The organism is Acidovorax sp. FG42, from assembly GCF_057809195.1.
The window spans coordinates 1-113227 of record NZ_JBMDJM010000008.1 but is presented as its reverse complement, the minus strand read 5'-3'; the positions used below and the strand labels follow the sequence as shown (position 1 = coordinate 113227).

Annotated in this window: 101 protein-coding genes (1 of these 101 cut by a window edge); 45 read left to right on the top strand and 56 right to left on the bottom strand. The window is 66.4% G+C overall.

Annotated elements, in window-relative coordinates:
- Together galU and ACODSM_RS10765 are read right to left on the bottom strand one after the other, a co-directional pair.
- Positions 1 to 491, bottom strand: partial view of a UTP--glucose-1-phosphate uridylyltransferase GalU gene (galU, locus tag ACODSM_RS10770; RefSeq protein WP_056066808.1) — the 5' portion only. 397 nt of this gene lie to the left of the window's left edge; 491 of the gene's 888 nt are visible here — the first part of the coding sequence; the start codon lies at positions 489 to 491; the stop codon falls past the left edge of the window.
- A 127-nt stretch (positions 492 to 618) separates the two neighbouring features.
- Positions 619 to 3516: a valine--tRNA ligase gene (locus tag ACODSM_RS10765; RefSeq protein ID WP_488805244.1), complete on the bottom strand. Its 2898-nt coding sequence runs from the start codon at positions 3514 to 3516 to the stop codon at positions 619 to 621.
- A 478-nt stretch (positions 3517 to 3994) separates the two neighbouring features.
- Between ACODSM_RS10765 and ACODSM_RS10760 the strand changes: the two genes are divergently transcribed.
- On the top strand, positions 3995 to 5854 hold the full coding sequence (locus tag ACODSM_RS10760) for a M48 family metallopeptidase (RefSeq protein ID WP_488805243.1): 1860 nt from the start codon (positions 3995 to 3997) through the stop codon (positions 5852 to 5854).
- A 171-nt stretch (positions 5855 to 6025) separates the two neighbouring features.
- On the opposite strand, the gene ACODSM_RS10755 is transcribed toward ACODSM_RS10760, so the two are convergent.
- Positions 6026 to 6649 carry a VOC family protein gene (locus ACODSM_RS10755; RefSeq protein WP_060985565.1) on the bottom strand — a complete coding sequence of 208 codons (624 nt, stop codon included), beginning with the start codon at positions 6647 to 6649 and terminating at the stop codon, positions 6026 to 6028.
- A gap of 309 nt (positions 6650 to 6958) precedes the next feature.
- Here ACODSM_RS10755 and ACODSM_RS10750 point away from each other — a divergent pair, with 309 nt between their 5' ends.
- Positions 6959 to 8626, top strand: a complete 1668-nt coding sequence (locus tag ACODSM_RS10750; protein WP_488805304.1) for an ABC-F family ATP-binding cassette domain-containing protein — start codon at positions 6959 to 6961, stop codon at positions 8624 to 8626.
- Positions 8627 to 8719: 93 nt separating this feature from the next.
- Here the strand turns inward: ACODSM_RS10750 and ACODSM_RS10745 are convergent, their stop codons facing one another.
- The 7 genes from ACODSM_RS10745 to hemC form a co-directional block, all read right to left on the bottom strand.
- Positions 8720 to 9295: a YceI family protein gene (locus ACODSM_RS10745; protein WP_099730932.1), complete on the bottom strand. Its 576-nt coding sequence runs from the start codon at positions 9293 to 9295 to the stop codon at positions 8720 to 8722.
- Between the two features lie 87 nt (positions 9296 to 9382).
- Positions 9383 to 9958, bottom strand: a complete 576-nt coding sequence (locus ACODSM_RS10740; protein WP_488805242.1) for a YceI family protein — start codon at positions 9956 to 9958, stop codon at positions 9383 to 9385.
- A gap of 123 nt (positions 9959 to 10081) precedes the next feature.
- Positions 10082 to 10654, bottom strand: coding sequence for a cytochrome b (locus tag ACODSM_RS10735; RefSeq protein ID WP_291446394.1), 573 nt, complete (start codon positions 10652 to 10654; stop codon positions 10082 to 10084).
- Positions 10655 to 11069: 415 nt separating this feature from the next.
- Positions 11070 to 12347: a heme biosynthesis protein HemY gene (locus ACODSM_RS10730; RefSeq protein ID WP_476018441.1), complete on the bottom strand. Its 1278-nt coding sequence runs from the start codon at positions 12345 to 12347 to the stop codon at positions 11070 to 11072.
- Positions 12348 to 12351: 4 nt separating this feature from the next.
- Positions 12352 to 13479 (bottom strand): uroporphyrinogen-III C-methyltransferase, encoded by a 1128-nt coding sequence (locus ACODSM_RS10725; RefSeq protein ID WP_476018440.1) that lies wholly within the window; start codon positions 13477 to 13479, stop codon positions 12352 to 12354.
- A complete protein-coding gene (locus ACODSM_RS10720; RefSeq protein WP_476018439.1) occupies positions 13476 to 14303 on the bottom strand; it encodes a uroporphyrinogen-III synthase in 828 nt (275 codons plus the stop codon). The genes ACODSM_RS10725 and ACODSM_RS10720 overlap by 4 nt, the downstream gene beginning before the upstream one ends.
- A 1-nt stretch (position 14304) precedes the next feature.
- Positions 14305 to 15237 carry a hydroxymethylbilane synthase gene (gene hemC / locus ACODSM_RS10715; protein WP_110960003.1) on the bottom strand — a complete coding sequence of 311 codons (933 nt, stop codon included), beginning with the start codon at positions 15235 to 15237 and terminating at the stop codon, positions 14305 to 14307.
- Between the two features lie 128 nt (positions 15238 to 15365).
- On the opposite strand from hemC, the gene ppc reads away from it, so the two are divergent.
- Positions 15366 to 18155 (top strand): phosphoenolpyruvate carboxylase, encoded by a 2790-nt coding sequence (ppc, locus tag ACODSM_RS10710; RefSeq protein ID WP_295939500.1) that lies wholly within the window; start codon positions 15366 to 15368, stop codon positions 18153 to 18155.
- A 208-nt stretch (positions 18156 to 18363) separates the two neighbouring features.
- Here the strand turns inward: ppc and ACODSM_RS10705 are convergent, their stop codons facing one another.
- Positions 18364 to 18657 carry a DUF4148 domain-containing protein gene (locus ACODSM_RS10705; RefSeq protein ID WP_108498094.1) on the bottom strand — a complete coding sequence of 98 codons (294 nt, stop codon included), beginning with the start codon at positions 18655 to 18657 and terminating at the stop codon, positions 18364 to 18366.
- Between the two features lie 343 nt (positions 18658 to 19000).
- Positions 19001 to 20293, bottom strand: coding sequence for an AI-2E family transporter (locus ACODSM_RS10700; protein ID WP_488805241.1), 1293 nt, complete (start codon positions 20291 to 20293; stop codon positions 19001 to 19003).
- 176 nt (positions 20294 to 20469) lie between these two features.
- Here ACODSM_RS10700 and ACODSM_RS10695 point away from each other — a divergent pair, with 176 nt between their 5' ends.
- Together ACODSM_RS10695 and ACODSM_RS10690 are read left to right on the top strand one after the other, a co-directional pair.
- Positions 20470 to 21204: a hypothetical protein gene (locus ACODSM_RS10695; protein ID WP_043565609.1), complete on the top strand. Its 735-nt coding sequence runs from the start codon at positions 20470 to 20472 to the stop codon at positions 21202 to 21204.
- The gene (locus ACODSM_RS10690) at positions 21201 to 21782 is read left to right on the top strand and encodes a FlgO family outer membrane protein (protein WP_015015272.1); all 582 of its coding nucleotides are present in this window, start codon (positions 21201 to 21203) and stop codon (positions 21780 to 21782) included. The genes ACODSM_RS10695 and ACODSM_RS10690 overlap by 4 nt, the downstream gene beginning before the upstream one ends.
- Before the next feature lie 166 nt (positions 21783 to 21948).
- Here the strand turns inward: ACODSM_RS10690 and flhC are convergent, their stop codons facing one another.
- The 5 genes from flhC to ACODSM_RS10665 form a co-directional block, all read right to left on the bottom strand.
- Positions 21949 to 22509: a flagellar transcriptional regulator FlhC gene (gene flhC, locus ACODSM_RS10685; protein WP_110959998.1), complete on the bottom strand. Its 561-nt coding sequence runs from the start codon at positions 22507 to 22509 to the stop codon at positions 21949 to 21951.
- A gap of 47 nt (positions 22510 to 22556) precedes the next feature.
- The gene (flhD, locus tag ACODSM_RS10680; protein WP_015015270.1) at positions 22557 to 22883 is read right to left on the bottom strand and encodes a flagellar transcriptional regulator FlhD; all 327 of its coding nucleotides are present in this window, start codon (positions 22881 to 22883) and stop codon (positions 22557 to 22559) included.
- A 327-nt stretch (positions 22884 to 23210) separates the two neighbouring features.
- On the bottom strand, positions 23211 to 24116 hold the full coding sequence (locus ACODSM_RS10675) for a sulfurtransferase (RefSeq protein ID WP_488805240.1): 906 nt from the start codon (positions 24114 to 24116) through the stop codon (positions 23211 to 23213).
- 101 nt (positions 24117 to 24217) lie between these two features.
- Positions 24218 to 25129 carry a DMT family transporter gene (locus ACODSM_RS10670; protein ID WP_015015268.1) on the bottom strand — a complete coding sequence of 304 codons (912 nt, stop codon included), beginning with the start codon at positions 25127 to 25129 and terminating at the stop codon, positions 24218 to 24220.
- Between the two features lie 140 nt (positions 25130 to 25269).
- Positions 25270 to 26424, bottom strand: a complete 1155-nt coding sequence (locus tag ACODSM_RS10665; RefSeq protein WP_309822654.1) for an aromatic ring-hydroxylating oxygenase subunit alpha — start codon at positions 26422 to 26424, stop codon at positions 25270 to 25272.
- 276 nt (positions 26425 to 26700) lie between these two features.
- Between ACODSM_RS10665 and xseB the strand changes: the two genes are divergently transcribed.
- The 4 genes from xseB to ACODSM_RS10645 all read left to right on the top strand — a co-directional run bounded on the left by xseB (position 26701) and on the right by ACODSM_RS10645 (position 31229).
- The gene (gene xseB / locus ACODSM_RS10660; RefSeq protein ID WP_488805239.1) at positions 26701 to 26943 is read left to right on the top strand and encodes an exodeoxyribonuclease VII small subunit; all 243 of its coding nucleotides are present in this window, start codon (positions 26701 to 26703) and stop codon (positions 26941 to 26943) included.
- Positions 26940 to 27914, top strand: coding sequence for a polyprenyl synthetase family protein (locus ACODSM_RS10655; protein WP_488805238.1), 975 nt, complete (start codon positions 26940 to 26942; stop codon positions 27912 to 27914). Before xseB ends, ACODSM_RS10655 begins: the two co-directional genes overlap by 4 nt.
- A gap of 91 nt (positions 27915 to 28005) precedes the next feature.
- Positions 28006 to 29901, top strand: a complete 1896-nt coding sequence (dxs, locus tag ACODSM_RS10650; protein ID WP_488805237.1) for a 1-deoxy-D-xylulose-5-phosphate synthase — start codon at positions 28006 to 28008, stop codon at positions 29899 to 29901.
- 245 nt (positions 29902 to 30146) lie between these two features.
- Complete coding sequence (locus ACODSM_RS10645; RefSeq protein WP_015015263.1) at positions 30147 to 31229, top strand: TRAP transporter substrate-binding protein; 1083 nt, start codon at positions 30147 to 30149, stop codon at positions 31227 to 31229.
- 473 nt (positions 31230 to 31702) lie between these two features.
- On the opposite strand, the gene ACODSM_RS10640 is transcribed toward ACODSM_RS10645, so the two are convergent.
- The 3 genes from ACODSM_RS10640 to ACODSM_RS10630 form a co-directional block, all read right to left on the bottom strand.
- Positions 31703 to 33490: a TRAP transporter large permease gene (locus ACODSM_RS10640; protein ID WP_488805236.1), complete on the bottom strand. Its 1788-nt coding sequence runs from the start codon at positions 33488 to 33490 to the stop codon at positions 31703 to 31705.
- 14 nt (positions 33491 to 33504) lie between these two features.
- The gene (locus ACODSM_RS10635) at positions 33505 to 34125 is read right to left on the bottom strand and encodes a TRAP transporter small permease subunit (RefSeq protein WP_056748212.1); all 621 of its coding nucleotides are present in this window, start codon (positions 34123 to 34125) and stop codon (positions 33505 to 33507) included.
- A gap of 182 nt (positions 34126 to 34307) precedes the next feature.
- Positions 34308 to 35435, bottom strand: a complete 1128-nt coding sequence (locus tag ACODSM_RS10630; RefSeq protein WP_488805235.1) for a substrate-binding domain-containing protein — start codon at positions 35433 to 35435, stop codon at positions 34308 to 34310.
- Positions 35436 to 35498: 63 nt separating this feature from the next.
- On the opposite strand from ACODSM_RS10630, the gene ACODSM_RS10625 reads away from it, so the two are divergent.
- The 4 genes from ACODSM_RS10625 to ACODSM_RS10610 all read left to right on the top strand — a co-directional run bounded on the left by ACODSM_RS10625 (position 35499) and on the right by ACODSM_RS10610 (position 38703).
- Entirely contained in the window at positions 35499 to 36236 is a 738-nt protein-coding gene (locus ACODSM_RS10625; RefSeq protein ID WP_488805234.1) for an ABC transporter permease, read from the top strand.
- A complete protein-coding gene (locus tag ACODSM_RS10620) occupies positions 36233 to 36961 on the top strand; it encodes an ABC transporter ATP-binding protein (protein ID WP_056639469.1) in 729 nt (242 codons plus the stop codon). Before ACODSM_RS10625 ends, ACODSM_RS10620 begins: the two co-directional genes overlap by 4 nt.
- 80 nt (positions 36962 to 37041) lie before the next feature.
- Positions 37042 to 37869, top strand: coding sequence for an ABC transporter substrate-binding protein (locus tag ACODSM_RS10615; protein ID WP_488805303.1), 828 nt, complete (start codon positions 37042 to 37044; stop codon positions 37867 to 37869).
- A 9-nt stretch (positions 37870 to 37878) separates the two neighbouring features.
- Positions 37879 to 38703, top strand: coding sequence for a molybdate ABC transporter substrate-binding protein (locus ACODSM_RS10610; protein ID WP_488805233.1), 825 nt, complete (start codon positions 37879 to 37881; stop codon positions 38701 to 38703).
- Positions 38704 to 38803: 100 nt separating this feature from the next.
- On the opposite strand, the gene ACODSM_RS10605 is transcribed toward ACODSM_RS10610, so the two are convergent.
- The 6 genes from ACODSM_RS10605 to ACODSM_RS10580 are packed head-to-tail and all read right to left on the bottom strand — an operon-like array spanning position 38804 to position 44768.
- Positions 38804 to 40501 carry an ABC1 kinase family protein gene (locus ACODSM_RS10605; protein ID WP_488805232.1) on the bottom strand — a complete coding sequence of 566 codons (1698 nt, stop codon included), beginning with the start codon at positions 40499 to 40501 and terminating at the stop codon, positions 38804 to 38806.
- A 15-nt stretch (positions 40502 to 40516) separates the two neighbouring features.
- On the bottom strand, positions 40517 to 41011 hold the full coding sequence (locus ACODSM_RS10600; protein WP_488805231.1) for a DUF2269 family protein: 495 nt from the start codon (positions 41009 to 41011) through the stop codon (positions 40517 to 40519).
- Positions 41008 to 41406 (bottom strand): DoxX-like family protein, encoded by a 399-nt coding sequence (locus ACODSM_RS10595; RefSeq protein ID WP_488805230.1) that lies wholly within the window; start codon positions 41404 to 41406, stop codon positions 41008 to 41010. The genes ACODSM_RS10600 and ACODSM_RS10595 overlap by 4 nt, the downstream gene beginning before the upstream one ends.
- Complete coding sequence (locus tag ACODSM_RS10590; RefSeq protein ID WP_488805229.1) at positions 41403 to 41927, bottom strand: SRPBCC family protein; 525 nt, start codon at positions 41925 to 41927, stop codon at positions 41403 to 41405. The genes ACODSM_RS10595 and ACODSM_RS10590 overlap by 4 nt, the downstream gene beginning before the upstream one ends.
- A gap of 4 nt (positions 41928 to 41931) precedes the next feature.
- Complete coding sequence (locus tag ACODSM_RS10585) at positions 41932 to 43056, bottom strand: saccharopine dehydrogenase NADP-binding domain-containing protein (protein WP_488805228.1); 1125 nt, start codon at positions 43054 to 43056, stop codon at positions 41932 to 41934.
- Between the two features lie 5 nt (positions 43057 to 43061).
- A complete protein-coding gene (locus tag ACODSM_RS10580) occupies positions 43062 to 44768 on the bottom strand; it encodes an EAL domain-containing protein (protein WP_488805227.1) in 1707 nt (568 codons plus the stop codon).
- A gap of 180 nt (positions 44769 to 44948) precedes the next feature.
- On the opposite strand from ACODSM_RS10580, the gene ACODSM_RS10575 reads away from it, so the two are divergent.
- Genes ACODSM_RS10575 through arsB form a run of 4 tightly spaced genes read left to right on the top strand, consistent with a single transcriptional unit; the run spans position 44949 to position 47385 of the window.
- On the top strand, positions 44949 to 45275 hold the full coding sequence (locus ACODSM_RS10575; protein ID WP_488805226.1) for an ArsR/SmtB family transcription factor: 327 nt from the start codon (positions 44949 to 44951) through the stop codon (positions 45273 to 45275).
- A gap of 32 nt (positions 45276 to 45307) precedes the next feature.
- Entirely contained in the window at positions 45308 to 45808 is a 501-nt protein-coding gene (locus ACODSM_RS10570) for an ArsI/CadI family heavy metal resistance metalloenzyme (protein WP_488805225.1), read from the top strand.
- Positions 45809 to 45817: 9 nt separating this feature from the next.
- A complete protein-coding gene (locus tag ACODSM_RS10565) occupies positions 45818 to 46324 on the top strand; it encodes an arsenate reductase ArsC (protein WP_121942283.1) in 507 nt (168 codons plus the stop codon).
- Between the two features lie 41 nt (positions 46325 to 46365).
- Complete coding sequence (arsB, locus tag ACODSM_RS10560; protein ID WP_488805224.1) at positions 46366 to 47385, top strand: ACR3 family arsenite efflux transporter; 1020 nt, start codon at positions 46366 to 46368, stop codon at positions 47383 to 47385.
- A 118-nt stretch (positions 47386 to 47503) separates the two neighbouring features.
- On the opposite strand, the gene ACODSM_RS10555 is transcribed toward arsB, so the two are convergent.
- From ACODSM_RS10555 to ACODSM_RS10545, 3 genes are read right to left on the bottom strand one after another with little or no spacing between them, the layout of a single operon-like run.
- Entirely contained in the window at positions 47504 to 47734 is a 231-nt protein-coding gene (locus tag ACODSM_RS10555) for a DUF2798 domain-containing protein (protein WP_488805223.1), read from the bottom strand.
- Complete coding sequence (locus tag ACODSM_RS10550; RefSeq protein ID WP_488805222.1) at positions 47731 to 48339, bottom strand: flavodoxin family protein; 609 nt, start codon at positions 48337 to 48339, stop codon at positions 47731 to 47733. The genes ACODSM_RS10555 and ACODSM_RS10550 overlap by 4 nt, the downstream gene beginning before the upstream one ends.
- Before the next feature lie 48 nt (positions 48340 to 48387).
- Positions 48388 to 48885, bottom strand: a complete 498-nt coding sequence (locus ACODSM_RS10545) for a DUF2938 domain-containing protein (protein WP_488805221.1) — start codon at positions 48883 to 48885, stop codon at positions 48388 to 48390.
- An 83-nt stretch (positions 48886 to 48968) separates the two neighbouring features.
- Here ACODSM_RS10545 and ACODSM_RS10540 point away from each other — a divergent pair, with 83 nt between their 5' ends.
- The gene (locus ACODSM_RS10540; protein WP_060985698.1) at positions 48969 to 49415 is read left to right on the top strand and encodes a helix-turn-helix domain-containing protein; all 447 of its coding nucleotides are present in this window, start codon (positions 48969 to 48971) and stop codon (positions 49413 to 49415) included.
- A gap of 150 nt (positions 49416 to 49565) precedes the next feature.
- Here ACODSM_RS10540 and ACODSM_RS10535 read toward each other — a convergent pair whose 3' ends face one another.
- Positions 49566 to 50714, bottom strand: coding sequence for a helix-turn-helix domain-containing protein (locus ACODSM_RS10535; protein ID WP_488805220.1), 1149 nt, complete (start codon positions 50712 to 50714; stop codon positions 49566 to 49568).
- Between the two features lie 489 nt (positions 50715 to 51203).
- On the opposite strand from ACODSM_RS10535, the gene ACODSM_RS10530 reads away from it, so the two are divergent.
- From ACODSM_RS10530 to ACODSM_RS10500, 7 genes are all read left to right on the top strand, one after another.
- Positions 51204 to 51674 (top strand): (2Fe-2S)-binding protein, encoded by a 471-nt coding sequence (locus tag ACODSM_RS10530; protein WP_110959975.1) that lies wholly within the window; start codon positions 51204 to 51206, stop codon positions 51672 to 51674.
- A gap of 46 nt (positions 51675 to 51720) precedes the next feature.
- Complete coding sequence (locus ACODSM_RS10525) at positions 51721 to 54108, top strand: xanthine dehydrogenase family protein molybdopterin-binding subunit (RefSeq protein WP_060985696.1); 2388 nt, start codon at positions 51721 to 51723, stop codon at positions 54106 to 54108.
- A gap of 11 nt (positions 54109 to 54119) precedes the next feature.
- Positions 54120 to 54911 carry an FAD binding domain-containing protein gene (locus tag ACODSM_RS10520; RefSeq protein WP_295939593.1) on the top strand — a complete coding sequence of 264 codons (792 nt, stop codon included), beginning with the start codon at positions 54120 to 54122 and terminating at the stop codon, positions 54909 to 54911.
- Between the two features lie 109 nt (positions 54912 to 55020).
- Positions 55021 to 55947, top strand: a complete 927-nt coding sequence (locus tag ACODSM_RS10515) for an AAA family ATPase (RefSeq protein ID WP_488805219.1) — start codon at positions 55021 to 55023, stop codon at positions 55945 to 55947.
- A gap of 10 nt (positions 55948 to 55957) precedes the next feature.
- Entirely contained in the window at positions 55958 to 57172 is a 1215-nt protein-coding gene (locus ACODSM_RS10510) for a vWA domain-containing protein (protein ID WP_476018495.1), read from the top strand.
- 96 nt (positions 57173 to 57268) lie between these two features.
- Positions 57269 to 57901: an SRPBCC family protein gene (locus ACODSM_RS10505; RefSeq protein WP_476018412.1), complete on the top strand. Its 633-nt coding sequence runs from the start codon at positions 57269 to 57271 to the stop codon at positions 57899 to 57901.
- A 29-nt stretch (positions 57902 to 57930) separates the two neighbouring features.
- On the top strand, positions 57931 to 59004 hold the full coding sequence (locus tag ACODSM_RS10500; RefSeq protein ID WP_476018411.1) for an XdhC family protein: 1074 nt from the start codon (positions 57931 to 57933) through the stop codon (positions 59002 to 59004).
- An 18-nt stretch (positions 59005 to 59022) separates the two neighbouring features.
- On the opposite strand, the gene ACODSM_RS10495 is transcribed toward ACODSM_RS10500, so the two are convergent.
- The 5 genes from ACODSM_RS10495 to ACODSM_RS10475 all read right to left on the bottom strand — a co-directional run bounded on the left by ACODSM_RS10495 (position 59023) and on the right by ACODSM_RS10475 (position 62732).
- Positions 59023 to 59526, bottom strand: coding sequence for a low molecular weight protein-tyrosine-phosphatase (locus tag ACODSM_RS10495; protein ID WP_488805218.1), 504 nt, complete (start codon positions 59524 to 59526; stop codon positions 59023 to 59025).
- An 18-nt stretch (positions 59527 to 59544) separates the two neighbouring features.
- A complete protein-coding gene (locus ACODSM_RS10490) occupies positions 59545 to 60234 on the bottom strand; it encodes a glutathione S-transferase family protein (protein ID WP_488805217.1) in 690 nt (229 codons plus the stop codon).
- An 84-nt stretch (positions 60235 to 60318) separates the two neighbouring features.
- A complete protein-coding gene (locus ACODSM_RS10485) occupies positions 60319 to 61086 on the bottom strand; it encodes an MHYT domain-containing protein (protein WP_488805216.1) in 768 nt (255 codons plus the stop codon).
- A gap of 240 nt (positions 61087 to 61326) precedes the next feature.
- Positions 61327 to 62061, bottom strand: coding sequence for an Hpt domain-containing response regulator (locus ACODSM_RS10480; protein WP_488805215.1), 735 nt, complete (start codon positions 62059 to 62061; stop codon positions 61327 to 61329).
- Positions 62058 to 62732, bottom strand: a complete 675-nt coding sequence (locus ACODSM_RS10475) for an excisionase family DNA-binding protein (protein WP_488805214.1) — start codon at positions 62730 to 62732, stop codon at positions 62058 to 62060. Before ACODSM_RS10475 ends, ACODSM_RS10480 begins: the two co-directional genes overlap by 4 nt.
- Before the next feature lie 148 nt (positions 62733 to 62880).
- Here ACODSM_RS10475 and ACODSM_RS10470 point away from each other — a divergent pair, with 148 nt between their 5' ends.
- The 4 genes from ACODSM_RS10470 to ACODSM_RS10455 all read left to right on the top strand — a co-directional run bounded on the left by ACODSM_RS10470 (position 62881) and on the right by ACODSM_RS10455 (position 67444).
- Positions 62881 to 63252, top strand: a complete 372-nt coding sequence (locus ACODSM_RS10470; RefSeq protein WP_015015228.1) for a response regulator transcription factor — start codon at positions 62881 to 62883, stop codon at positions 63250 to 63252.
- A 77-nt stretch (positions 63253 to 63329) separates the two neighbouring features.
- The gene (locus tag ACODSM_RS10465) at positions 63330 to 64025 is read left to right on the top strand and encodes an HD-GYP domain-containing protein (protein ID WP_083871677.1); all 696 of its coding nucleotides are present in this window, start codon (positions 63330 to 63332) and stop codon (positions 64023 to 64025) included.
- Positions 64026 to 64092: 67 nt separating this feature from the next.
- Positions 64093 to 64905: an ABC transporter substrate-binding protein gene (locus tag ACODSM_RS10460; protein ID WP_488805213.1), complete on the top strand. Its 813-nt coding sequence runs from the start codon at positions 64093 to 64095 to the stop codon at positions 64903 to 64905.
- 1 nt (position 64906) lies between these two features.
- Complete coding sequence (locus ACODSM_RS10455) at positions 64907 to 67444, top strand: sensor histidine kinase (protein ID WP_488805212.1); 2538 nt, start codon at positions 64907 to 64909, stop codon at positions 67442 to 67444.
- A gap of 97 nt (positions 67445 to 67541) precedes the next feature.
- On the opposite strand, the gene ACODSM_RS10450 is transcribed toward ACODSM_RS10455, so the two are convergent.
- The 5 genes from ACODSM_RS10450 to ACODSM_RS10430 all read right to left on the bottom strand — a co-directional run bounded on the left by ACODSM_RS10450 (position 67542) and on the right by ACODSM_RS10430 (position 70930).
- Positions 67542 to 67712, bottom strand: a complete 171-nt coding sequence (locus ACODSM_RS10450) for a hypothetical protein (RefSeq protein ID WP_015015224.1) — start codon at positions 67710 to 67712, stop codon at positions 67542 to 67544.
- Positions 67713 to 67817: 105 nt separating this feature from the next.
- Positions 67818 to 68486 (bottom strand): histidine phosphatase family protein, encoded by a 669-nt coding sequence (locus ACODSM_RS10445; RefSeq protein WP_488805302.1) that lies wholly within the window; start codon positions 68484 to 68486, stop codon positions 67818 to 67820.
- Positions 68464 to 69432, bottom strand: coding sequence for an MBL fold metallo-hydrolase (locus tag ACODSM_RS10440; RefSeq protein WP_060985682.1), 969 nt, complete (start codon positions 69430 to 69432; stop codon positions 68464 to 68466). Before ACODSM_RS10440 ends, ACODSM_RS10445 begins: the two co-directional genes overlap by 23 nt.
- Before the next feature lie 330 nt (positions 69433 to 69762).
- The gene (locus tag ACODSM_RS10435; RefSeq protein WP_488805211.1) at positions 69763 to 70131 is read right to left on the bottom strand and encodes a hypothetical protein; all 369 of its coding nucleotides are present in this window, start codon (positions 70129 to 70131) and stop codon (positions 69763 to 69765) included.
- A 46-nt stretch (positions 70132 to 70177) separates the two neighbouring features.
- The gene (locus ACODSM_RS10430; protein WP_488805210.1) at positions 70178 to 70930 is read right to left on the bottom strand and encodes an IclR family transcriptional regulator; all 753 of its coding nucleotides are present in this window, start codon (positions 70928 to 70930) and stop codon (positions 70178 to 70180) included.
- Positions 70931 to 71019: 89 nt separating this feature from the next.
- On the opposite strand from ACODSM_RS10430, the gene ACODSM_RS10425 reads away from it, so the two are divergent.
- The 11 genes from ACODSM_RS10425 (at position 71020) to ACODSM_RS10375 (ending at position 88050) form a co-directional block, all read left to right on the top strand.
- Positions 71020 to 71850, top strand: coding sequence for an SDR family oxidoreductase (locus ACODSM_RS10425; RefSeq protein ID WP_488805209.1), 831 nt, complete (start codon positions 71020 to 71022; stop codon positions 71848 to 71850).
- Positions 71851 to 71883: 33 nt separating this feature from the next.
- Positions 71884 to 73233: a flavin-containing monooxygenase gene (locus ACODSM_RS10420; RefSeq protein ID WP_488805208.1), complete on the top strand. Its 1350-nt coding sequence runs from the start codon at positions 71884 to 71886 to the stop codon at positions 73231 to 73233.
- 4 nt (positions 73234 to 73237) lie between these two features.
- Positions 73238 to 74173 (top strand): bile acid:sodium symporter family protein, encoded by a 936-nt coding sequence (locus ACODSM_RS10415; protein ID WP_082753407.1) that lies wholly within the window; start codon positions 73238 to 73240, stop codon positions 74171 to 74173.
- Positions 74170 to 75180, top strand: a complete 1011-nt coding sequence (locus ACODSM_RS10410; RefSeq protein ID WP_488805207.1) for an SDR family oxidoreductase — start codon at positions 74170 to 74172, stop codon at positions 75178 to 75180. Before ACODSM_RS10415 ends, ACODSM_RS10410 begins: the two co-directional genes overlap by 4 nt.
- 14 nt (positions 75181 to 75194) lie before the next feature.
- Positions 75195 to 76094 carry an EamA family transporter gene (locus ACODSM_RS10405; protein ID WP_488805301.1) on the top strand — a complete coding sequence of 300 codons (900 nt, stop codon included), beginning with the start codon at positions 75195 to 75197 and terminating at the stop codon, positions 76092 to 76094.
- A 30-nt stretch (positions 76095 to 76124) separates the two neighbouring features.
- Positions 76125 to 76745 carry an ABC transporter ATP-binding protein gene (locus ACODSM_RS10400; RefSeq protein WP_488805206.1) on the top strand — a complete coding sequence of 207 codons (621 nt, stop codon included), beginning with the start codon at positions 76125 to 76127 and terminating at the stop codon, positions 76743 to 76745.
- Between the two features lie 143 nt (positions 76746 to 76888).
- Positions 76889 to 77530 (top strand): LysE family translocator, encoded by a 642-nt coding sequence (locus ACODSM_RS10395; RefSeq protein WP_488805205.1) that lies wholly within the window; start codon positions 76889 to 76891, stop codon positions 77528 to 77530.
- A gap of 150 nt (positions 77531 to 77680) precedes the next feature.
- Positions 77681 to 79441 (top strand): efflux RND transporter periplasmic adaptor subunit, encoded by a 1761-nt coding sequence (locus ACODSM_RS10390; protein ID WP_488805204.1) that lies wholly within the window; start codon positions 77681 to 77683, stop codon positions 79439 to 79441.
- Between the two features lie 54 nt (positions 79442 to 79495).
- Positions 79496 to 82609, top strand: a complete 3114-nt coding sequence (locus tag ACODSM_RS10385; RefSeq protein ID WP_488805203.1) for an MdtB/MuxB family multidrug efflux RND transporter permease subunit — start codon at positions 79496 to 79498, stop codon at positions 82607 to 82609.
- A gap of 807 nt (positions 82610 to 83416) precedes the next feature.
- Positions 83417 to 86590 (top strand): efflux RND transporter permease subunit, encoded by a 3174-nt coding sequence (locus tag ACODSM_RS10380; protein ID WP_488805202.1) that lies wholly within the window; start codon positions 83417 to 83419, stop codon positions 86588 to 86590.
- Positions 86587 to 88050: an efflux transporter outer membrane subunit gene (locus ACODSM_RS10375; RefSeq protein ID WP_488805201.1), complete on the top strand. Its 1464-nt coding sequence runs from the start codon at positions 86587 to 86589 to the stop codon at positions 88048 to 88050. Before ACODSM_RS10380 ends, ACODSM_RS10375 begins: the two co-directional genes overlap by 4 nt.
- A 13-nt stretch (positions 88051 to 88063) precedes the next feature.
- On the opposite strand, the gene ACODSM_RS10370 is transcribed toward ACODSM_RS10375, so the two are convergent.
- From ACODSM_RS10370 to ACODSM_RS10340, 7 genes are all read right to left on the bottom strand, one after another.
- The gene (locus ACODSM_RS10370) at positions 88064 to 88939 is read right to left on the bottom strand and encodes a LytR/AlgR family response regulator transcription factor (protein WP_488805200.1); all 876 of its coding nucleotides are present in this window, start codon (positions 88937 to 88939) and stop codon (positions 88064 to 88066) included.
- Entirely contained in the window at positions 88936 to 90024 is a 1089-nt protein-coding gene (locus ACODSM_RS10365) for a sensor histidine kinase (protein WP_488805199.1), read from the bottom strand. Before ACODSM_RS10365 ends, ACODSM_RS10370 begins: the two co-directional genes overlap by 4 nt.
- Positions 90021 to 90305 (bottom strand): 2TM domain-containing protein, encoded by a 285-nt coding sequence (locus ACODSM_RS10360; protein ID WP_488805198.1) that lies wholly within the window; start codon positions 90303 to 90305, stop codon positions 90021 to 90023. The genes ACODSM_RS10365 and ACODSM_RS10360 overlap by 4 nt, the downstream gene beginning before the upstream one ends.
- Before the next feature lie 63 nt (positions 90306 to 90368).
- Complete coding sequence (locus ACODSM_RS10355; protein ID WP_488805197.1) at positions 90369 to 91454, bottom strand: alpha/beta hydrolase family protein; 1086 nt, start codon at positions 91452 to 91454, stop codon at positions 90369 to 90371.
- Positions 91455 to 91491: 37 nt separating this feature from the next.
- Positions 91492 to 91785 carry a 2TM domain-containing protein gene (locus tag ACODSM_RS10350; RefSeq protein ID WP_488805196.1) on the bottom strand — a complete coding sequence of 98 codons (294 nt, stop codon included), beginning with the start codon at positions 91783 to 91785 and terminating at the stop codon, positions 91492 to 91494.
- A 35-nt stretch (positions 91786 to 91820) separates the two neighbouring features.
- Entirely contained in the window at positions 91821 to 92390 is a 570-nt protein-coding gene (locus ACODSM_RS10345) for a DUF6622 family protein (RefSeq protein WP_476018392.1), read from the bottom strand.
- Between the two features lie 39 nt (positions 92391 to 92429).
- Positions 92430 to 92840 (bottom strand): DUF2306 domain-containing protein, encoded by a 411-nt coding sequence (locus tag ACODSM_RS10340; RefSeq protein WP_015015202.1) that lies wholly within the window; start codon positions 92838 to 92840, stop codon positions 92430 to 92432.
- Positions 92841 to 93070: 230 nt separating this feature from the next.
- On the opposite strand from ACODSM_RS10340, the gene ACODSM_RS10335 reads away from it, so the two are divergent.
- From ACODSM_RS10335 to ACODSM_RS10325, 3 genes are all read left to right on the top strand, one after another.
- On the top strand, positions 93071 to 93895 hold the full coding sequence (locus ACODSM_RS10335) for an undecaprenyl-diphosphate phosphatase (RefSeq protein WP_056067100.1): 825 nt from the start codon (positions 93071 to 93073) through the stop codon (positions 93893 to 93895).
- A 139-nt stretch (positions 93896 to 94034) separates the two neighbouring features.
- Positions 94035 to 94799, top strand: coding sequence for a MipA/OmpV family protein (locus ACODSM_RS10330; protein WP_238544037.1), 765 nt, complete (start codon positions 94035 to 94037; stop codon positions 94797 to 94799).
- 168 nt (positions 94800 to 94967) lie between these two features.
- Positions 94968 to 96293 (top strand): diguanylate cyclase domain-containing protein, encoded by a 1326-nt coding sequence (locus tag ACODSM_RS10325; RefSeq protein ID WP_422847415.1) that lies wholly within the window; start codon positions 94968 to 94970, stop codon positions 96291 to 96293.
- A 69-nt stretch (positions 96294 to 96362) separates the two neighbouring features.
- On the opposite strand, the gene ACODSM_RS10320 is transcribed toward ACODSM_RS10325, so the two are convergent.
- From ACODSM_RS10320 to ACODSM_RS10285, 8 genes are all read right to left on the bottom strand, one after another.
- Positions 96363 to 97850 carry an FAD-binding oxidoreductase gene (locus tag ACODSM_RS10320; RefSeq protein ID WP_488805195.1) on the bottom strand — a complete coding sequence of 496 codons (1488 nt, stop codon included), beginning with the start codon at positions 97848 to 97850 and terminating at the stop codon, positions 96363 to 96365.
- Positions 97851 to 97970: 120 nt separating this feature from the next.
- Entirely contained in the window at positions 97971 to 99770 is a 1800-nt protein-coding gene (locus tag ACODSM_RS10315; RefSeq protein ID WP_488805194.1) for a diguanylate cyclase domain-containing protein, read from the bottom strand.
- Positions 99767 to 101560, bottom strand: a complete 1794-nt coding sequence (locus ACODSM_RS10310) for a diguanylate cyclase domain-containing protein (RefSeq protein ID WP_488805300.1) — start codon at positions 101558 to 101560, stop codon at positions 99767 to 99769. The genes ACODSM_RS10315 and ACODSM_RS10310 overlap by 4 nt, the downstream gene beginning before the upstream one ends.
- Before the next feature lie 5 nt (positions 101561 to 101565).
- On the bottom strand, positions 101566 to 103320 hold the full coding sequence (locus tag ACODSM_RS10305) for a diguanylate cyclase domain-containing protein (protein WP_488805193.1): 1755 nt from the start codon (positions 103318 to 103320) through the stop codon (positions 101566 to 101568).
- 38 nt (positions 103321 to 103358) lie between these two features.
- A complete protein-coding gene (locus ACODSM_RS10300) occupies positions 103359 to 104882 on the bottom strand; it encodes an oxygenase MpaB family protein (RefSeq protein WP_488805192.1) in 1524 nt (507 codons plus the stop codon).
- Positions 104879 to 105700 (bottom strand): carotenoid biosynthesis protein, encoded by an 822-nt coding sequence (locus ACODSM_RS10295; RefSeq protein WP_488805191.1) that lies wholly within the window; start codon positions 105698 to 105700, stop codon positions 104879 to 104881. The genes ACODSM_RS10300 and ACODSM_RS10295 overlap by 4 nt, the downstream gene beginning before the upstream one ends.
- Before the next feature lie 185 nt (positions 105701 to 105885).
- On the bottom strand, positions 105886 to 106707 hold the full coding sequence (locus ACODSM_RS10290) for an alpha/beta hydrolase (protein WP_488805190.1): 822 nt from the start codon (positions 106705 to 106707) through the stop codon (positions 105886 to 105888).
- An 84-nt stretch (positions 106708 to 106791) separates the two neighbouring features.
- A complete protein-coding gene (locus ACODSM_RS10285) occupies positions 106792 to 107619 on the bottom strand; it encodes a proteasome-type protease (RefSeq protein ID WP_015015191.1) in 828 nt (275 codons plus the stop codon).
- A 430-nt stretch (positions 107620 to 108049) separates the two neighbouring features.
- Between ACODSM_RS10285 and ACODSM_RS10280 the strand changes: the two genes are divergently transcribed.
- Entirely contained in the window at positions 108050 to 109072 is a 1023-nt protein-coding gene (locus tag ACODSM_RS10280; RefSeq protein WP_488805189.1) for an alpha/beta hydrolase family protein, read from the top strand.
- A gap of 51 nt (positions 109073 to 109123) precedes the next feature.
- Here the strand turns inward: ACODSM_RS10280 and mutS are convergent, their stop codons facing one another.
- Complete coding sequence (gene mutS / locus ACODSM_RS10275; protein ID WP_488805188.1) at positions 109124 to 111742, bottom strand: DNA mismatch repair protein MutS; 2619 nt, start codon at positions 111740 to 111742, stop codon at positions 109124 to 109126.
- A 200-nt stretch (positions 111743 to 111942) separates the two neighbouring features.
- On the opposite strand from mutS, the gene ACODSM_RS10270 reads away from it, so the two are divergent.
- Positions 111943 to 113227: PAS domain-containing protein (locus tag ACODSM_RS10270; protein WP_488805187.1), on the top strand; the 1285-nt coding region annotated here is incomplete at its 3' end.

Here is a 113227-nt window from a genome sequence, read left to right as displayed (position 1 = left end):
ATCACCGATCGGCCTTGCTGGCGGAACGCGGTCGCCATCTGCGCCAGCACGGGCTGACCGCCTTGGGGACCCACCATCAAATCGTCAGCCAGCAGCACGGCAAAGGGCTCCTTGCCCACCAGAGGCTCCGCGCACAACACCGCGTGGCCCAGCCCTAACGAGCGCGGCTGGCGCACAAAGGCGCAGTCCATGTCGCTGGGCTGGATGGAGCGCACCAGTTCCAGCAACTCCTTCTTGCCGGCCGCTTCCAGCTCGGCCTCCAGTTCGTAGGCGGTGTCGAAGTGGTCTTCAATAGCGCGCTTGCTGCGGCCCGTCACAAAAATCATGTGGCGGATGCCCGCGGCGTAGGCCTCTTCGACGGCGTACTGGATCAGCGGCTTGTCCACCACGGGCAGCATCTCCTTGGGGCTGGCCTTGGTGGCGGGCAGAAAGCGTGTGCCCAGTCCGGCAACGGGGAAAACGGCTTTGCGAACGGTGGTGGCAACAGTCATGGGGCTCCTCTGAACGGATGGGGCGGTGTGTGGGCTGCAAGGCAGCCGCACGCACACCGGCAGAACATGAAAACAAGGCAATCGGCCCGCGCAGGGCGGGCCGCCATGGCGCAGTATGGCCCGGGTTTTAGCCCAGCCGTGTCAGCTGATCGCGCAATCTGCCCAGCGTGGCGCCGAAGTCGGCAATGCGCTTTTTCTCCTGCTCGATCACCGCCGCAGGCGCCTTGGCCACAAAGGCTTCGTTGGACAGCTTGTTGTTGGCCTTGGTGATCTCGCCGTCGATGCGGGCGATTTCCTTGGACAGGCGGGCCTTCTCGGCCGCCACGTCGATCTCCATGTACAGGCACATGCGGGCGTCGCCCACCACGGCCACGGGCGCAGCCTGCGCGGCGGCGGCCCAAGCGGCCTCGTCGTCAAACACCTTGACCTCGCTGAGCTTGGCCAGGGCCTGCAGCACCGGGCCCACGCCACGCATGAACTCGGTGTCGCCCACCGCGTACAGGGGCAGGCGGGTGGAGGGAGACACGTTCATCTCGCCCCGCAGCGCGCGGCACGCGTCCACCAGACCCTTCACGCGGCCCATGTGGGCGATAGCAGTTTCGTCGATCTTGGCCGGTTGGGCTTCGGGGTAGCGTGCAATGCTGACCGACTCGCCGGGGATGCCGGCCACGGGTGCCACCACCTGCCACAGGGCTTCGGTGATGAACGGGATGATGGGGTGGGCCAGGCGCAGGATGGCTTCGAGCGTGCGGATCAGCGTGCGGCGCGTGGCGCGCTGCTGGGCGTCGGTGCCGTTCTGGATCTGCACCTTGGCGATCTCCAGATACCAGTCGCAGTACTCGTTCCAGACAAAGTCGTAGATCGTGTTGGCCACGTTGTCCAGGCGGTACTCTTCAAAGCCCTTGGCGACTTCGGCCTCGGTCTTTTGCAGCAGCGAGGTGATCCAGCGGTCGGCCTGGCTGAACTCCATGTAGCCGTGGGCGCTGCCGCCGGGCTGGCATTCTTCCTTGGTGTGCTCTTTCAGGCCGCAGTCCTGGCCTTCGCAGTTCATTAGCACGAAGCGGCTGGCGTTCCAGAGCTTGTTGCAGAAGTTGCGGTAGCCCTCGCAGCGCTTGCTGTCGAAGTTGATGCTGCGGCCCAGCGATGCCAGCGCGGCAAAGGTAAAGCGCAGCGCATCGGCGCCATAGGCCGGAATGCCTTCGGGGAATTCCTTTTGCGTGTTCTTGCGCACGGTGGGCGCGGTCTCGGGCTTTCGCAGGCCGGTGGTTCGCTTGTCAAGCAGCGGTTCCAGCGCAATGCCGTCGATCAGGTCCACGGGGTCGAGCACGTTGCCCTCGGACTTGCTCATCTTCTTGCCCTGCGCGTCGCGCACCAGGCCGTGGATGTACACGTGCTTGAACGGCACGCGGCCCGTGAAGTGCGTGGTCATCATGATCATCCGGGCGACCCAGAAGAAGATGATGTCGTAGCCCGTGACCAGCACGGTGCTGGGCAGGTACAGGTTGAAGTCGTCGGTTTCGGCGGTGCCTTGGTTCGGCCAGCCCATGGTGCTGAAGGGCACGAGGGCGGACGAGTACCAGGTGTCCAGCACGTCCTCGTCACGGCGCAGCTTTTTACCTGTGGCCTTGGCCTGCGCCTCGGCTTCGGTGCGGGCGACGATCACGTTGCCGTCTTCGTCGTACCACGCCGGGATCTGGTGGCCCCACCACAGCTGGCGGCTGATGCACCAGTCCTGGATGTTGTTCATCCACTGGTTGTAGGTGTTCACCCAGTTCTCGGGCACGAACTTCACATCGCCGCTGGCCACGGCGTCGATCGCCTTTTGCGCAATGCTCTTGCCCGTGGGGTCCTGGTCGCTGACCTTGCTCATGGCCACGAACCACTGGTCGGTCAGCATGGGCTCGATCACCTGGCCGGTGCGGGTGCAGATGGGCACCATCAGCTTGTGCTTCTTCACCTCCACCAGCGCGCCGATGGCTTCCAGGTCGGCCACCACGGCCTTGCGGGCCACGAAGCGGTCCATGCCCTGGTACTTGGCGGGCGCGTTCTCGTTGATGGTGGCCTGCAGGGTCAGCACCACGATCATCGGTAGCTTGTGGCGCTGGCCCACGGCATAGTCGTTCTGGTCGTGCGCGGGCGTCACCTTCACCACGCCCGTGCCGAACTCCTTGTCCACATACTCGTCGGCGATCACCGGAATCTGGCGGTCGCACAGCGGCAGGTTGACCATCTTGCCGATGAGGTGCGTGTAGCGTGCATCCTCAGGGTGCACCATCAGTGCCACGTCGCCCAGCATGGTCTCGGGCCGGGTGGTGGCCACCGTCAGGCTGCCCGATCCATCGGCCAGCGGGTAGGCGATGTGCCAGAGCGAGCCGTCTTTTTCTTCGCTCTCGACTTCCAGGTCGGACACGGCGGACTGCAGCTTGGGGTCCCAGTTCACCAGGCGCTTGCCGCGGTAGATCAGGCCCTGCTCGTAGAGCTTCACGAAGGTGTCGGTGACCACCTTGGAGAGCTTGTCGTCCATGGTGAAGTATTCGCGGCTCCAGTCCACGCTGTCGCCCATGCGGCGCATCTGCGTGGTGATGGTGTTGCCGGACTTTTCCTTCCACTCCCACACCTTGCTCACAAAGTTCTTGCGCGCCTCGGGCGGGGTGGGGCCCATGTCGTAGCGGCTGATGCCTTGCTCTTGCAACTGGCGCTCCACCACGATCTGCGTGGCGATGCCCGCGTGGTCGGTGCCCGGCACCCACACCGTGTTGAAGCCGCGCATGCGGTGGTAGCGCGTGAGGCTGTCCATGATCGTCTGGTTGAACGCATGGCCCATGTGCAGCGTGCCCGTCACGTTGGGCGGGGGCAGCTGGATGGAGAAAGCGGGCTCGCCCGCCTGGGGCTGGCCCGTGCCACGGTGGCCTGCGGTGCCATACCCGCGCTTTTCCCATTCGGGGCCCCAGTGGGCTTCCAGTGCAGCAGGTTCAAACGACTTGGACAGGCTTTCGAGGCCGGGTTGTGGTTGGGGCGTGCTCATGGGTCTGGCAGTGGGGTGTGGCAGTGGGGGCCGTGGGGCGGAGCAGCCGCAGGGAGCGCTCCGACGAACAAGAGGGTGAACCGCACATTTTAAGGGACCGCCACCCCGGCGCTGGCCCCGCGGGGGCTTGGGCCGTTTGGCAATCGCGCGCCGTCTGTCGGCCGATTCTTTCCAATGGTTACCTTGAGCCTGGGTGCGCGGGTGAATGCGTCCTGATAATCCCGCCCCACAGAGCGAGGAGGGCGCGGCAACGCGGACCAGGCTCTGAGAGCGGCTAACAAAACTCCCCTGGCGTCGTTGTCTCGCCTTGTCGTACTACTTGTACTGCCTGCGGCGAAACGCCTAGCCAGGGCCGCTTTGCTGAGTTTTGTTAGCCGCTCTAAGGATCACGATTTACAACAAGGACTGGTGCAGTGGCTTGCGGGGGCGTTCAGCCTTCCGGTGCCACGGAGCCAGGCCGTCACAACCATCCGAACCTATGACGTTTCAATCTGCCTGGCGCCTGGGCCTGGTCAAGGTCTTTGCCTATGCGCTGCTTGCGCTGTTTCTGGTGCCTGTGGTGACCTACGTGTTCACCCGCCATGCCCAGACCGACCAGGACGCCCGTTTTGTCGCCGGCATCAGCCAGCGCATCGATGCCGAAAAGGGCCTGCCCGCCGACGAGAAGCAGGCGCGCAAGGACTATTACCGCAGCAACCCGCCGTCCACCATTTGCAGCAATGCAGACCCCGAGGCCCGCGAATACCGCGAGGCGCTGTGCGACACCTTCTCGGATGTCTGGCAGTTCCACATGGCGCGCAAGCTGTCGCTGTGGACGCTGGTGGCCAGCGCGGCGCTGCTATTGGCGGTGCTGGGGCTGGGGGCGCTGGCGTTTGCCGACCGCACGCTGCAGTACGCGAGCTTTGTGGCGGGCTGGCGCCTGACGTCCTGGGCCAGCGCCACGGCGCTGGTGGTGCAAGGGACGATGGCGGTGTGGCTGTCGTTCTGGGTCACCGCGTTTTTCTTCCACAAGTACTCGCCCAAGCTGGTGCTGTTTGTGGGGTTTGCCGTAGCGGCGGGGGTGCTGGTGGCGGTGGCGGGCATCTTCAAGCGGGTGCACTCCAGCAACCAGGTGGTGGGCGAGCTGGTGGCCGAGGCCGATGCGCCGCTGCTGTGGCAGCGTATCCGCCACCTGGCGCAGCGCCTGAAGACCGAGCCGCCCCGGCACATCGTGGCTGGCATTGATGCCAACTTCTTCGTGACCGAGGCCCCGATCACCGTGGGCCAGCAAACCCTCACGGGCCGCACGCTGTTTGTGAGCCTGCCGCTGCTGCGCATCCTGGACCAGACCGAGGCCGACGCCGTGCTGGGCCATGAACTGGCCCATTTGCGCGGGGGCGACACACGGCGCAGCGCACAGCTGGGGCCCAAGCTGGTGCAGTTTGACCACTACCGCCACGCCATCCGCACGGGCGGGCTGTCGGCCATGGCGTCGCCGCTGCTGGACCTGTACCGCACCATCTTCGAGATCGCCCTGGCCAGCGACAGCCGCGAGCGCGAGTTCAAGGCCGACCGCCTGGCGGCCAAGCTGGTGAGCCCGGCGGCGATTGCACAGTCGTTGGTCAAGATTGCCGCCTACGCCCAGTACCGCTACCGCATCGAGGACGAACTGTTTGGCCGCAACGAGCGGCACGACAACAGCACGCTGGGCATTGCCAGCTTCGTGGCCCAGGGCCTGGCGCCGTACGCGGCATCGCCTGACTTTGTGGATGCGATGAAGACGGCCAATGTGCCGCACCCTTTCGACTCGCACCCCGCCATGCCCGAGCGCCTGCGCAACGTGGGCATGGCCCTGAAAGAGCGTGACTACGGCGCGATTGCCGTGCGTGCGCCCGCCACCACCTGGGTGCAGGAGATATTGACCGCCGACGCCATCGAACAGCGGCTGTGGAGCGCCTACGAGCAGCAGTTTGCCCAGGACCACGAACGCAGCCTGGCCTACCGCTACGAGCCCGCCAACGAGCAGGAGCGAGCCCTGGTGTTGCAGTACTTTCCGCCCGTGGTGTTTGCCCTCAAGGGCGATGCGACGGTGGAGGTGAGCATCGACGGCATCCGCACCTCGGTCGATGAGACCACGGTGTTCTGGGACGCCATCAAGGGTCTGGAATTCAAGGAAAGCAGCTTTGGCAACGCGCTCATCGTGACCCACCCCGAAAAGAACGCCCTGGGCTTGGGCGCCAAGACCAGCAAGATCAAGCTGCCCGGCCTCAAGAAGGACAAGGACCAGTTCAATGCCGTGGTCAGCCACTACTGGCAGCGCCACCAGATCATGCGGGCGCAGCAACAGGCAGCGGGATGAATGCTATATTTTGTATAGCTACTGAGGCAATAGGATGTAGCGCTTCAGCGCTGTAGGGTCAAAAGAATCCCATGCAAGGCGGTGGGATGGCCGTTGGACGGGGCTGCGCACCACAGCCAGTGCAGCCGACCCCGTGGACCGTGGACCGTCGAGGCCTGGGGTCAGGTCGGCTTACTTGCGCACAAACTCCGGCCGGTCGTTTTGCTGGGGCTTGAGCGGCGCATCCACCTTGCCTTCGGCGCGTTCCTTGCGCCATTGCTCCTTGCGCGCCGTCCACTCGCGCAGGCGGGCGTGGGCCACGGTGCTGTCTTTTTCCATCTGCTCGTCGTTGGCCAGCTGGGCCGACAGCTCCAGGCGGATGCCGTTGGGGTCGAAGAAATAGATGCTCTTGAAGATGTGGTGGTCCGTCACGCCCAGCACTTCCACGCCGTGCGCTTCCAGGCGGCGCTTGGTGTTCTCCAGCTCCTGCACGGTGTTAACGCGAAACGCAATGTGGTTGACCCACAGGGGGGTGTTGGGCGAGGGCTCGGCCTTCACGTCGTCGCCCAGGTCGAAAAAGGCGATGAACGAGCCGTCCTGCAGGCGAAAGAAGAAATGGGTGTAGGGGCAGTACTCGCCGGTGCTGGGCACATAGTCGCTCTGGATGATGTGGTACAGCGGCAGGCCCAGGATGTCTTCATAGAACTGGCGCGTTTCCTCGGCGTCGCGGGCCTTGTAGGCGTAGTGGTGCAACTGCTGGATGGGGGCGGGTGCCGGCAGGCTGGCCAGGTCGGTCGGGTTCAGAACGGCGTTCATGCAGAGTCTCCTCAAATCGGTGAACGCAATTCTACTATTCGTAATTGATTTACGTTAAGTTAATTTTCGTCTGTCCGCCGGTGGATTACACTGCGCGTCCCTTTGGTTATTTCCGCCGTCGCGGAGGCCCGACTCCCATGCGCCTGTAAGCCCCTTCCAAGCAGTTCCCCCTGATCGCCCGCACCGGGCGGGGGGTTGTATGTCTTGTACGGAGCGCAGGCTATGCCGACATCCAAGCGAGGGGCTGGGGCCCCTGGCAACCGCCGTGTTGCCGATTCTTTTCCTTCTCCATCGTTTTCTTCTTCGTCCGTGGTACCTGCGCATCCCGATGCGGCAGGCTCCCCGACGGGGCTGCTGCATCTGAGGTTTCAGGATGTCCGCTGGCATCTGCCAGATGGGCAGGCGCTGTGGGACCGCCCGCTGAACGTGGCCGTGGGCCCCGGCCTGACCGGTGTGGTGGGTGCCAATGGCAGCGGCAAAAGTGTTTTTCTGCGGTTGGCGATGGGGCTCTGCCAACCCCATGGCGGGAGCGTTTGGCGTTGCGACGCAATCTTTGCCGTGGCGCAGGATGTCCCGGCAGACCCCGGCTCGACCGTGGCCGATCTCGCGGGCCTGGGACCGGTGCTGCAGGCATTGGCGCGGCTGGACGCGGGGCGGGGCACCGCGGACGACCTGGTGCTTGCCGAGGGCCGTTGGGACTTGCCGGCGCGCTGGACGCGGGCGTTGTCGGCCCTGGGCCTGGCGGGCTTGTCGCCAGGGCATGCGGCGCACCAGCTCAGTGGCGGCGAGCGCATGCGCGTGGCGCTGGCCGGGGCCTTTTTGTCCGGCGCCGACTTGCTGCTGCTGGACGAGCCCACCAACCATCTCGATCGCCCGGCCCGGCGATGGCTCCTGGACGCCCTTGCTCAGTGGGGCGGCGGCGCATTGGTGGCCAGCCACGACCGGGAACTGCTGGCCGGCGTGGGCAGCATCCTGGCGCTGTCACCCGCGGGGCTGCATCGCTACGGCGGAAACTGGGCCCTGTACCAGGACCAGCGCGCGGCCGAAGCCGCAGCGGCCCGCGCTGCACTGGAGCACGCCCGCACCGAGCGCAGCCGGGGTTTGCGGTCGCTGCAGCGTGAGCACGACGCCCAGTCGCGCCGCGCGGCCCGGGGGCGCGAGGAGGGGCGCACTGCCAACCAGGCGTCTGTGCTGCTGGACCGAAAGAAGAACAATGCCCAAGCCCATGCGGGCCGCGAACATGAACGCCAGCAACAGGAGCGCCAGCGGTTAAACGACGCGGTACGCGAAGCGGCCGCCCGCGTGCCGCCGCAGGACTTGCCCACGCTGGTGTTGCCACAGAGCAGGGTGCCAGCGGGCAAGCTGGTGCTCGCGTTCGAGGACGTGCAGGTGCCCCACGCGCCACCGGGCCAGCCACGGCTGGACGGCACCTGGAGCGGCCCCCTGCGCATTGCCGTCACAGGGCCCAACGGTTGCGGCAAAAGCAGCCTGCTGCGGTTGATCGCTTCGCCCGATGAACCGGCGGCTGGCCGCGTTCGTCGCCCCGTGCGTGCGGCCTGGCTCGACCAGCACCATGCGGCGCTGCGGTCTTCGCAGCACGGGGTGCTGCACCACCTGCAATCGCTCCACACGCCGCTGCCCGAGGCCGTGTTGCGCACGCATCTGGCGCAGCTGGGGCTGGGGGCCGACCGGGTGCTGCGTCCCGCCTGCGCGCTCAGTGGCGGTGAGCGCATGAAGGCTGCGCTGGCCTGCGCGCTGTGGTCGGGCGAGCCCGCGCAGATGCTGCTGCTCGACGAGCCCACCAACCATCTGGATGTGGAGGCCACGCAGGCGTTGCAGTCCGCGTTGTTGGCCTTTACTGGCGCGGTGATTGTGGTGTCGCACGACTTGGCGTTCCTGCAGGCCGTGCGCCCTGACAGGGTGTGGGCCTGGCGTCCTACCGGCTGGGATCTGGACGGATCGCTCGGCGATGTCTGAGCGCGCATAAAAAAGCCGCCCGCTGCGCCATGGCAGGGGCGGCTGTGCAGCGCCATGCCGCCGTGGGGCGGCCGCTGTGTTGCTGCGTGTTGTTTACTGCTTCACGGCTTCGATCTGCACCACCAGGCGCACGTTCTTGGGGAAGCCCCATTCCACGCCGTAGTTCATGCCCCACTGGGTGCGGTCGATGGTGGCTTCAAAGTCGCCGCCGCACACTTCGCGCTTGAGCATGGGGCTGTCGTAGCAGTTGAACTGGTTGGCCTTGAGGGTCAAGGGGGCGGTCTTGCCCAGCAGTGTGAGCTGGCCTTCGACGCTGGCGACCTTGTCACCGTTGAAGACGAACTTGCTGGAGACAAACTTCATCGTGGGGTGCTTGGCAGCGTCGAACAGGTCGGCGCTTTGCAGGTGCTTGTCAAACGCGGGGGTGCCCGTGTTCACCGAGGTCACGTCGAACGTGATCTCGGCCTTGCCCGACTTGCCAGCCTTGTCGAGCTGGACGGTGCCTTCCTTCTTGTCGAAGCGGCCGCGGTTCACGGCGGCGCCAAAGTGGCTGATCTCGAACGAGGCAAAGGTGTGCGTCGGGTCGATGGCGTAGTTGGCCGATTGGGCTTGGGCAGCACCGGCGAACAGGGTGGCGGCGGCAGCCAGGGCGAAGAGGGACTTGCGCATGGAAACTCCTGATGGGTCAAAAAGGAAAGGACAAAGGGAAAGGGGAGGCCGCTAGCAGCGGCGGCCAAATGCAAAGGGGCGCAGCGCTCAGAGCTTGCCGATGCCGGTCAGCGCGAGCTTGAACTTGACCTGTACGTCGTCGGCCACCATGGAGGTGTCGGCCCACTCGTTCTCGCCGATCTTGAAGGCCAGCCGCTTGATGGGCAGCGCGCCTGTGGCGGTGGTGGTGGTGCCGTTCTGGGTCAGCGTCACGGGCACCACCACGTTCTGGCTGTTGCCCTTGATGGTGAGCGCACCCGCCACTTCAAACTTGCCGCCGCCCAAGGCCTTGATGCTGGACGACACGAACTGGGCTTGCGGGAACTTGGGCACGTTGAACCAAGCGGGCTTGGGCAGCTCCGCATCGGTCTCGCGCGAGCCCAGCGTGGCGCTGCCGGTGTCCACCGTGAAGGCGATCTTGCTGGTGGCCAGCTTGGCGGGGTCAAACGCGACCTGTGCGCTGAACTTCTTGAACTGGCCTTCGAGCGGCACACCCATCTGGCGGGCGGTGAACTGCACCTCGCTTTGTGTGGGCACCAGTTGCTGCTGGGCCAGGGCGACCTGCGCGCCAGCGGCGAGCGCAGCGCCAATCACGATGCGGGACAGGGTAGTGGACAGTTGCATGCAGAAACTCCGTTCAAATCTCAAAAGGTGAAAGCGGCGGCCGGGGCGCGCATGGGGCCGTGGCCTTTGGGCTGGCAAGGCGCCCGCCTGGCGGGGCGGCGGCGCATGAAGGGCGGAAGCTGGTTATTTCCCCGGCAGCATGCGGTGCAGCAGGCCGTCCCGGTCCACCAGCTGGTGCTTGAGCGCGGCGGCGATGTGCAGCACGGCCAGTGCAGCCAGTGCAAACGCGGTGTACTGGTGCCAGGGCTTGATAGCCTCGGCCAGGTCCTTGCTCACCGGCACAAAGTCGGGTAGCTGCCACAGGCCCAGGAACACGATGGGGAACCCCGCTGCCGAGCTGTAGGCCCAGCCAATCAGGGGCACGGCAAAGAACAGCAGGTACAGCAAATGGTGGGTGCCGTGGTGCGCCAGCTTTTGCCAGCCGGGCATGGTCTTCTCAACCGCCTTGGGCAGCGCCGGGGGGCGGTGCGTGACGCGCCACAGCAGGCGCAGCGCCGACAGCACGAGGATCGTCACGCCAGCCCATTTGTGCCAGTTGTAGAGCTTGAGCCGCTGGGGCGAAAAAGGCAGGTCGGCCATGTATACGCCGACGCCAAACAGCGCGATCAGCGCCAGGCCCAGCACCCAGTGCAACAGCATGGCCGTGCGCGTGTAGCGGCGGGGGGTGTCGAGGGTCGTGGTGGCAGTGGCTGTCATCAGCGAATCAAAAAAGAGCGTGTGAAAAAGAGAGGGAGCGCGGACTGCGAAGGCCACCCCATGGGGCAACACCACAGTCCGGCGATGGGGCAGTGTAGGAAGCGCCGGCGACGATCTGCTTCAGGCAGATTGATGCTTCAGTTCAAATTTATTGAACCGATAGGCCTTGAGCGCTCAAAGTTCCCCAATGCTGTGCACATTTTGTAGCGTAGCCGTGGGGCATGTTGGCACTGCACCGGCGTGGAGCCTGCAGCGCACGCGCTGGTGCATGCGTGCAGCCGGTGAATGCAAGGGGCGGCGGTTGAAAAAGCACAGCGGTGAGGGCCGCTGTGCAGGTGCGGAAGGCGCTACAGCGCCCTTGCGGTGCCTGCCTGGGTAATGGCCTAGGTAATGCCTAGGTAAGGGGCTTGTCGGCTTATCGGGCCAGCGCAGCCTGCTTCCAGGCGCTGGCAGCGGCGGTGTCGTCGCCGCGTTGCTCGGCCAGCTCGGCCAGGTGGCGCCAGGCGCTGGCACGCAACTGAGGATCGCTGAGCTGCTGCGTTGCCTGTGTCAGCAACTGCTGGGCCTTGCCCCACAGCTGCCGCTTGAGGCACGCCATGCCTGCCAAGTACTGCAGGCGCGCGTCGCGCGGGTTGGCCTGCTGGGCCGATTCGATGCGGGCCAGCCAGGGTGCATCAAGCGCATCCAGCCCCGCCTCCAGTGCGCGCACCAACTTGAGGGCGTGTTGCTCGGCCAGGGCATCGGGCAGCTCGACCATGCGGTCCCACACGGGCAGCAGCCAGGCCCGCACCTGCGTGGCATCACCGCCCAGGGCCGCCAGCCGCTGGGCGGCGTGGATGGCCAGTTCGGGCATGTTGCGCTCGCTGGTTTCCAGCGACAGCCAGATCTGCTGCAGCTGGGCGGTGTCGTGGGCGCTGTTGATGAGTTCGGTGGCCAGGCCGCGCACGATGCTCTGCGCCGCATTGGGCGAGAACGCGCGGTGTTTGCCCAGCAGGCGTGCGGTGTCCAGCGCCTCTTGGGTCTGGCGTGCCAGCCGCGTCGCCTTGAGCTTGATGCGTAAGGCCAGGGTGCGGCGGGCAGCCCCCAGGGGCAGGGCTGCCAGGCGGTCGAGCGCTGCAGGGGCATCGCGGTCGTCCAGCGACCAGCGGGCGGCGCGCATCTGGGCGCCTTCGTGCATTTCCTGCTCGTTCACGGAGCCGCGCATGGGGGCTTCCTGCAGTGCGTCCTGCAAGTGGCTTTCGCGCGTGGCGCGGTCTTGCAGGGCGTGGGACGCTTCTGCCGCAATCATGTGGGCCAGCGCGCGCAGCTGCTTGCCGTGGGGCACGGCCTCGCCGCTGGCCTCCAGGGCGTGTTCTTGCGACAGCGCCGCCACAGCGGCCTTGCGCGAGCGGATGAACCGGCCGCCCAGCATGTGGGTCAGCGCGTCGAGCAGCGCGCCATGCATGGCACGCTCTTTTTGTTGCACGCGCCAGCGGCGTGCCTGGTGCGGCAGTTCCAGCAGTGCCGCCAGGGCCCGCAGCGCCGCGTACACGGTGACGAAACCGCCGACCAGCAGCAGCACCACCATGTTGAGCGACAGGTCGATGCGGTAGGGCGGCCAGTACAGGGTGACCGTACCCTGGTTGTTGCCCGCAAACAGCGCGGCCGCAACCGCCACCCCGAACAAGCCCAGAAGCCAAAGTGCTGCGCGCATGGTGTCAACGTCCGGCAGCGGCGGTGGCCAGGGCCGACAGGGTTTCGTCCAGACGCGGCAGCTCGGCCGCCTTCATGCTGGCCTGGGCCTGCTGCAGGGTCGAAGCCACGTTCTGCGTGCGGCGCGATGCGGGGTCGAAATATTTGTTGAGGGCTGCGGTGGCCGCGGCCAGGTCCGAGCGGGCCGACTCGAACTGCCGGGCCAGGATGCCCAGGCGCGCGTTGAGCAGCTTGAACTTGAGGTTTTCGCGCAGGAAGAAGGTCTGCTCGGGGGCCAGCAAGATGGCCTCGGGCTGGTCGATACGGCTCACGCGCACCAGGCTGCGGGCCTCGTCGCGCACCACCTCCCAGCTGCGCTGCAGGGCCGCCTGCCACCACGCCAGGCCCTCGGTGGGGGCGGGGGTGCTGCCGGGCATTGCGGGCCCGGTGGACAGGCGCTTGGTTGAGGCAGCCTGGGCCACGGCATTGAGCACGGGCAGGTCGTCCACCTGGCGCACCAGTTCGTCCAGGCGGGCGAGCAGGCCGGCGGTGTCGGTCACGGTGGCGCGGGTCAGGCGGTCCAGGTCGCGGCCGATGGCGCGCTGCACAGGGGCGAGGCGGGGCTGGGCAGAGCGCTCGATGCGTTGGTTGGCGCTTTTGAGGGCAGCCACCAGGGGCTCCAGGCTGCCGGTGAGCTGGGCCTGCTGTTGCGCCAGACGGATGGCCGACTCAATGTCCACCACGAGGTTTTCATCGCGCGAGCGCGACAGGCTTTGCATGAGTTCTTCGAGCTGGCTGCGCTGCAGGGCGACTTCGCTCACGCGGGCCTCGGCCACCGACAGGCGTGCGGCCGTGTCGCGCACCAATTCTTCGGCCTGGCGGGCCATGGTGCGGGCCTCGATGGCCAGGGCGCCCGAGTCGGCGGACTGCCGGGCCAGTTGTTCCTGGATGGCGCTGAGCTTTTGCCACAGCAGGCCGCTGCTGACCAGTGCGGCCACCGCCACGGTGCCTAGCAGCAAGGTCATGGCGCCGCTCCGGCCGGCGGCGGGTGCTGCGGCCGAGGGGGCCGGGCTCACTGCCGGCGCGCCCACGGCGGCAGCCACAGGGGCTGGAGGGGGCGTGGAGGGCAGATCGTCAGGGGGCGCAGAACTCATGCGGTCGATTCTATCGAGGCCACCACGTCTTCCAGCGCCGGACGGCATTCCCGCACGGTGCCAAAGCCCGCTGCGCGGGCCGCTTCGGCGATGCGCGGGTGGGTGGCCAGCGCATGGGCAGCGCCCCAGTGCTGGACCGGCAGGGCCTCGGCCAGGTGGGCCACCGCCTCCGAACTGCTCAGCAGCCAGACGGAGCCATCACGCGCCGCCTGTTGCGCCAGCGCCACCTCTTGCGCTGTGAAGCGGGGGGCGCCGCGTTGGTAGGCCACCACAAACTCCACCTGACCACCCCGCGCCTCGATCTGCTGGGCCAGCCACTCGCGGCCGTTGCCTTGGGGCGATTCGTGTGCACTCTGGGGTGTGGCGGATCGGCCGCGCACGATCAGCACGCGGTCGCCGGGCTGCACCTGGGGGGCCACCTGCTGCCACAGTGCCTCCGAGTCGAACTGGGGCGCGTCGGGCGCAGGTCCGTCGATGGCACTGCGCGGCACGCCCGCCTGCTCCAGCGCGCGGGCTGTCCCCGGGCCGGGTGCCCATGCTCTTGTTTTTGTAGCTGCCAGGGCATGAACATCTAGCACTACAGGGCGGTTTTGCTCAAAAAAGTGCACCACGGCATTGCCGCTCACAAACATCAGGGCGCGGTAGGTGTCGACGTTGGCGCGGGCCGTGTCCAGCGCCTGCTGCATGGCGGTGTCCGTGCAGGGACCAATCGCAATCAGGGGCAGCGCCACAGCCTGTATGCCGTGTGCGCCCAGTTGCGTGACCCAGTGCGCCGCTTCGCGGGCGGGGCGTGTGACGATGACCCGGGGCGCTGAGGTGCCCATCTCAGGCCGGGGTGATGCCGCGCGCACCCCCAGCACGCAGGCGTTGCGCAATCGCGTCGCCCAGGGCTTCTGCCTGCGCCAGCGTGGTGACCGCGGCGGAGGCCTGGGCGCGCACCAGCGGGGCTTTGTCCTCGGGGTCGCCCCAGGCGGCGTCCAGCTGCAGCACGCCCTGGGTGAAGGTGCCGTGCGCTGCCAGGGGCATCGAGCAGCTGCCGCCCATGGCGCGGCTGACGGCGCGCTCGGCGGCCACGGTCAGCCAGGTGGTCTGGTGCGCCAGCGGCGCCAGCGCGTCGATCAGGTCTTGCCGGTCGCTGCGCACCTCGATGCCCAGCGCGCCCTGGCCTGCCGCGGGCAGCATCGCATTGGGTTCGAAGGTGGTGCGTATCCGGGCTTCCAGCCCCAGGCGCTTGAGGCCTGCGGCCGCCAGCACGATGGCGTCGTACTGGCCTTCGTCCAGCTTGCGCAGGCGGGTGTCGAGGTTGCCGCGCAGGGGCTCGATCTTCAGGTCAGGCCGCAGGGCCTGCAGCAGCACCTGACGGCGCAGGCTCGATGTGCCCACCACGGCACCCTGCGGCAGCGCGTCCAGGTTCTCGTAGCGGGGGGAGACAAAGGCATCGCGCGGGTCTTCGCGCTCCATCACGCAGGCCAGGGCAAAGCCCTCGGGCAGCTCCATGGGCACGTCCTTGAGCGAGTGCACGGCAATGTGGGCGCGGCCTTCTTCCAGCGCCACTTCCAGCTCTTTCACAAACAGGCCCTTGCCGCCCACCTTGCTGAGGGACTTGTCCAGAATCTGGTCGCCCTTGGTGGTCATGCCCAGCAATTGCACGCTGTGGCCCCGGGCTTCGAGCAGCGCTTTGACATGCTCGGCCTGCCACAGTGCAAGGCGACTTTCGCGCGTGGCGATGACGATGGGGGGCGTTGGCGAGGGGCTCAAGTTCGTAACCTGTTTGTAATTATTCGGCGGCGCAGGATGCTAGCATGCGCCCGCACTGGGGCTGGTGCGGCCTGCGGCCATGCGGGCTCCACGCGCCAGGCCATCCCACCCATCCCGGAGACTCCCGCATGAAACGATCCGACAAGGACCAGCCCCTGATTGACGACATCCGCCTGCTGGGCCGCATTCTGGGCGACGTGATCCGTGAACAGGAGGGGGTGGAGGCCTACGAGCTGGTCGAGCAGGTGCGCAAGCTCTCGGTGGCCTTCCGCCGCGACGCCGACCAGGAGGCCGACCGAGCGCTCAAGAAGCTGCTCAAGTCCCTGTCGGGCGACCAGACGGTGAGCGTGATCCGCGCCTTCACCTACTTCAGCCACCTGGCCAACCTGGCCGAAGACCGCCACCATATCCGCCGCCGCGCCGTGCACGAGCGTGCGGGCGACACGCAGGAGGGCAGCATCGAGGTCGCCCTCTCGCGCCTGCGCTGGGCTGGCATCGCGCCCAAGACCATTTCGCAAACGCTGGCCGGTAGCTACGTGGCGCCCGTGCTGACCGCCCACCCTACCGAAGTGCAGCGCAAGAGCATTCTGGACGCCGAGCGCGACATCGCCCAGTTGCTCGCCACGCGCGACGACATCCAGGTGCGCGCCCAGCTCTACAACAGTGCCAAGGATGCGCTCACCCCGCGCGAGCTGGCCGCCAACGAAGCCCTGCTGCGTGCCCGCGTGGCCCAGCTGTGGCAAACGCGCTTGCTGCGCTACAGCAAGCTCACCGTGGCCGACGAAATCGAAAACGCGCTGTCGTATTACGAAGCCACCTTTCTGCGCGAGATCCCCAAGATCTACGCGGACCTGGAAAACGAGCTGGGCCAGTACCCGGTGCACAGCTTCTTGCGCATGGGCCAGTGGATTGGTGGGGACCGCGACGGCAACCCCAATGTGACGGCGCAAACCCTGCAATACGCCCTGAGCCGCCAGGCCGAAGTGGCCCTGCGCCACTACCTGACCGAGGTGCACTACCTGGGCGGCGAGCTGTCGCTGTCGGCCCGCCTGGTGCAGGTTTCGGCCGAGATGGAGGCCCTGGCCCAGCGTTCGCCCGACACCAACGAGCACCGCGTGGACGAGCCCTACCGCCGTGCGCTCACGGGCATCTATGCGCGCCTGGCCGCATCGCTGAAAGACCTGACCGGTGGCGAAGCCGCGCGCCATGCTGTGGCGCCACAAAACGCCTACGCCAGCGCCGAAGAGTTCCTGGCCGACCTGCGCGTGATCGAAGCGTCACTAAAGTCCCACCATGGCGAGGCGCTGGCCGCAGAGCGCCTGCACCCGCTGATCCGCGCCGTGCAGGTGTTTGGCTTCCATTTGGCCACGGTGGATTTGCGCCAAAGCTCCGACAAACACGAAGAGGTGGTGGCCGAGCTGCTGGCCAAGGCGCGCATCGAACCCAACTACGCCAGCCTGCAAGAAGCCGCCAAGCGCGCCCTGTTGATCAAGCTGCTGAACGACGCGCGCCCGCTGCGCGTGGTGGGCGCTGAATATTCGGCTCACGCCCAGGGCGAGCTGGCCATCTTTGAAACCGCCCGCGTGATGCGTGAGCGCTTTGGGCATGAGGCGATTCGCCACTACATCATCAGCCATACCGAGACGGTGAGCGACCTGCTGGAGGTGTTGCTGCTGCAAAAGGAAGTGGGGCTGATGAACGGGACCTTGGACACCGAGTCCAAGAACCACCTCATCGTGGTGCCGCTGTTCGAAACCATCGAAGATCTGCGCAATGCCGCGCCCATCATGCGCGAGTTCTATGCGCTGCCCGGCGTGGCAGCCCTGGTGCAGCGCAGCGGTGGTGAGCAGGACATCATGCTGGGCTACAGCGACAGCAACAAGGACGGCGGCATCTTCACCAGCAACTGGGAGCTGTACCGCGCCGAGATCGCCCTCGTCGAACTCTTCGACGAACTCGCCACCAGCCATGGCATCCAGCTGCGCATGTTCCATGGCCGGGGCGGCACCGTGGGCCGGGGCGGTGGTCCCAGCTACCAGGCCATCCTGGCCCAGCCCCCCGGTACCGTGCGCGGGCAGATCCGTCTGACGGAGCAGGGCGAGGTCATTGCGTCGAAATACGCCAACCCCGAAATCGGCCGGCGCAACCTCGAAACATTGGTCGCCGCTACGCTCGAAGCCACCCTGCTGCAGCCCACCAAGCCCGCGACCAAGGCCTTTCTCGACGCCGCCGCGCAGCTCTCGCTGGCCAGCATGGGCAGCTACCGTGCGCTGGTGTACGAAACGCCAGGCTTCACCGACTACTTCTTCAACTCCACCCCCATCCGCGAGATCGCCGAACTCAACATCGGCTCGCGCCCTGCATCGCGCAAGGCCAGCCAGAAGATCGAAGATCTGCGCGCCATTCCCTGGGGCTTCAGCTGGGGCCAGTGCCGCCTCACGCTGCCCGGCTGGTTTGGTTTTGGCTCGGCGGTAGAGGCTTTCATCAACACCGAAGGCAAGGACCCCAAGGCCCAGCTGGCGCTGCTGCAGAAGATGTACCGCCAATGGCCGTTCTTCCGCACGCTGTTGTCCAACATGGACATGGTGCTGGCCAAGAGCGACCTGGCCTTGGCCTCACGCTACAGCGAACTGGTGACCGACGCGCGTCTGCGCAAAAAGGTGTTCACCAGCATCGAGGCCGAGTGGCACCGCACGGCCGATGCGCTGACCCGCATCACGGGCGACAAGCAGCGCCTGACGCACAACACGGCGCTGGCGCGGTCCATCAAGCACCGCTTCCCCTACATCGATCCGCTGCACCACTTGCAGGTCGAGCTGGTGCGCCGCTGGCGTGCAGGGCAGGGCGACGAGCGGGTGCAGACCGGGATTCACATCTCCATCAACGGTATTGCGGCGGGGCTGCGCAATACGGGCTGATCGGACCGCAAAGCAGTCCAGTCTTCGCCTCTGGACCTGCTGCCTGCGCGGCGCGATCCCATAACAAAAAGGGCTCCCCATGGGAGCCCCGTTTATTTGGCCAGTGCGAGAGCGTATGTCTAAAACACCTCCCATGGCAGCAGCACCCGCACCGCGCGAAGTGCCACCACCATGGGAAGTCCCGCAACTGCGTCAATCGGTCATGCGATTACATCGCGCTGAATTCGCCCGAAGGGATCTGGCCGGTGCGCACAGCTTCAGCAGCCTGGGCACGCACGGCAGCGCGGTCAGCGGTGGACTTGTAGGTCACCACACGCGAGCCAGCAGGCTCGATGCTGCGTGTTTGTGCCACGGTAGCGGCTTCAGCAGCCACTTCAGCGCGCGTGCGGTTCGTGTCGAACTTCAGGGCAAATTGCGAGCCATCGGCTTCGTCAGCATGGGCGCCAAAGGCGGCGAAAGCGGCAACAGCGGCGACGGAGAGGAAACGAGCGGTCTTGTTCATGATGAAAATCCTTGAAAGTTAAAAAGCGTCTCAAAAAAGCCGGGTCAAAAACCATTCCTGAACCGGGTTCGGTGAGTCGCCTTGCGGGTTCGGCTCATCGATGGGATGAACTGTACGCCGATGGTGTTCAGGGAAAAACCACTCAGTCGCGAACTAACTGTTCCAGTATTGAAAACAATCACCAAGAACGGTGGGCTGGGTTTGGTGTGCCCTGAGGTTCAGCAATGTTTGGAGCTGTACCTCTGGCGCGAAGCCAGAGGCCGTGCGTGGAGCAGGCGCAAAGACACTGGCCGCGCGAGACGCAGAGACGGCATACGTGGCAGCTGCCGCGTCGCTTGTGGGCTCAGTCGCCCAGCAATTCGCCCACGGCCTTCAGGTCTTCCACCCGGTCGCACACGGCCTTCACGGCCATCATCACCGGGATGCCCAGCAGCAGGCCCCACAGGCCCCATAGCCAGCCCCAGGCCAGCACGCTGATGAACACGGCCACGGGGCTCATGCTGCTGGTGCGGCTGGTCAGCCAAGGCGTCAGCAGGTTGCCGATCAGCGTGTGGATGACCAGTGAGGCACCGCCAATGGCCATGGCCATGTCGAGTGTGCCGAACTGCAAGAACGCCACCAGGGCCGAGGCCCCTGTGACCAGGGCCGAGCCGATGTACGGCGCGAGGTTGAGCACCGCGGCCACCACGCCCCACACAGCTGCGTTTTCCAGACCCAGTGCCCAATAGGCCGCGCCAGTGGCCAGGCCGACAAGTACGCTGGTGAACACCTGCAGCAGCAGATAACGCTGTATCTGCTGCGTGATGTCCTGCAGCACATGGATGGTGACCTTGCGCCGCTCCAGGCTGGTGCCCGCAATGCGCAGCAGCTTGTCGCGAAACAGGTTGCCTGAGGCGAGGGCAAAGTAGGTCAGAAACACCACCACCATCAGCTGCCCCAGGGCCGACATCAGGCCCATGGTGCCGCTCCATAGGTAGTCGCGGATGTTGAAAGGTGGGCGCTCCACGATCACCCGCTGCACTCCCCGGCGGGGCGCTGTGGTGGCGGTGCTGTTTTCGTTGGCGGCCTGCTCGATCTGGGTGGCCGCCTTCTGCACGGTGTCCAGCGGGCTGCTGCCACCCGCGCGCGCCTTGAGGTTGTCACGCACTTTTTTGGCGGCGACGGGCACCGAGTCCACCAGTTGCGCCGCCCCGTCACTGAGCGACCAGGCCGTGCTGGCCAGCCCGGCAACGATGGCCACCAGTAACACCCCCGCCCCCAGCGCCCGTGGCACATGCCACCGGGCCATCATCTCCACGGCGGGCCGCAGCGCAATGGTCAGCAGCAGGCTCAGCATGATCGGGATGAACACCGCACTGGCCCAGTGCAGCAGCGCCACGCTGGCAAACAGTGCCAGCAGGGCGAGGGAGAGGTTGCGCACGTCCACGGGCATGTGGAGCATGAGGGGCGCGTGAGGCGCTGGCGCCGAGACCGGAGGGGCAGGGGCTGTGGGTGCGGCTGCGTGTGCGTCGGCGGCTGGGGTGTGGCTGGCATCTGCTGCGACCTGGTTGGTCACCGCTTGGTCGGGGCCGCCATCGTCAACGGCGGTTGTCGATGGATTGGTGGGTGCGGAAGGAGCGGCAGAGGGCACGGTCATGCGCGGATTGTGCGGCAGGCCGGGTACGGGCTTTGTAGGTGGCGATCCCATCGCCAGCGGCGTTGGCAAAGTGCGACGGAAAACGGGCTTTGTTCCCGCGATGGTGCTTTGCCAAGGCCATTAGGATGATGCGATGCAATTGGACGGCATCACAACATGACAAGGGGCGTGTGCGCATGAATCCTCAACACTCCCTTCGTGGGCGCGTGTTCGCGACGGCAGCACTGGCGGTGTTGCTGGGCGGATGCTCGTCGCTGGATGTTCCGCGTGCCGACAACTATCCGGCCACCGACCAGAAGAAAGCGCGCGCCGTGCACCACTGGGATGTGTTGGCCGACGACGTGGCGGGTCGCATCGCGGGCAAGATCAGTGCCTGGCCAGCCGGCGAGTACCCCATCTATCTGGCTCCGAGCCCTGGCGACACCAGTTTCAACAACGGCTTTCGCAAGCTGCTGATCACGCGTCTGCTGGATCGCGGCGTAGTGCTGTCCACGCAACCGACGGCAGTCACGCTCACATTCGAAACCCAGGTGGTCCAGCACAACGCCCGCGTGCAAACCTGGGGACCCATGCCGTGGACACGTCTGGCGCTGGGCGTGGGCGTGGCGCGAGACTGGTATCTGTTCCGCCAGGGCGCTGGCTCCATGCTGGCGGGTGTTGCCGCCCTTGGCGCGGTGACGGACCTCACGCAATACGCCATCGACGGATCTGCCGCAGGCGGGCCGACGCGCACAGAGGTGCTCATCACGACATCCCTCGAAAGTGGCGACCGCTACCTCGCGAGCACGGCAGATGTGTACTACGTCGAACCCGATGATTCGCCGCTGTACAAGACGCAGTTGCCACCGCCTCCACCACCACCGCCTCCCCCACCCACCCCCGTAAAAACCTGGCGGGTGGTTGCACCATGATGCGCCGTTTCCAACCCGGCAAGCTCAAGTCCATGTGGTGCCTGGGCATGGTCGCTGTGTCGGCCCTGGCGCTGCAGGGCTGCTCGACCAACCCGGTCCACAGCTACTACTACGGCAACAGTGCGGGCGGCATGTCGCGCACGGACCTGATTGAGGTCAACGAACGGGCGACAGATGCCTTGCTGCTCAGCGCGCCGCTGGACGCGAGCCAGCCGGTGCTGGTTGCCACCTTGGTGAATGTGGACCGGCTCAACGAGTCGTCGCGGCTGGGGCGCATCTTTTCGGAGCAGATTGCGGGGCGCATGGTGCAGCGCGGCCTGCGCGTGACGGAGGTGAAGCTGCGTGACAACCTGGTGCTGCACCGCGAGCAGGGCGAGTTGCTGCTATCGCGCGAGGTGCGGGAGGTCAGCCAGGCGCAGAACGCACAGGCCGTGGTGGTGGGCACGTACGCAGTGTCGGCCTCGGTGGTGTACATCAGCCTCAAGCTGGTGAACCCGGTGGGCAACCAGGTGATTGCTGCACACAACTACGCGGTGCCTGCGGACGAGAACGTGCGGACCTTGCTGGCCGGGCGTTGATGGATGGGTAACGGTTTGGTGCTCTGCCTTGCACCACATTCCATCCGCAGACAGCAGAAAGCACAAAGGCCCCGAGCAGGGCCTTGTTTGCTATCTAATCAATAGCTATCGCGGCAATAGGTACTAGCGCATCGGGCACTTTTGGCTCAAAAATCACGCCAAGGTGTCAATGCAGCATCAGTGCGCCGGCGGTCTTGCTCTTGCCTGCACGGGCGGGCGGGTTGCATAGGCCGCAGGTGAAGTGGCGGTTCTCGTACAGCTCGGTCACGAACTGGCCGCTGCACTGGCTGCACTTGGTGCGGGTCAGCATGCCGGCGTCCACAAATTTCACCAGACGCCATGCGCGGGTGAAGGACAGCAGGGGCTCGATCTCGGCCGTGGCGACTTGTTCGTTGTACAGACGATAAGCTTTGGTCAGCAGTTCCACCGAGTCCAGGTCCACGCCCTTGGACAGGTATTCGTAGATGTTCAGGAACAGCGAGCTGTGGATGTTCTCCTGCCAGGTCAGGAACCAGTCGGTGGAGAAGGGCAGCTGGCCTTTGGAGGGCGACTTGCCAGCGATCTCCTTGTACAGGCGGATCAGGCGTTCATACGACAGCGTGGTCTCGGACTCCAGCACCTGCATGCGGGCGCCCATCTGGATCAGCATGGCGGCGCGTTCGATCTGCTTGGATTCGTTCAGAACACTCTTGGCAGGGGCTTTGGCGGCGTTGGTGGTGGAGGACATGGCGGGCTTTCGGTGAGAACGGGGCAACTACGCTGCGGGCAACTGCTTCAGAGCACTTCCGACACGCGGCTGGCCATCAGAATGTTGGCGTGCAGGGTGTTGGTGGCGTCGTTGCCCACCTTCTTGGCCGAGTGGTTGGTTAGCAAGCTCCACACCAGGTTGTCGTCCACACGGAAGCTGCAAAGTAGCGTGTTGCGGGAGGCCAGTTTCATCACTTGCGCTGCGGACAGCGAAGCGAGAATATCGGCAGACTCTTCGTTCATGCCCAGACGGAAAACTGCTTCGGCCTTGTCCTGACGGATCAGGGTTTGGGCCAGCATCAGGTAGGTGAGGTTGGCTTCGCGGATTTCAGCGAGGATTTGTTCGTTGGTCATGGCGGCTTCCTTTTTTCCAGTACCGGGTCTTGCGTTGCCTGCTGACTGCAGGTTTTGCGTGATCCGTTGAAATGGATTGTGAAACCGCCCCAATCAGAAATTAAGTCGGGGTTTGGCTGCGCCGCGTGTCTGGTTTCGCGGTGGGCTGTGTAGGAATTTGCCCTACATGCAGATCAGGCGTTGGCTGGCTTTCAAGAGGGGCGCATCTGCTGCGCTGGCAGGCACCGGTCCCCGAATTCTGCTCATGGTTTTGATAGCGCCTGCAAAACCATCTTTTTTGCGCTTTTGCAACCCGCGGCGTCCGTTAGACGCCGCAACTTGGGCGTTTCAACCCTTTTCGACCGGGCGCGTGGGGTCTGAACACCATTCGCTCCAGCTGCCCGCGAACAGGGCGGTGTGCCCCAGGCCGGCAATCTCCATGGCCAGCAGATTGGGCACCGCGCTCACGCCGCTGCCGCACTGGTGCACCACGGTTGCAGGATTGCGGCCTGCCAGCAGGGCATCGAACTCTGCGCGCAGTGTGGCTGCGGGTTTGAAGCGGCCGTCGGCGCCGATGTTTTCGGCAAACGGCCGGTTGAGTGCTCCCGGAATGTGGCCGGCCACCGGGTCCAGCGGCTCCACCTCGCCCCGGTAGCGGGCACCGGCGCGGGCGTCGATCACGGTTTGGTCTGCGGGGCTCTGCAGGCGGGCCAGGACATCGCTGGCCGTGGCCAGCTGGCGCAAGGGCTCGTTCAGTGCAAAGTGGGACTGGAAGTGCGAAGGCTCTTCGCCGCTGTTGACTGCGCCCCCTGCGGCCTGCCAGGCCTGCAGCCCGCCGTCGAGCACGGCCACGGCGTCATGGCCCGCCCACTTGAGCATCCACCACAGGCGGCCGCAATAGTTGGCGCCCTGGCGGTCGTAGACCACGGCCTGCATGTTGTTGGCAAAACCCACGCTGGACAGCCACATGGCAAACCGTTCGCGGCTGGGCAGCGGGTGGCGGCCGCCGGATGCAGGCTGGTCGGCCTCCTGCGCCGTCACAGTGCCGGTGGCGCCGGGTGCGCCGTGCTTGGCGCTCAGGTCGTTGTCCAGGTTGGCATACACGGCGCCGGGGATATGGGCCTGCGCATATTGCTGCGCGCCGGCGGTCGGTTGCATGAGTTCGAAGCTGCAGTCAAACACCATCAGCGGCGCACCGCTGGCGATGAGGGCTTGCAAATCGGGGGCGGAGATGAGCGTGGTGTAGGGGGTCATCGGCAGGTCAGGTGCAAAGCAACCGGTAGGACAGGGAGGCCTCCATTGTGGCCATCCCGATAGGCTGTGTCCTCGCCAGCGCGCATGAGTTTTTGTATCGGTCAGTGTTCTTCGGCCGGTGCGCCGGGTGCGGCCCGGGCCCGCAAGATGGTGGCCACAATGCCGCTGCCCACGATGAGGACCATGCCGATCCAGCCGATGGGCGGAATCTTGTCGCCAAAAAGAGCCACGCTGTAGATGCCCGCAAACACGATGCCTGAATACTGCAGGTTGGCCACCACCAGCGTGCCGCGCTGGGTCTTGGCGCTGGCATAGGCGCGCGTCATGCACAGCTGCCCGCCCGCAGCCAGCACGCCGATGGGCAGCAGCCACAGCGCTTGCCAGCCCGGCCAGTCCGACATGCCGGTGAACAACATGGCCACGCCGCCCGCGACTGCAGAGCCCACCGCAAAGTAGAAGACGGTGCGCGATTCGGGCTCGCCCAGGCGCGACAGCGCCACCACCTGCATGTAAGCAAATGCGGCCGACAGGCCGGACATCAGGCCGATCATCCCGGCAAAGGCCTGGTTCTGGTCCAGGCTGGGGCGCAGCATCAGCACCACGCCGACGAACCCGGTGAGCACCGTCAGCACCAGCGGGCCTTGCAGGGCGGGCCGGGGCGTGGCGGCAGAGGGCCGCCAGGCCAGCAGCGTGCCGCCGACCAGGAAGGCAGCGATCCACACGCTGCTCATGTAGTTCAACGTCATGGCGGTGGCCAGCGGCAGGTGCGCAATGGCGTAGAACCACGCACCCAGCGACGCCACCCCCACGAGGCTACGCCAGGCGTGCATGCCGGGGTACCGTGTGGCGAGCGTCACGTTTTGTGAGCGTGACAGCAGCCACAGGATGAACATGCCGATCAGCCCCCGGTAACACACCAGCTCCGCCGAGTTGAAGAAGTCCGAGGCGATCTTGACGCACACGCCCATGCTGGCAAACAGAAACGCGGCCAACACCATCCAAAGGGCTTGCATCGGGTTGTGATCTCTTGAGGGGCGCCGTGGAGCGCACAAATGAAAATAGCTGCCAGCGCTTATTTTTTAAGCACTGGTAGCTATTGTAATGAGAGCAAGCCCCAGCGGGCCTGCAGATTGGCGGGGTTTTGCCTCTGTATTCAGCGTTTTGCCGCAGCCGGGTCGATGGTGCCGCTCCCCATGGCCTCGCGGTACCACTCGTGGAAGTGCTGCATGCCGTCTTCCATAGGGCTTTGGTAAGGACCCACTTCGTTGTCGCCACGGGCCAGCAAAGCCTTGCGGCCGGCGTCCATGCGCTCGCCAATTTCGTCGTCCTCGATGCAGGTCTCCATGTAGGCAGCCTTCTGCGCCTCGACGAATTCGCGCTCAAAAGCGGCGATTTCCTCGGGGTAGTAGAACTCCACCATGTTCAGCGTCTTGGTTGGGCTGATGGGGTGCAGCGTGGACACCGTGAGCACATGCGGGTACCACTCGATCATGATGTGTGGGTACAGCGTGAGCCAGATGGCGCCGTACTTCGGCGGCTTGCCTTCGCGGTAGTCCAGCAGCGCCTTGTGCCAGCGCTCGTACACCGGGCTGCCCGCCTTGCCCAGGCGGTTGGCAACGCCCACGGTCTGCACCGAATAGTTCTTGCCAAACTCCCAGCGCAGGTCGTCGCAGGTGACGAATTGCCCCAAGCCCGGATGGAACGGGCCGACGTGGTAATCCTCCAGATAGACCTCGATGAAGGTCTTCCAGTTGTAGTTGCACTCGTGCAGCTCCACGTGGTCGAGCACGTAGCCATCAAAGTCCAGGTCGGCGCGGGGTCCCATCTGGGCCAGGTCGGCGGCTACGTCATAGCCGTTGTCTTCAAATAGAAGACCGTTCCATTCGCGCAGCTTGTAATTGTTGAGGTTCAAGCATGGGTCGTGCGCGAAGTGCGGCGCGCCCAGCAACTCGCCTTTGGGGTTGTACGTCCAGCGGTGCAAAGGGCACACGATGTTGCCGCCCGCGCTGCCCTTTTGCTGGGTGTTCAGCGATCCCTTGCCTTTGAGCATGACCGCTTGCCGATGGCGGCACACGTTGGAGATCAGCTCGATGCCGCCCTGGGCGTTGCGCACCAGGGCGCGGCCCTCGCCCTCCTGGGGCAGTGCATAGTAGTCGCCCGCGTGGGGCACAGCCAATTGGTGCCCCACGTAGCGGGGCCCGCGCTGGAAGATGGTCTCCAGCTCGCGCTGGAACAGCGCATCGTCAAAGTAGCTCGAAACTGGTAGTTGGCTTGCGGCCTGCTGCAGTTGAAGACTTAAATCAGACATGGGTGACCTGACCTAAAGACTCCCCACAGAGAGAGTGCGGGAGGTGCGCCGGTGAAGGCGCATCTGGAAAAAGAAAACCGGCTAGGGTGGGTAGCCGGCTCGACGGGAATGGGATTATAGGCGGTGGGGTTATTCCCGCACCCCCGCTACGTGAATAGAAAACACCGGTTCCATCAAAAATAGAGGCCTCCCACGGATCGGCCGCTGTCCGACACGGGCGTCACAGCGCTGCGCCTAAAATCACCGGTTTTTCACCCGCGCACTGCCGCACCCTCCATGCCCAAGGCCCCCGCAACCCCTGCTTCTCCCGCCGAACCTGCCAGCTACGAGGCGGCCCTGGAGGAGCTGGAGCAACTCGTGGCCCGTATCGAATCGGGCCAGCTGCCGCTGGACCAGATGCTGGCGGGCTACCAGCGCGGCGCCACCCTGCTGGCGTTTTGCCGCCACCGGCTCGACGCCGTGCAGGACCAGATCAAGGTGCTGGACGACGGCCAGCTGCAACCATGGAACCAGGAATGAGCGCATTGCCGATGACCTCCTCGACGGCGTTGAACCCGCCCCTGGACACGAATCTCTGGAGCCAGAATCACCTCGCCCGTGTGGAGCAGGCGCTGACCTTGTGGGTGGGCGACGGCGCCCCGGCAGGGCTGGGCGACGCCATGCGTTACGCTGTGCTGGATGGCGGCAAGCGCCTGCGGCCCCTGCTGGTTTTGGCCGCGTACGAGGCGGCGCGCAGCGGTTCCTCGGATTCCGCCGCACCTGAGGGCGCGGCGGTGCAGGCAGCCCTGGACGAAGCCGCCCTGCGGGCCGCGTGCGCGGTGGAGCTGATCCACGCGTATTCGCTGGTCCACGACGACATGCCCTGCATGGACAACGACGTGCTGCGCCGTGGCAAGCCCACCGTGCATGTGCAGTTTGGCGAAGCCCAGGCCCTGCTGGCGGGTGACGCACTGCAGGCCTTCGCGTTTGAACTGCTGACCCCCGACAACACGTTGATCCCCGCCGCCACGCAGGCGGCCCTGTGCAGGCTGCTCGCGCGGGCTGCAGGTTCGGCCGGCATGGCGGGTGGCCAGGCAATTGACCTGGCCAGCGTGGGCGTGGCGCTGACCGAGGCGCAGCTGCGCCAGATGCACCGCCTCAAGACGGGCGCCTTGCTCCAGGGCAGCGTGCTCATGGGCGCCCTGTGTGGCCATGCGGCGCCCGTTGCCTACCAGGCACTGTCCGACTATGGCGCTGCCATGGGGCTGGCGTTCCAGGTGGTGGACGACATCCTGGATGTGGTGGCGGACTCTGCCACCCTGGGGAAAACGGCTGGCAAGGACGCGGCCGCAGACAAACCCACTTACGTCTCGTTGCTCGGTCTGGAACGTGCGCAGGCTTACGCGCAGGAGCTGCTGGCCGAGGCCCATGCAGCGCTGGGGCGCAGTGGCCTGCCCGACACCCGTGCCCTGGCAGCCCTGGCGGACATGGTCGTGCGCCGCTCGCACTGAGCCCGGCCTTGGTTCCTGGCGACTCCATGAATGTCCAAATGCCTGCTAGTGCTTGAATCTCTTGCGCTGGTAGCTATCAAAAGAATAGTCAATGTCCACGACACCCTTTCCCTTGCTGCAGACCATCAATGACCCGGCAGACCTGCGTCGGCTCTCGCGCGCTGACCTCAAGGTGCTGGCGACCGAGTTGCGCGAGTTCGTGCTGCAGAGCGTGTCGCAGACCGGTGGCCACCTCAGCTCCAACCTGGGCACGGTGGAGCTGACCGTGGCCTTGCACCATGTCTTCAACACCCCGGAAGACCGCCTGGTGTGGGACGTGGGCCACCAGACCTATCCGCACAAGATCCTGACCGGCCGCCGCGACCGCATGCACACGCTGCGCCAGCTGGGCGGCATCTCGGGCTTTCCGCAGCGCGCCGAGAGCGTCTACGACACCTTTGGCACGGCGCATTCCAGCACCAGCATCTCGGCAGCCTTGGGCATGGCACTGGCCGCCAAGCGCAAGGGCGACAACCGCCATGCGGTGGCCATCATTGGTGATGGCGCGATGAGCGCCGGCATGGCGTTTGAGGCGCTCAACAACGCGGGCGTGGCCGACTGCAACCTGCTGGTGGTGCTGAACGACAACGACATGAGCATCAGCCCTCCTGTGGGCGCTCTCAACCGCTACCTTGCGCAGCTGATGAGTGGACAGTTCTATGCCGCCGCCAAGAACGTGGGCAAGACCGTGCTGCGCCCGGTGCCGCCCCTGCTCGAATTTGCCAAGCGCTTCGAGCAGCAGGCCAAGGGCATGGTGGTGCCCGCCACTCTGTTCGAGAAATTCGGCTTTAACTACATCGGCCCCATCGACGGGCACGACCTCGACTCGCTGATCCCTACGCTGGAGAACATCAAGAGCCTGAAGGGCCCGCAGTTCCTGCACGTGGTCACCAAGAAGGGGCAGGGCTACAAGCTGGCCGAGGCCGACCCCGTGGCCTACCACGGCCCCGGCAAGTTCGACCCCAGCGTGGGCCTGACCAAGCCAGCCACGCCCCCCAAGCAGACGTTCACCCAGGTGTTCGGCCAGTGGTTGTGCGACATGGCGGCGCAAGACCCACGCCTGGTGGGCATCACCCCGGCCATGCGCGAGGGCTCGGGCATGGTCGAGTTTGAAAAGCGCTTTCCGGACCGCTACTACGACGTGGGCATCGCCGAGCAGCATGCCGTCACATTTGCCGCAGGCATGGCCTGCGAAGGCGTGAAGCCTGTGGTGGCCATCTACTCCACCTTCTTGCAACGGGGTTACGACCAGTTGATCCACGACGTGGCCCTGCAGAACCTGCCCGTGGTGTTTGCGCTGGACCGCGCGGGCCTGGTGGGCGCTGACGGTGCCACGCATGCAGGGGCTTACGACATCCCGTTCGTGCGCTGCATTCCGAACATGAGCATGGCCTGTCCCGCCGACGAGCGCGAGTGCCGACAGTTGCTGAGTAGTGCGTTTGAGCAGGACCACCCCGTGGCCGTGCGCTACCCGCGCGGCAGCGGCGCAGGTGTGGCGCCGCTCGCAGCGCTCGACGGCCTGCCGTTCGGCAAGGGCGAGATCCGCCGTGAGCGCAAGGGCGAGGCCGACGGCAAGGCGCCCCGCATTGCCATCCTGGCATTTGGCACCTTGCTGTACCCCGCGCTCGAAGTGGGCGAGGCGTTGGATGCCACCGTGGTCAACATGCGCTGGGCCAAGCCCATCGACGAAGCCTTGCTGCGCGAAGTGGCGGAGCGCCACGATGCGCTTGTGACGGTGGAAGAAGGCGCCATCATGGGCGGTGCGGGCAGTGCGGTGACCGAGGCGCTCAACGCCATGGGTATCGTGCGCCCCGTGCTGCAGCTGGGGCTGCCCGATGTCTTCATCGAACATGGCGACCCAGCCAAGTTGCTGGCGTTGCAAGGGCTGGATGCGGCGGGGATTCGCGCATCGATTAGCGCCCGGTTTTTGCCTGGCAACGCGGGCTGAAACGGAGGTCGGCTGCGGTCAGCGCCCCGCGCTGGCCGTGGGTGCCGTGAGGGCTTTCGCACTGCTGTCGCGCAGATGCTTGCAGAACCCTGAAGGTGTGTGTTGAGGTCGGAATTTCGCGGGAAAACCCGCAAAAGTCCTGGGGGTCATGTTCCTACAATGGTGCCGGCTGAAACATGTCCTTGGTGGGCCGTGCACAACGCGTGCGCACCAAGTTTTGCAATCAATATATCGGAGAGAACCTCATGGATCGTCGTTCAATCATCAAGCACGCTGGCATCGCCGGTGTGCTGGCTGCAGGCGCTGCGCCCGCCGTCCACGCCCAGGCTGCCATTCGCTGGCGTCTGGCCTCCAGCTTCCCCAAGTCGCTGGACACCATCTATGGCGGCGCTGATGTGTTCTCCAAGGCCGTCAAGGCCATGTCGGGCGGCAAGTTTGAAATCTCCGTGCACGCTGGTGGCGAGTTGATGCCCCCCTTCGGCGTGGTGGACGGCGTGCAACAAGGCACTGTGGAAATGGCGCACACCGTGCCTTACTACTTCTACGGCAAGAACCCCGCCTTCGCGCTGGGCTCGGCAGTGCCTTTCGGCTTCAATGCCCGCCAGATGAACGCCTGGATGTTGCATGGCAATGGCCGCAAGCTCATGAACGAGTTCTACGGCGGCTTCAACATGATCAGCTTTGCAGGTGGCAACACCGGCACGCAGATGGGTGGCTGGTTCCGCAAGGAAATCAAGTCGCCTGCCGACTTCAAGGGCATGAAGATGCGCCTGGGCGGCGGTCTGATCGGTGAAGTGATGCAGAAGCTCGGCGCTGTGCCCCAGAGCATCCCTGGCGGCGAAATCTACCAAGCCCTCGAAAAGGGCACGCTCGACGCTGCCGAGTGGGTGGGTCCTTACGACGACCAGAAGCTGGGCTTCAACAAGGTCGCTCCGTTCTACTACTACCCCGGCTGGTGGGAAGGTGGTCCTGAAGTGGACTTCTTCGTCAACCAGAAGGCGTTTGACGGCCTGTCGGCTGAGAACAAGGCCATCATCGAAGCCGCTACCAACGTGGCGCACGTGGACATGTTGGCCAAGTACGACGCGCTGAACCCCACCGCCCTGAAGCAGCTCGTGGCGGCCAAGACCAAGGTGCTGCCTTTCTCGCAAGCCGTGATGGACGCTTCGTTCAAGGCTTCGATGGAAGTGTTCGCTGAGAACGACGCCAAGAGCCCCGAGTGGAAGAAGATCTACGCCGACATGCGTGCCTTCCAGCGCGACCAGATCCTCTGGTTCCGCTTTGCCGAAGCCCGCTACGACACCTTCATGTCCGCACAGAAGATCTGATGGCCCGGCTGCGGCGTAAGCCGCAGGGCATCTCGATCAGAAAACCCGCCCGGTTCGCCTGGCGGGTTTTTTTGCGTCTGGTGTATGGGGTTGGATGCTCGATCCCGAGGTGCTGCGGGGCAGGAGACGCTGCTAGGTCTCACGCGATATTCGGTCAGCTGGGGCTCAAGGCGTCGCCTCTGTTGCTGTGATCGGCACGTTTGCGCGATCGCTCGGTAGACGCTGGCCAGCGGGTTCAGTGGTCCGCTGAGGGCAACACCTCAAGGCGTAGCGGCCTGTGTGCTGTGAGACTGGTCGGATCAGCGTGAATTGGCTCCTTGGGTTGTAAGTAGGGAGATGGGCTGCGTGTTGGCAGCGTTGCCTTCGGCCACGCGCTGCGCGAGACAAACCCATGAAAAAAGCCCCGGCAGACGCTATCTGCCGGAGCTTTTTTTGCCTCCAGGGCTGGTCAACAGCCCTGAGGGTTCATCCGATCACTTCTTCTCGTTGGCCATTGAGTCTTGCAGGGCCTTGAGCGGATCGTCTGCAGCAGGGGCCGCAGCGTCGCCAGGGGCCGAGCTGGCACCTTCCATGCCTGCGGTCGGGTCGGTGGCCTCGGGGGCTCCGGCCGCGTCGGGCATGGTGGCTTCCATTTCCATGCGGACCTTGTCCAGGTCGTAGACCTCGGCCTTGTCCAGACCGCTGGAAACGATGCCGGGGAACACGATGATCAGGCCCACCATCAACAACTGGATGCACAGGAACGGAATCGCTCCCCAGTAGATCTGCGGTGTCGTCACCGGCGCAATCATCTTCTTGGTGACCTTGTCGAGGTACTCCTTTGCCGGGGCCACGCTGCGCAGGTAGAACAGCGCAAAGCCAAACGGTGGGTGCATGAACGAGGTCTGCATGTTCACGGCCAGCAGCACGCCGAACCAGATCAGGTCGATGCCCAGCTTGTTGGCCACCGGGGCCAGCAGGGGCACCACGATGAAGGACAGCTCAAAGAAGTCCAGGAAGAACGCCAGGAAGAACACCATGATGTTCACGACGATCAGGAAGCCCAGCTGGCCACCGGGCAGGCCGGTCAGCAGGTGTTCCACCCACAGCGGGCCGTCCACGCCCTGGAAGGTCAGGCCGAACATGGTCGCGCCCACCAGAATGAACACCACAAAACACGACAGCTTGGTGGTTGTGGTGACTGCCTGCTTGAGCAGCGAGAAGCTCAGGCGACCACGGATGATGGCCATGATGCCTGCGCCCAGTGCGCCCATGGCGCCGCCTTCGGTGGGGGTTGCAACGCCCAGGAAAATGGTGCCCAGCACCAGGAAGATCAGCAGCAGCGGGGGGATCAGCACGAACGTCACGCGTTCCGCCGCCTTGGACAGCAGGCCCAGGCGGGTGATCTTGTTGACGCTGGCGACCACGAAGGCCAGGGCCACGCCAAAGCACATGGCCACGACGATGGTTTCGTCCAGCGCCACGCGTTCCACTGTCTCGCCCGACCACCAGGTGTGCAGGGCGGCCATGTTCTTGGCCACATACATCGAGGCGGCCACGCAGATGCCGGTCAGCACCAGCAGGGAGGTCACGCCACTCTTGCCGTTTTCGTCACGCAGCGTACGGGCTTCGGGCGGGATGGCAGGCACCCATTGGGGCTTGAAGATCGCCAGCAGGATGACGTACAGCGCATAGAAGCCGGTGAGCATCAGGCCAGGCAGGAAGGCGCCCTTGTACATGTCGCCCACGCTGCGACCCATCTGGTCGGCAATGATGATCAGCACCAGCGACGGCGGAATGATCTGTGCCAGCGTTCCGGACGCAGCAATCACGCCCGCAGCGAGCCGGCGGTCATAGCCATAGCGCAGCATGATGGGCAGCGAGATCAGGCCCATCGAGATCACCGATGCGGCCACCACGCCCGTGGTGGCTGCCAGCAGCGCGCCCACAAAGATCACGGCCAGAGCCAGGCCACCGCGGATGGGGCCAAACAGCTGGCCAATGGTGTCCAGCAGGTCTTCCGCCATCCCGCTTCGCTCCAATATGAGCCCCATGAGCGTGAAGAACGGAATGGCCAGCAGGGTGTCGTTCTGCATGATGCCGAAGATGCGCAGCGGCACGGCTTGCAGAAGGGCTTCGGGCAATACGCCCAGCTCGATACCGATGAAGGCGAAGAACAGTCCGCAGGCGCCCAGACTGAATGCGACCGGGAAGCCCACCAGCAAGAAGCAGATGAGCCCCGCGAACATGATGGGGGCGAGGTTATGGGTCAAAAATTCCATGGTGTGTGCTCCGCTCAGTGGGCCTCGGCCTTGTTCTTGCCATTGCCCTTGGCCGCTTCGGCCAGGTTGCGGATGGATTCAGCCAGTTCTTCCTCGGCCGTCTTTTCGACCTTCTTGACCGTCGGATCTTCGATCAGGCCTTGCAGGAAGCCCAGGCGCTTGATGAGTTCAGAGATGCCTTGCAGCCACAGCAGCGTGAAGCCCAGGGGCATCATGAGGTACACGGGCCAGCGGATCAGGCCGCCCGCGTTGTTGGACATTTCGCCCGACGCGAGAGCGCGCGTGAAGAACGGAACCCCGTACCAGAGCACGGCCAGGCACATGGGCGTGAGGAAGACGATGTAGCCGAACACGTCGATCCAGATCTGTGTGCGCTTGGAAAAGCGGCTCGAGATCACGTCCACCTTCACATGCTCGCCCTGCAGCAGCGTGTAGCCTGCTGCCAGCAGGAACGACGCAGCAAACAGGTACCACTGCACTTCCAGGAAGGCATTGGAGCTGATGTTGAACGCCTTGCGCACCACGGCGTTCACGCCGCTGATGACCGTGGAGGCCAGGATCAGCCAGACCACGTACTTGCCGACCTGGGTGTTAATCCAGTCGATCCCTCTTGATAACTTCAATAGAGCCTGCATGGTGTCTCCAATAAAAAGGCTGTGTGTGCGAGATGCCCGGGCCCCGCGCGGGTAGGCGCTGAGGCAGGGCACACTTTGACGACGGCGCGATTCTACGGAGCACTGTAGGCGGAGTCTGACAGCAGCGTGACGGTGTTATCCCGCAGCGGCTGCTTATTCTTTAGCTATCAAAAATGCAGCAATTAGGGTTTCTTCCTAGGTGCTGAGGTGCGCTTTTTCCGCGCGAATTGCCACCACGGCAGCACGGTGCTCATGGCCAGCACCTCGCCGCAGTGCCAGGCGCTGTAGCCCGGCAGCGTGGCCATGTGCGCCAGCCACTCGGGGGTTTGCAGCAGGTTGCGCAGCGCCAGCGTGGCAGGCTGGTCCAGGCTGGCTTTCAGGCACGCCAGGTGGTAGCGCTCGTGCACCAGGGGGACAAACTCCAGCCCGCGCGCGCGGGCCGCCAGCTCGATGCCCATGCCCACATCGGCAGCCCCTGCAGCCACGGCCTGGGCGATGGCGGTGTGGGAGGGCTCGTTGAGCGCGTAGCCCACGATGCTCTCTGGGTCCATGCTGGCCTGGGCCAGCAGGTCGTCCAGCAGCACCCGCGTGCCCGAGCCCAGCGGCCGGTTGATGAAGCGGGCGCCGGTGCGGGCCACATCGGCCAGGCTGTGCAGACCCAGCGGATTGCCGGGGGCCACGATGAGCCCTTGGGTGCGCTGTGCGAAGCCAATGATCTTGTGCAGCCCGGGCTGCAGCAGTGGCTGGTAGGTGCGCGCGGTGAGCGACTGCGCGGCCGCGTCGGCCACGGTGTGAAAACCCGCCAGGGTGCACCGCCCCTCGTTCAGCGCACGGATGGCGTCCACGCTGCCAGTGAACCGGATGTCGAGGTGCAGGGCGCCCACATCGGTCTGCGTGGCGGCATGGGCGCGCAGCGCAGCCAGTGCGTCGTCGTGGCTGGCATAAAGGGTGAGCACATGGGCATTGGGGTCGAAGGCCACGGCGAATGCGCGCTCCAGGTCGGCATGCAGCGCGGCAATCTGCGGCGCCAGGCGCGCCTGGGCCTGGCGTTCGGCCCACAGCAGCTTGCTGCCGAACTCGCTGAGCTGTGCCGACTGGCCCTTGCCCCAGATGATCAATTCGCCGCCCAGCTGGTCTTCCCAGCACTTGAGGGCACCCCAGACATGGCGGTAGGACAGGTCCAGCGCGCGCGCGGCGCCTGAGATGGAGCCGCGCTCGGCCACGGCCTGCAGCAGCTCGGGCAGCGGGTTGCGGATGAGCGCAGTGCCCGCGTCCCGGCTGAGTGTGTAATGAAGTTGGACCCTATGCACGGGAGTTCATATCGCTGGATATTGGATGGGTGCCTACGATAGCCCAAACCGATCCCCTGGCCCATGTCCACCCTCACCGAAAGCGCGACCACAGCGCTTGAACTCACCCTCTCGTCCGACCCCGTCCTCTGGACCATCGTGGGCCGCTCCTTGTCTGTCAGCGCCACCGCCTGTGTGATGGCCTGCGGGGTGGGCCTGGTGCTGGGCGCGTGGTTGGGCGTCGCGCGCTTCGCGGGCCGTGGCGCCGTGCTGGCCGTGCTCAACACCTTGCTGGCCGTGCCGTCGGTGGTGGTGGGGCTGGTGGTGTACCTGGTGCTGTCGCGCAGCGGGCCGCTGGGCTCGCTGGGCTGGCTGTTCAGCTTCAAGGCCATGGTGCTGGCGCAGGCTATCTTGGTGCTGCCGGTGGTCACTGCGCTCACGCGCCAGACGGTGGAAGATGCCGAGCGCGCGCATGGCGAGCAGCTGCGCTCCATGGGCGCCGGCCCGCTGCTGCGCAGCCTGCTGCTGGCGTGGGATGAGCGCTATGCGCTGCTGACCGTGCTGCTGGCATCGTTTGGCCGGGCGATCTCCGAGGTGGGCGCGGTGATGATTGTGGGCGGCAACATCGACGGCTTCACACGGGTGATGACCACCGCCATCGCGCTGGAGACCAGCAAGGGCGACCTGCCGCTGGCGCTGGCGCTGGGCATGATCCTGCTGGCCGTGGTGCTGGCGCTGAATGTGCTGATTGCGTTGCTGCGGCGCTGGCGCGAGCGGGTGGATGGCGCGGCTTCCAGTACGCCGGTGGGAGTAGCCGCATGAGCGGACCGGTGCCAACCCCCTGGGTGGATCTGCGCCAGGTGACCGTGCGCTACGGCCGTGTACAAGCCCTGGACCAGGTCACGCTGCGCATTGCACCCGGCGAGCGTGTGGCGCTGGTGGGCGCCAACGGCAGTGGGAAGAGCACCTTGCTGCGCGTGCTGCATGGCCTAGCCGATACGCATGGGGGCGGCCTGCAGTGCGATGCATCGCTGCGCCAGGCCATGCTGTTCCAGCGCCCGCACATGCTGCGCACCAGCGCCCAGAACAACGTAGCGCTGGCCCTGTGGCTGCGTGGCACCCGCTGGCGCGATGCGCGCCCGCTGGCCCTGACGGCCTTGCAGCGGGTGGGCCTGCAGGGCATTGCTGCGCAGAACGCGCGCACCCTGTCGGGCGGCCAGCAGCAGCGGGTGGCGCTGGCCCGCGCGTGGGCCCTGCGGCCCGACGTGCTGCTGCTGGACGAGCCCACCGCCAGCCTCGACCCCCACGCCAAGCGCGAGGTCGAGGCCCTGATGGCCGACTTTGCGGCCAGCCACGGCGCTGCCGGTCCGGCGCACCCCGTGACCATGGTGTTCAGCAGCCACAACCTGGGGCAGGTCAAGCGTCTGGCCAGCCGCGTCATCTACATGGAGCACGGTCGCCTGGTGGCGGACTTGCCGGTGCACGATTTTTTCAACGGCCCCTTGCCGGAGGCCGCCCGTTTGTTTGTCAAAGGAGAGCTGGTATGACGCGAATTGCCCCCCCCGCTTCCCACTTCGTGTGGTCGCTGCCCCCCAAGGGCGCCTTTTCATCTTGGGGCGGCCCGGCGATGAAAAATTCCAAGCCTTTCCGCGCGGTAGCGATAGTGTCCAAAGCGGTAGCAGCTATCGTTTTGGTAGCGTCTGGTTCTGCGTTCGCGCAGAGCATCACCATGGCTTCCACCACCTCCACCGAGCAGTCGGGCCTGTTTGGCTACCTGCTGCCCGAGTTCAAGAAGGCCAGTGGTCTCGACATCAAAGTGGTGGCGCTGGGCACGGGCCAGGCGCTCGACATGGCGCGCCGGGGTGACGCCGACGTGCTGTTTGTGCATGACCAGGTGGCCGAAGAAAAGTTTGTGGCCGATGGCTGGGGCGTGAAGCGCTACCCCGTGATGTACAACGACTTCATCCTCATCGGCCCCAAGAACGACCCGGCCGGCACCAAAGGCAAGGACATTGTGCAGGCCCTGCAGAAGCTGGCCGCTACCAACGGCAACTTCATCTCGCGCGGCGACCAGAGCGGCACTCACGCAGCCGAACTGCGCTACTGGAAGCTGGCCGGTGCCGATGCCGCCAAGGGCAGCGGCTACAAGGAATGTGGCTGCGGCATGGGGCCCGCGCTGAACATTGCGGCATCGAGCGGCGCCTACCTGCTGGCCGACCGTGGCACCTGGCTCAATTTCAAGAACCGCGCGGACCTGGCCGTTCTGGTCGAGGGCGACACCAAGCTCTTCAACCAGTATGGCGTGATGGTCGTGAACTCCGCCAAGCACCCGCATGTGAAGTCGCAGGACGCGCAGAAGTTTGTGGACTGGGTGGTGTCGCCCGCCGGCCAGCAAGCCATTGCGGGCTACAAGATCGGCGGCGAGCAACTGTTCTTCCCCAATGCCACGCAGTGAGCGGACGCGATGACACACCGCTCCTTGTCGGCTGCTGCTGCAGCCGCCGTGTTAGCCCTGGCCGGTTGTTCTGCGGGCCCTGCCAAGGTGCCCATGGCTGATGCGGCCCCCGTGCAGGTGTATGCCGCTGGCAGCCTGCGCGAGGCGTTCACCGAGATCGCGCGCGACCACGAGGCCCGCACGGGCCAGAAGGTGGTGCTGACCTTCGGCGCCTCGGGCCTGCTGCGCGAGCGCATCGAAAAGGGTGAGCCCGCACAGGTCTTTGCCTCGGCCGACACCGACCACCCGCAGCGCCTGGCCGCCCAGGGTGGCTGGCAGGCGCCCGTGGTGTTCACGCGCAATGCGCTGTGTGCGCTGACCAGCGAGCAGATCAGTGCCACTCCCGACACCCTGCTGGCCACCATGCTGCGCAGTGACGTGCGCGTGGGCACGTCCACGCCCAAGGCCGACCCGTCGGGCGACTACGCCTGGGCGCTGTTCCGCCAGGCCGACAAGGTTCAACCCGGTGCCTACGCCCAGCTGGACGCCAAGGCCTTGAAGCTCACGGGCGGTGCGGATTCGCCCAAGCCACCTGCGGGCCGGGGCACCTATGCCTGGGTGATGGACCAGCGCCAGGCCGATGTGTTTCTGACCTACTGCACCAACGCCGTGGCCGCCCAGGCCGAGGTGCCGCGCCTGCGCGTGGTGCAGCTGCCTGCGGCCCTGCAGGTAGGCGCAGCCTATGGCCTGACCGTGCGTGCCGATGCGCCTGCTGCTGCCCAGGCGTTTGCCAGTGCGCTGCGCCAACCGCCTGCCCAGGCGGTATTGCATCGCTTGGGGTTTGGGCAGCCCTGAACACGGGCTGCCGACCGGCTGTGAGTGTGTGCACACGCCGCGTCTGCCTGCCTGGTGGGGTGGCGCGGCGTGTGTTGTTTTGACCTGCTGTCTGCCGCGCTCAGTCATCATCACGGTGATGGCTGCTGCGCCAGATGGCGCGCACCAGCCACAGGCCACACACCACCGCGCCGAAGAACCCCAGGAAGCCAAACGCGGGCAGGCCGAACAGCGTAGGCCCGCCCTTCACGGTCATCACGATGGACGAGCCGATGATCAGCGCCGCAATCACCAGCGCCATTGCCAGACGGTTGGCTGACCGGTCGATCTGGTCGCCCACACGCTTGAGGTGCGCCAGCTCGATGCCCACCTGCAGGTGCCCGCGCCGCGCGTTGCGCAGCAGCTGCCCGATGTCGTCCGGCAACTGCTCCACCGTGGCCAACGCGCGCCGCAAGGTGCTCCAGGCGCGCCCGGCCAGCACCTTGGGCTCGTAGCGCGCGCGCACCACCTGCTTGAGCAAGGGCAGGGCTTCGGTCGCCATGTGAAAGTCTGGGTCGAGGTTGCGGCCCATGCCTTCGAGCGAGATGAAGGCCTTGATCAGCAGTGCGAGGTCGGACGGCAGCCCCAGGTGGTGTTCGCGCAGGATGGCCGTCACGTCGGCCAGCATCTGCCCCAGGCTCAGCTGTGCCAAGGGCACGCCGTGGTACTGGTCCACAAAGGCCTCGATCTCAGTCTCCAGCTGGCCCAGGTTCAGGCCCTGCGCGTCGCCCGTCCAGTCCAGCAGCACGTCGGCCACGGCTTGCGGCTGGTGCTCGACCAAGCCCAGCAGCAACTGCAGCAGCTCGTCGCGCCGGCGCTGCGACAGGCGGCCTACCATGCCAAAGTCAATGAAGGCAATGCGGTTGCCGGGCAGGTAAAACACATTGCCCGGGTGCGGGTCGGCGTGGAAGACGCCGTCCTTGACGATCATCTGCAGCACCGCCTGCGCGCCGCGCTGCGCCAGCACCGTGCGGTCAAAGCCGGCCTCGGGCGTCAGTGCGGTCAGGGCGCCGCCGGGCGTGCCGTCGATGAAGTCCTGCACGTTGATGCGTTCGCGGGTGTAGGCCCAGTGCACGCGCGGGATCACGATGTGGGGCAGCACGGCCATGTTGGTAGCAATGCGCTCGGCCTGGCGGCATTCGCCCGCCAGGTCCAGCTCGCGGCGCAGCGAGCGGGCGAACTCGCGCACCAGTTGCTGGGGCCGGTAGGGCTTGAGCGCGGGCAGCTCGGCCTCGGCCAGCGCAGCCAGGCGCTGCAGCAGGCGCAGGTCGGCCTGGATGGTGTCGGCAATGCCGGGGCGGCGGATCTTGACGATGACCTCGCTGCCATCCTGCAGACGGGCGCGGTGCACCTGCGCAATCGATGCGGCGGCCAGCGGCGTGGTGTCGAACCAGGCAAAGACGGCTTCGGGCTCGGCGCCAAGGTCTTCGCGCAGTTGCGGGCGCAAGGCGTCGATGGGCAAAGCGGGCACGTTGCTGTGCAGCTTCTCGAACTCGGCAATCCATTCCGGGCCAAACAGGTCGGCCCGCCCTGCGAGAATCTGGCCAAACTTGACGAACGCGGGGCCCAGCTCTTCGAGGGCCAGCCGCACCTGCACCGGCGGCTCCACGCGGGCCAGGTCGGCGGCGTGGGTCCAGTTCAGCGCCTGGCCGGCGCGCTCCAGGCGGTCGGTCAGGCCCAGGCGGCGCACGGTGTCGCCAAACCCGTGGCGCACCATCACGCCCAGGATTTCCTTCAAGCGCCCCAGGTCGCGGGCAGTGTCCAGGGTCTCGATCAGCATGGAGCGATCATAGGTTCAGAAGGTCAGGGCGGGTTTGTTCACCATCAGGTAGAACACCACGGCCATGGCCACAAAGGCCGGGTAGCCCAGTGCCTCCCACCAGCGGGCGTAGCGCCAGTACAGGGGCGGCAGCACGCCCTCACCGTTCGCGGCCTGCGCTGCCTCTGCAGTCACTCTCGCCATATCCCGCATGCGCAGCTGCAGCCACACCACGGGCAGCCAGCAGGCACCGGCCACCAGGTACAGCGCGATGGAGACGGCGAGCCACGGCGTGCTCCACGGCAGGCCCGCCATGGCTGCCATGGCCAGCCCCGTGGCGGGCTGGATGAACACCGTGGGCGTGGTGAACCACCAGTCCGCCCGCACCACCAGGCGTGTGACCACCGCCTGCGCCTGCACATTGCCGCTGCGGTTGGTAAAGAACATGTAGAACGCCGAGCCCAGCCCGGTGCCCACCAGCAGCACGCTGGAGATGATGTGCAGCCATTTGAGGGTGAGGTACAGGCTCATGGCTTTTGCAGAGAAGTGGCCTCGTCTTGCCGCAGCACCCACAGGATGGCGGCAATCGGCAGGTTTTTGGTCAGCGGCCCGAAGGGGTGCAGCCACCAGGCGGGTTGTATGGCCGTGGCCAGCAGCGTCATGGCCAGCATCATCAGCAAAGCAGCGCCATACGCTTTGCGGCCCGGGCGGAGCGCCAGCCACAGCCCCAGCACCGCATCGGCCGCCGCCCCGGCCAAGATGATGGCAGTGGGCAGCCATGGGGCGTGGCCCCCGGCCCAGGCTGTGGGCAGCCCTGCCAGCAACTCGCGGCTTTGGCCGTGCAGCTCCCACACGCTGACCACGGCGGTGGCCAGCCAGACGACGACGAGGCTGGCACGCAGCAGGCGGGCTGACGCGTGGTTCATGGGGTGACCTTCTGTGCTGCGGATTTCGCGACGCCCTGTGTCTGTTGCCAAGCTGCAATGTCGGCAGCACGGACCGCCAGGAACTGCGCCAGGCGCTGGAACCGCTGCCGCGTCTTGCGGACAAAGACCCAGTCCACCACAGGCTCCATCACCGTCCGCAAGGCTGTCGGGCCGACTTGAAAGGTGTAGGTGTAGATCAGCAGGGACTGGTGGGGGCCCTGCTCCTGGTGGCGCATGGAGGCGGCCCACTGGGTGAAGGGAAACGACTGGCCCACCATGGCCGCAGCCGCGACCACAGGGCGGTCATAGCTGACGAACTGCGTGCGCATGGACAGCGCCCGCAATGCACCGGCGCCCAGGTTCTCGGTGGTGGCGCCCACACTGGGGCAGGGCGCACCGCTTTCCACGCTGGTGCGGCGCACCAGCGAATCCCACTGGCACCGCCACTCGTGGTAGTGGAAGGCATCGAACACAACGTCGGCCCGCGCTGGCATGGGGAAGGTCAATTTCCGGTGGGCCATGGGCTCATTCCTCCACCACATCCGTCACCATGCCCCACTTCGCAAACTCGGGAGCAAAAGCCTCCAGGGGCAGCAGGCTGGTGCTGGTGTGTGCCCCGGTGGGCAGCGGCTGCCCGGCTGCGAGCTGGCGGGCCAGCAGGATGGCGGCCATGCAGGGGATTTCGGGGCCGTGGTCGTTGTCGGCCGCAATGTGCCATGCGCGGCGCCGGGGCTGGCCTTGTGCGTCGGCACCCGCCACACGCACCACCATGCCGCCCAGCGGCGTGCCCAGAAAGTCCAGCGCGCCGCCCGCGCGGTGCATCAGCCAGGCCAGCTTTTCGGGGTGGGGCAGCACGCCCCAGCGGCGCAGCGTTGCCAGGGTGGCGAAGGCTCTTTGCGCCAAGCCAACCTCCAGGGCCGCGCGGAAGATGACGCAGTCGCGGGCCCGATAGTGGGCGGGAAAAATCTCCAGGTCCGGGATGTCGCAGACTGCCCCCAGGCGAGGGCGCAGCCGCTGGAACTGGACGGGGCTGGGCCGCGCCCAGCCGCTGTGCGGCTGCCACCGGCCACCGTCCCACACGTCAATGGGCAGGCCGCAGTAGCTCAGCACCGCCGCCAGCGTGGCCTGGCCCCGGGGCGCCCGTTGCGCAGGGGCAATGCAGATGTCGATGCTGTCAATGCGCTGCCAGCCCGCGCACAGGTGGTCGATGACGGCGGAGGACAGCGCGGGCACCGTGCTGGCCCCCGCGACGGCTGTGCGCCCGGCGGCAGTGAATGCAGCCTGCATGGCAGCGGGAAAGTCGCCAACAAACCGGCGACCGTCGGCCAGGTCGATGTAGTGCGCCCCCGCCTCGGCCGCTGCCTGGGCCACGTTGTAGGCCTGCGCCTGAAAAGGGCCTGCCGTATGGATGACCAGACCCACACCCCACTCGCGCAAGGTGGCGACCAGGCCGGGCGCCTGGTGGTCCAGCGCCACGCCCTGTGCACCGTGGCCCAGCGTGGCGGCCAGGGCCTTCGCTTGCGAGGCGTCCCGGCCCGCCACCAGCAGGGCAATGTGGCGGCGGGTAGCCTCATCGCCCACCAGGGCGCGGCAGATGCGCGCCCCAAAGTTGCCGTAGCCGCCCAGGACCAGGGTTTTCAGTGCAGCCATGGGGGTCATGCCCCCGAGGCCCAAGGCGTGCTGGGCTGCGTGGGCACAAAAGAGGTATCGCTGTCCCGGCCACTGCCCGGCGTGTGCAGCAGTGCTTGCAATGCTGCACGCTGCGACTGCAGTTGCGTTCGATGCCAATTGGGCACGTCAGGCGCTGCAATGGGGCGGCTGAACAGGTAGCCCTGGATGTGGTGCAGCCCGGCGGCCGCGAGGGCCCGCAGCTCTTCGGGCGTCTCCACGCCTTCAACCACCACCGACAGGCCCAGGTCTCGCGCCAGCGAGCTGATGTGCCGCAGCAGCTTCTGGCGGCGGCGGTCCTGCGGCAGCTGGCGTACGAACAGGCGGTCGCATTTGATGCCCGCAATCGGTAGCTCGGCCAGCATGCCCAGGGACGAATACCCGGCGCCAAAGTCGTCCATCAAAACGGCCACACCCAGGGCGCTCAGCGCGCTGATGGCCGCCACCATCTGGGGGCCCAGCGCAATCACGGCATGCTCGGTCATTTCGAGCTTCAGGGTGCGCGGGGGCAGGGCGCGCTGGGCCAGCTGCAGGCCCAGCCAAGGCGCGAAGCTTTCGTGCATCAGCGTGACCGGCGCCACATTGACGCTGATGGACACTGCGTCCATCCCCTGCGCCCGCCAGTGGCACAGATGGTCGAGCGCGTTGCACAGGATCATGCGGTCCACCTCCGCCGTCTTGCCCTGCAGCTCGCACACCAGCAAGAAGGTTTCGGGGTTGATGCGGCCCAGGGTGGTGTCGGTCAGGCGCAGCAGCGCCTCCAGCTGTACCCCGCTGCGCTGGGTGTGGATGATGGGCTGGAAATGCAGGGCCAGGTTGTCCGGGTGCAGCAGGCGGTCCAGGTGGTCGGCAATCAGCGACTGCTGAATATCGCTGTGGGCGTTGTGGGCCAATGCCGAGGTGCGCATCATCGACAACCCCCTCCGCAGCAACTGCTGGCGTCCCGCGTCCGAGCGCAGGTTGCTCAGATGCTCCATGGCCACCGCCATCGCAAACACCAGCATCACGAAGAGCAGCGCGGCGCCATCGGACGCACCCTCGGGGTCGCCCAGGTGCATGGCAAAGGTGTTGACCAACAGCCAGTGCAGCACCAGGATCGCGCCGCCGCACAGCAGCTTGTCCGCCCAGTTCTGGGCCCGGTAGCGGGGGGTGAGCACACTGAGCTTGGCGGCGCGGTGGCGGATTGCGCAGTAGCACGAAATGCCGGTGGCAATGCCCAGCGACAGCACAGTGGCTGGCAGGTTGATCTGCCCGAAACTCTGCACGTGGCTGCTGGTGATGGTGAAGTGCCCTGCCAGCGTGCCCATCGCCAGCCACAAGCTGGCCAGCGCAATGCGGCGCTTGCTGGCGCCGGTGCTGAGGGTGGGGATGGTGAGCCGCGCACTCACCACCATGATGACCAGGCCGCTGAGCGCGGGCACCAGCTCCAGTACGTGGTGCGACAGCTCGTTGTACAGGAACAGGCCGACCACATCCAGCGCCCACACGATGGAGCCAATGCACAGCGATGCGTGGGATGCGCTGATGCGGCGGCTGGACGGGTCCACCGAATACGCGGTGTGCTCCACCAACTGCTGGCACACGTGCACGACGAGTGCCGCAAACACCCAGAACAGCAGGCTTTGCAGCAGTGGCGGAAACCCCACCACAAACACCTGCATGGCGCCATGCCAGATTGAAACCAAATCGTCCACGTGCTCCCGCCCTTTTTTGTATGCGGGTCATCATACGACCGTGGGGCGGGGCCAACGCGTAACAGGCTGTGGCGGGTGCGTGCTCCCGGGCGATTGGCTGCCATCCGGGATCGGCGTGGGTTTCCAGTGATTTTTGGGATGCCATTTTCAATAATTCAACAATCGTTGTATTATCGATTTATGCAAGAAACCGATGTTGTCCGTGCCCTCGCAGCCCTGGCTCAGGAGATCCGCTTGCGGGTCTTTCGTGCGCTGGTGGTGGCGGGCCCTGCGGGGCTGACCCCCGGTGATCTGGCCGCCCAGCTGGAGGTGGCGCCCAACACCCTGTCCTTTCACCTCAAGGAGCTGTCGCACGCAGGGCTCATCAGCCAGGAGCGACAGGGCCGCAATCTCATCTACCGCGCCGCGTTCGACACCATGAATGCGCTGCTGGCCTACCTCACCGAAAACTGCTGCGAAGGCCAGGCCTGTACCCCTGGCGGCGCGGTTGCTTCCTGCCATTGCTGACCGTTCCTCACCGTTGCCCCAAGGAGAACCCCATGAAACGCTTCCACGCCCATGTGCATGTCGATGATCTGGCCCAGAACATCGCCTTCTATTCCAAGCTGTTTGCTGCTGCCCCCACGCGGGTGGAGGCGGACTATGCCAAGTGGATGCTGGAGGACCCGCGCGTCAATTTCGCCATCTCCACGCGCGGCGCCAAGCCAGGCCTGGACCACTTTGGCATGCAGACCGACGACGCTCAGGAGCTGGCCGAACTGAAGGCGCGCGCCGAGGCCGCCGACATGGCCTTGCTCGACGAGGGCAACACCACCTGCTGCTACGCCCGAAGCGAAAAGCACTGGGTGACCGACCCGCAGGGCATTGCATGGGAGCACTTTCACACCCTGGGCGACATCCCCGTCTTCAACGAGGCCACACCGTCTTCATCTGCGGGCGCCTGCTGCGCTCCTTCGGCGGCGGCCCCTGCACCAGCGGCGTCTCGGGCGGCGTGCTGCGGCCCGGCCACGACCGCAACCCTCAAAACCAGCTGCTGCTGAGAGCGCCGCATGACCGCTTTGAACGTTCTTTTTCTTTGCACCCACAACTCGGCCCGCAGCATCCTGGCCGAGGCCTTGCTCAACGACATGGCACCGGGCCGGTTCCACGCGTACTCGGCGGGCAGCAGCCCGCGCGACAACCAGCAACCCAACCCGCTGGGCCTGGAGGTGCTGCGTGCCGCGGGCATCTCGACCGAAGGCCTGCGCAGCAAAAGCTGGGACGAGTTTGCCGCCCCGGGCGCACCCGTGATGGACCTCATCATCACCGTCTGCGACAACGCGGCCGGCGAAGTCTGCCCCATCTGGCCCGGCCACCCGGCCACTGCGCACTGGGGCTACGCCGACCCGTCCGCAGGGGACGGCACGGACGATGAAAAGCGCGAGGCTTTCCGCAAGACCTTGCATGCCATCCACCAGCGGTTGGAGCTGCTCATCAACCTGCCTGCCGACAAGCTCGAAAAGACCCTGCTGCAGCACACCGCGCGCGAGCTGTCGCGTGCCGCAGCCACGCCATGACGGCGCGGTGCGGACCGGCCGGCGCGCCAGTGCCGGCCCCCATGAGCGTGTTCGAGCGCTACCTCACCGTGTGGGTGTTGCTGTGCATCGTGGTGGGCATTGCGCTGGGGCAGTTCTTGCCGTCGGTGTTCCAGGCCGTCGGCCGCATGGAGATCGCCCAGGTCAACCTGCCCGTGGGCCTGCTGATCTGGGTGATGGTGATCCCCATGCTGGTGAAGGTGGACTTCGGTGCGCTGGGCGAGGTGCGCAAGCACGCCCGGGGCATCGGCGTAACGCTGGTGGTGAACTGGCTGGTCAAGCCGTTTTCGATGGCGTTGCTGGGCTGGCTGTTCATCCGCCACTGGTTTGCGCCCTACCTGCCTGCGGACCAGCTGGACAGCTACATCGCAGGCCTCATCCTGCTGGCAGCGGCCCCCTGCACGGCCATGGTGTTTGTGTGGAGCCGCCTCACTGGCGGCGACCCGCTGTTCACGCTGTCGCAGGTGGCGCTGAACGACAGCATCATGGTGGTTGCGTTTGCGCCGCTGGTGGCGTTCTTGCTGGGCATCTCGGCCATCACCGTGCCGTGGGACACCTTGCTGACCTCGGTGGTGCTCTACATCGTGATCCCGGTCGTGCTGGCCCAGTTGCTGCGCCGGTCGTTGCTGGCCCAGGGGCAGGCGGTGTTCGATGCCGTCATGGCGCGCATGGGGCCCTGGTCCATCGCCGCATTGCTGGCCACGCTGGTGCTGCTGTTTGCGTTCCAGGGCCAGGCCATCCTGCAGCAGCCGCTGGTGATTGCGCTGCTGGCGGTGCCCATCCTGATCCAGGTGTTCTTCAACGCAGGGCTGGCCTACTGGCTCAACCGCGTGGTGAGGGAGAAGCACAGCGTGGCCTGCCCGTCGGCACTGATCGGTGCCTCCAACTTCTTCGAGCTGGCGGTGGCTGCTGCCATCAGCCTGTTCGGCTTCCACTCGGGCGCCGCGCTGGCCACCGTGGTGGGCGTGCTGATCGAGGTGCCGGTGATGCTGCTGGTAGTGCACCTCGTCAACCGCAGCAAGGGCTGGTACGAGCGGGCGTGAGCGACTGACAAAACTCCCCTGGCGTTGTTGTCTCGCCTTGTCGTACTGCTTGTACTGCCTGCGGCGAAACGCCTAGCCAGGGCCGCTTCGCTGAGTTTTGTCAGCCGCTCGCAGGTGCTCAGCCCTTGGCGGTGGTGAGCAACGCCACCGCCTTGCGGGCCAGCGGCGCTGCCAGCATCACCGCCGGGAAGGCGAACAGCCACCCGGTCAGCCATGCGCCCGCCCACAGGCTCACAAAGTCCTGCTGCGGCTGCAGTCCGCGAAAGGTGGAGATGCCCGACACCAGCAGCGACATCGCACCCGACAAGATCAGGCTGAACAGCACCGGGCCGTAGCGCGCGGGGATCATGCCGCCACCTCTTCGCCAGTCTGGCGTGCGTCTGCACCGCCCACACCGCCCAGACGCTGCAGCGTCTCGGCAAAGTGCTGGCCGAACATGCGGGCGGTTTTGGTGTCGCCGGGCACAAACGCATCGGCGGCCGCCCCATGGCCCGCCTGCGCCATCAGGCCCGACCAGGAGCCGAGGCGGTTGGCCGCCTCGTCGTACGGCACCCCGGCATGCTGCTCTGGCAGGATGGGGTTGCCCACCCACACCATGCCGTGCTGCATGGCAAACACCCACATCGACATCAGCGTGGACTGTTTGTCGCCCGCTGGCAGTGACGACACGGTAAAGCCCGCCGCCAGCTTGTTCTTGAGCTGCTGCGTCTTCCACAGGCGGCCTGTGGAATCCATGAAGGTCTTGAACGGCCCGGAGACCCCGCCCAGGTAGGTGGGCGAGCCGAGGATGACGCCGTCGTAGCGCAGCAGGCGGTCGGGCGCCTGCGCCAGGTCTTCGGCCCTGACCAGTTCGGCGAGGACGCCCGGTACGGCGCGGGCGCCGTCCAGCACGTGGTGGGCAATGTGCGCGGTGTGGCCGTGGGCGCTGTGATAGACGATGGCAATCTGTTGCATGGTGTGGTTTCCTTGGGAGTGATTTCGGGGGAGAAGGCGCGGGACAGGTCAGCGTGAAATCAGTGCGATGACCAGCGCGGAGAGATACAGGCCCAGGCCAAACACGGTGTGGTTGGCGAGGCTGCGCAGGCAGTTCTTGAGCGGGGTGGGCGTGCGCGATGCCGCAAAGCCCGAGCCCATGGCAGGCTGCATGACCAAGAGGGGCGCCGCCACGGTGCCCATGCCCACGGCCAGCGCGGGCAGCAGGGTGGGGCTGTGGACCCAGGCGGCGCCCTGCAGGGACAGCAACACCCCGGCAAAGGCCATGCCCACGGCGTAGTGCGTGAGCCAGCCCCAGGCCAGCTCGCCGCGCACCGGAGCCGCCTTGGCGATGGCCGCGTGGGCGACCTGCCCGCGCAGCAGGTGGCCCACCCAGCGGCCGATGAAAGCGAAGTTGAGCGTGGGCACGCCCAGCCTTTTGAGCAGCAACAGCCACGCATCCATGACGGCGGTGGCACCGATGCCCAGGAGCACGGCGAGGGGAATGTCTTGCACTGAGAGAGTCATGAAAACACCTCGAAAAGTTGACGGAAGAAGGTTTTGAACGGAATATAGAAGTTCAAGTCAACTTGAGGTCAAGAGGTTTTTTCATGGACATTGCCGAAGTCGCCAAACGCTCCGGTCTGAGGGCGTCCACGCTGCGGTATTACGAGGAGAAGGGGTTGATCCAGTCGGTAGGGCAACCCGGCGAGCGCCGCCGGTTTGCGCCCGGCGTGATAGACCAGTTGGCGCTGATTGCGCTGGGGCAATCGGCCGGGTTCTCGCTGGACGACATCCGGTCGATGTTCTTGCCCAGTGGCGAGCCCAACATTGACCGGCAGCTGCTGTCAAGCAAGGCCGACGAGCTCGACACCATGGTCAAGCGTCTCAAGGCCATGAGCAACGGCCTGCGGCACGCGGCCGCCTGCCCGGCCGAGAGCCATGCCCAGTGCCCGTCCTTCCAGCGGCTGCTGAAAGCCGCCGCTGACGGAGCGCTGGAGCGCCAGCAGCGGCGCAGCGCGCAGCCCGTGGTGGGCCTGCGTCGGCCGCGTGCCTGAGCGGCCCGAGGCGCCTCGGTTGATGGGGTGATTGAGTTGCTACCTATTTGATAGCTGCTCAGGCATATTGCACTAGCGCTATCGGCCAAAAAGGCTTGAATTAGAGGCGTCAGAAGCTCGCACAGCGGTGTGGGCAGCGGCGCGGGCCCTTCACCCGCCTTTGTGGGCGCCCAGCTTGCGGTACACCGTGGCGCGGCTGATGCCCAGCGCACGCGCCGCCTCGGCCACGTTGCCGCGCGCCTCCTGCACGGCGCGGCGGATCATTGCGACCTCGGCCTCGCGCAGCGGGGCGGGCGCCGATGCAATGCCTGGCACCGCTGCCGTGTGGGTGTCGCCCACGGTGCGGGCGTGCGCAGGCAGCTGCGCCAGGGCGTGCAGCCGCAGGCCCGACCACAGCGGCAAATCCAGCGGCTCCCTGCGCTGCTGGCGGGCCGCGTCGAACAGCATGGTCCAGGGCATGGCCAGCAGGTCGCTGCAGTGGGTGCGGGTGCCGGGCAGGCCGGGGGCGCGCAGGGGTTGGGGCACGAGCTGGCGGGCCACGCTGTTGGCACCCACCACGCAGCCGTCGGCATCCAGCGTCAGCAGGCCGTCGCCTTCGCCGCCCAGCGGGCAGCCCGGCCAGTTCAGGCGCAGCAGCAGGGCGTGGGGCAGCTGCAGCAGCAATGCGTCTTCCATGGCGCGGGCCGACCGGGCCACCAGGTGGCGCAGCTCGGGCCGCTCGGGCACATCCACACCCGTCAGGTCCAGCATGCCCATGCAGCGGCCCTGGGGGTCGAACAGCGGGGCCCCGGCGCAGCTGTAGCTGGCGTTGTCGTCAAAGAAATGCTCGCCCCGGTGCAGCCACACGGGCTGCAGCTCTTCCAGCGCGGCGCCGATGGCAGTGGTGCCCACGGCGGCTTCCGACAGGTCAATGCCCACGCGGCCAATGGCGCTGGCGCGCGGGTCGCTCCGGTCGCAATGGCCCTGCACATCGACCACGATGCCGCGTGCATCGGTCAGCATGGCGAAGTAGCGCATGCCCGCAATGGCCCGGGTCAGCTGCTCCAGCACCGGCCGGGCCGCGCGCAGCAGGTGATGGTGCTGCTCCTGGCTGTGGCGCAGCGCCGTGGCGCTGACGGCGTCAAACGCCACGCGCCGCGTGGGCTCCAGGCCCCGCGCCAGGCAGCGCTGCCAGGACCGCGCAATCCACGGTTCCACCTCGGCGCGTACGGGCGCTGCACCGTCGGACAGCAGGCTCTGGCGCGCCTGCGCAATCAGCGCGTGGCGGTCAGCAGCGGGGTGGGGCGCGGAGATCAGCATGTGAATGGGCTCCTGAACGTTCGCATGATGCGGTAGTCCACTGAATCCGGGAAATCGGGGGTGCGTGAGTGTCTGGCAAGGCCGCAATCTAGGCGCCGGGCGCAGCCGTGTTGTACACCCGGCGAGCACGGCAACAACGAGTGCGGCCTTGCCAGACCCTCACCCTGCGGGCCAGGGCTGCGGCGGGTGCCCGGCGGCGTTGCCTGACTTGCCAAGGCAGCCAGCCTTGGCTGCGCCAGGCGCCTTGCCGTGCATCCCGCCGCAGCCCTGGCGCACCCCCGATTTCCCGGATTCAGTGGACTAGTGTGCATTGCAGCATGTTTCATTTTGAGAATATCCAGCGAGGCGTCCAGGAAATCTAGGGTTGTCCCTAGGGATGGTCGTTGGGGCGCGGCAGAAGATGCGCGAGCGATGAGCGTGATCCTGATCCCCTCCGCGAGGTCGTGAGCGCGCTCCTATCCAGCCAGAACCACTCCAGGAGACAGCCAGATGCAAGTCCAGTTCACGGTCAACGGGCGCGCCGCCAGTGTTGACGTCCCTCCCAATACCCTGCTTGTCCATGCGCTGCGAGAGCACCTGATGCTCACCGGCACCCATGTGGGTTGCGACACCAGCCAGTGCGGGGCGTGTACGGTGCATGTGAACGGCCGGGCCGTCAAATCCTGCGCCATGCTGGCGGTGCAGGCGCAGGGTGCCGAGGTGACGACCATCGAAGGCATGGCGACTGCAGACGGCACCATGCACCCCATGCAGGCGGCGTTCAAGGAGTGCCATGGCCTGCAGTGCGGCTTCTGCACGCCCGGCATGGTGATGAGTGCGGTGGACCTGTGCAAGAACCATCCCAACGCCAGCGAAGGCGAGATCCGCGAGCTGCTCGAAGGCAACATCTGCCGCTGCACCGGCTACCAGAACATCGTGCGCGCAGTGCAGGTCGGCCAGAAGGCCATGGCTGGCGCCTGAGCGCGCCCGCCGTTCCCACGCCAGAACAATCCAAGGAGACAAGACCATGGGTGCATCCGACTTTTCCAAGCTGCCGCACATCGGCGAATCGCTCAAGCGCAAGGAAGACTACCGCTTCCTGACTGGCGCGGGCCAGTACACCGACGACGTGGTGCTGGCTGCGCAAAGCCATGCGGTGTTCGTGCGCTCGCCGCACGCCCACGCCAAGATCAACAGCATCAACATCGACGCCGCCAAGGCCGCGCCCGGCGTGCTGGGCGTGTTCACCGGCGCCGATGTGGCCGCCGACAACATCAACGGCCTGCCCTGCGGCTGGCTCATCACCAGCACCAACGGCGAGCCCATGAAGGAGCCGCCGCACCCCATCCTGGCCCAGGGCAAGGTGCGCTATGTGGGCGACCACGTGGCCATGGTGGTGGCGCTGACCCAGCAGCAGGCGCGCGATGCGGCCGAGCTGGTGGAGGTGGACTACGACGTGCTGCCCGCCGTGGTGAACGTGGCCGACGCCGCATCGGGCGCCGTGGCCGGTGCGGCGCTGCACGACATTGCGCCCGACAACCACTGCTTCAAGTGGGCCATCGGCGACAAAGGCGCCGTGGATGCCGCATTTGCGAACGCAGCGCACGTCACCAAGCTCGACCTGATCAACAACCGCCTGATCCCCAACGCCATGGAACCGCGTGCGGCCATCGGCAGCTACAACCGCGCGAGCGACGAATACACGCTGTACGTCAGCAACCAGAACCCGCACGTCGAGCGCCTGCTGATGACGGCGTTTGTGATGGGCCTGCCCGAGCACAAGGTGCGCGTGATTGCGCCCGATGTGGGCGGCGGCTTCGGCTCCAAGATCTATCTGTACGCTGAGGACGTGTGCCTGACCTGGGCGGCCAAAAAGCTCAACCGCAACATCAAGTGGGTGGCGGACCGCAGCGAGGCGTTCCTCTCCGACGCGCATGGCCGCGACCACGTGAGCCATGCCGAAATGGCGATGGACAAGGACGGCAAGTTTCTGGCCATGCGGGTGCACACCCACGCCAACCTGGGCGCTTATCTGAGCACCTTTGCCAGCGCCGTGCCCACCATCCTGTACGCCACGCTGCTCGCAGGCCAGTACACCACACCGCAGGTGTATGTGGAGGTGGATTCGTGGTTCACCAACACCGCGCCTGTGGATGCCTACCGGGGCGCGGGCCGGCCCGAGGCCACCTACCTGCTGGAGCGCTTGGTCACGCGTTGCGGCTGGGAAATGGGCCTGGGCCAGGACGAGATCCGCAAGCGCAACTTCATCACCAGCTGGCCGTACCAGACGCCGGTGGCACTGCAGTACGACGTGGGGGACTACCACGCCTGCATGACGCAAGCGCAGCAACTGGCAGACGTGGCGGGCTTTGCCGCGCGCAAGGCCGCCAGCGAGGCCAAGGGTCTCAAGCGCGGTATCGGCTACAGCAGTTACATCGAAGCCTGCGGCATTGCGCCGTCCAACATCGCAGGTGCTTTGGGCGCACGCGCAGGCCTTTTTGAATGCGGCGAGGTCCGCGTGCACCCCACGGGCAGCGTGACGGTGTTCACCGGCTCGCACAGCCACGGCCAAGGGCATGAGACCACCTTTGCGCAGGTGGTGGCCGCGCGCCTGGGCATTCCGGTGGAGAACGTGGACATCGTGCACGGCGACACGGGCCGTGTGCCGTTCGGCATGGGCACCTATGGTTCGCGTTCCATCAGCGTGGGCGGGGCGGCCATCATGAAGGCGCTGGACAAGATCGAGGCCAAGGCCAAGAAGATTGCAGCGCATTTGATGGAGGCCAGCGACGCCGACATCGACTTCAGCGGCGGCGAATTCACCGTGCGGGGCACGGACAAGAAGATCCCGTTCGGTCAGGTGGCACTCACGGCCTATGTGCCGCACAACTACCCGCTGGACAAGCTGGAGCCGGGCCTGAACGAAACCGCGTTCTACGACCCCACCAACTTCACCTTCCCCGCAGGCACCTACATCTGCGAGGTGGAGATCGACCCGCAGACCGGCGTGACGCGTGTGGACAAGTTCACCGCCGTGGACGACTTTGGCACCATCATCAACCCCATGATCGTGGAAGGCCAGGTGCATGGCGGCTTGGTGCAAGGCATTGGTCAGGCGCTGCTGGAAAACTGCGTGTACGACCGCGAAACCGGCCAGTTGCTCACCGGCAGCTTCATGGACTACGCCATGCCACGCGCCGACGACTTCCCCGAGTTCAAGCTGGGCCATGTGTGCACCCCCTGCACCCACAACCCGCTGGGCACCAAGGGCTGCGGCGAGGCCGGGGCCATCGGCTCGCCCCCGGCGGTGATCAATGCCGTGCTGGATGCGCTGCGGCCCCTGGGCGTGAAGGACTTCGACATGCCCGCATCGCCGCACCGCGTGTGGGAAGCCATTCAGTCCGCCAAGGCATAAGGAGACCAACCATGTACGCATTCACCTTTGAGGCTCCTTCCTCCACCGCTGCGGCCGCGCAGCTCATCGCCCAGGGCGGCAAGCTGCTCGCCGGTGGGCAAAGCCTGCTGCCGTCCATGCGGCTGCGCTTGGCCAACCCCGAAAAAATCGTGGACCTGAACGGCATTGCCGAGCTGGCGGGCATCCGCCGCGAAGGCAACGCGCTGGTCATCGGCGCCATGACGCGCCACATGGACGTGGCGGCCAGCAGCGAGGTCAAGTCGGCCATCCCCGCACTGGCCGACCTGGCCGCCCACATCGGCGACCGCCAGGTGCGCGCACGTGGCACGCTGGGCGGCTCCGTGGCCAACAACGACCCCGCCGCCTGCTACCCCAGCGCGGTGCTGGGCCTGGGCGCCACGGTCATCACCAACCGCCGCGAGATCCAAGCCGACGACTTCTTCGTGGGCATGTACACCACGGCGCTGGAGGAGGGCGAGATCATTACTGCCATCCGCTTCCCCATCCCTAAGCGTGCCGCGTACATGAAGTTCAAGCAGGCGGCATCGCGCTTTTCGCTGGTTGGGGTGTTTGTGGCCCAGACCGACAGCGGTGTGCGCGTGGCCGTCACCGGTGCGGCCAGCAGCGTGTTCCGCCATGCGGGGCTGGAGGCGGCGCTCAACCAGAGCTTCACGCCGCAGTCGGCGGCCAGCGTCAAGATCGACGCGAGCGATTTGAACGCCGACATCCACGCCAGCGCTGCCTACCGCGCTAACCTCATCAGCGTGCAAACCCAGCGCGCTGTGCAGCAGATGCTGGGATGACATGAGGGCAACCCCGCTACCGTGGTGCGGCACCCGGTGGCGGGTTTTTGAGTGAAATTGGCCGCTAGCGCTAGAAGAATATGCGCTAGCAGCTATGAATTGGATAGCAATGAACTCGTTGAACGCCGCGCCGGTTCCGGCTTCCATCGACGCCCTGGTGCAGGCCCTGCAAAGCGTGGGCTATTTTGCCGACCGTCGCCTGGCCACGGCGGTGTTTCTGGCGCTCAAGCTGCAGCGGCCTTTGCTGCTGGAGGGCGAGCCCGGCGTGGGCAAGACGGCGCTGGCCAAAGCCCTCTCGGAAGTGCTGTCGCGCAGCCTGATCCGCCTGCAGTGCTACGACGGCCTGGAGCAGCGCGAGGCGCTGTACGAGTGGAACTACGCCGCCCAGCTGCTGCACATGCGCGCGGCCGAGGGGCAGGGCGGTGCCGACATGGCGCAGGTGGAGCGCGAGGTGTACCAAGACCGCTACCTCATCCGCCGCCCGTTGCTGCAGGCGCTGCAGGCGCCAGCACCGGGCGCCGTGCTGCTGATCGACGAAGTGGACCGCGCCGACGAACCGTTCGAGGCCTTTTTGCTCGAGTACCTGGGCGAGTACCAGGTGAGCATTCCCGAGATCGGCACCGTGCGTGCAACGGCCACGCCGGTCACCATCCTCACCAGCAACCGCACGCGCGATCTGCACGACGCCGTCAAGCGCCGCTGCCTGTACCACTGGCTGGACTACCCCGAGCGCGAGCGTGAGCTGGCCATCGTGCGCGCCCAGGTGCCGGGTGCGAGCGAGGCACTGGCCGTGCAGGTGGCAGAGTTTGTGGGCCGGCTGCGCAGCCAGCCTTTTGCCAACGCGTTCCAGCGCGCACCGGGCATTGCCGAGAGCGTGGAATGGGCCAAGGCGCTGGTGGCGCTGGACACCCTCGTGGTGGACCCCGAGGTGGCGTCCGATACCGCAGGCATCCTGTTCAAGCAGCGCGAGGATGTCGCGGCGCTCACCCGCGACATGGCGGTGCAGTTGCTGCAACCCGCCGATGTCGATGCATGAGAGCCGTCCCATGGCCGAGGGTGCGATGTTCTCTCAACTCGGCGATGCCCGCACCGGCAAGCTGGCCGACAACCTGAGCGGCTTTGGCCGCACGCTGCGCCGCGCGGGTGTGCGGGTGGACGCTGCCCGCATGGCGCTGGCCCAGCAGGCGGTGATGCTTGTGGGCCTGCAGCGCGAGGATTTCAGCGCTGCACTGGAGGCCGTGCTGGTCAGCCGGGAGCAAGACCGCATGGTGTTCCGCGAGCTGTTTGACGCCTACTTTCGCAACCCCAACGTCGCGCAGAAGCTGCTGGCACAGATGCTGCCCAGCGCCGAGTCCAAGGCCGAGCCCGTCAAACGCCGCCCGCGTGTGAGCGAGGCGCTGGCGCCGGTACGCGCGGCACGCAACGCGCCGCCCGCGCGTGAAGAAGACAAGATCGAATTCGATGCCGCCATGACGGCCAGTGACCTGCAGCGCCTGCGGCAGGCTGACTTCAACCAGCTCTCGGCCAGCGAATACATCCTGGTGGAGCGCTTGGCGCGTGATGTGCCTTTGCCCTTGCCGCACTACGCCGCCCGCCGCACCCGGCCGGGCGCACGCGGTAGCCGCCCGCACTGGCCCGGCGCCATGCACCATGCGGCGCGCAGTGGGGGCGAGGTGCTGCACATCCCCTTGCTGCAGCGGCGCCAGCAACCGCTGCCACTGCTGGTGCTGGTGGATGTGTCGGGCTCCATGGAGCGCTACGCGCGCTTGCTGCTGGCCTTTTTGCACGCGGCCACCGCACCGCGCCACACCGGCGCCGCCGTGCGCCGTGACGTGTTTGCGTTTGGCACCGGCTTGACCGACCTCACGCCCGCCTTCCGCCTGGCCGACACCGATGCGACGCTGGAGATGGCCAGCCACGCCATCACCGACTTTGCCGGGGGCACCCGCATGGGCGACAGCCTGGGCCAGCTGCGCCTGCAGCATGCACGGCGCCTGGTGGGGCGGCGGACGCTGGTGCTGTTGATCAGCGACGGGCTGGACACGGGCACGCCCGAGGTGCTGGAGCGCGAGCTGGCCTGGCTGCGGCGCCACTGCGGTCGCCTGCTGTGGCTTAACCCCCTGCTGCGCTACGAGGGCTATGCCCCCACGGCGCGCGGTGCGTCGGCCTTGCACCGCCAGGCCCACGGCATGGTTGCGGTGCACAACCTGAGCCATCTGAAGGACCTGGCCGCCAGCCTGGCGAGCGTGCTGCGGCAATGACGGCGCCGTGCCCCACGCCGCACCGAGTCCAGCCACGCAGCGGACCGATTGAATTCCCACAACATCCACACCATTTGAAAATCGAGAGGACCCACCATGGAAATGCAAGCCAGCCGAACCCTTGCCGTCAGCCAGCAACAGGCCTGGGAGGCGCTCAACGACCCCGAAGTGCTCAAGCTGTGCATTCCTGGCTGCGATAAGGTCGAGCCCACGGGCGAGAACCAGTACTCGGTGGCCATGGCGCTCAAGATCGGGCCCGTGTCGGCCAAGTTCGCGGGCAAGATCACGCTGTCCGACATCGTGCCGCCCGAGAGCTACAACATCGCCTTTGACGGCTCCGGCGGCGTGGCGGGCTTTGGCAAGGGCAACGCCCAAGTCAAGCTGGTGCCGCTCCCCGCCGATGCGGCCGGGCAGGCCAGCTGCGAGCTGCACTACACCGTGCACGCCTCGGTGGGCGGCAAGATTGCGCAGCTGGGCCAGCGCCTCATCGACGGCGCCGCCAAGAGCATGGCCGAAGACTTCTTCAAGCGGTTTGACGACGAGATGCAGCGCCGCTTTCCGCGCGCTGAAGCCCCTCCAGCAGACGCATCGGCCAGTGCCGATGCCATCACCCAGCCAGGCACCGTGGAAGAGGGCAGCGCCACCCAGGGTGGCGGTATCCCTGCGTGGGTGTGGGGTGTTGGCGTGACGGCCCTCGTATTGCTGGCCTGGTGGTTCAATCGGGGCTGATTGCTCGGGGCAGCGGAAGGAAGTGAGTCATGGAAAATTTGGACGTCGTCGTGCTGCGCACGCTGCAGGGCTGGCGGGCCACGGGGCGCCGTGCGCTGCTGGCCACGGTGGTGCGCACGTGGGGCTCGTCGCCCCGGCCGGTGGGCTCGATCATGGCACTGTGCGAGGACGGCGCGGTGGTGGGGTCGGTGTCGGGCGGGTGCATTGAAGACGACCTGATCGACCGCCACACACGCGCCTATGCACAGGCGGGTGCGGCGGCAGACGGTACCGACCACCGCATCCCCAGCGGCCCGCCATCGTTTGTCAAATACGGCGTCAGCGCCGACGAGGCCCACCGCTTTGGCCTGCCCTGCGGCGGCACGCTGGAGCTGCTGCTTGAGTACGACCCTGATCCCAACCTGCTGGCGGACCTCATTGCCCAGCTGGCCGCCGGGCGCCTGGTGCAGCGCACCGTGCGCCTGTCTGACGGCGCCGTGACCCTGGCACCCACCCAGGCCCCCGAGGATCTCAAGGTGGATGCACAGCAGCTCACCAACACCTTCGGCCCCGAGTACCGCATGCTGCTCATCGGTGCGGGGCAGCTCACCGAATACCTGGCCACCATGGCCTTGTTCAACGGCTTTGCCGTGACGGTGTGCGACCCGCGCGAGGAATACCGGGGCAGTTGGAGCGTGCCCGGCGCCACGGTGGTGAGCGACATGCCAGACGATGTGGTGCTGGCCTTCAAGCCCGACCGCCGCACCTGCGTGGTGGCCCTCACGCACGACCCCAAGCTGGACGACCTGGCGCTGCTGGAGGCGCTGAACACCGAGGCGTTCTACGTGGGCGGCATTGGCTCGCGCCGCAACAACGAGGCGCGGCGGGCCCGCATGATCGAGCACTTCGACCAGACCGAAGCCAGCCTGCAGCGCCTGCGCGGGCCCATTGGCATCTACATCGGCAGCAAGACACCACCCGAGATTGCAGTGAGCGTGATGGCCGAGATTTTGGCCGTGAAGAACGGCGTGACCTTGCCGCGCGATATGGAAGTGGCCCAGGCCAAGAACGACCGGGAGCTGGCCCACAACGACCCGGGCGCCCTGGTGTGCGGCGTGCGGTAGCTCGGGCCGTCCCGGTGGTCAGTGCTGCACTGGTGGCACCTGGGCCTGCAGCTGCCGCTGTACGTGCCTGAGCAGCCCTTCGCAGGCGTCTTCTACCAGATCCAGCACCTCTTCAAACCCCTGGCTGCCGCCGTAGTACGGGTCGGGCACCACCGGGCTGTCGAACTGCAGGCAGAACTCTGTCATGCGCCGCAGCTTGTGCGCGTGTGCGGGTGGGCACAGGTCTTGTGCCAATGTGAGGTTGTCCCAGTCCATGGCCAGGATCAGGTCGTAACGCGCAAAGTCCGCATCCGTGATCTGTCGGGCCCGCAGGTCCGACAGGTCATAACCGCGCTGCGCCGCGTGGCGCTGGGTGCGGGTGTCGGGCGGCTCGCCGGGGTGGTAGTTGTGCGTGCCGGCTGAGTCCACCACCACGCTGTGCGCCAGGCCGCTGTGGGCGATCTTGTGGCGGAACACGCCGTGGGCTGTGGGGCTGCGGCAGATGTTGCCCATGCACACAAACAGGATGGCGTAGCGCGACATGGTGATGGCCGTGTGCGTTCAGGCCTCGATCACCACCGGGCCGCCCTTGGCAATGCCGCGCTGGTAGGCCGGGCGGGCATGCATGCGTTCCAGGTAGGCCTGCAGGTGCGGGCAGCGGCTTGCGTCGTTGGCGCGGGACATCAGCGCCTCCACCGCAAAGCTCATCTGAAAATCCGCCATGGTCAGGTGCTCCCCGGCAAACCAGCGGTGGGTGCCCAGGTGCTCTTCAATGAATGCCAGCGCCGTGTCCACGTTGGGGTCGATGAGCTTTTGCTGCACCGTGCCGCACAGGGCGCGCGCAATGGGCTTCACGAAGAAGGGCATGGGCTGGGTGGGGATGGTCTTGAACACCAGCTTCATCACCAGCCAGTTCATCAGCGAGCCCTCGGCATAGTGCATCCAGAAGCGGCACTGGCGGTGTTCGGTTGTGCGTGGCTGGGGCTGCAGGTGGGCCAGGTCGCCCCGGGCCTGCTCGCCGTAGGTTTCTACCAGGTACTCGATGATGGCGCCTGATTCGGCAATCACCTCGTCGCCATCCGTGATGACCGGTGACTTGCCCAGGGGGTGAATGGCCTTGAGCGCCGGTGGGGCCAGCTTGGTGGCCTTGTCGCGCGCGTAGATCTTGAGCTCGTAGGGCACGCCCAGCTCTTCCAACAGCCAGAGAATGCGCTGCGAGCGCGAGGTTTCGAGGTGGTGCAGGGTGATCATGGCCGCCATCTTATTGAAGAGTGGACCGAATCCACCCTGCCTCTGTCCATGTTTTTTGCGCGAGCTTTGCCTGGTTCGGTGGGTTCAGGCGGTGCGGCGCCGCTGCTGCCCGATGGAGCGCTGCATCCACTGCACGTACAGGTCTACAGAAATAAGCACAGCCATTGCAAAGGCGCAGGCGGCCACGGTGGGACCCAGGCCCAGCGAGCTGACCAGCCCGGGGCCCTGCACGGTGGCAAAGCGGTTGGGGGTGGTGCAGATGAACTCGGCCGCGCCCATGCCGGTGTAGTGCATGGCGCACACGGCAGCGGCCATGAGCAGGGCGGCCCCTGCGCGGCTGGGCATGCTGCGGGTGTTGAAGGCCAGCCACAGGGCGGCCGTGCCTGCTGCCACCGCGATGAGCACTGAAAGCGCCACGGTCCGCAGGTCCCAATTGATGTAGCCGCCAATCTTCATGCCGTACATGCCCAGGTAGTGCATGCCCGCCACACCAAGGCCCAGCAACAACCCTGCGCCCAGAATGCGTGCCAGGTCCCGAGGCGCCTTGGACACGACGATGAGTGCGGCCGAGGTGCAGACCACGGCAGCCACCAGGGACACCGCGCTTTCGACGATGCCGTAGCTGCTGGCCACATCCAGCCGCAGCGCCACCATGCCCACAAAGTGCATGGACCACACGCCGATCCCACCCAGGGCCACACCCGCCGTGACTGCGGCTGCGCGGTTCAGCGAGCCGTCCTTGTGGCGGATGCGGCGCGTGACCATCAGCGCGATCAGTGAACCGATGAACGCCAGTGCGAACGAGGCGGCGACGAGGTGGGGGCGGTATTCGGAGACAACGGTGGAGTCCATGGAGATCTGCCTGTGAGGGGTGAAAGGGGCGTTTCACACCGCTCAGGGAGCAGTTGAAACCAATTGTTTTCATATTAGACCAATTGGTTATTTTTTGCTCTGAATGGTTATTTTGGAGAAAAGTGGTGCCGTCCCCCGATGGGGTGGGTGTTTTCAGGTGGGGGTGGCTGGGTGAGAGATCGCCCGCTGTCGGACCTCTGCAAGGCCACGCGGTGGGCCCGCAGCGCCGCTGGCCCCGGGTCAGAGCTGCAGGAGAAACGCTCGCAGCAGGCGCCAATGTTCCAGGCACGCCTCGGGGGCAGACTGGGCGGCCGCGTTTTCCAGCTGGCGTGCGCGCACGCTCTGGGCTGGGTGGCCGAGGGTGAGCAGCACGGTGGCCAGGCTGTGTGCCAGGCGCCGCGGCGCGGGCCAGTCTTGCGCCGTGCAGGCGGCCTCGCCTTGCCGTATGTCGGCCGGGAACTGCTGCAGGCAGCTGGCGCGGTAGGCCTTGAACAAAAACTCGTCGCCCGCAAAGTGGGTGGCAATGGCCTGCGCCTCATCGTCGGCCGCTTCATCGGCCAGCGTGGTGGTTGCGGCTGGCACGTTGGCAGGGGGCTCGGCCACCAGCGCCAGCGCATCGGTCACGCAGGCCTCCAGCTCTGCCACCGACGCGGGTTTGGACACCATGCGCCACACCTTCATGGCCTGCAGTTGTTCGCGCACGGGGGGTGTCAGGCCTGCGCTGAACACCGCGACTGGAATCCGGCGGCCGTGCAAGGGCTCTTGCAGTAGCCGCTGCACAAGGTCAATGCCGGACTCGCCGGGCAGCATGAGGTCGGTGATGATGAGTTCCACCCCCCCGGCGTGCAGCGCCTGCATGGCGTCCGGCACATTGGCGCAGGTCACCAGCTCGATCGGAAGCTCCTCCAGCGCCATCTGCACAAAGCGTGCGATGGAGCTGTCGTCTTCCACCAGCAGGACCTTGGGCGTGCTCATGCGGGCACCTGGGCCTGTGGAATACACGCTGCCAGTGCGCTCGGCAGCTCGGCCACCAGTCGGGGTTTGTGAATGACCTTCACGCCCTGCAGGGCGAACGCGTAGGGCTCGCGCTGCTGCTCGTCGAGTGAGGTGACCACGATAAGGTGGCTGCGCGCAAACTGAGGGTGCGAACGCAGCGTGGTGATCAAGGTGGCGCCGTCAATGCCCGGCAGCAGGATGTCCACGATCAGCACCTCGGGCTGTATCTGCCCATACAGCGCCAGACCGGTGATGCCATCGTTTGCCACCTGCAACTGCACACCCGGAAAGTGTTGCTGCACGATGAGGCCGACCAGATTCTGGAAATGGATCGAGTCTTCAATCAGCAGGATCTGCGGCGCGCGCCCTTTGGCGGGGGCCACGAGTGGTGCCAGAGGGGGGCGGCTGGCCACCGGCGTGCCGGCTGCGGGTGCCGGGGCCGCGCCCGCAGCGCCGTGGGCGGTCATCCAGCGTTCCACCGATGCGCGGGAGATACGGCGATGTCCGCCCGGCGTCTTCCAGGCCTCCAGCTCGTTGCGGTCCACCATCAGCTGGACGGACCGTACGGCCATCCCCAGCATCTTGGCGACTTCGAGCGTTGTGTAGTGGTCGGCCATGGCGCGCTCCGCGAGGGAATGGTCAGATTGCATAGATCGCGCATTTTCTCCTAATTTTTTCAAACACGTGTCTTGTATTTGATAAAAATGATTGATATGATTCTATCAATGGCAAAAAAACACCCTGATCTGTGCTTTTTTGTATTTCCAAGCCGACCTCTGCCCCACAAGGGTTCCCGCCATGAAAAAGATTCTCATCGTCGAAGACCACATCGATATCCGCAAGCTGCTCAAGATGACGCTGGAGTTTGATGACTTCGAGATCCACGAAGCCGCCACGGGCGACGCGGGCTGGGTGCTGGCCCAGGAGCTGCAGCCGGACATCGTGCTGCTCGACGTGATGATGCCGGGCACCCTGAACGGCCTGGATGTGTGCCGCCGCATCAAATCGGCCCCGGGCATGCGCCACACCAAGGTGATCATGCTGACGGCCCGGGTGCAGTCGGATGACCGGGCGGCAGGTTTCGCGGCAGGAGCCGACGACTACCTGATGAAGCCCTTCAGCACGCTGCAGGTGCTGGAGACCATCTACCGCATGGAGGCAGCGCAGTGACTTCGCTCCCAGTGCTGGAGCCTGCGCCCCAGGCGCCGCCAGACACGCGGTGCTTTGACGAGGCCGCAGCGGCGCAGATGGAGCGTTTTGTGCGTGACTTCGGCCGCATGTACCGGGAGCGCAACGAAGCGCTGCGCGAGGTCACCCGCGCACACCACGCGGCACTGCTGCACCTGTCGGCCGCCGCAGACCTCAAAGACGATGACACCGGCGTGCACATCGTGCGCATCGGCTATCTGGCCGAGGCCTTGGCCCTCGCGCTGGGGCAGACGGTGGGCTACGCCCGCATGCTGCGCAAGGCGGCGCCCATGCATGACATCGGCAAGATCGGCACCCCGGACAGTGTGCTCAAGAAGCCCGGCAAGCTCACCCCGGAAGAGCGCCAGACCATGAACTGCCATGCCGCCATGGGTGCCGAGATCCTCGGGCGTTCGCAGATTCCCGTCTTTCGCATGGCGGCCGAGGTGGCGCTCACGCACCACGAACGCTACGACGGCCAGGGCTACCCTGCAGGCCTGGCGGGCGATGCCATTCCGCTGTCGGGCCGCATCACGGCCGTGGTGGACTTTTTTGACGCACTGACGATGGACCGGGTGTATCGCCCCGCCTTCACCGTGCCGGTGGCGCTGGAGATGCTGGCAGCCGAGCGTGGGCGCGCGTTTGACCCGGTGATCGTGGACACGTTTTTGGCGCATGCTGCGGCCATTGACGCACTGCGGTGCAAGATCACGCAGGAATGCCCGTCGTTCGATGCACTGATCGATGCGCCCTGACCCTTTTTTGGCCGCTCTGCGGCAGGCCACTGTGGGTACGGTGGTTGGATTGATTCAAGGATTCCCCATGATGATGACGATGATGCAGTGGCTGAAACCGGGGGCACGTGCCATCACCCGCCTGCTGCTGGCGGCGTGCGCCACCAGCGCGCTGGCAGGGCCTGTGGCCGACCGGGTCCAGAGCCAGTCGGTGCTGCGCGTGTGTGTGTGGCCGGACTACTACGGCGTGACCTTTCGCCACCCGCGCACGCAGCAGCTGGGCGGCATCGACATTGACCTGTCGGGCGAGCTGGCGCACGATCTCAAGGCCCGGGTCGAATACGTGGACTCTTCCTTTCCCACCCTCATTGATGACCTGAACCAGGACCGTTGTGACGTGGCCATGTTCGCCATTGGCATGCTGCCCCAGCGCATGGAGAAGCTGGCTTTCACCCAGCCCTATATGCGCAGCGACATCTACGGCATCACAACCAAGACCAACACAGTCATCAAGCAGTGGGCCGACATCGACAAGCCGGGCGTGCTGGTGGGTGTGCAGGCAGGCACGTTCATGGAGCCCATCATGGCCCAGCGCCTCAAGCAGGCCACGCTGGTGCGCATCCAGTTGCCCGCAACCCGGGAGCGCGAACTGACGGCCGGGCGCATTGACGTGTTCATGACCGACTACCCCTACAGCCGGCGCCTGATGGACAACGCCGACTGGGCCCGGCTCATCGAGTCGCCCGAACCGTTCTCGGTGCTGCCCTACGGCTATGCGGTCAAGCGCGGCGACGCGGCGTGGCTGGCCACGGTCGAGGCCTTTGTAGCCCGTATCAAGGCAGATGGCCGCCTGCAGCGTGCGGCCTCCCAGAACGGCCTGAGCGCCATCGTGGTGCGCTGACATGGCAGCTCTTCAGCCTCTCTCCCGGCGCTGGGCTCGACTGCGCGCGTGGGTGTTGCAGACCAGCCACCTGGTCCTGGTCATCGGGGGGCTGTCGGCATTGGCGGCGTTGGTGGGGGTGGGTGCGTTGGCCGTGAACGACTTTCGCACGGTGCGCATCAGCCACCAGAACCATGCGGCCATGCTGGCCCGGGTGCTGGAGGACCAGGCCACGCGCACCATGCAGACGGCCGAGCTGGCTCTGGAGTCACTGGCCACATCGCCCGCCCTCACGGCCGTGGCCTCCGAGCCCCGGCGCATGCAGGACGCCCTGGGCCAGGCACTGGCCGCACTGTCGTTTCTTCGGGGGCTGGCCGTCGTGGACCCAGGCGGACGGGTGATTGCAAGCACAACGCCGGGCGATGCCGAGAGTTTTGTGGATCTGGCCCAGTTGGGCCCGCCGGTGGCGGTGGGGCGGACGGTGCAGGGCGGCCTCACGCCGGGCCGCAGTCTGCAAAGCGTGCGCCTGGGGGGCAAAGAGGTGGCAGCGCCTGCCGGGGTGGCTTTCATCCCTGTGATGCATGGCTACAAGACGGAAGCCGGGCAAGTGCTGGTGCTGGTGGCCTTGGTCAACCCTGATTCGCTGTCCAACTTTCAGCACCTCACGCTGGAGTCCGAGATTTTTGATTCGGTGGTGACGGCGTACAACGGCCAGGTGCTGGCGACCTCGGGCACAGCGGCGGCGCTCGCAGGCGCGCGGGTGAATCACATCCCCGTGTTCAGCCAGTTCTTGCCCCGGCAGGAGCATGCCACCTACCTGGGCGCGGGCGTGCTGGGCGAGCGGCAGATCGTCAGCTTTCGAGCCTCGGCCGCCTTGCCGCTCGTGGTGGTGGTAGAGACTTCGTACCAGGCCGTTGTGAAGAGCTGGCTGGCGGACGCCAGAGCGTTGCTCGGCATTGGCCTGGCCCTGGTGGCGCTGGTGCTGGTGTTGACCGTTGCGATATGGCGGGGCATCCGCACCCGTGAGCGGGCGCGGCTGGCCATTGATGCGGCGCAGGCCCGCATTGCCCGTAACGAGCGGGACCTGTCGGTGCTCATGCGCAGCGTGCAGGAGCTGATCTTTCGCACCGATGCCCAGGGCGTGATCACCTATGTGAACGCCCACTGGACCGTCATGACGGGCACTTCCCCCGACCGCGCCATTGGCAAGCGCCTGCACGATCTGGTGGAGCCGCAAAGCCGCAACGAGGTGGTGCGGGCCATCGACCCGCGATCGCCCGATGGCGTGCGGGTGTGCCAGGTGCTGTCCCGCTCTGCGGCGGGCAAAGAGATGACGTTCAAGGTGGCAGTGGTGCCCTTGGTGGCGGCCGGGCGCGTGATCGGTTTCGCAGGCAGTGCGGTGGATGAAACCGAACGCTGGATGGCCCAGCAGCAGCTGCAGGCGCAGATTGCTTTCCAGGATCTGCTGCTGGAGACCAATCCGCTGCCCATCTCTGTGACCGATGCGCAGGACCGCTTTGTGCGCGTGAACAAGGCGTGGGAGGAATACAAGGGCCGCGAGCGCGTCACCGTGCTGGGCAAGGCTGTGGCCGAATGCCTGCCCCCTGACGAAGTCAAGGTGCACCAGTCGGCCAACAAGCAGTTGCTGCGCTGGGGTGGACGGACGCTGGTGGAAACACAGGTGCGCCATGGCGATGGATCGCGCCGCGATACGCGCCTGGCCAAGGCGGCCATTGCAGATGAACATGGCCAGGTCACCGGCGTGCTCACTATCTTGATGGATGTGAGCGAGTTCCGCGAGGCCGAGCGCGCTACCCAGGAGGCCCGCGATGCGGCCGAAGAGGCGTCACGTGCCAAGTCGGAGTTCGTGGCCAACATGAGCCACGAGCTGCGCACCCCACTGCAGTCCATTCTGGGCTTTGCCGAGCTGGGTATGTTGCGTGGCCGCACGCAGCCCAAGCTGGCGGGCATGTTTGAAGACATCCATTCCGCAGGCCAGCGCATGCTCACGTTGGTGAACGACCTGCTGGAGGTCTCCAAGCTGGAGAGCACGGTGGGGACCTTCCACATGGAGCGCATCGACCTGCGCGGTGTGGTACGCCCCGTGATCCGCGAACTGGAGCCCTTGCTGGAGCGCAGCCATCTGATGATGGATTTGCGTATGCCCGACCTTCCGTTGGTGGCCAAGGCCGACCCGCTGCGCTTTCAGCAGGTGATCCGCAATGTGGTGGCCAACGCCATCAAGTTTTCCCCGCCCGGTAGCACCATCACGCTGGAGGGCTACGCAGACCCGCAGGGTCAGACGCACCTGGTGGTGCGCGATGAGGGCCCGGGCATTCCCCCATCAGAGCTGCACAGTATTTTTGAGGCCTTCGTGCAGTCCAGCAAAACCAAGGATGGCTCGGGCGGCACGGGCCTGGGCCTGGCGATTTGCCGCAAGATCGTCGAGGCCATGGGTGGGCGAATCTTCGCCGAGAACGTGCCCGCCAGCGGCGCCGCGTTCCACATCATTCTCCCCGCCAGAGGCCAGGCGGAAACCATGCCCGCGCCGCTGGAGTAGGCAGTGGCAATAGGCAGTGCAACGCCAACAAAAAAGCCCTCGGATGAGGGCTTTTTTGTAGATGCTGGCGGGACGCCATAGCGCCCCGGGTGGCCGATCAGCCGCCCTTGCGCGAACGCTTGCCAGGGTTCTTCTTGCTGCGCGTGGCGACACCACGCTCCAGGCTCACGCGCTGGCCGCGGCCGGGGGTGTTCAGCGTCACGCCGGGCAGTGGCTTGGGTTGGGGGGTGCGCTTGCGGTCTGCTTCGGTGACGATCTTGTTGCCCATGATTGGTCTCTGAGAAAGTGGAGAAAAGGGTCATATTAGGCCACAGGTGCAGCGCGGGCCCCAAAAGGGGTAGCACCACGCCCTGCAAGGAAAGGGGCTGAAGCTTCAGTCAGGCAGGGTCCAGCGCGCCAGAACCTGCGGGGCAGCGCCGCCCTGGTGGCGCAATATGAGTGCCTCGCCCGAGCGCGTGCTGTCCTGCGCCAGGTCGGCCTGCACAAACATGTGGCTCACCCACACTTCAAACCGGCCGCTGCGTGCGGAGACGGCGGTCAGCGCGTCGCGCAGAGCGCGCAGATGGGCCGCTCCGGTCGTCTCGGGATAGCCCCGGGGCGAGCCCAGCGGCGCCCAGACCTGGGGTGCGCCGAAGGCCAGCGTGGCGGTGTCGATGCACCGGCACCACGGGCTGGACAACACCTTGCCGGGTTGCAACTGCCGCGCCTGAAACCATTCGCCAATGCGGCGCGCCTGGGCCCGGCCTTCGTCGCTCAGGTTGCGCTGGGTGCCGCAGTCGCCCAGACGGAAGCCCGGCGGATCGAACGTGCCAGGGGCCAGCGCATGGCGGAATAGCGCCACCACGCCCCCCTGGCGCAGCAAGGCTTCTGCTCCCGCCTCCTGGGCGGCCCAGCTCTGCAAGGCTGCGACACCCAGGGCTCCACCCACGGCGCCCGCCGCGCCCCTGCCCAGCAGGGTGCGCCGCGTGAGGCGTACGCCGTCCGCACCCGCCGTACCGCCGGCAGCGTCGATGTCTGTATCAGGCCGCAGGCTGGAAGGCATAGCCATTGCCCGATGCCGCCATGCGGCCAAACGCGGGGAACGGGAAGTGGAAGCCACCCAGCATGGCGTTGCTGGCGGTGATGCGGGCAAACACTTCGCGCCGTACCTTGCGGGCTGCCTCGGCATCCATGTCAAAGGTCACGGCCCAGTCGGGGTTGCGCGCGAACAGCGCGGGCACGTTGGTCAGGTCTGCCACATAAAAGAAGTTCTGGCCTGCCGACTTCAGCTCAAACAGCGTGTGGCCCGGCGTGTGGCCATAGGCGGCCACGGACTGGATGCCCGGCGCCACTTCGTTGCCCGCTTCAAACCGCACCAGCGTGTCGGCTGGCATGGTGGCGAAGGTGCGGCGCGCGTTCTCGAACGCGCCCTTCATGCCGGCCGGAGCCGCCGCCATGCGCGCATCGTCCATCCAGAAGGCGTGTTCCGCCGCTGGCACCATCACCTTGGCCTTGGGGAAGGTCCATTCACCTGCCTTGTTGCGCAGCCCGTTGATGTGGTCGCCATGGAAGTGGCTGATGAGCACGGTGTCGATGTCCGAGGCCTGCATGCCAGCGGCACGCAGGCTGTCGAGCAGCTTGCCGGTGGTGGGGCCGCCAAACTCGCCCAGCCCGGTATCGATGAGGATCTTGCGCGCCCCTGCCACCACCAGAAACGGGGTGTAGGGCACGTCGATGTAGTCGGTGGGCAGATTCTGCGATGCGAGCAGCGCACGCACCTCGGCCAGCGGCGCGTTCTTCACGAACTCTTCGCCCAGGGGGCGGCGCGTGATGCCGTCGTTCAGTGCAATCACTTCCACATCGCCCACCTTCATGCGCCTGAAGCCTGGGCTGGGCAGGGTGGGCGTACCAAAGTTGGGGGCGTTCTGAGCCCAGACGGGCACGAACGAGCCTGCAGCGTAAACGGTGGTGGCCAGGCTTGCGCCCAGGAAGTGACGGCGTGACAGCATGAAACTCTCCAGTCTCGGGTTGAACTAATGAGTCGCAACTGTAACGCCGGACCTCATAAAGGCGTGGCCTGGAGCACTAACCTGTTTGCAACGTGGGGCTTTTTGTCGCTAATTGGGGATAAGCATGTCCTGCATCACTCCCTGCGGTCTGTGATAGCGCGGCCTCGGGCCATCCGCTGCGTTGCTTTTCTTGCCAATAGCCGGGCTATTGGCTGCAAAAAGACGCCTTGCGGACTGTCCCGATCCGCACTATCACCGACTCGCGAGGGTGATGCAGGACATCCTTGACCCTTTGGTCTGGCTTGGGGAGACGGGTCGTGAAGAGGAGGCTCATTCCATCTCAAAGGCTTCGCGCAACGCGGTGCAGAAGTCGCTGCTGCCGCTGAGGGTCAGGGTCAGCGTGGTGCGTGGTGGCGCGGCACTGCCTGTGGTCGTGTGCAGTTGCCCGGCCGCTTCGTCAAAGGACAAAGTCAGCGGGCTCTGCACTTCGTGCACGCCATGCAGGTCGTAGTGCCACGCGCCGCCGTCTTCCAGCGGTGCGCAGGCACCAGGCCAGTGTGCATGCGCCCAGGCCAGCACGGCGGCGATCTCGCTCTGCAAAGCAGGCAGTTGGGCGGGCAAGACGCTGGCCATGGCATCCAGGGTGCCGTTGCCATCAGCGTCTTCGCTGTAGTCAAAGTCGAGGTAGTTCAGTGGCATGGTGAGAGCAGATGGTGAATGCGTTAGGGGTTTGCCGCGTGATGGCTCAAGCCCAGGTCCGGCCCAGTGCCTGTGCGGCTTCTCCCAGCCGGGGTACCAGTTGCAGCGCCCGCGTCAGTGGCATGCGGGCAGAAGGTGCCTGCAGTGCCACGGCGCTGCGCACCTGCCGCCGCCCGCCCGCCATCACGGGCACGGCCACGCAGACGAGGCCGTCCACAAACTCCTCGGCGTCCGTGGCATAGCCTTGCCGCAGGATCTGCTCCAGTTCGGACTCCAGAGCGGCGCGGTCGGTCAGGGTGGTGGCCGTGTGGCGGGTGAGGGGCAGACCGTCGAGGATGGCGGCCCGGCGTGCGGGCGACAGGTGGGCCAGAAACAGCTTGCCGCTGGCCGAGCAGTGAATGGGCACGCGGGTGCCGGGCCGCAATTCCATGCGCAGCGGAAAGGCTGACTCCACCCGGTCCAGGTAGATCACTTCGGCGCCGCTCAACGCCGTGAGGTTGCAGCTTTCGCCAATGTCAGCCACCAGTTGCCGCAGCACGGCGTGGCGCACCCCATGCTGGGTGCCCGCGCTCAGCGTGCTTTCTGCCAGGCGCAGCAGGCGCGGGGCGGGGGTGTAGCGCCGCCCGTCGGGCTCGCGTGCCAGCAGGCCGCCTGATTCCAGCTGGCCAAGCATGCGGTGCACGCTGGGCTTGGGCCAGCCGGTGGTCTCGATGGCATCGCCCAGGCTGAAGGGCTGGCCGTGCGCGCACATCGTTTCCAGCAGTTCAAACAGGCGCAGACTGGGCGGCGTGTTGGTCATAAATCTCGGAATTCGAGACGAATTCATAAAACATTTCGGGATTATTCAGCATTGTGGCTAAGCTGCAAACCCAATTCACCGGGAGCTTCATGACCGCCTCTTTCCAGAACGTAGTGCTCACCGGCGCCTGTGGCGGGCTGGGCCAGGCGCTGGCGCGCGAGCTGATCGGCCAGGGCGCTGCCCTGGCGCTGGTGGGCCTGAACCGGCCCGTGCTGGAGACCCTGGCCGCGCTGGCGCCAGAGCGCTGCACCGTCTATACGCCCGATGTGGCCGACACCACCGCGATGCAGGCCATGGCCGCCGACTGGATGGGCCGGCGTGGGACGCCGGACCTCGTCATCGCCAATGCCGGGGTGGCCGGTGGCTTTGACACCGCCCATGCCGACGACCTGGCCGTGATGCGGCGCATGCTGGAGATCAACCTGCTGGGCGCCGCCACCACCTTCCAGCCCTTTTTGGCAGCCCTGCGTGCGCAGCGGCGCGGCGCGCTGGTGGGGGTGGCCAGCATTGCGGGCTGGCGGGGCATGCCGGGCAATGGCGCGTACTGCGCCAGCAAGGGCGGGCTCATCCGTTACCTGGAGAGTCTGCGTGCCGAGCTGCGCGGCGATTCCATCGTGGTGAGCACGGTCAGCCCTGGCTACCTGCGCACCGCGCTCACGGCAGGCAACCGTTTTGCCATGCCCGGCCTGATGGAGCCCGAGGACGCCGCGCGTGCCCTGCTGGCCGCTGTGGCCCGGGGGCGCACCCACATCGTGTTGCCCGCGCGCATCGGTTGGCTGGCGCGCCTGTTGAACCTGTTGCCCGACGCCCTGCACGACCGGCTGCTGCTGGGCGAGCCACGCAAGCCGCGCGTGGGCGAGGCGGGGGCCACCGCCATTCCGGGGCTGCCCATGCGCGCCGACAAGAACATCGACACCTGAGAGAGAAAACAGCGAATGACGACAACAACAACGATGCCGGAGACAAGCCCTGCAACGCCCGCCGCGCAGGACCTGCGCGGCCACATCGCCCTCATCGGCGCCGGCCCCAGCGGGCTGGCCGCGGCGCGCAACCTGCAGAAGCTGGGTGTGCCTTTTCAGGGCTTTGAAGCACACACCGATGTGGGCGGGCTGTGGAACATCGACAACCCGCGCAGCACCGTCTATGAATCGGCGCACCTGATTTCGAGCAAGCACACCACGGAGTTCACCGAGTTCCCCATGCGCCCCGAGGTGGCCGACTACCCAAGCCACCGGGACATGCGCCAGTATTTCTTCGACTTTGCAGAGCACTTTGGCCTGCGCCAGCACTACTGGTTTGGCACGCGCGTGCTCCGGGTCGAGCCGGTGGGCGAGGGCGCTGCACCGCTGTGGCGCGTGACGTGGACGCAGCACGGTGGCCCCGCGCAAACCGCAGAGTTCAAGGGCGTGGTCATTGCCAACGGCACGCTGGCCGAACCCAGCATGCCGCGCTTTGAGGGGCACTTTGACGGGGAGCTGCTGCACACCAGCGCCTACAAAAGTGCCGAGCTGTTCAAGGGCAAGCGTGTGCTGGTGGTGGGTGCGGGCAACTCGGGCTGCGACATTGCTGTGGACGCGGTGCACTACGCACGCAGCGTGGATATCTCGGTGCGGCGCGGCTATTACTTTGTGCCCAAGTACGTGTTCGGCAAGCCTGCAGACACGCTGGGCGGCAAGTTCAAGATGCCACCCTGGCTCAAGCAGAAGGTGGACAGCGTGGTGCTGCAATGGTTCACCGGCGACCCTGCGCGCTTTGGCCTGCCCAAGCCCGACTACAAGATGTACGAATCGCACCCGGTAGTCAACTCGCTGGTGCTGCACCACCTGGGCCATGGCGACATTCACGTCAAACCCGACATCGCGCGTTTGGAAGGTCACACGGTGCACTTCAAGGACGGCAGCGCGCAGGACTACGACCTGGTGCTCTGCGCCACCGGGTACAAGCTACATTACCCCTTCATTGACCACAGCCTGCTCAACTGGCAGGGCATGGCGCCGAAGCTTTACCTCAACATCCTGTCACCCCGGTTCGACAACTTGGCCGTGATGGGCATGATCGAAGCCAGCGGCATCGGCTGGCAGGGCCGCTATGAGCAGGCGGAACTGGTGGCGCGCTTCTTCAAGGCGCAGGCCGAGGGCTCGCCGCGCGCCGAGGCCCTGCGCCAGGCCAAGGCCGGGCCGCCGCCCGATCTGTCGGGTGGCTTCAAGTACCTCCAGCTCGAACGCATGGCGTACTACGTGCACAAGGACACCTACCGCAACGCGGTGCGCGCTGCTGCTGCAGCCCTCGCCAAAAAGGACTGACGCCATGCTGCCTGTGGACGAAATACGCCTCAACTTCAACCCCGCGTCGCTGGTGGTGCTCAATGGGGTGCTGGGTTTTCTCATGTTCGGCATTGCGCTGGATACGCGCGTGGCCGACTTCAAGCGCGTGCTGCGCATGCCGGGTGCCATGGCGGTGGGCATTGCCGCGCAGTTCATCGTGCTGCCTGCGGTGACCTTTGTGCTCACGCTGTTGCTCAAGCCCGGGCCCAGCATTGCGCTGGGCATGATCCTGGTCGCCTGCTGTCCGCCAGGCAATGTGAGCAATATCCTCACCCATCGCGCGGGGGGCAATGTGGCGCTGTCGGTGTCGATGACGGCCATCTCCAACGCGCTGGCCATCGTGCTCATGCCGCTCAACTTTGCGTTCTGGGGTGGCATGCACCCCACGGCGGCGCCGCTGCTGCGCAGCATTGCGCTCGACCCGCTGGAGATGGCGGGGCACATTGTGGTGATTATCGGGCTCCCCTTTGTGCTGGGCATCCTGTGTGCCGAAAAGCTGCCGCGCCTCACGCAGCGCGTGAACAAGCCCGTGCGCATCCTCAGCTTTTTGTGCCTCATCGGCTTCATCGTGGGCGCGGTGGCGGGCAACTGGCGCTACTTCCTCGACTACGTGGGCCTAGTGCTGCTGGCTGTGGCACTGCACGATGCGCTGGCCTTCGGCACCGGCTACGCCTGCGCGCGGCTCAGCGGCTTGCCAGACTACGACCGGCGTGCCGTGAGCATCGAGGTGGGCATTCGCAATGCAGGCCTGGGCCTGGTGCTGATCTTCAGCTTCTTTGGCGGGCTGGGCGGCATGGCCGTGGTGGCGGGCGTGTGGGGCTTCTGGGACATCATCGCGGGGCTGACTTTGGCGAGCTGGTGGGGGCGCAGGCCGGCGCAGATACCGCCGGCCGACACCCTCCGGGAGCAGCGCACATGACTGGCGTGGTGTGGGAAAGCCGCCGCATTCTGGTCACCGGCGCAGACGGCTTTCTGGGCCGCAGCGTGGTGGCTGCACTGGCGCGTGAAGGGGTCAGGACCATCGTGGCGGCCGATGTGCGTGAGGTGCCTGCCGAGCGCCGCCTGCCCGGTGTGACCTACCGGGTGCAGGACGTGCGCGACCCTGCATTGGCGCAGACGCTGGCGGACCATGCCATCGACAGCGTGGTGCACCTGGCGTCCATCGTCACGCCCGGCAAAGGCTCCAGCCGCGAGTTTGAATATTCGGTGGACGTGCTGGGCAGCCAGAACGTGATGGATGCCTGTGTGGCCACCGGCGTGAAGCAGTTGGTCGTCAGCTCCAGTGGCGCGGCCTACGGCTACCACGCCGACAACCCCGCGTGGTTGCGCGAGCCGGACGCGCTGCGGGGCAACGAGGTCTTTGCCTATTCGCACCACAAGCGGCTGGTGGAAGAGATGCTGGCGCAATACCGCACGCAGCACCCGGCGCTGGCGCAGACGGTGCTGCGCATCGGCACCATCCTGGGCGAGCGGGTGGACAACCAGATCACCGCCTTGTTTGAAAAGCCGCGCCTGCTGGCCATCCGGGGCAGCGAGAGCCCGTTTGTCTTCATCTGGGACGAAGACGTGACCGGCGCCATCCTGCATGCGCTGCGCACGCAGCGGGCGGGCTGCTTCAACCTGGCGGGCGACGGTGCCTTGCCCTTGCGCGAGATCGCCCGGCGCCTGGGCAAACCTGTGCTGGAACTGCCCGCCGGGCTGCTGCGCACGGTGCTGGCCGTGGGCTCCGCGCTCGGCGTGAGCCGCTACGGTCCCGAGCAGCTCGACTTTCTGCGCTACCGGCCCGTGCTGCTGAACACGGCCCTCAAGGAGGTGCTGGGCTATGTGCCGGGCAAAAACAGCGCCCAGGCGTTTGAGGCTTTCGTTGCTGCACGGGCGCGGCTGGGCCGCCCGGTGGCGGCGGGCGCATCGGTGGCTGCCGCATGAATGCGCCTGTGGCTTTGAGCCGTGGCGACTTGTTGCGCGCCCTGGCGGTGGTGGTCATCTGGGGGCTGAACTTTGTGGTGATGAAGCTAGGCCTGCAGGGCCTGAGCCCCATGCTGCTGGGCGCGCTGCGCTTTACGGCGGCATCGCTGCCTTTTTTGCTCTTCGTGCCGCGTCCGGCTTTGCCCTGGCGCTTTGTGGTGGGCTACGGGCTGGCGCAGGGGCTGGGGCAGTTCGGCTTTCTTTTTCTGGGCCTGCAGCTGGGCATGACGGCGGGCATGGCGTCGGTGGTGATGCAGACCCAGGCGTTCTTCACTTTGCTGCTGGCCGCGCCATTGCTGGGTGAGCGTGCCAAGCCCTGGCAGTGGGGGGGCTTGTTGCTGGCGTTCGGCGGCTTGATGACCATCGGCCTCGCGCATGGCGAGGGGTCGGGCCAGATGACGCTGGCGGGGTTTGTGCTCACCCTCGGCGCCGCCTTCATGTGGGCGGTGTCCAATCTGGTGGCGCGCCGCGCGGCACAGGCCGGGGCGTATGCGCCGTTTCCGTTCATCGTGTGGAGCAGCGTGGTGCCCATCGGGCCGTTCTTTGTGCTGGCGCTATGGAGTGAAGGCTCCACCGCCGTGTGGGCACAGCTGCAGTCTTTGAATGGCACCGGCTTGCTGGCCGTGGCCTACCTGGCCTTTTTGGCCACGCTGCTGGCCTACACGCTGTGGACGCAGCTGTTGCAACGCCATGCGGCGGGGCGGGTCACGCCGTTTTCGCTGCTGGTGCCGGTGGTGGGGCTGTGGGCGGCTTATGCCTTTCTGGGTGAAACACCGGCGCCTCTGCATTGGTTGGGCGCAGCCGCAGTGCTCTGCGGGCTGGTGGTGAACCAGGTGGGAGGCTTGTGGTGGGCCCGGCGTGCTGCAGCTTCCTAGAATGTTCGCTTTCCGCATCGAGGAGACAGGGTGGCTGAGAGCGTGTTTTTGTGGGTGAAGGGGTTGCGGTTTGCGTACCCGGAGTGTGCAGTGCTGGACAACCTGTCGCTGGCCTGGCCCCCGGGCCTGGCTCTGGTGCGGGGTGATGAAAGCACCGGCAAGACCACGTTGCTGCGTCTGCTGGCTGGCGAGCTGACGGCGCAGGCTGGCAGCATCACGCTGCAAGGGGTGGACCTGAACCAGGCCGCCAAGGCCTCGGCACCACGGGTCTTCTGGGCGGACCCGCGATCCAGCGAGTGGGACCCTCTCACTGCCAGGGGTTGGCTCGACAGCCTGCCCGCACGCTACCCCCAATGGGATGTGGCAGCCTTGGTGGAGCACATCGACGGGTTCAGCCTGCACGAGCATCTGGACAAGCCTTTCTACGCCCTGTCCACCGGCAGCAAGCGCAAGGTGCTCATGGCAGGGGCCTTGGCCTCGAATGCATCACTGACCTTGATCGACGAGCCCGTGGGGGGCCTGGACAAGCCCTCCATTCGCTACCTGGGGCAGGCCCTGGCATCCCAAGCGGCCAGACCAGACCGCCTGACCGTGGTGGCGCATTACGAAGCCCTGTCCGATGTGCCCTGGGGCTCGGTGCTGGATCTGTAAGAACCTGTTCAAAGGCGTTGTGAGGTGGTAGAGGGCGCCTTGGGGGCATGTGCCCTGGGGTCGGCCGTGTAGGCAGGGTCTGCCTTAGACTGCGGTGCTGACCGTTCCCCCTCACACACGCCTTACCCTGCAAGGACTGTCCCATGGATGCGCTGCTATTTGTTCCGGTTGCCATCGCCATCTCGCTCACCCCGGGGCCCAACAACTTCTGTGGCCTCAACAACGGCATCCGCGCAGGCGTGGGCCCCGCGATGATCGCCACGGTGGGCCGGGCAGCGGCGTTCGCGATCTTTCTGACGGTGTCTGCGGTGGGGCTGGGGGCGATGCTGCTGGCGTCCGAAGCGGCGTTCACTGCGGTGAAGTGGGTGGGAGCTGCGTATCTGTTCTGGCTGGGCTGGAGGGCCTGGCACAGCCGCGAGTTCAGCGGCCTGGCGCTGGAGGATGCACCTGGCAGCGGCCAGGCATCGGGTCAACCGGCCCAGTTCGATCTGCGTGCTCTCATCGCGCAGGAGTTTTTGCTGGGCATCACCAACCCCAAGGCGATCATCCTGTTCGCGGCGATCTTTCCGCAGTTCATCGACCCCGCGCAGCCTGCAGCGCGCCAGTTTCTGGTGCTGGGCTCCATCTATCTGGGCAGCGAATTCGTCTCGACGGCCGTGTACGCCAGCTTCGGGCGCCAGATCCGCCGCTTCATCCGCACCTCGCGCGGTGTGGCCCGCCTGAACAAGGCCACCGGCGGTTTCTTCATGGGTGCTGGCGGCCTTCTGCTGGCCACCAACCGCTGATTGCTGCCCCCTGGCGGGGCTGAGCCGATACATCGGTAAACCCCGCCCAAAGCGCGCGTAAATCCCCGGTAAAGGGTACCCGCCGGGCGGCAGCCCCGGGGGGTGCGCTGGCTACCATACCCGTTCGCTCATTCCTCGTTGCGCCCCACCATGCCCCTGAACCGTTCGTTGACCCGTCCACAGAGGCCCGCAAGATTGCAGTCTGGCAAGCTGCGCTGGATCTCCGCGTTGTTACTGGCCTCCGTGGCGCTGGCTGCGGTGGGAGGTGGTGCCTGGTGGTGGAAACAGCGCCAGGATGCAGCGGCCGCGGCCAGCGCTGGTGGTGCTGCCACGGGGCCCAACGCGGCGCGCAAGCCCGGCAGTGGGCCCGGGCGCTTTGGTGGCGGCAATGTACAGCCCGTGTCGGTAGGCACCGTGCAGCGGGGCGATGTGCGGGTGGTGGTGAGTGCCATCGGCACCATGAGCGCCCGCGCCACGGCCGTGGTGCGCGCCAAGGTGAGCGGTGAGCTGACGTCGGTGCGCTTCAAGGAAGGCGACGAGGTGCGTGCAGGTCAGGTGCTGGCCGAGATCGATGCACGCAGCTACCAGGCTGCGCTGTCGCAGGCCCAGGGCACGCTGCAGCGCGACCAGGCGCTGCTCAAGAATGCGCAGCTCGACCTCAAGCGGTATCAGGACCTGCTGGCGCGCGATTCCATCGCCAGCCAGCAGGTGGACACCCAGGCCGCACTGGTGCGCCAGCTGGAGGGTACCGTGGCCTCGGACCAGGCGCAGGTCGATGCCGCGCGCCTGCAACTGAGCTACACCCAGGTCACCGCACCCTTTGCGGGCCGGCTGGGCTTGCGCCAGGCGGACAAGGGCAACGTGGTGGGGCCGAGCGATCCCAACGGCATCGTCACCATCAACCAGGTACGGCCCATTGATGCCGCGTTCTCCGTGCCCGAGGCGCACCTGCCCCAGATGCGCCGCCGCATGGCCGCTGGCGAGGAACTGCCCGTGGAGCTGTGGGACCGCGACAGCCGCCGCCAGTTGGCCAAGGGCCGCGTGGTGGCGCTGGACAACGCCATCGACAGCACCACCGGCACCATCAAGGTCAAGGCCGCTTTTGCCAATGAAGACGGCGCCCTGTACCCCAACCAGTTCGTCAACGTACGCCTGCAGGTCAACCTGCTCCAGGGCGTGCTGACCGTACCGGCCACGGCCGTGCAGAACAACTATGTCTACCTGGTGCAGGAAGACAGCACCGTGACCCAGCGCCGCATCCGCGTGGGCGTGACCGACGGCGACCGCGTGAGCGTCGAAGGCGAGCTGCGCGAGGGTGAGCAGGTGGTCACGGACGGCATCGACCGCCTGCGCGAAGGTGCCAAGGTCGCCGTCATCGATGCCGGTGCTGTCACCCGTGCCGACCAGGCGGCGCAGGACCAGACCGCGCAGCGCCGTGCCTTCATGGCATCCCTGCCCCCCGATGTGCGTGAAAAGCTGCAGAAGATGAGCCCCGAAGAGCGCCGCGCCTTCCTGCGCGAGCGGCGAGTGCAGATGGGCGCGAGCGGCGCAGCGGCTCCGGCATCGGCGGCGTCTGCTGCAGCCTCTTCGGCGTCGGGTATGGGTGCTCCCGCCGCTGCCCCTGCGTCTGCCCCGCAGGCCTCTGCTGCGCCACAACAGCAGCGCAGCGAAGCACCACCCAGAGCAGCTGCACCGCCCGCCCCCCCCGCCGCCCCCGCAGCGCCTGCAGACCGTAGCTCTGAACCCCCGCGGGGCATCCCTCCGCAGGTGAAGGCACTGCTGGACCAGATGCCCGCCGACGAGCGCGCCCGCGTGATGGCAATGCCGCAGGAGGAGCGCCGTGCCTACATCCGCGAGCGGCTGCAACAGCAGCCGCCGTCCCAGGGTGGCGCAGCCAGCCCGGCGCGCTGAGCGCAGCGGCACCCCGGTTTCTCCCCTGCCTGTCTTGCCAGCGCACCCGCCGCCATGAACCTGTCGCGCCTTTTCATCCTGCGCCCCATCGCCACCGCGCTGCTGATGGTGGCGATCCTGATCGCGGGGCTGATGGCCTACCGGCTGCTGCCCACCTCGGCCCTGCCCGAGGTGGACTACCCCACCATCCAGGTCACCACGCTGTACCCGGGCGCCAGCCCCGACGTGATGACCTCCAACGTCACGGCCCCGCTGGAGCGGCAGTTCGGGCAGATGCCGGGGCTGTCGCAAATGTCGTCCACCAGCTCGGGCGGGGCTTCGGTGATCACGCTGCGTTTTGCGCTCGACATGGCGCTGGACGTGGCCGAGCAGCAGGTGCAGGCGGCGATCAACGCGGGCAGCAACCTGCTGCCCAGCGACCTGCCCATGCCCCCGCTGTACAGCAAGGTCAACCCCGCCGATGCGCCCATCCTCACGCTGGCCATCACCTCGCCCTCGCTGCCTGTGATCCGCGTGAACGACCTGGTGGAAAACCGCCTGGCACCCAAACTCTCGCAGGTGCAGGGCGTGGGTCTGGTGGCGATTGCGGGCGGGCGCCGCCCGGCCGTGCGCATCCAGGCCAACCCCACGGCACTGGCGCAGCTCGGCCTCACGCTGGAAGACGTGCGAACCTCCATTGCGGCGGCCAACGTCAAGCAGGCCAAGGGCGGCTTTGACGGCCCGGCCCGTGCATCCACCATCGATGCCAACGACCAGTTGCAGTCGGCGGCCGAATACCGCGACCTCATCATTGCCTTCAAGAACGGCGCCCCGGTGCGCCTGAAGGACGTGGCCGAAACGGTGGACGATGCCGAGAACACGCGCCTCGCCGCCTGGGCGGGCACGGCAGACACCGGGGCCAAGCCCGGCGTGATCCTCAACATCCGCCGCCAGCCCGGTGCCAATGTGATCGACACGGTGGACCGCATCAAGGCCCTGCTGCCGCAACTGCAAAGCACCTTGCCAGCGTCGCTGGATGTGCAGGTGCTGACCGACCGCACAGTAACGGTGCGCGCCTCGGTGCGCGACATGCAGGTGGAGCTGGGCCTGGCCGTGCTGCTGGTGGTGGCGGTCATCTTCGTGTTCCTGCGCAGCCCCTCGGCCACGCTGATCCCGAGCGTGGCCGTGCCGCTGTCGCTCATCGGCACCTGTGGGGTGATGTACCTCGCGGGGTTTTCCATCAATAACCTCACACTGATGGCGCTGACCATCTCCACCGGTTTTGTGGTGGACGATGCCATCGTGATGATCGAGAACATTGCCCGCTATGTGGAAGAGGGCGAGGCACCGCTCGCGGCCGCGCTCAAGGGCTCGCAGCAGATCGGCTTCACCATCATCTCGCTCACGATCTCGCTGATCGCGGTGCTTATCCCGTTGCTGTTCATGGGCGATGTGGTGGGGCGGCTGTTCCATGAGTTCGCCATCACGCTGGCCGTGTCCATTTTGATCTCGGCCGTGGTGTCGCTCACGCTCACCCCCATGCTGTGCGCGCGCCTGCTGCGCCACACGCCGGAGGAGAGCCACGGCCGCCTGTACCGCGCCACGGGCCATTTCTTTGACCGCACCATCGCGGGCTATGGCCGCATGCTGGGCTGGGTGCTGAACCACCGGGGCACCACCTGGCTGGTGTTTGCGGCCACCCTGGCGCTCACCGTGGTGCTGTACCTGTTCATCCCCAAGGGCTTCTTTCCGGTGCAGGACACTGGCACGCTGCAGGCCACCACCGAGGCCGACCAGTCGATCTCGTTTGCCGGCATGGCAGAGCGCCAGCAGGCCGTGGCCGAACGGCTGTTGCAAGACCCTGCCGTGCGCAGCGTCTCGTCGTTCATCGGCGTCGACGGCGCCAACACCACGCTCAACACCGGCCGCCTGCTGATCGACCTGCAGCCGCATGCACAGCGCGACAAGGCCGGTGTGGTGCAGCAGCGCCTAGCCGAGCGTGTGCAGAACCTGCCGGGCATCCGCCTGTTCATCCAGCCCGTGCAGGACCTGACCATCGAAGACCGGGTGGCGCGCACGCAATACCAGTGGCTGCTGTCGTCGCCCGACATGCAGCAGCTGACCACCAGCACCACCGAGCTGCTGCGCCGCCTGCGCGCCTTGCCCGAGCTGACCGAGGTGGCCAGCGACCTGCAGGACCAGGGCCTCCAGGCTTATGTGCAGATCGACCGCGCCCAGGCCAGCCGGCTTGGTGTGACGGTGGCGGGCATCGATGCCGCGCTGTACAACGCCTTCGGCCAGCGGCTGATCTCGACCATCTTCACCCAGTCCAACCAGTACCGCGTGGTGCTGGAGGTGGCGCCGCAGTTCAAGGTGGGGCCCGAGGCGCTGCAGAGCATCTATGTGCCGTCGAGCGCTGGTGCGCCGGTGCCACTGTCGTCGGTGGCGCGTATCGAAGAGCGCAACATGCCGCTGGTGGTGAACCACGTGGGCCAGTTGCCCGCCGCCACCATTTCGTTCAACACCGCTCCGGGCGTGTCGCTGGGCAATGCGGTGGCTGCCATCGAGCGCGAGAAGGCGGCCGTGCAGGCTGAGGGGCAGTTGCCGCTGTCGGTAGAGACGAGCTTCCAGGGCGCGGCGCTGGCGTTCCAGGCGTCGCTGTCGAACACGCTACTGCTGATTTTGGCGGCGGTGGTCACCATGTACATCGTGCTGGGCGTGCTGTACGAGAGCACGGTTCACCCGGTCACGATCTTGTCCACACTGCCCTCGGCCGGGGTGGGCGCACTGCTGGCGTTGATGGCGGCGCGGCTGGACCTGGACATCATTGCCATCATCGGCATCGTGCTGCTGATCGGCATCGTGAAGAAGAACGCGATCATGATGATCGACTTTGCGCTCGAGGCGCAGCGGGACGAGGGCTTGAGTGCGCGCGATGCGATTTATCAGGCGTGTCTGCTGCGGTTTCGGCCCATCTTGATGACGACTTTGGCGGCTTTGCTGGGGGCGTTGCCGATGATGTTGGGGACGGGGGTGGGCAGTGAGCTGCGGCATCCGTTGGGGGTGACGATGGTGGGGGGGCTGATCCTGAGTCAGTTGCTCACGCTGTTCACGACGCCTGTGATTTACCTCACGTTTGAGGGGTGGGCGCAGCGGTGGCGTGGGCGTTCCGAGGTCGTGAATGCCTGAAGCGTTGGCCCTTATGAATAGCCTGCTTGGTTTGAGCGCGGGAGCCGGGTTGTCGCCCCGGCGGGCGAGGTACTTTTCTTTGCTTCGCCAAAGAAAAGTACCCAAAAGAAAGGCGACCCCCAGTCTGCGACCCCTTCGCTGTGCGATGGGGCAAACCTGCGGCGGGGCGGTTACGGGGCGCGCCGTGGAACTCGCTTTGCGCTGCGCGCGCCGCTCGGACAGCCACGGCGAGTCAGTTCACGAGGCATGGGCGCTCCGACGCCCATACTCACCCCGCAACCGCCCCGACGCAGGCGCAGCCAGCAGGGGCGGGGAGCCAAACATCCAAACAGCCGGACATCCATTCGGGCCATCGCTGCGCTCGGCTTGGCCTGCGCAGCGCGTGGCGCTTGCGCCCGCGAGTTGGGGCCGAGCGCAGCGCAGCGAAGCAAAGGCTCGTGTGGATGTTTGGTTCCCCTTGCCCCTCTGGATGCGCCGAGGAGCGCAGGGCTTGGCGGATCAGGGCTCGCGATTGTCTGAGCGAAGCGAGTTCGAGCGAGACCCCGCCAAACCCGAGCACCGCAGGTTGCCCCGGCGCGCAGCGGCGGGGACGCAGACAGTGGGGTCGCCCTTTCTTTGGTTCCTTTCTTTCGGCGACGCGAAAGAAAGGGACTCGCATGCCGGGCGACTCCCGGCCTCCGCCCTCAACAAAGGCACACCACCCAATCAGCGCCCAAAAGAAAACACTACAAAAACAATAGCTACCAGCGCATATCCCACTAGCGCACCCAGCCAAAAACACCCAAAAACCACCCGGAGAGCCCACCCATGAGCCTCTCCACCCCCTTCATCCACCGCCCCATCGGCACCATGCTCCTCACCCTGGGCCTGGCCCTGGCGGGCGCGGTGTCGTTCTTCCTGCTGCCCGTGGCCCCGCTGCCGCAGGTGGACTACCCCACCATCTCGGTCAGCGCCAGCCTGCCCGGCGCCAGCCCCGACACCATGGCCGCCACCGTCGCCACGCCCCTGGAACGGTCGCTGGGCGCCATTGCGGGCGTCACCGAGATCACCTCGCGCTCCATCCTGGGCAGCACCTCCATCACGCTGCAGTTCGACCTGGACCGCAACGTGGACAGCGCCGCGCGCGATGTGCAGGCCGCCATCAACGCCGCACGCACGCTGCTGCCCACGGGCATGCCCAGCAACCCGACCTACCGCAAGGTCAACCCGGCCGACTCGCCCATCATGATCCTGGCGCTCACGTCGGACCTGCTCACACGCGGGCAGATGTACGACGCGGCCTCTACCGTGCTGGCGCAAAAGCTCTCGCAGGTCGAGGGCGTGGGCCAGGCCACGGTGAGCGGCGGCGCGCTGCCCGCCGTGCGGGTGGAGCTGGACCCGGTACGGCTCGCGTCCAACGGCATCTCGCTGGAGCAGGTGCGCAGCGCCATCGTCAGCACCAACGCCAACCGGCCCCTGGGCGCGGTGGAGCGGGAGGACCACTACTGGCAGGTGGCCACCAACGACCAGGCCCGCGTGGCTGCCGACTACGCGCCCCTGGTGCTGCGCTGGAAGAACGGGCAGGCCGTGCGCCTGCAGGACGTGGCCGATGTGGTGGACTCGGTGCAGGACGTGCGCAACTTTGGTGTGGCCAACGGCAAACCGGCGGTGCTGCTGCAGGTCTACAAGCAGCCCGGCGCCAACATCCTCGAAGCCGTGGAGCGCGTGCGCTCGCTGCTGCCCGCGCTGCAGGCGTCCATCCCGGCGGCCATTGATATCGAGGTGGTGTCCGACCGCACCCCCACGCTGCGCGCGTCGGTCAAGGAGGTGGAGCGCGCGTTGCTGATTGCGGTGGCGCTGGTGGTGCTGGTGGTGTTCCTGTTCTTGCGCAACGGGCGCGCCACGCTCATCCCCAGCGTGGCGGTGCCGGTGTCGCTGGCCGGCACGTTTGGCGTGATGTACCTGGCGGGTTATACGCTCGACAACCTCTCGCTCATGGCGCTCACCGTGGCCACGGGCTTTGTGGTGGACGACGCCATCGTGGTGCTGGAGAACATCATGCGCCACATGGAACGGGGCAAGACCGCGCTGAGGGCGTCTCTCGACGGAGCGCGCGAGATCGGCTTCACCGTGGTGTCGATGAGCATTTCGCTGATTGCGGTGTTCGTGCCCATCTTGTTCATGGGCGGCATTGTGGGGCGGTTTTTCCGCGAGTTCGCCATCGTCATGTCCTCGGCCATCCTGGTGTCGATGGTGGTGTCGCTCACCACCACGCCCATGATGTGTGCAGCGCTGCTCAAGCCCCACAGTCCGGCAACGGCGCGGCGCAGGGGCTGGGCTGCGGCCTTCAGCCATCGGATCGGTCGCTGGGTGGATCGTATGCAGGTGCGGGGCATGCGCCTGTACCGCCGCAGCCTGGCCTGGTGCCTGCGCCACCAGCCCGTGGCCTTGCTGGCGCTGGCGTGTGTGGTGGGGCTCAACGTGTACCTCTACACCGCCATCGACAAGGGCTTCATGCCCGAGCAGGACACCGGGCGCATCTCGGGCTTCATCCGGGCCGACCAGGCCACGTCCTACCAGGCCATGGAGCAGCGGCTGCAGCGTTTCCTGTCCATCGTGCAGGCCGACCCGGCCGTGGAGCATGTGACCGGCTTCACGGGCGGCTGGCAGCGCAATGCGGCGCAGATGTTCATGACCCTCAAGCGCGGGCCGGGGCAGGAGAGCTCGGAGACCGTGATAACGCGGCTGCGCGAGCAGCTCAAGAACGAGCCGGGCGCGCGCCTGTTCCTGGTGCCGCAGCGCGACATCCGCATTGGCGGGCGGCAGAGCGGTGCATCCTTCGACTACACCCTGCAGGCCGACGACATTGGCGACCTGCGCACCTGGGAGCCGCGCATCCGCCAGGTGCTGAGCCAGTTGCCCGAGCTGGAGGACGTGAACAGCGACGTGCAGGACTTTGGCCTGCAGACCTCGCTGGTCATCGACCGCGATGCGGTCACGCGCCTGGGCCTGACCATGGCACAGATCGACGCCACGCTGAACAACGCCTTCGGCCAGCGCCAGGTGGGCGTGATCTACAACCCGCTCAACCAGTACCGCGTGGTCATGGAGGCCGCGCCGCGCTACCTGCAGAACCCCGAGACGCTGCGCGGCTTCTTTTTCGTCAACAGCCAGGGGCAGCAGATTCCGCTCACGGCGTTTGCGCGCATCACCAGCACCAATACGCCGCTGTCGGTCAACCACGACCGGGGCACGCCCGCCAGCAGCATTAGCTTCAGCCTGGCGCCGGGGGTGTCGCTTTCGCAGGCCACCGAGGCGGTGAACAACGCGGTGGCCGAGCTGGGCGTGCCGGTGTCGGTGCGCGGCTCGTTCAGCGGCACGGCGGGCGCGTTTCAGGACGCGCTGGCAGGCCAGCCGCTGCTGATCCTGGCAGCCATCATCACCATCTATCTGGTGCTGGGCATGTTGTACGAGAGCCTGGTGCATCCCATCACCATCCTGTCCACACTGCCGTCTGCGGGCGTGGGCGCGTTGCTGGCGCTCATGCTGTTCAAGACCGAGTTCTCGCTCATCGCACTCATTGGCGTGATCCTGCTGATCGGCATCGTGAAGAAGAACGCGATCATGATGATTGACTTTGCCCTCACGCGGCAACGCCAGCAGGGCGAGCCGGGCCGGGCGCCCGTCACGGCCGCGCAGGCCATCTACCGCGCCTGCAACCTGCGGTTGCGCCCCATTTTGATGACCACCGTGGCGGCCATCTTTGGGGCCCTGCCACTGGCCCTGGGGCGGGGCGATGGTGCCGAGCTGCGCCAGCCGCTGGGCATTGCGATTGTGGGCGGCCTGCTGGTAAGCCAGTGGCTCACGCTCTACACCACGCCGGTGGTGTATGTGGCGCTCGACCGGCTGCGTGCGCGCGTGCTGCGCGCGGTGGGGCGGCGACGCAAGCCAGCGGGCGCCGCGCCTGCGGCCCCGGTGGTATTGCAAGGAAACGACGGATGACCTCTTTCACTTTTTCACGTCGGGTCGCCTGGCCTGCGCTGTTGGCCAGCGGCCTGTGGCTGGCGGGCTGCGCGCAGACGCCGCCGTACGAGCGGCCCACCATGGACATTCCTGCCGCTTACAAAGAGCAGGCCGCCGCCCAGGCCCAGGGCATCTGGAAGCCCGCGCAGCCACAGGCCTCCACCGCCTTGCCCGAGACCTGGTGGACCGTGTACGGCGACGCTGTGCTGGACCGCCTGCAGCAGCAGGCCGAGGCCAACAGCCCCACCCTGGCGCAGAGCGCTGCCCGCCTGCGTGCGGCCCAGGCGGCTGTGACCAGCAGTGGCGCTGCGGCCTTGCCCACCGTGGGGGCCAATGCCAGCAGCAGCCGCGCGCGCAGCGGCACGCAGCTGGGCAACCAGGCGGATGGCAGCAGCACCGCGCGCATCAGCACCAGCCATTCGCTGGGCCTGTCTGCCAGCTGGGAGCTGGACCTGTGGGGGCGCGTCTCCGCCGGGGTGAGTGCGGCGCAGGCCAGCGCCCAGGCCAGCGCCGACGACCTGGCCGCTGCGCGCCTGTCGCTGCAGGCGGCCGTGGCGCAGACGTATTTTTCACTGCGTGCAGCCGAGGCACAGGCGGCGCTGCTGGGCGAGACGCTCAAGGCCTACGACCGCAGCTGGGAGCTGACGCGCAACCGCCAGGCGGCGGGTGTGGCCTCCAGCGCCGATGTGGCGCAGGCCGAGGCGCAGTACAAGTCCACCCAGGTGCAACTGCTGGAGGCCCAAACCACGCGCAGCCAGCTGGAACACGCGCTGGCCGCACTGCTGGGGCAGGCGCCTGCCGCCTTTGCGCTGGAGCCCACCGCTGCGCTGCCCGCACCGGCCGATGTGCCCCAGGCCCTGCCGTCCGACCTGCTGCAGCGCCGTCCGGACATTGCTGCTGCAGAACGCCGCGTGGCGGCGGCCAACGCTCAGATTGGCGTGGCGCGCGCGGCGTATTTCCCCACGCTCACGCTGTCGGCAGCGGGCGGATACCGGGGGGTGCCGCTGGCGGATCTGTTCAGCGCGCCCAACCTGTTCTGGTCGCTGGGGCCTGCGCTGGCGGCGTCGATTTTTGATGGCGGCGCGCGCAGTGCTGCGGTAGAGACCGCTCGCGCCAACCACGCGCAGGTCACGGCCGCCTACCGCCAGACGGTGTTGACCGCGCTGCAGGAGGTGGAGGACAACCTCACGGCCGCCGCTGCGCTGGCGCAGGAGGAGCAGCTGCAGCGCGAGGCCACCGCCGCTGCGCAGCGTGCGCTGGACGTGGTGGAGAACCAGTACCGTGCGGGCACCGTGGGTTACCTGAATGTGCTGGCGGCCCAGACCACCGTGCTGTCGTCACAGCGCAGCCTGATCGACGTGAAGAGCCGCCGCCTGACGGCGGTGAATGCGCTGCTGAAGAATGTGGCGGGGCGCTGGGAGGCGCTGCCGCCCGCTTGAACTGAGGGCGCAGCTACATCGCCTTGAACAGGTGCGCGTAGAGGCGGCTCACCGGCAGCCGCTCGGGCCGCCCGCGCAGGCTGATGTGCTGCTTGCCCGCCTCGTCGCGCGTGACGGTGGCAATGGCCGTGGCGCGCACCAGGGTGCTGCGGTGCACCTGCCAGAACTCCTGCGGGTCGAGCTGCTCGATCAGCTCCTTGAGCGCAGTGCGGATCAGGTATTCACGCTCGGCCGTGAGCACGCGCACGTACTTGTCGGCCGCCTCGAAGTACACAACGTCCGCCACCGGCACCATGTGGATCTGCGTGCCATGGCTGGCCTGGATCACGCTCAGCCGCGTTGCGGCGGTGGCAGGCGCGGCGGCGGGTGCAGTGCCCACGCCGGGCGCGCCCAGCAGCGCGCGCAGCTGGGCCATGGTGGCTTCGAGTTCGGGCGAGGGCGACGCTGCCGAAGGTGCAGCGGGCGGTGCGCCGATAGCGGCAACGGCTGAAGCGCGCTGCGCCAGCAGGCCCTGCACCTTGGCCACGGTGCGCGCCAGCCGGTCGGCCTGGATGGGTTTGAGCAGGTAGTCCACCGCCTGGGCTTCAAACGCCTGCACGGCGTACTGGTCGTAGGCGGTAGCAAACACCAGCGCCGGAAAGGGCAGGTCATCCGGCCATGCATCGGCCAGCTCGGCGGCCGCCTCGATGCCGCTCTGGCCGGGCATGCGGATGTCGAAGAACAGCACGTCGGGCCGCAAGTCCAGCGCCTGCCGCACCGCCGAGCGGCCGTCGCCCACCAGGGCCACCACTTGCAGCTCTGGCCATGCGCGGGCCAGGTCTTGCTGCAGGGCAGCGGCTAGCAGCGGTTCGTCTTCGGCAATCAGGGCACGCGGGGCTCGCTCTGTCATGGTGTGGCGGCAGATTTCAAGGGAAACGTGACGGTAGCGCTAGTACCGCTTGGCTGAATAGCTATCAATTCAAGAGTGCCTGCGGCCCCGTGCAGTGTAGCCAGGCGTTCGCGCACCTGGGCCAGGCCAAAGCTCTGGCCGGGGCCCGGGGTGGGCAGGGTGGCGGGCAGGCCCGCCCCGGTGTCTTGCACCTCGATGACCAGCAGCGGGCCGTGGGGGCTTGCCTGGGTGCTGGCGCGCACAGTGATGTGGCCGCCTTCCACCTGGGGCTCCAGCCCGTGGCGGATGGCGTTCTCCACCAGCGGCTGCAGCAGCAGGGGCGGCACCGGCACATCGCGCAGGGCATCGGGCAGGTCCAGGGTGTAGGCCAGGCGCGGCCCCATGCGTACGGCCATCAGCTCCAGGTAGTCACGCAGGCGCTCAAACTCCAGCGCCAGCGGGTGTTGGGTGCTGCGCGATGCGCTGAGCGTGGCGCGCAGGTAGGCAATCATGCGGTCCAGCATGTGCTGCGCCCGGGCCGGGTCGGTGCCGATGAGCACGCGCAGGTTGGCCAGGGTGTTGAACAGCATGTGGGGTTCCAGCTGGGTCTCCAGCAGCTTCAGGCGCGATTCGCTGGCGTGCATGCGCGCCTCGGCCATCTTGCCTTCCAGGTACGCCGACTTGTTGACCGCGTAGAAGTAGAACGTGCCCACCAGCCCCGCAATGGCCGTGATCAGAATGGACGTGCGCTGGTCAGCGCCCGAGATCAAGGAGCCCGCCGGGTAGAAGTGAAAGTAGTGCACGCACAGCGTGTCCGCCAGCAAGGTGCCGGCCAGGTAGCCCACGACGATGCCTACCATGACCAGCGCAATGCCCTGCCAGCCGTGCGGCCAGCCGGTTTCGGCGGCGGACGGTATCAACTCCCGCCCCAAGTCGATGATGGCCCAGGTGAAGGTGCCGATCAGCACCGAATACACCACCGGTGGCCCGTAGGGCTTGTCGGGCATGAAGGTGCACTGGATGGTGGCCACCACCAGGGTGAAGGCCACCACCTGCAGGTAGTGCCGCAGCTTGCTGACCCCGTTGAACTCGTGGCGCAGCTTCATGGCCGGTCTTGGCGGCGCTGCAGGGCCTCGCGCTCGCGCTGCACCATGCGCTCGCGCAGGCTGCTGCCGGAGCCCAGCAGAAACACCGACACCCCATGCAGCACCAGCCCCAGCCCCCAGCCCAGCAGCGGGTACACCGACCACGGGCGTGTGCCAAACGCATAGCGCGACATGGCAAAGATGAGGGCGTTGACCAGCACGAAGGCCATCGCATGCAGGTACCAGCCCAGCTTGGCATGGGCGCGGCGACGGGCGAGTTGGTCGAGCTCTTCGGGTGTCATGGGCGTGGGCCTTTGCATTCTAGGCGGCATGGCGGACACGGCAACGCACCAGCAGGGGCACAGTCATGGGCGTTGCAAAAGGGTCACCGGCGTCACCGTCTGCAGCGGCTGCAGGTGCTTGGCAAAAAAGGCCACGGTGCTTGCGTCCACCTGCGGCAGCACGCTGCGGTCAAAGCCGGGCGGGTCGCCCAGCAGCGCGCGGGTCAGGTCGTTCATGCGCTCCAGCGGTGGCATGGGTGACAGCATGATGCCGTGGCTGCCGTCCTGCAGGTCGGCAATGTGCGTGCAACGGTCCTGGCACGCGGCCAGCACGGCACTGCTGTGAAAGCGGGGGATCTGGTTCACGTCCTTGCCCGCAGTGATGAGCCCTAGCGCGATGCGCGGGTTGGCCAGACTGCCCATGTCGAAGTCGGCTGCAAACGGCACCACGGCCACTGTGGCCGCCACGCGCGGGTCGGTGTGTGCATACAGCGTCTCGTCGCCAAACCGGTGGCGGATGATGGTGATGGCCACGGCCTTCTTGATGCCGTCCAGCCAGTTGCCGTGCAGGCGGGTGGTGAAGCCGACGCAGGACGAAAAATCCTCCGCCAGATGGGCCTCGCAGTGCTGCTTGAAGCGGGCAGGCGACCATTGCCCCCCGGCAAACACCAGGGCGGTGTGGCCCCCGGCCGAGCCGCCGAACACGCCCACCTTGTCCAGCGCCAGCAGCGGCGCCAGGCGCGCATCCTGCGCCACGGCGTCCACGGCGCGGGAGACCTCGGCGGGGCGGCGCTTCCAGCTCTCCGGGCCCGGGGTGGAGTGGTCTTTGTAGTTGTCGCCCGCATGCTCGGGCAGGGCCACCACAAACCCGGCCTGCACCAGCGCACGGGCCAGGTCGGTGTGCACCCAGGGGCTGCCGCCCGAGCCGTGCGACACCACCACCAGCCGGCCGTTACCCGGCACGGGTGTGCCCTGCCAGGCCAGCTGCAGCGCAAAGGGGCCGCGCTGCACGGGCTGGTCGGCCTCTTGTGCGGGGTAGAACACCGTGACGGGGCCGTCGCCCTGCTGTCCGGGCAACTCTGCGAGGCCCACGCCCGCATGGGCAGGGCTCGCCGTGATGACTGCTGCGGCCAGCAAGGCAAGGCACCAGGCCATCCAGGTTTTCGTCATGGCCGTGTTTGGGCTGGAAGGAGTCATTATTGGCCGATCAGCGGGTGTTTTGTGCAGCGGCCAGGCGGTCACGTTCTGCCTGCACCATGCGCTCGTGCAGGTTGCTGCCGCCCGCCAGAAAGAACACCATCACGCCGTGGATGGCCAGGCCAATGCCCCAGCCCAGCGCAGGGAACACCGCCCAGTACCGCCCGCTGCCCACCGACAAGGCAACCAGCAGCAGGTTGACGAGCAGGTACACGCTGGCATGGATGTACCAGCCCATTTTGGCCCCAGCGCGGCGGCGGGCCAGGCGTTCGATGGGGTCGGTCGTGAGAGTGTGGTTGCGCATGGGATGCTCCTGTGCAGAGGGATGTTTGTGAGAGATCAGGCGGTGGCGGGTGACGTGGCCAGGGGGGCGCTGCGTTGCACCAGCTTCCACAGCCGCAGCGCGCGGGCCGCAAACAGGCCGTTGAACACGCCATACAGCGCGGCGATCTGCAGCGCAAAGCCGCTGTCACGGGCCAGCGCGGGTTGCAGTGCCAGTTCCACCCCCACGAGATATTTGGTGAGGAAGATGCCCAGGATCAGGGCCAGCGGCATGGCGCTTCCCGGAATGTAGAAGCAGCGCGACTTGCTTTCGTACAGCGTGCCCTGGGGCGCCGCTGGTTGCAGCCACAGCGCCACGCCGGCAATCAGCACGCCGGCGGCCAGCCAGGCGCCCACCGGCAGCAGGGCCTGGCCTGCGGCGCCAAAGGCCGAGGCGATGCCGTACACCGACAGGCCGGTCATCGCCACTGGCATGACCATGGCCCGCACCAGGCTCACGTTGCGGGCCAGCAGCTGGCTGCCGCCCAGCCAGAGCAGCCCGGCCAGCAGGGCCCAGACCCAGTAGGGCGTGTTTTCGATGATGCGACCCAGCATCTGGGGTTGTTGGACAAGAAGGTTGAGCAGCATGGTGGTCGTCCTGTAAACAATGAAGGGAGGGGAGGGGGGTCAGATCAGTCCGAGTGCGGACCAGACCGTGTGGCCCAGAAAACGCCCTGGCAGCAACGTGAACACTCCGGCGACCACGCAGGCGCCGATGTAGGTGCGCTGCATCATCTTGCGGTGGCCCACGACGTTGCGGCGGGCCAGATAGACAAAGGCCATGACCAGCATCCCCAGCGTCACCGGGATCAGCAGGTGAATGAGCCCAAAGCTGCCCAGGCGGGGCCCGCCGCCGCCGGAAATGAAGAGGGCCGATACGGCTGTGGCGACCATCAGGGTCACCCAGGCGTAGCCGGCCGCGCGGTGAATACGGGGGCGCTGCGTGGCGCCTTGGCGGGCCCAGAGGGCAATGGGGCCGATGGCAACGGCCGCCAGGGCGGCGGCCATGTGGATGGCGATGACGGGTGTGATTTGCATGGCGGGGGCTCCTGGCGGGTTCGATGGGGTGGACTGTGCCGGGAGCCCCCAGAGGCAGCCAGTGCCTTGCGACGAAATGCAGCCTTCGGGCCGTGAAATGCACGGGCGTGGCGTGAGTTGCGGGCCGTTTTTGCGCTGAAAGCGGCCCGCACAGGTGACAGAAGGGCCCCGCCGCCCGTTGCGCCAGCACGCCCGGCGGATAATCCCGCTCCTATTTGCAAGGAGTGCGCGTGGACGTTGTATTGCTGGTCAAGGCCGCCATCATGGGGGTGGTCGAGGGGTTGACGGAGTTTTTGCCCATCTCTTCCACCGGGCACCTGATTCTGGCCGGGTCGCTGCTGGGGTTTGACGATGCCAAGGCCAAGGTGTTCGACATTGCCATCCAGACGGGGGCCATTTTTGCGGTGATCCTGGTGTACTGGGCCAAGATCCGCTCCACGCTGGTGGCCCTGCCCACCGAGCGCCAGGCGCAGCGGTTTGCGCTCAACGTGTTCATCGCCTTCGTGCCCGCCGTGGTGCTGGGGCTGCTGTTTGGCAAGGCCATCAAGGCGCACCTGTTCACGCCCGTGGTGGTGGCCAGCACTTTCATCATCGGTGGCTTCATCATCCTGTGGGCCGAGCGGCGGCCGCCCTCGGCCACCCGCATCCATAGCGTGGATGCGATGACGCCGCTCGATGCGATCAAGGTCGGGCTGGTGCAGTGCCTGGCGATGATTCCGGGCACGAGCCGCAGCGGGGCCACCATCATCGGCGGCATGCTGCTGGGCCTGTCGCGCCAGGCGGCCACCGATTTTTCGTTCTTCCTGGCCATTCCCACGCTGATCGGGGCGGGGGTGTACAGCCTGTACAAAGAGCGCGCGCTGCTGTCGGCGGCTGACATTCCGCTGTTTGCCACGGGGCTGGTGTTCTCCTTCCTCAGCGCCTGGTTGTGTGTGCGCTGGTTATTGCGCTACATCAGCAGCCACAGTTTTGTGCCGTTTGCCTATTACCGCATCGTGTTCGGTGTCATTGTTCTGGTGACCGCGTGGACGGGCTGGGTGCAGTGGGCCGACTGATAATCGGGCCATGCGTTTCACTACCGGTCGAGTCTCCGCTTCCTTGATTTCCTTGCGGGCGATGGTGCTCGCGGGCTTGTGTGTCAGCCCCTGGGTGGGCGCTCAGGGCTTGCCGGAGACTCCCGGCACGGACACCGCTGTGTCCGACAAGGCAGAGAGCCAGCAGGCCGCTGCTCCCAAATTCAACTACGCGATTGGCGCCATCGTGGGCAGCAGCCCCGACTATGCGGGTGGCGACGGCCGCAAGAACAGCCTGCGTCCCGCCTGGGCCATCGAGTACGGCCGGTTTCGCCTGAGCACCTCGCGCGGTAGCGCCTTCATGGGCCATGGCCTGGGGCCCCGCGAGTCCGGCGCCAGCGCCACGCTGGCGCAGAGCGACCGCTTTAGCCTGAGCGCAGCCTTGCGCATCGACAAGGGCCGCGATGGGTCGGATGCGCCCATTCTGGTGGGGCTGCCGTCGGTGCGGTCCACCCTGCGGGCGCGGATCAGCGCGGGCTATGCCATCACCGACCGCTGGGCCGTGGGCGCCGGGGTCTCGCAAGACATCCTGGGCCGTGACGGTGGCGCGCAGTGGTCCACCAGCATTGGCTACACCTGGCCCGTGACGGAGCAGACCAAGGTCAGCTTCGGGGCGGGCGCGAGCTTTGGGGACCGCACCTACCTGCGAGGCCATTTCGGGGTGCCTGCGGGCAGCAACAGCCCCTTGCCCGCGTTCGAGCCACGTGGTGGGCTTTACAGCGTCGATGCCGGGGTGGAGGTGATGACGGCGCTCAACCGTCACTGGGTGGTGCTGGGCGCGGCCCGGGTGTCGCAGCTGCAGGGCGATGCGCGCCGCAGTCCGCTGACCGTGCAGCCGGTGGGTTACTCGGTTTCGGTGGGGCTGGCTTACCGCTGCTGCCGCTAGGCCGTCCCCGGCGGCAAGGGTTGGCTGGGAGAGGGAGCGGCTGGCGAAAGTGCTAAGCTGCCGCTCACAGACAGTTACGCCCAGGCGGCCGCACCCTGTGCCATCACCCGTTCACGGTGTGTGAGGCCGCCTCTTCGCTGATCCTCTCCCCCACTGGGGTATTGCCGCATGACGCCAGAAGCGCCTGAGTTGTCCACGCACCCGGAGACCGCCCGCCAGAAGGTGTGGTCCAAGGCAGACCTGCTGGATGTGATCACCCGCAGCGCGGGCGCCACCATGGCCGTGATCGACCGCAGCCTGTCGATGATCTATGTGAACGACGAATACGCGCGCTGGTTCGGCACCGTGCCGGAGGAACTGGTCGGCAAGACGCTGGTGGAGGTGTATGGCGAGCAGGATTGCGCCCGTTTCATGCCCTTTGTGAACCGGGTGCTCAGCGGCGAGCGGGTGCAGTACCAGCGCATGCTGCGAACGCCCTATGGCTTTGACGAGTGGCGCACCATCTGCCTGACGCCCTGGCACAACCCGCAAGGCGCGATCGACGGTTTCATCACCACGGCGCTGGACGTGCACGAGCTGCAGGTCACCATGAATGCGCTGCGCGCTGCCAACCAGCGCCTGTCGTCCCACATGGAGAACAGCCCCCTGGCCGTGGTGGAGATGGACCACCAGCTGCAGCTGCTGCATTGCTCGCAGCGTGCGGTGCAACTGCTGGGCTGGCTGCATGTGGCGGGGCTGGAGGGGCGGCTGCTGACGGACCTGCTGGCCCCCGCATCGATGGACGACAGCCTGCAGCAGGCGCTGCAGCGGCTGCAGTCCGGCCAGGAGTCGCAGAACAGAGCAGAGACCTGTTTTGTTCGCAGCGATGGCACCGAGGTGCACTGTGAGTGGTTCAACTCTGCCCTGACCGACGCGGACGGCCAGGTGACCTCGATCATGGCGCTGGTGCAGGATGTGTCCGCCAAGATCCAGATCGCGCGGCAGCAGCACTACCTGGCCAACCACGACTCGCTGACCGGGTTGCTCAACCGCGCTGCTTTCCAGGGGCGGCTGGAGCAGTCGCTGCTGCATGCGCGGCACACAGACGGCTCGGTGGCGCTGTTGTTCATTGACCTCGACGGGTTCAAGCACGTGAACGACGCCGAAGGCCACCGCGCGGGCGATGAGGTGCTGCGCATCGTGGCCCAGCGCATTGCCAGCACGGTGCGTGCAGGCGACACGATGGCGCGGCTCGGGGGCGACGAGTTTCTGGTGATGCTGGACCGCGAGGTGACGCGTGAGGTCACAGATACCATCGGCCACCGCATCATCGACGCCCTGCAGCAGGGCATGAAGGTGGACGGACGCGAGCTGCGCATTGGCGCCAGCATTGGTGTGGCGGTGTACCCCCCGCTGGAGGGAGACATCGACGCGCTGATGAACCGCGCCGACCAGGCCATGTACGCAGCCAAGCGGGCAGGCAAGGGCCGCCTGCATTACGCGCAGACGTCCTGATCTACCGGGCCTCTTAGCGTGCCCCCTCGGGGCAGGTGCATCAACTCACCGCATCACCGCATTGGCGCGTTACGGCAGCCGAATGCTTTGCTGGAAGTGGAAGAAGTTGCCAGGGTCGTAGGCCGCCTTGATCCGCTGAAGCTGCGGGTAGGCGGGGCCCCAATAGGCCGAGGCAAAGTCGGTCAGCCGCGCATCCGGATAGTTCTGGTACACGTGGCCGTTCAGGAATGGCCGCACCAGCTGCATGAAGCCGTCGAGCCAGGCTTCCATCTGGGCGCGCTCCGCCGGGTTGCGCCAGAACACATCCACCACCAGGTCAGCGTCCACATTGCGATGCACAAAGGCGCTGTCGCCCACCGGGTAGCGGTTGATGGCGCCGCCGTAGGGCTCCAGGTAAGCCAGCGACCAGGGGTTGGGCGAGGTCTTGAAGTAGTCGATGATGCGCTGCCAGTCGGCGGGCGAGAGCCGGGTATTGATGTATCCGCTGGCCTTGGTTTCGGCGATGCCGTCCGGCAGGTTGTCGGGCAGGGTGTAGGGGTGGTCTTCCAGCCACACGTTCATGTCGGGGTAGGTGCCGGTCTTGTCCACCAGCAGCTGCGCGCTGGGGATGGCCATCAGCGGTGCAATGGCTGCCAGCCCGTCCTCGCGGCTGCCGCAGAACATGCCCTGCACCATGTACACGGGCACACCGTTCTGGAAGCCCAGGTTCATCATGTAGCCCAAGGCGTCGGGCGCACCGGTCTTCATGTAGCCTGCCTGCATCAGCGTGAGTACCTGGGTCGCGTGCACGGCGTCCCAGCTGATGGCCCAGGCCCACACCTGGTCCAGCCGCTGCATGCGGTAGGTCACCTGCAGCACCACGCCAAAGTTTCCGCCCGTGCCGCCACGCAGGGCCCAGTAGAGGTCGGGGTGCTCCTGCGCGCTGGCGGTGACGATGGTGCCGTTGGCCAGCGCCACACGGAAGGAGTCCACCAGATCGCTCTGGATGCCGAACGCGCGCGAGGTGTAGCCGTAACCGCCGCCTTGCACAAAACCCCCTACGCAAACGCTGCCACAGGCGCCCGTGGGCACATGCCAGCCCGTGTGGTTCATGGCGCCGTTGAAGTGATCGAAGTCGGTGCCGGGCAGCACGTGCACGCGTTCGCGCGCAGGGTCCAGCACCACGCCCTGCAGGTCGCTCAGGTCCACCACCATGCCGCTGTTGACCGAGTAGCCGGCCGTGCTGTGTCCGCCACAACGCACGGCCACCCACACGCCGTAGGTGCGGGCCACGGCCAGGCACTCCAGCACATCGTTTTCGCAGGCGCAAAAGACGATGATCTCCGGGTACGACTGGAAGGCCGGGTTTGACTCCTGCCGCGCTGCGTTGTAATCAGGGCTGGAGGGCAGCACGATGCGCCCGACGATCCGCGCCTCCAGCGCGGCCACCGCCTCCCACGTGAGCACCGGTGCGCTGGCCTGCGCCGCGCTCAATGCCGGCTGTCTTGCCGCCAAAGATAAAAAGTGCGCGACGCGTGCGTCTTTGGCGAGGCGGGCCGAACTTTTGCGATGGGCCATGGCGAGCGATCCTTCAGGAAGTTGCGAAGCCCCGGGTGTACCGGAGCCGGATCGCTTTGACCAGAGGGAAATGGCAGGCGCATGTTGTCGGCCTGCATCCGTGCCTGTGGGGCAGGGCCGTCAGGTAGAGGACAGTGCGAGGTCGCCCGTGTTGCGCCGCAGGCAGAACTTGCCGCCCTGTTTGCCGCTGTACATGGCGGCGTCGGCCAGTTTGAGCAGGCCAATCGCGTCGGTGCTGTCGTGTGGTGCGATGGCGTACCCAATGGTCAGACCAATCTCCACCTGCACGTTGTTCAGCGAAAACGGCGACCGGAACGCGTCCAGCAGCTTGTGCCCCAGCTCCTGTGCCTGTTGCAGGCTCTGCAACTGTCCGGCCATCACCACGAACTCGTCCCCGCCCAGGCGCGCCACCAGGTCGCTCTGGCGCACATGGCCCTGCAGGCGCCGTGTCACGGCCACGAGCAGTTCGTCGCCCACGTCGTGGCCGTGCTGGTCGTTGACGGGCTTGAAACCGTCCAGGTCCATCACGTACACCGCGAGCATTTTTTCGGCACTGCAACGCGAAAGCGCGGACGCGAGCGAGATGTTGAGCCCGCGCCGGTTGGGCAGGCCGGTGAGCGGGTCGGTGTGGGCCAGCGAGCGCATCACGTCGCGCTCGCGGTTGGCGTCCAGTGCCTCCAGGCGAAGGGCCTTGGTGCGCAGGCCCAGCACGCGCATGAACAGCAGCATGTCCAGCGTGGCGCCAAACTGGAAGGAGTGCAAGGTCCAGAAGTTCACCGGCACCCAGCCCTGGATCACGCCGATGACCGTGGCAGTCGCCAGAAAGTACACCAGCCAAGCGAGCAGCAGGGTGGATCCGACCGGGTCTCCCAGCCGTGCGCGGCGCACAGCCCCCGGGATTCCCATGAGCGCAGGCACCAGCCCCAGGATGCTGACGATGCCCGCGACCGCGCGGGTGCTGAGCAGGTCGAGGGCATACAGCGCGGCCAGCACCACGCACAGCACAGCGCCGCCCCGCATGCTGCGAAGCAGCCTGCTGCGGGGCCGGTCACCGGCCAGGGCCTGGCTGATGAAAAGGAAGGAGCCGCACGTGGCCGTGAGCGCGGCCAGGCTGGCGGCATGCAGCTCCACCCAGGGCATATCGCGCCACAGGTATTGGGTGCCCAGGCCAAACAGGTGCAGAGAAAACAACAGGCTGCCCGTGATGAGCAGTGCGTACTGGATGAACAGTATGTCGCGCAGATTGAGCCACTGCGCCAGGCTGTAGATCAGCAGGCACAGCGCCAGCCCTGTGAGAATGCCTTGCAGCATTTGCTCGTTCAGTGCCTTGCTGTGCCAGGTGGTGGGTTTGTTCAGAGTGATAGGGAGCACCATGGCACCCCGGGTTTCCACACGCAGCAGTAGGTCGTAGGCATGCCCTGGCAGCATGGTCAATGGCAGGGCGTGCGTGCGGCTGCGCAGCGGGCGCTGTGTGTAGGGCTGCAGGCTGCCCAGCGTGGCCTGCTGGGTGACGTGACCGTCTGTAGCCAGGTACACCTCGATGCGCTGCAGCACGGGATAGTCGATATCCAGCACCCACAGGCCATTGGATGCCACCGGCACGGTGACCGGGATGCGCACCCACACCGGTTCCGCCCGCACGCCCAGGGTGCCGCTGGTGCCGGGTGGGGTTTGAAAGCGGGCCAATTCCGCAAGAACATCATTCACGAGCAAGGTGCCGGAGGGGTCTGGCAGCACGGTGACTTCAGGCCAGGCCTCGATGGAGAGCAGGTCATCCCGCAGTTCAAGGGCGGTAGCCCGTGCATGGGTCGGGAATGATCCCTGCAGCAGGCAAAGCGCCACGATCAGGCACGCCGTGCGCCACCAGCTCTTAAGAGCCGTGCAGTACATGTTGAAGCCAATCAAACGCGTGCAGGTCATGAGCTCAGCGCCAGTTCGCCAGGATTGCGGCGTATGCAGTGCTTGCCGTTCTCCTTGCCTGCATACATGGCTGCATCCGCCAGTCGGACCAGATGCTGTGCATCGTCGCTATCCAGCGGTGCGAGTGCGTAGCCGATGGTGAGACCCACCTGAATGGACAGGTGGCCCAGCCGGAATGGCTGTTCAAACGCATGCAGCAAGGCACGCCCCAATTCATGGGCTTGCTCAGGCGTTGCCAGCTCTCGTGCCATGACGATGAATTCGTCGCCGCCCAGGCGGGCTACCAGGTCGGTGTGCTGCCGTACATTGGCCTGCAGCCGGTGGCCCACGGCCACCAGCAGGTCATCGCCCACATCGTGGCCATACGTGTCGTTAACCGGTTTGAACCCATCCAGGTCCATCAGGTAGAGGGCCACCATGCGTTGGGATTTGGCCTGTGCCAGCGCCGACTGCAGCGCCATTTGCATGCCGCGCCGGTTGCACAGTCCTGTCAGCGAGTCGGTGTAGGCGAGTGATCGCATGGTGTCGCGCTCGCGCAGCGCCTCGGCTGCCGCGTGGCGCAAGGCGGCAGAGCGCTGGCCCAGCACCCGCAGGAACAGCAGCATGTCGGCAGCCGCCCCGAGCTGGAAGGAGTGCAGCGTCCAGAAGTTGACGGGCAGCAGGCCTTGCACCAGACACACCATGGTCACTGCTGCCGTGAAGTACGCGACCCAGGCCGCGAGCAACGTGGTGCTGACGGAGTCCCCCCGACGTGCACGCGCTACGGCAATAGGCAGGCTGATGAGCGAGGGCAGGGGGCCCAACACGCTGATGATGGCGGTGGTGGTCCGGGTGTTGATCAGGTCAACCAGGAAGGCCGCGAGCAGCACGAGGCTTAGCACTGCGCCCGCCTGCATCACCCGCAGGAACCGGCTGTGGGGCATGTGGCCCATGAGCGCATGGCCCATGAAGAGGAAAGAGCCCGCAATGGCCAGCAGCCCTGCCGCCCCTGCGGCGTGGACCTCGATCCATAGCTGGTCGCTCCACAGGAATTGGGTCCCCACACCGAAGAACTGCAGCGAGAACCCGGCACTGCCCACCACCAGCATGCAGTAGTAGAGGAACAGCTTTTCGCGCTGGCTGGCCCATTGGGTAAAGCTGTAGACCACCAGGCACAGGGCCAGCCCGGCCAGCACGCCCTGGAACATCTGCTCGCGCAGAGACCGGTGCACCAGATAAGGTGCCTTGCTCAGGGTGATGGGCAGGATCATTGCGCCCGAAGTCTGTACGCGGATCAGCAGCTCATAGGGCGTGTCCGCCGCCAGGTCCAGCGTCATCGCCGGGGTGCGGCCGCGCAGCGGGCGCTCGGAGTAAGGCCGCAAATTGCCCAGCGCCGCGTGCTGAATCAGCTGGCCTTGCTTGGTGAGGTAGATATCAACTTCATTGAGCACCGCAAAGTCGATGTTCACGATCCATTCATTGCCCGACGCCACGCGCGACATCAGCGGCACCCGCAGCCAAATGGCCTCCTTGCGCACACCCAGGCTGCCGCCACGGCTCGGGGGCTCTGCAAACTCGGGCAAACGTGCCAGCGCGTCCTGCACGCCCCATTGCTGTGAAGGGTCGGCCAGTAGGGTGGCTACGGACCAGACGTTGACCGGGCGGGAGTCGGCGGGCAGCACGAGCGGGCCGGGGGCTGCGGCCCGCGCGGTGGTGGGCAGGGCCAGCACGTGCCAGATTGCCAGTAACAGCAGCCACAGCAGAGGGCGTGGGAGTGTGGGCCGACCAGGGGGCAGGGCGTTGCAATGCATCGTCGTCATGCCAGTGCTGCCGTGGCGGGGATGCGCTGCACCGAGTGCTTGCCCCGTTGTTTGCCTGCGTACATCGCGGCATCTGCATACCGCAGAAGGCCCTGCGGATCGTCGCTGTCCAGTGGCGCGAGCGCGTATCCGATGGTCAGGCCAACCTGGATACGCAAATTGCTCAGCGTGAACGGGTGCTCAAACGCCCGCAGCAGTGAGCGGCCCAAGTCCTCGGCCTGCTCGGGCGTGGCCAAGTCGCGGGCCATGATGATGAACTCGTCCCCGCCCAGCCGTGCGACCAGGTCTGTCTGGTGCCGCACATTGGCTTGGAGGCGGTGGCCCACGGCCACCAGCAGGTCGTCCCCCACATCATGGCCGTGCGCGTCGTTGATCGGCTTGAACCCATCCAGGTCCATCAGGTAGACCGCAACCAGCCGCTGGGGTGAGCAGTGGGCCAGCGCGGAGTGCAACGCGTGCTGGAGGCCGCGCCGGTTGCTCAGTCCGGTGAGCGGATCGGTGTTGGCCAGCGACTGCATCAGATCGCGCTCGCGCATGGCCTCCTGGGCCTGAATCTGGGCCGCCCGGGCGCGCAGGCCCAGCACGCGGAAGAACAGCAGCATGTCCAGGGTGGCGCCGATCTGGAACGAGTGCAGTGTCCAGAAGTTGGCAGATACCCAGCCCTGCACCAGGCACACCATCACACCGGCAGCGATGCCAAAGGCGATCCAGGCCACCAGCAAGGTGGCGCCAATGGGGTCTTTCTGCCGCACGCGCGCCAGAGCTGCTGGAAGGCTGATGAACGAGGGCAGTGCGCCCGCAAGACTCATGAACGCAATCGCAAACGGCACAGTCAACCAGCCCAGCACCAAGGCAATGCAGGCCGCTGCCGTGATGCCTGCACCCACCCGCATGGTGCGCGCATACCGGCTGTTGGGGTTGTCTCCAGCCAGTGTGTGGCCGAGAAAGAGGAACGACCCGGTCAGCGCCATCAGCCCGGCTGCTGGGCCGGAGTACCGGTCCATCCAAGGGTTGTTGGGCCACAGATACTGCGGGCCAATACCAAAGAACTGCAGCGAAAAGCCCGCACTGCCCAGCACGACCAGTGCATAAAAGCCGAACATGCGGTCACGCTGCGTGACCCACTGGATCAGGCTGTACGCAAGCAGACAAAAAGCCAGTCCGTTGAGGAGCCCTTGAAGGATCTGCTCACCCAAGGCGTGGCGCAGGTGAACGGGCATTTCGCTGACCGTGATGGGCAGAATCAGCGGACCCGTGGCCTGCACGCGTACCAGCAGGTCGTACTGTTGTCCGGGCTGCAGTTCGAAGGCCATGGCGGGCGTTCGGCCTGCCAGCTGCGCTGGATCGGATTGGCGTGCGCGGGCCTGCTGCAGCACCTTGCCTCCCTGGGCCAGATACAGGTCGGCCCTCAGCGAGCTGTAGCCGAGGTTGACAACCCAGGACGTGCGCTGCGCCTCGCGCGCAACGACGGGAATGTGCAGCCACATGGCCGCCTTGTGCACTCCCAGCGAGTTGCCAGGGCGCGCCGGCGGTTTGAAATCGCCCAGGCGGTTCAACATGTCCTCGACCGAGAGCTGGTAGGTGGGGTCGGCCTGGAGAGTGATGGCTTCCCAGGCGTCCACCTCCGGCCTGTCGTGCGTGAGCACCAAGGGCTCGCCTGCCTGCACTTGCCCGGGCAACGCGGTGAGCACCAGCAGGCACAGCACCATGCTCGCCACGCCGCAACCCGCACGCCAAAGGCGGGCCAGCATCGGGAGGTTGCGCAACGCGGGAGGCATGGGTGATGGCGCTATGGCGTGGTGGCTTGAGGTGCCTGGCCTGCTGCACCTGCTTGTGTGGACTGGGCCTTGCTGGCGAGGCCGCGACTCCAGCTGCCGGAGGTGGTCAGCCGGTCCTCGATGCGGTTGAGCCATCCGGGGGCGTTGGGGTCGTCGCTCCAGCTGTGCACCACGGTGTCCACCTGGTTGAGCAGCTCGGTGGGCAGTTGCAGTGGGCGCGTCTGGCTCATCAGCACCCGACTCATGAAGTGGTAACCCAGGGCCCGGGTCAGCATGCGCACGATCGAAAAACGCGGCAGCAGCATGCCGACCACGGTATCGATCAAACGTGCCAGCAGGAGCACACCCCAGAACAGCAGGGTCGACAGCCAGGGTACAGGCTGGTTCAGCCCCAGGTCCTCGGCGGTCTCGCGCCCGCACAGGTAGCGGGTCATGAGCTGCGGGAAGGGTTTGACGATGCGCCAGGGCAGCGCGTTGGCCATGGTCTGCATCAGTGCCTGGCCCAACGCCGGGCGCGGGTCGGGAGTGACCGGCTCGGCGCGGCCGCGCACCTGCATGAGCGCCATCAGTGCATCGCCCTGTGCCATGGTCTCCACCATCAGGGAGCGGTCAATGCCCAGCACGTGGCCCACTACGTTCCAGGAATGCAGGTAGGCCTCCTCGTCGTGGGCGGGCAGCCCGAGACCCAGCCGGCGCAGGCTGCGCAGGAACACGTAGCCGAAGGTCAGCAGCGTGTAGGCCAGCTCTTCCTGGTTGCAAGGGAGGCCTTTGGCGGCGAGGTTCCAGCCGCGTGCATAGAGCGTCTGGTACATCATGGACCGACCGCCGCCAGCGGGGGCGACGCCAGGCACGACCAGGCCGTCTCCACCCGCCTGCCATTGCGCCATGGCATGTTCGGGGCTGCCGTGCAGGATGAGATTGCGCACCGTCGCGTGGATCAGCCGCACCTTGAGCACCTGCGCCACGCCGGCGCCGCGTTGGCTGAGGCCGCCATGCAGCATCACCGGGAAGATCATGGCGGCGGTGGAGCGGATGCGGTATTCGGTGTTCTGCTCCAGCTGGCCGGTGGTGTGCAGCACGCTCGACAGGTCCGGCACCACATAACACTCGGGCAGGCTGGCGCAGAACAGCAGGATGCACGACAGCGCACCGTGGTCCATGAAGAGTTTTTCAGCGCGCTCGATCTTGCGGGCATCAGCCCAGGGGGGGAGCACCTGCGCCGCCTGCACGTAGTGGTTCAGTGCCTCGGCCATCTCGGCAGTCACATAGCCTTTGGCGGCCTTGTCACCTTCTCCCACCTGCACCGGGCCTTCTGTTGCTTGCCAATGGGTCAACGTGGCGTTGTCGGCCCACTGGCTGAACAGCAGGTTGACCGTGTTGATGTGCGCCCACTGCGGGGCGTCGGCGGCCACGTCGCCGGGGGGCCACGGCCCCAGGATCTTGGCGATGGTCTCATCGGCCAGCGGATCGGCGTGGTGCTGCATGGGGGCCAGGTCAGCGGCTGGCAGGTGGGGGCTGGGGTGGGTTCCGGTCATGGGGCGACCTTACCCGGAGCGCGCCAGCGTTGGAAGCCCGCCAGCGCGCACAGCAGCGGAATCCCCATGGCGAAAGCGGCGATGGTCCGGATCTCCACCGGGTTGCCCAGAATCATCTGGAACACCATGCCCGCCGCGTAGATAGATAGCGGCACCATCGCATGGCGCCGCAGGAAGGGGCTGGCGGGCTGCGGCGGGCGCTGGCGCACCGACATGCGAAAGCCGAAGACGATCACAAAAGCCACAAACACCCAGCCAAAAAAGCCCTGCACGGTTTCTCCAAACCAGGCGCCATCGGTCTTGGCCATGATCCACGCCTTCAGGGTGTACACAAAGTAGGGGTCTGCGCCCAGGTCGAACGCAGTCACGATCATGGCCGCCAGAAATGACAGCATGGCGGCATTTCCCAGGCCGGGTGCTCCGTCCACCGCCGATTGCCAGACGATGAGGTTGCTGATCACATAGCCCGCATACGTCAGCGCAAACCACATCATCGGGATCACCAGTGGCACATCCAGCAAGCGGGGGCCTAGCACGTCGGTGTAGGTGTAGTGCCCGAAAAACCAGCCCCGGCTGGAGCCCATCTGTTCCGCAAACCAGCCCAGCGTGACCGCAATCAACACAAACTGCAGCGCTGCGCGGGCGCCCAGCAGGTGGGCGGCGCTGGCCCAGCAGCAGGCAAACATCAGCACCGAGGCGATGACGATGGCGATGGTGGTGTCGTTGTGGGTGCGAACGGCTGTGGCGATGACAAAAGCGGCAAGAAGCGCAAAGCTGAGCGCGGGTAAGCGCCCGGCCGTCGATGGCGGTGCAGACATGTCGGGTGTATCACGCTGTAACAATTTCGCCAGTGTAGGGGATTGGTGCGTGGTCTGTGTCCCCTGTTTCCCCTGATCCAGGGGCTCTGGCGGCTGCTTATTCGCCCCCCAACGTCTGAATTTGGTGGTAAGCAGAACCCGGCGACCCTTGCCGGGGCCTCTTTGAACAGGTCCTCGGTAGCGGCTCAGCGCTGCTGGGGAGTGAGCGCGGCCAGGTTGAGCAGGGCCGCCTCGATGGCGGCCGCTGTGGCCATTGGCTGCTCCATGGGGAACAGGTGGCTGCCGTCCAGCATCATGGTGCGGCCCTCGGTCACACGCAGCGTCATGGCCATCCCGACCTGCTTCATCTCTTCCGAGTCGCGCCCGCCGATGAAGGCGGCCGGGCACTGCAGCGGGTGCTTGCTCAGCAGCCGGCCCAGGTTGTGGGGCAGGGTGTTGTAGATGGCCGTTTCCACCGCGCGGTCGAAGCCCAGCACGCGTTTGCCGTCCTGGTCCTGCAGGCCATGGGTGATGTAATCGTGCAACACCTCGGGGTGCCAGCGGGCAAACGCCTTTTTCTTTCGGAAGTGCTCCAGCGCTTCTTCGTTGCTGGCCCAGCTGAAGCGGCGCTGGCGGCTGACGCGGCCTGGCGATATCGAGCCCACCACCTGGGTCCGCTTGGCCACGCCCACCACGTTGGCCTTCCAGCCGCCAATGAGCGGCGAGTCGATCAGCAGCACGCCGCGCACCAGCTCGGGGTGGCGCGCTGCCGCCATCACGCTGAGGAATCCGCCCAGCGAATGGCCCACCAGGAACACCCGCTGGCCCAGGCGCTGCACCTCGGGGCCGGCAAAGTCGGCCAGTTGCTGCACCAGGTGGGGCCAGTTGCTGGTCACCGGGTACTTGGGGTCGTGGCCATAGCGCTCGACCGCGCTGACTTCAAACCCCCGGGTCTTGAGGTGCTGGAACAGCACGCGGTAGGTGCTGGCCGGAAAACTGTTGGCGTGCGAGAAAACGATGGGCAGCATGGAGGTGGTGGCAGGGCAGCGGGGCCGACCGGCAAAGGCGTGTGCGGCCGGGATGCTGCGGGCGCGCAGGCCCGCAGGAGGGCGTCAGATCAGCCGGTCGGTGTGGTTGGTGATCTTCTTGAGCGGCTTGCTGCGCGAGGGGGTGACCATGATCGGCACCTCGGTGGCGCCCCCGCTCCAGGCCGGGTCTTCGATGCTGTCGAACACCTGGCGCAGCTTCTGGCCCCAGCTGTCGTGCAGCATGCGGAAGTAGGGGTTGTTCTCGTCAATGCAGATCACCTTGTCGGTGGCAAAGCGGTCGGCCTCGTACACCACCAAGTCCAGGGGCAGGCCCACAGACAGGTTGGACTTGAGCGTGCTGTCCATCGACACCAGCGCGCACTTGGCGGCCTCGTCCAGCGGGGTTTCAGGCGTCAGCACGCGGTCGAGCACGGGCTTGCCGTATTTGGATTCGCCCACCTGGAAGTACGGCGTCTCGGATGTGGCCTCGATGAAGTTGCCCGCCGAGTAGACCTGGAACAGGCGCATGCCCTCGCCCTTGATCTGGCCGCCAAATACCAGGGACACGTTGAAGTCCACACCCGAGCGCTTGAGGGCGGCGCCGTCGCGCTCGTGCACGTGGCGCACGGCAGCGCCCAGCACGCGGGCGGCATCAAACATGCTCTTGGCGTTCCAGATCGTGATGGCCTCGCCCGATTCGCTGTCCTTGATCTGCTCGGTCTGCAGGATCTCGCGCACCGACTGCGAGATGGACAGGTTGCCCGCCGACAGCAGCACCATGAAGCGGTCGCCCGTCTTCTCATAGACCATCATCTTGCGGAACGAGCTGATCTGGTCCAGCCCGGCATTGGTGCGGGAATCGGACAGGAAAACCAGCCCGGCGTTGAGTTTGATGGCGACGCAGTACGTCATGGAGCAATGGGGTTCGTTGGAGGGAGAGAACCCGCGAGTTTAGTCGCCCGCGAATCCGAGGCCTCGCGCCCCGCCAGGCGGCCAGGCAACACAGAGGCTTCAGAAACACCGGAACGAGGCGCTCGTAGCGTCTACTGGGTTGTCGTGGTCAATGCGCCGCACGACGGTGGGGGCTCCTCCTGCTTAGGAAGCAGATACAGGTCGCGCCTATGATCCAGCGCTCTACTTCCTTCCCAGAGGACATACCGTGTTGAACACCTTGATTTCCTATGGAATGCGTTGTGCTCCGACCTTCGCCCTGACGGCTGCACTGGTGGGCTGTGGTGGTGGCAGCGACAACATCGGAGGTGGCCCTAATCCTCCCGTGTCTCCCCCTGTGACCGAACGCGCCGGGCGACTTGAGTCGGCAGCATTGCTGAGTACAGTTCCCGTGACTGACATCAGTGCAGCGCTGGCCGCCAAAGAGTCTCTGGCACAAGACGTGGTACCGCGCTATGCAGTCACTTCGTACCGGCTGGACTATTTGACTACCGATGCCGATGGCCGGGAGGTGCGCGCGTCCGGCATGGTCAGCGTGCCGCAGAAGCCGGCGGGCGCTAAAAGCCCGCTGCTGAGCTACCAGCACGGCACCATATTTCGCGACGCCGAAGCCCCCAGCAACAACGCAGTGGCGTCCGAGGTGGCTGTGGTGCTGGCATCGCTCGGCTACATCGTGCTGGCACCTGACTATGTGGGGTTTGGAAGTTCCAAAGGCACGCAGCATCCGTACCTGCTGTCGGCGCCGTCCGCCGCTGCTACGCTGGATTTTTTGACCGCTGCCCGCACCTGGCGCGGCAATGCCAATGTGGCTGACAACGGACAGCTTTTTCTGACCGGATATTCGGAGGGGGGCTACGTAACGATGGCCGCGCACCGCGCCATGCAGGAGAGCGGTTCACCCCACCTGCAGCAGCTACGCATGGTGGTGCCCGGTGCGGGGCCTTACAACGTGCAGACCACCATGGACGGCTTGGTGGACTTGGTTCGGCAAGAGCAGCCCGTGCTGGGCGCGCTGATTAATCCGGGCTTTCTGCGCTACCTGGGAGGGAGTGTGCAGCGCGAGGTAAGGCGCCTGCTGCTGCGTGCCCTGATTCCTGGTGATGCTGACGTGGTTTACGACACCCGCTTCATCGATCGGTACCTGGCGGACGACACCGGTTATGTTGCCGACGTGAGCAGCGTCCACGACTGGAAACCCAACGTGCCTGTGCGCCTCTACCACGGCCGCGATGACCGCACTGTGCCATATGCGAGTTCGGTCAGCACCCTGCGTGCCATGCAGCAAAGGGGCGCTGGAGATCTGGTGAGCTTGACTGAATGCCGCGCACTACCTACGGCCGGGCACGTGCAGTGTGTGCCGCCGTTCATCACTTTTATGCTGGGGCAGTTCGCGGGCGTGGTGCAGGATTTGTGAAACCAACTGCTTGTATGCCCCCCGAGGCTGTCCCGGCGGGGCGTCCTTGGGTCAGCCCAGCATCTTCTTGAGCTGGTACAGCGCATCCAGCGCTTCACGGGGGCTCATCGCGTCGGGGTTGATGCCTGCCAGCGCGGCTTCCACCGGGCTGGCGCCCGCGCTCTCGGGCACCTCGGGCGCGGCAAAAAGGTCCACCTGCAACTCGTCCTCACCCGCGCGTTCTTCGAGCGCCGCCAGCGCATGGCGGGCGTGGTGCAGCACGGGCGAGGGCATGCCCGCCAGCTTGGCCACCTGAATCCCGTAGCTGCGGCTGGCCGGGCCGGGCTGGATCTCGTGCAGGAAGACGATGTCTGCGCCGCTCTCTGTGGCGCTCACATGCATGTTGATCGCGTGGCGCGCCTTGGCGGGTAGTTCGGTCAGCTCGAAATAGTGCGTGGCAAACAGCGTGAAGGCGCGGGTTTTGTCGTGCAGGTGCGTGGCAATGCCGCTGGCCAGCGCCAAGCCGTCGAACGTGCTGGTGCCTCGGCCGATCTCGTCCATCAGCACCAGGCTGTGGGGCGTGGCGGCGTGCAATATTTGCGCGGCCTCGGTCATCTCCAGCATGAAGGTGGACTGCGCGTTGGCCAGGTCGTCGGCCGCGCCAATGCGGGTGTGGATCGCGTCGATGGGCCCCAGGCGGCAGCTCGCGGCGGGCACGTGGCTGCCCATGCTGGCTAGCAGCACGATCAGCGCCACCTGCCGCATGTAGGTCGATTTACCGCCCATGTTGGGGCCGGTGATGACCTGCATGCGCGTGTTGGCGTTGAGCCGCGTGTGGTTGGCGATGAAGCTGCCGCTCGATGTCTCGGCCAGGCGGGCTTCGACTACGGGGTGGCGACCGCCTTCGATCTCGATGCAGGGCTCGGGCACGAACTGGGGTGCGCACCAGTTGAGGGTGAGGGATCGCTCAGCAAGCGTGCACAGCACATCGAGCGTGGCCAGCGCCTGCGCCAGGCGGGTCAGCTGCGGTATGTGGGGCTGCAGCTGGTCCAGGATCTGCTCGTACAGCCATTTCTCGCGGGCGAGGGCGCGCTCGTTGGCCGACAGGGCCTTATCTTCAAACGCCTTGAGTTCGGGCGTGATGAAGCGCTCGGCGTTTTTCAGCGTCTGGCGGCGGCGGTAGTCATCGGGCACCTTCTCGACATGGCTGCTGGTGACCTCGATGTAGAAGCCGTGCACCTTGTTGAACTGCACGCGCAGGTTGGGGATGCCGGTGCGGGCTTTCTCGCGGACTTCCAGGTCGAGCAAGAAGGCGTCGCAATTGGTCTGGATGGCGCGCAGCTCGTCCAGCTCGGTGTCAAAGCCGTTGGCGATCACGCCGCCGTCGCGCACCAGGGCGGCGGGCTCTTCGGCAATCGCGGCCTGCAGCAGGGCCATGCAACCCTCGGGCGGCTGCAGATGGCTGAAAATTTGCATCAAAAAGGGCTCTGGCGCCCGTCCATTCAGCGCAAGAAGCTCTGCTTTTTGTAGCGTCTTGCCCAGCGCGACCAGCTCGCGCGGGCGCACCTGACGCAGCGCGATGCGCGCGGTGATGCGCTCCACATCGCTCACGCCCTTGAGTTCGCTGCGCAGTGTGGACCAGGGGCCCGCACCGCCGCCTGCGCCGCCTGCGCCCCGCAAGGCGGTGGTGGCCGACAGGCGCTGGCGTGCCTCGGCGCGGTCGCGGCGGGGTTCCAGCAGCCAGGTCTTGAGCAGGCGGCTGCCCATGCCCGTCATGCAGGTGTCCAGCAGCGAGAACAGCGTGGGCGCATCGTCGCCACGCAGGGTCTTCACCAACTCCAGATTGCGGCGCGTAGTGGCGGGCAAGTCGATGAGGTCGTCGTTGCGCTGCACCTGCACGCTGTGCACGTGGGTCAGTGTGCGGCCCTGCGTGTGTTCGGCATAGGTCAGCAGCCCGGCGGCGGCGGCGTGGGCCTCGCCCAGGTCTTGCGCACCCCACGCCTGCAGGCTGGCCGCGCCCAGGTTTGCGAGCAGCTTGCGCTCGCCCAGGGCGCTGTCAAACTGCCAGTCGGGCCGCAGGCTCATCGGGCAGGTGAAGGCGCCGCCTTGGCGCAGCACCTGCAGTTGTTGCTCAAAGCGTTCGGTCACGCCCGCGCTGTAGATCAGCTCGCTGGGCGCCACGCGCGCCAGCCAGGCGCCCAGTTCGTCCAGCGCGCATTCGGCCAGGAACACGCGGCCCTGCGTCACGCTCAGCCAGGCCAGGCCGCACCGCGCGCGGGGCGCCTGGTGTACGGCCATCAGCAGCGATTCGGATTTGTCGGACAGCAGCTCGGTGTCGGTCAGCGTGCCGGGCGTGACCACGCGCACCACCTTGCGCTCCACCGGGCCCTTGCTCGCGCCCACCTCGCCCACCTGCTCGGCAATCGCCACCGACTCGCCCATCTTGATCAGGCGCGCCAGGTAGTTCTCGAGCGCGTGGAAGGGCACACCGGCCATCACCACCGGCTGGCCGCCCGACTGGCCGCGCTGCGTGAGTGTGATGTCGAGCAGGCGCGCTGCCTTTTCGGCGTCTTGCCAGAAGACTTCGTAGAAGTCGCCCATGCGATAGAACAGCAGCGTCTCGGGGTACCCGGCCTTGAGGGCCAGGTACTGCTGCATCATGGGCGTGTGGTGTTCGAGCGTGTCGGACATGCAGGGGGTGGCAGGAATGAGGCGTGGACTGTAGCAGTTCGGTCATCGGGTTTCCCCTTGGTGAATTCCACTGCGTTCTGCCAAGATGTTACGTTTTGACATACTCTTGGCTGTATGCTGGCAGCTTGACCTTGAACGGAGCCATCCTCCGTTTGCGCATTGGTGTTTCAACCCCAGGATTCAGAGGCTTCAGAGCGACCGTGATCTCGTCCGAACTGCTGACCGACCTCCTCGCCCCTGCCGGGGACGGCCTCATCGAGCCCATGGCGCAGGCGCGCCTGCAAGCGCTGGTGGATGCAGTGCCAGTGGCACTCATGGAGTTCCGTCTGCAGGACGGCCGACTGCTGCTGCTGGCCGCCAACGCCGCGGCCCGGCGCATGCCGGGGCTGGGCGCGGTGCGGCACCCTGGCGTGGACGCATCCGAGGTGTTCGACCTGCTGGCCAACACACCCTTGATGGACCGGTTGCTCGGCGTGGTGCGCGTGGGTGCACCGCTGGAATGCCGCCAGGTGGTGCGCGAGCCCGGCCGGCTGTTGCTGGCCTGGGACCTGTCGGCCCGCCGGGTGACGAACGACTGCATCGTGGTCACGGTGCGCGATGCCTCGGAGGCCGAGAATCTGCGGGTGTCGCTGGCCGCGTCCGAACGCGCGCTGGAAGAAGTGCGGCGCGAGTTGCGCGAACAGACCGATGTGTTCAACACCATGGAGAGTCTGGCGCGCACCGGCCACTGGCGGCGCATTGAAGACCCGGGCGAAACGGTGCTGCTCTGGTCGCCGGGCCTGTGCGACATCGCCGGGTTTGAGCAGCAGGAATGGGTGGACCCCGAGCGCGCGGTGAGCGGCATCCTGCCGGAAGACCGCCACGTGTTCGACAAGATTCGCGAGCGTGGGTCCGGGCTGGACGTGGAGTACCGCTGGCGGCGGCCGGATGGCGAAGTGCGCTGGATGCGCTCGCGCGTGCAACGTACGCTGCCGCGTGACGGCGTGCAGGTGGTCATGGGCGTGGTTCAGGACGTGACAGACGAGCACCGCGCTGCAGAGCAGTTGCGTGAGCAGCTGTTGTTCATCCAGCGCATTGCCAGCCGCATTCCCGGCTTCATCTACGAATACCGGCTGCATTCCGACGGCGGCACCAGCGTGCAGTACATCAGCGATGCCGTGCGCGAATTCATGGGCGTGGAGCCGCACGAGGTCACGGCCAACCATGGCGTGCTCATGCACCGCGTGGTGCCCGAAGATCTGCCATTGGTGCAGCGTTCGGCCATCATGTCGGTGCGCAAGCTGGTGCCCTGGCAGTGCGAGTACCGCGTGCGCATGCCGGACGGCAGCGTGCGCTGGCACATGACCAATGCCATTCCGCACCGCGAGGCGGATGGCTCGGTGGTGTCGCATGGGTTCACCATGGACATCACCGACCGCAAGCTGGCCGAACAAGAAATCGAACGCCTGGCCTTCTACGACGCCCTCACGGGCCTGCCCAACCGCC

Bases quoted from the DNA above. Each gene is read 5' to 3' on its own strand.
- ACODSM_RS10765 (WP_488805244.1), bottom strand. From the start codon at position 3,516: ATGAGCACGCCCCAACCACAACCCGGCCTCGAAAGCCTGTCCAAGTCG.
- ACODSM_RS10760 (WP_488805243.1), top strand. From the start codon at position 3,995: ATGACGTTTCAATCTGCCTGGCGCCTGGGCCTGGTCAAGGTCTTTGCC.
- ACODSM_RS10755 (WP_060985565.1), bottom strand. From the start codon at position 6,649: ATGAACGCCGTTCTGAACCCGACCGACCTGGCCAGCCTGCCGGCACCC.
- ACODSM_RS10745 (WP_099730932.1), bottom strand. From the start codon at position 9,295: ATGCGCAAGTCCCTCTTCGCCCTGGCTGCCGCCGCCACCCTGTTCGCC.
- ACODSM_RS10740 (WP_488805242.1), bottom strand. From the start codon at position 9,958: ATGCAACTGTCCACTACCCTGTCCCGCATCGTGATTGGCGCTGCGCTC.
- ACODSM_RS10735 (WP_291446394.1), bottom strand. From the start codon at position 10,654: ATGACAGCCACTGCCACCACGACCCTCGACACCCCCCGCCGCTACACG.
- ACODSM_RS10730 (WP_476018441.1), bottom strand. From the start codon at position 12,347: ATGCGCGCAGCACTTTGGCTTCTGGGCTTGTTCGGGGTGGCGGTTGCG.
- ACODSM_RS10725 (WP_476018440.1), bottom strand. From the start codon at position 13,479: ATGAGTTCTGCGCCCCCTGACGATCTGCCCTCCACGCCCCCTCCAGCC.
- ACODSM_RS10720 (WP_476018439.1), bottom strand. From the start codon at position 14,303: ATGGGCACCTCAGCGCCCCGGGTCATCGTCACACGCCCCGCCCGCGAA.
- ppc (WP_295939500.1), top strand. From the start codon at position 15,366: ATGAAACGATCCGACAAGGACCAGCCCCTGATTGACGACATCCGCCTG.
- ACODSM_RS10705 (WP_108498094.1), bottom strand. From the start codon at position 18,657: ATGAACAAGACCGCTCGTTTCCTCTCCGTCGCCGCTGTTGCCGCTTTC.
- ACODSM_RS10700 (WP_488805241.1), bottom strand. From the start codon at position 20,293: ATGACCGTGCCCTCTGCCGCTCCTTCCGCACCCACCAATCCATCGACA.
- ACODSM_RS10695 (WP_043565609.1), top strand. From the start codon at position 20,470: ATGAATCCTCAACACTCCCTTCGTGGGCGCGTGTTCGCGACGGCAGCA.
- ACODSM_RS10690 (WP_015015272.1), top strand. From the start codon at position 21,201: ATGATGCGCCGTTTCCAACCCGGCAAGCTCAAGTCCATGTGGTGCCTG.
- flhC (WP_110959998.1), bottom strand. From the start codon at position 22,509: ATGTCCTCCACCACCAACGCCGCCAAAGCCCCTGCCAAGAGTGTTCTG.
- flhD (WP_015015270.1), bottom strand. From the start codon at position 22,883: ATGACCAACGAACAAATCCTCGCTGAAATCCGCGAAGCCAACCTCACC.
- ACODSM_RS10675 (WP_488805240.1), bottom strand. From the start codon at position 24,116: ATGACCCCCTACACCACGCTCATCTCCGCCCCCGATTTGCAAGCCCTC.
- ACODSM_RS10670 (WP_015015268.1), bottom strand. From the start codon at position 25,129: ATGCAAGCCCTTTGGATGGTGTTGGCCGCGTTTCTGTTTGCCAGCATG.
- ACODSM_RS10665 (WP_309822654.1), bottom strand. From the start codon at position 26,424: ATGTCTGATTTAAGTCTTCAACTGCAGCAGGCCGCAAGCCAACTACCA.
- xseB (WP_488805239.1), top strand. From the start codon at position 26,701: ATGCCCAAGGCCCCCGCAACCCCTGCTTCTCCCGCCGAACCTGCCAGC.
- ACODSM_RS10655 (WP_488805238.1), top strand. From the start codon at position 26,940: ATGAGCGCATTGCCGATGACCTCCTCGACGGCGTTGAACCCGCCCCTG.
- dxs (WP_488805237.1), top strand. From the start codon at position 28,006: ATGTCCACGACACCCTTTCCCTTGCTGCAGACCATCAATGACCCGGCA.
- ACODSM_RS10645 (WP_015015263.1), top strand. From the start codon at position 30,147: ATGGATCGTCGTTCAATCATCAAGCACGCTGGCATCGCCGGTGTGCTG.
- ACODSM_RS10640 (WP_488805236.1), bottom strand. From the start codon at position 33,490: ATGGAATTTTTGACCCATAACCTCGCCCCCATCATGTTCGCGGGGCTC.
- ACODSM_RS10635 (WP_056748212.1), bottom strand. From the start codon at position 34,125: ATGCAGGCTCTATTGAAGTTATCAAGAGGGATCGACTGGATTAACACC.
- ACODSM_RS10625 (WP_488805234.1), top strand. From the start codon at position 35,499: ATGTCCACCCTCACCGAAAGCGCGACCACAGCGCTTGAACTCACCCTC.
- ACODSM_RS10620 (WP_056639469.1), top strand. From the start codon at position 36,233: ATGAGCGGACCGGTGCCAACCCCCTGGGTGGATCTGCGCCAGGTGACC.
- ACODSM_RS10615 (WP_488805303.1), top strand. From the start codon at position 37,042: ATGAAAAATTCCAAGCCTTTCCGCGCGGTAGCGATAGTGTCCAAAGCG.
- ACODSM_RS10610 (WP_488805233.1), top strand. From the start codon at position 37,879: ATGACACACCGCTCCTTGTCGGCTGCTGCTGCAGCCGCCGTGTTAGCC.
- ACODSM_RS10605 (WP_488805232.1), bottom strand. From the start codon at position 40,501: ATGCTGATCGAGACCCTGGACACTGCCCGCGACCTGGGGCGCTTGAAG.
- ACODSM_RS10600 (WP_488805231.1), bottom strand. From the start codon at position 41,011: ATGAGCCTGTACCTCACCCTCAAATGGCTGCACATCATCTCCAGCGTG.
- ACODSM_RS10595 (WP_488805230.1), bottom strand. From the start codon at position 41,406: ATGAACCACGCGTCAGCCCGCCTGCTGCGTGCCAGCCTCGTCGTCGTC.
- ACODSM_RS10590 (WP_488805229.1), bottom strand. From the start codon at position 41,927: ATGGCCCACCGGAAATTGACCTTCCCCATGCCAGCGCGGGCCGACGTT.
- ACODSM_RS10585 (WP_488805228.1), bottom strand. From the start codon at position 43,056: ATGGCTGCACTGAAAACCCTGGTCCTGGGCGGCTACGGCAACTTTGGG.
- ACODSM_RS10575 (WP_488805226.1), top strand. From the start codon at position 44,949: ATGCAAGAAACCGATGTTGTCCGTGCCCTCGCAGCCCTGGCTCAGGAG.
- ACODSM_RS10570 (WP_488805225.1), top strand. From the start codon at position 45,308: ATGAAACGCTTCCACGCCCATGTGCATGTCGATGATCTGGCCCAGAAC.
- ACODSM_RS10565 (WP_121942283.1), top strand. From the start codon at position 45,818: ATGACCGCTTTGAACGTTCTTTTTCTTTGCACCCACAACTCGGCCCGC.
- arsB (WP_488805224.1), top strand. From the start codon at position 46,366: ATGAGCGTGTTCGAGCGCTACCTCACCGTGTGGGTGTTGCTGTGCATC.
- ACODSM_RS10555 (WP_488805223.1), bottom strand. From the start codon at position 47,734: ATGATCCCCGCGCGCTACGGCCCGGTGCTGTTCAGCCTGATCTTGTCG.
- ACODSM_RS10550 (WP_488805222.1), bottom strand. From the start codon at position 48,339: ATGCAACAGATTGCCATCGTCTATCACAGCGCCCACGGCCACACCGCG.
- ACODSM_RS10545 (WP_488805221.1), bottom strand. From the start codon at position 48,885: ATGACTCTCTCAGTGCAAGACATTCCCCTCGCCGTGCTCCTGGGCATC.
- ACODSM_RS10540 (WP_060985698.1), top strand. From the start codon at position 48,969: ATGGACATTGCCGAAGTCGCCAAACGCTCCGGTCTGAGGGCGTCCACG.
- ACODSM_RS10535 (WP_488805220.1), bottom strand. From the start codon at position 50,714: ATGCTGATCTCCGCGCCCCACCCCGCTGCTGACCGCCACGCGCTGATT.
- ACODSM_RS10530 (WP_110959975.1), top strand. From the start codon at position 51,204: ATGCAAGTCCAGTTCACGGTCAACGGGCGCGCCGCCAGTGTTGACGTC.
- ACODSM_RS10525 (WP_060985696.1), top strand. From the start codon at position 51,721: ATGGGTGCATCCGACTTTTCCAAGCTGCCGCACATCGGCGAATCGCTC.
- ACODSM_RS10520 (WP_295939593.1), top strand. From the start codon at position 54,120: ATGTACGCATTCACCTTTGAGGCTCCTTCCTCCACCGCTGCGGCCGCG.
- ACODSM_RS10515 (WP_488805219.1), top strand. From the start codon at position 55,021: ATGAACTCGTTGAACGCCGCGCCGGTTCCGGCTTCCATCGACGCCCTG.
- ACODSM_RS10510 (WP_476018495.1), top strand. From the start codon at position 55,958: ATGGCCGAGGGTGCGATGTTCTCTCAACTCGGCGATGCCCGCACCGGC.
- ACODSM_RS10505 (WP_476018412.1), top strand. From the start codon at position 57,269: ATGGAAATGCAAGCCAGCCGAACCCTTGCCGTCAGCCAGCAACAGGCC.
- ACODSM_RS10500 (WP_476018411.1), top strand. From the start codon at position 57,931: ATGGAAAATTTGGACGTCGTCGTGCTGCGCACGCTGCAGGGCTGGCGG.
- ACODSM_RS10495 (WP_488805218.1), bottom strand. From the start codon at position 59,526: ATGTCGCGCTACGCCATCCTGTTTGTGTGCATGGGCAACATCTGCCGC.
- ACODSM_RS10490 (WP_488805217.1), bottom strand. From the start codon at position 60,234: ATGATCACCCTGCACCACCTCGAAACCTCGCGCTCGCAGCGCATTCTC.
- ACODSM_RS10485 (WP_488805216.1), bottom strand. From the start codon at position 61,086: ATGGACTCCACCGTTGTCTCCGAATACCGCCCCCACCTCGTCGCCGCC.
- ACODSM_RS10480 (WP_488805215.1), bottom strand. From the start codon at position 62,061: ATGAGCACGCCCAAGGTCCTGCTGGTGGAAGACGACAGCTCCATCGCA.
- ACODSM_RS10475 (WP_488805214.1), bottom strand. From the start codon at position 62,732: ATGCAATCTGACCATTCCCTCGCGGAGCGCGCCATGGCCGACCACTAC.
- ACODSM_RS10470 (WP_015015228.1), top strand. From the start codon at position 62,881: ATGAAAAAGATTCTCATCGTCGAAGACCACATCGATATCCGCAAGCTG.
- ACODSM_RS10465 (WP_083871677.1), top strand. From the start codon at position 63,330: ATGGAGCGTTTTGTGCGTGACTTCGGCCGCATGTACCGGGAGCGCAAC.
- ACODSM_RS10460 (WP_488805213.1), top strand. From the start codon at position 64,093: ATGATGATGACGATGATGCAGTGGCTGAAACCGGGGGCACGTGCCATC.
- ACODSM_RS10455 (WP_488805212.1), top strand. From the start codon at position 64,907: ATGGCAGCTCTTCAGCCTCTCTCCCGGCGCTGGGCTCGACTGCGCGCG.
- ACODSM_RS10450 (WP_015015224.1), bottom strand. From the start codon at position 67,712: ATGGGCAACAAGATCGTCACCGAAGCAGACCGCAAGCGCACCCCCCAA.
- ACODSM_RS10445 (WP_488805302.1), bottom strand. From the start codon at position 68,486: ATGCCTTCCAGCCTGCGGCCTGATACAGACATCGACGCTGCCGGCGGT.
- ACODSM_RS10440 (WP_060985682.1), bottom strand. From the start codon at position 69,432: ATGCTGTCACGCCGTCACTTCCTGGGCGCAAGCCTGGCCACCACCGTT.
- ACODSM_RS10435 (WP_488805211.1), bottom strand. From the start codon at position 70,131: ATGCCACTGAACTACCTCGACTTTGACTACAGCGAAGACGCTGATGGC.
- ACODSM_RS10430 (WP_488805210.1), bottom strand. From the start codon at position 70,930: ATGACCAACACGCCGCCCAGTCTGCGCCTGTTTGAACTGCTGGAAACG.
- ACODSM_RS10425 (WP_488805209.1), top strand. From the start codon at position 71,020: ATGACCGCCTCTTTCCAGAACGTAGTGCTCACCGGCGCCTGTGGCGGG.
- ACODSM_RS10420 (WP_488805208.1), top strand. From the start codon at position 71,884: ATGCCGGAGACAAGCCCTGCAACGCCCGCCGCGCAGGACCTGCGCGGC.
- ACODSM_RS10415 (WP_082753407.1), top strand. From the start codon at position 73,238: ATGCTGCCTGTGGACGAAATACGCCTCAACTTCAACCCCGCGTCGCTG.
- ACODSM_RS10410 (WP_488805207.1), top strand. From the start codon at position 74,170: ATGACTGGCGTGGTGTGGGAAAGCCGCCGCATTCTGGTCACCGGCGCA.
- ACODSM_RS10395 (WP_488805205.1), top strand. From the start codon at position 76,889: ATGGATGCGCTGCTATTTGTTCCGGTTGCCATCGCCATCTCGCTCACC.
- ACODSM_RS10390 (WP_488805204.1), top strand. From the start codon at position 77,681: ATGCCCCTGAACCGTTCGTTGACCCGTCCACAGAGGCCCGCAAGATTG.
- ACODSM_RS10385 (WP_488805203.1), top strand. From the start codon at position 79,496: ATGAACCTGTCGCGCCTTTTCATCCTGCGCCCCATCGCCACCGCGCTG.
- ACODSM_RS10380 (WP_488805202.1), top strand. From the start codon at position 83,417: ATGAGCCTCTCCACCCCCTTCATCCACCGCCCCATCGGCACCATGCTC.
- ACODSM_RS10375 (WP_488805201.1), top strand. From the start codon at position 86,587: ATGACCTCTTTCACTTTTTCACGTCGGGTCGCCTGGCCTGCGCTGTTG.
- ACODSM_RS10370 (WP_488805200.1), bottom strand. From the start codon at position 88,939: ATGACAGAGCGAGCCCCGCGTGCCCTGATTGCCGAAGACGAACCGCTG.
- ACODSM_RS10365 (WP_488805199.1), bottom strand. From the start codon at position 90,024: ATGAAGCTGCGCCACGAGTTCAACGGGGTCAGCAAGCTGCGGCACTAC.
- ACODSM_RS10360 (WP_488805198.1), bottom strand. From the start codon at position 90,305: ATGACACCCGAAGAGCTCGACCAACTCGCCCGTCGCCGCGCCCATGCC.
- ACODSM_RS10355 (WP_488805197.1), bottom strand. From the start codon at position 91,454: ATGACGAAAACCTGGATGGCCTGGTGCCTTGCCTTGCTGGCCGCAGCA.
- ACODSM_RS10350 (WP_488805196.1), bottom strand. From the start codon at position 91,785: ATGCGCAACCACACTCTCACGACCGACCCCATCGAACGCCTGGCCCGC.
- ACODSM_RS10345 (WP_476018392.1), bottom strand. From the start codon at position 92,390: ATGCTGCTCAACCTTCTTGTCCAACAACCCCAGATGCTGGGTCGCATC.
- ACODSM_RS10340 (WP_015015202.1), bottom strand. From the start codon at position 92,840: ATGCAAATCACACCCGTCATCGCCATCCACATGGCCGCCGCCCTGGCG.
- ACODSM_RS10325 (WP_422847415.1), top strand. From the start codon at position 94,968: ATGACGCCAGAAGCGCCTGAGTTGTCCACGCACCCGGAGACCGCCCGC.
- ACODSM_RS10320 (WP_488805195.1), bottom strand. From the start codon at position 97,850: ATGGCCCATCGCAAAAGTTCGGCCCGCCTCGCCAAAGACGCACGCGTC.
- ACODSM_RS10315 (WP_488805194.1), bottom strand. From the start codon at position 99,770: ATGACCTGCACGCGTTTGATTGGCTTCAACATGTACTGCACGGCTCTT.
- ACODSM_RS10310 (WP_488805300.1), bottom strand. From the start codon at position 101,560: ATGCATTGCAACGCCCTGCCCCCTGGTCGGCCCACACTCCCACGCCCT.
- ACODSM_RS10305 (WP_488805193.1), bottom strand. From the start codon at position 103,320: ATGCTGGCCCGCCTTTGGCGTGCGGGTTGCGGCGTGGCGAGCATGGTG.
- ACODSM_RS10300 (WP_488805192.1), bottom strand. From the start codon at position 104,882: ATGACCGGAACCCACCCCAGCCCCCACCTGCCAGCCGCTGACCTGGCC.
- ACODSM_RS10295 (WP_488805191.1), bottom strand. From the start codon at position 105,700: ATGTCTGCACCGCCATCGACGGCCGGGCGCTTACCCGCGCTCAGCTTT.
- ACODSM_RS10290 (WP_488805190.1), bottom strand. From the start codon at position 106,707: ATGCTGCCCATCGTTTTCTCGCACGCCAACAGTTTTCCGGCCAGCACC.
- ACODSM_RS10285 (WP_015015191.1), bottom strand. From the start codon at position 107,619: ATGACGTACTGCGTCGCCATCAAACTCAACGCCGGGCTGGTTTTCCTG.
- mutS (WP_488805188.1), bottom strand. From the start codon at position 111,742: ATGTCCGACACGCTCGAACACCACACGCCCATGATGCAGCAGTACCTG.